At 75.0% G+C, this 110,777-nt stretch carries 104 protein-coding genes, 1 other RNA gene, 1 pseudogene, 1 CRISPR repeat array and 1 riboswitch; of the genes and pseudogenes, 51 read left to right on the forward strand and 55 right to left on the reverse strand.

Annotated elements, in window-relative coordinates; all coding sequences use genetic code 11:
• Positions 1-1,737 (reverse strand): tetratricopeptide repeat protein (locus ACFSJS_RS01285; protein ID WP_380895720.1); only part of this gene is annotated, 1,737 nt, incomplete at its 3' end.
• A gap of 1,052 nt (positions 1,738-2,789) precedes the next feature.
• Between ACFSJS_RS01285 and ACFSJS_RS01290 the strand changes: the two genes are divergently transcribed.
• The 6 genes from ACFSJS_RS01290 to ACFSJS_RS01315 all read left to right on the forward strand — a co-directional run bounded on the left by ACFSJS_RS01290 (position 2,790) and on the right by ACFSJS_RS01315 (position 8,525).
• On the forward strand, positions 2,790-3,410 hold the full coding sequence (locus ACFSJS_RS01290) for a LysE family translocator (RefSeq protein ID WP_380895722.1): 621 nt from the start codon (positions 2,790-2,792) through the stop codon (positions 3,408-3,410).
• 494 nt (positions 3,411-3,904) lie between these two features.
• Entirely contained in the window at positions 3,905-4,069 is a 165-nt protein-coding gene (locus ACFSJS_RS01295) for an HGGxSTG domain-containing protein (RefSeq protein WP_380895724.1), read from the forward strand.
• 261 nt (positions 4,070-4,330) lie between these two features.
• Entirely contained in the window at positions 4,331-4,741 is a 411-nt protein-coding gene (locus ACFSJS_RS01300; protein WP_380895726.1) for a RidA family protein, read from the forward strand.
• A 370-nt stretch (positions 4,742-5,111) separates the two neighbouring features.
• The gene (locus ACFSJS_RS01305) at positions 5,112-5,684 is read left to right on the forward strand and encodes a GNAT family N-acetyltransferase (protein ID WP_380895728.1); all 573 of its coding nucleotides are present in this window, start codon (positions 5,112-5,114) and stop codon (positions 5,682-5,684) included.
• A gap of 515 nt (positions 5,685-6,199) precedes the next feature.
• Positions 6,200-7,762, forward strand: a complete 1,563-nt coding sequence (locus ACFSJS_RS01310) for a PQQ-dependent sugar dehydrogenase (protein ID WP_380895733.1) — start codon at positions 6,200-6,202, stop codon at positions 7,760-7,762.
• Between the two features lie 157 nt (positions 7,763-7,919).
• Entirely contained in the window at positions 7,920-8,525 is a 606-nt protein-coding gene (locus ACFSJS_RS01315; protein ID WP_380896748.1) for a tellurite resistance TerB family protein, read from the forward strand.
• A gap of 87 nt (positions 8,526-8,612) precedes the next feature.
• Here ACFSJS_RS01315 and ACFSJS_RS01320 read toward each other — a convergent pair whose 3' ends face one another.
• The 7 genes from ACFSJS_RS01320 to ACFSJS_RS01350 form a co-directional block, all read right to left on the reverse strand.
• Positions 8,613-9,491: a GvpL/GvpF family gas vesicle protein gene (locus ACFSJS_RS01320; RefSeq protein ID WP_380895736.1), complete on the reverse strand. Its 879-nt coding sequence runs from the start codon at positions 9,489-9,491 to the stop codon at positions 8,613-8,615.
• Positions 9,488-9,802, reverse strand: coding sequence for a gas vesicle protein K (locus ACFSJS_RS01325; protein ID WP_380895738.1), 315 nt, complete (start codon positions 9,800-9,802; stop codon positions 9,488-9,490). Before ACFSJS_RS01325 ends, ACFSJS_RS01320 begins: the two co-directional genes overlap by 4 nt.
• A 56-nt stretch (positions 9,803-9,858) precedes the next feature.
• The gene (locus ACFSJS_RS01330) at positions 9,859-10,752 is read right to left on the reverse strand and encodes a gas vesicle protein (protein ID WP_380895740.1); all 894 of its coding nucleotides are present in this window, start codon (positions 10,750-10,752) and stop codon (positions 9,859-9,861) included.
• Positions 10,753-10,847: 95 nt separating this feature from the next.
• Complete coding sequence (locus ACFSJS_RS01335) at positions 10,848-11,294, reverse strand: gas vesicle protein (protein WP_380895742.1); 447 nt, start codon at positions 11,292-11,294, stop codon at positions 10,848-10,850.
• 233 nt (positions 11,295-11,527) lie between these two features.
• The gene (locus tag ACFSJS_RS01340) at positions 11,528-12,142 is read right to left on the reverse strand and encodes a hypothetical protein (RefSeq protein WP_380895744.1); all 615 of its coding nucleotides are present in this window, start codon (positions 12,140-12,142) and stop codon (positions 11,528-11,530) included.
• Positions 12,139-12,471 (reverse strand): DUF6415 family natural product biosynthesis protein, encoded by a 333-nt coding sequence (locus ACFSJS_RS01345; RefSeq protein ID WP_380895746.1) that lies wholly within the window; start codon positions 12,469-12,471, stop codon positions 12,139-12,141. Before ACFSJS_RS01345 ends, ACFSJS_RS01340 begins: the two co-directional genes overlap by 4 nt.
• A 264-nt stretch (positions 12,472-12,735) precedes the next feature.
• A complete protein-coding gene (locus tag ACFSJS_RS01350) occupies positions 12,736-13,920 on the reverse strand; it encodes a helix-turn-helix domain-containing protein (RefSeq protein ID WP_380895748.1) in 1,185 nt (394 codons plus the stop codon).
• A 98-nt stretch (positions 13,921-14,018) separates the two neighbouring features.
• Here ACFSJS_RS01350 and ACFSJS_RS01355 point away from each other — a divergent pair, with 98 nt between their 5' ends.
• A complete protein-coding gene (locus ACFSJS_RS01355) occupies positions 14,019-14,582 on the forward strand; it encodes a flavoprotein (RefSeq protein ID WP_380895750.1) in 564 nt (187 codons plus the stop codon).
• Positions 14,583-14,636: 54 nt separating this feature from the next.
• Here the strand turns inward: ACFSJS_RS01355 and ACFSJS_RS01360 are convergent, their stop codons facing one another.
• Positions 14,637-14,993 (reverse strand): alpha-amylase, encoded by a 357-nt coding sequence (locus ACFSJS_RS01360; RefSeq protein ID WP_380895752.1) that lies wholly within the window; start codon positions 14,991-14,993, stop codon positions 14,637-14,639.
• Positions 14,994-15,446: 453 nt separating this feature from the next.
• On the opposite strand from ACFSJS_RS01360, the gene ACFSJS_RS01365 reads away from it, so the two are divergent.
• On the forward strand, positions 15,447-16,313 hold the full coding sequence (locus tag ACFSJS_RS01365; protein WP_380895754.1) for an AraC family transcriptional regulator: 867 nt from the start codon (positions 15,447-15,449) through the stop codon (positions 16,311-16,313).
• 190 nt (positions 16,314-16,503) lie between these two features.
• On the opposite strand, the gene ACFSJS_RS01370 is transcribed toward ACFSJS_RS01365, so the two are convergent.
• Complete coding sequence (locus tag ACFSJS_RS01370) at positions 16,504-16,926, reverse strand: ATP-binding protein (protein WP_380895756.1); 423 nt, start codon at positions 16,924-16,926, stop codon at positions 16,504-16,506.
• A gap of 190 nt (positions 16,927-17,116) precedes the next feature.
• Here ACFSJS_RS01370 and ACFSJS_RS01375 point away from each other — a divergent pair, with 190 nt between their 5' ends.
• From ACFSJS_RS01375 to ACFSJS_RS01385, 3 genes are read left to right on the forward strand one after another with little or no spacing between them, the layout of a single operon-like run.
• On the forward strand, positions 17,117-17,956 hold the full coding sequence (locus ACFSJS_RS01375) for a helix-turn-helix domain-containing protein (RefSeq protein ID WP_380895758.1): 840 nt from the start codon (positions 17,117-17,119) through the stop codon (positions 17,954-17,956).
• A gap of 3 nt (positions 17,957-17,959) precedes the next feature.
• Positions 17,960-18,196, forward strand: a complete 237-nt coding sequence (locus ACFSJS_RS01380; protein WP_380895760.1) for a DUF397 domain-containing protein — start codon at positions 17,960-17,962, stop codon at positions 18,194-18,196.
• A gap of 40 nt (positions 18,197-18,236) precedes the next feature.
• Entirely contained in the window at positions 18,237-19,058 is an 822-nt protein-coding gene (locus ACFSJS_RS01385) for an SAM-dependent methyltransferase (RefSeq protein WP_380895762.1), read from the forward strand.
• A gap of 79 nt (positions 19,059-19,137) precedes the next feature.
• On the opposite strand, the gene ACFSJS_RS01390 is transcribed toward ACFSJS_RS01385, so the two are convergent.
• Positions 19,138-19,797 (reverse strand): DedA family protein, encoded by a 660-nt coding sequence (locus ACFSJS_RS01390; protein WP_380896749.1) that lies wholly within the window; start codon positions 19,795-19,797, stop codon positions 19,138-19,140.
• Positions 19,798-19,988: 191 nt separating this feature from the next.
• Between ACFSJS_RS01390 and ACFSJS_RS01395 the strand changes: the two genes are divergently transcribed.
• On the forward strand, positions 19,989-20,657 hold the full coding sequence (locus ACFSJS_RS01395) for a superoxide dismutase family protein (protein WP_380895764.1): 669 nt from the start codon (positions 19,989-19,991) through the stop codon (positions 20,655-20,657).
• A gap of 160 nt (positions 20,658-20,817) precedes the next feature.
• Here the strand turns inward: ACFSJS_RS01395 and ACFSJS_RS01400 are convergent, their stop codons facing one another.
• Entirely contained in the window at positions 20,818-21,489 is a 672-nt protein-coding gene (locus tag ACFSJS_RS01400) for an HNH endonuclease family protein (protein ID WP_380895766.1), read from the reverse strand.
• A gap of 443 nt (positions 21,490-21,932) precedes the next feature.
• On the opposite strand from ACFSJS_RS01400, the gene ACFSJS_RS01405 reads away from it, so the two are divergent.
• Positions 21,933-22,514 carry a TMEM165/GDT1 family protein gene (locus ACFSJS_RS01405; protein ID WP_380895768.1) on the forward strand — a complete coding sequence of 194 codons (582 nt, stop codon included), beginning with the start codon at positions 21,933-21,935 and terminating at the stop codon, positions 22,512-22,514.
• A 180-nt stretch (positions 22,515-22,694) separates the two neighbouring features.
• On the opposite strand, the gene ACFSJS_RS01410 is transcribed toward ACFSJS_RS01405, so the two are convergent.
• Entirely contained in the window at positions 22,695-23,408 is a 714-nt protein-coding gene (locus ACFSJS_RS01410; RefSeq protein WP_380895770.1) for an HAD-IA family hydrolase, read from the reverse strand.
• A gap of 170 nt (positions 23,409-23,578) precedes the next feature.
• Positions 23,579-24,508 carry a peptidoglycan-binding domain-containing protein gene (locus ACFSJS_RS01415; protein WP_380895772.1) on the reverse strand — a complete coding sequence of 310 codons (930 nt, stop codon included), beginning with the start codon at positions 24,506-24,508 and terminating at the stop codon, positions 23,579-23,581.
• 210 nt (positions 24,509-24,718) lie between these two features.
• Between ACFSJS_RS01415 and ACFSJS_RS01420 the strand changes: the two genes are divergently transcribed.
• The gene (locus ACFSJS_RS01420; RefSeq protein ID WP_380895774.1) at positions 24,719-26,782 is read left to right on the forward strand and encodes a DHA2 family efflux MFS transporter permease subunit; all 2,064 of its coding nucleotides are present in this window, start codon (positions 24,719-24,721) and stop codon (positions 26,780-26,782) included.
• A 112-nt stretch (positions 26,783-26,894) separates the two neighbouring features.
• Here ACFSJS_RS01420 and ACFSJS_RS01425 read toward each other — a convergent pair whose 3' ends face one another.
• Positions 26,895-27,245 (reverse strand): antibiotic biosynthesis monooxygenase family protein, encoded by a 351-nt coding sequence (locus tag ACFSJS_RS01425; protein ID WP_380895776.1) that lies wholly within the window; start codon positions 27,243-27,245, stop codon positions 26,895-26,897.
• 221 nt (positions 27,246-27,466) lie between these two features.
• On the opposite strand from ACFSJS_RS01425, the gene ACFSJS_RS01430 reads away from it, so the two are divergent.
• On the forward strand, positions 27,467-29,572 hold the full coding sequence (locus ACFSJS_RS01430; RefSeq protein WP_380896751.1) for a bifunctional glycosyltransferase 87/phosphatase PAP2 family protein: 2,106 nt from the start codon (positions 27,467-27,469) through the stop codon (positions 29,570-29,572).
• Positions 29,573-29,643: 71 nt separating this feature from the next.
• Here the strand turns inward: ACFSJS_RS01430 and ACFSJS_RS01435 are convergent, their stop codons facing one another.
• From ACFSJS_RS01435 to ACFSJS_RS01465, 7 genes are read right to left on the reverse strand one after another with little or no spacing between them, the layout of a single operon-like run.
• Positions 29,644-30,183 (reverse strand): hypothetical protein, encoded by a 540-nt coding sequence (locus ACFSJS_RS01435; protein ID WP_380895777.1) that lies wholly within the window; start codon positions 30,181-30,183, stop codon positions 29,644-29,646.
• Positions 30,180-30,902: a hypothetical protein gene (locus tag ACFSJS_RS01440; RefSeq protein WP_380895779.1), complete on the reverse strand. Its 723-nt coding sequence runs from the start codon at positions 30,900-30,902 to the stop codon at positions 30,180-30,182. Before ACFSJS_RS01440 ends, ACFSJS_RS01435 begins: the two co-directional genes overlap by 4 nt.
• Before the next feature lie 36 nt (positions 30,903-30,938).
• Positions 30,939-31,835: an ECF transporter S component gene (locus ACFSJS_RS01445; protein WP_380895781.1), complete on the reverse strand. Its 897-nt coding sequence runs from the start codon at positions 31,833-31,835 to the stop codon at positions 30,939-30,941.
• Positions 31,832-33,511, reverse strand: coding sequence for an ABC transporter ATP-binding protein (locus tag ACFSJS_RS01450; protein WP_380895783.1), 1,680 nt, complete (start codon positions 33,509-33,511; stop codon positions 31,832-31,834). The genes ACFSJS_RS01445 and ACFSJS_RS01450 overlap by 4 nt, the downstream gene beginning before the upstream one ends.
• The gene (locus ACFSJS_RS01455) at positions 33,508-34,719 is read right to left on the reverse strand and encodes a CbiQ family ECF transporter T component (protein WP_380895785.1); all 1,212 of its coding nucleotides are present in this window, start codon (positions 34,717-34,719) and stop codon (positions 33,508-33,510) included. The genes ACFSJS_RS01450 and ACFSJS_RS01455 overlap by 4 nt, the downstream gene beginning before the upstream one ends.
• Positions 34,716-35,441 (reverse strand): SCO2322 family protein, encoded by a 726-nt coding sequence (locus ACFSJS_RS01460; protein WP_380895787.1) that lies wholly within the window; start codon positions 35,439-35,441, stop codon positions 34,716-34,718. Before ACFSJS_RS01460 ends, ACFSJS_RS01455 begins: the two co-directional genes overlap by 4 nt.
• Positions 35,438-36,751: a prenyltransferase/squalene oxidase repeat-containing protein gene (locus ACFSJS_RS01465; RefSeq protein WP_380895789.1), complete on the reverse strand. Its 1,314-nt coding sequence runs from the start codon at positions 36,749-36,751 to the stop codon at positions 35,438-35,440. Before ACFSJS_RS01465 ends, ACFSJS_RS01460 begins: the two co-directional genes overlap by 4 nt.
• 170 nt (positions 36,752-36,921) lie before the next feature.
• Positions 36,922-37,002, reverse strand: a riboswitch (cobalamin riboswitch).
• Positions 37,003-37,502: 500 nt separating this feature from the next.
• On the opposite strand from ACFSJS_RS01465, the gene ACFSJS_RS01470 reads away from it, so the two are divergent.
• Complete coding sequence (locus ACFSJS_RS01470) at positions 37,503-39,101, forward strand: peptidoglycan-binding protein (RefSeq protein WP_380895791.1); 1,599 nt, start codon at positions 37,503-37,505, stop codon at positions 39,099-39,101.
• Positions 39,102-39,245: 144 nt separating this feature from the next.
• Here the strand turns inward: ACFSJS_RS01470 and ACFSJS_RS01475 are convergent, their stop codons facing one another.
• A complete protein-coding gene (locus ACFSJS_RS01475) occupies positions 39,246-39,887 on the reverse strand; it encodes a TetR family transcriptional regulator (RefSeq protein WP_380895793.1) in 642 nt (213 codons plus the stop codon).
• A gap of 318 nt (positions 39,888-40,205) precedes the next feature.
• On the opposite strand from ACFSJS_RS01475, the gene ACFSJS_RS01480 reads away from it, so the two are divergent.
• The 3 genes from ACFSJS_RS01480 (at position 40,206) to ACFSJS_RS01490 (ending at position 43,483) form a co-directional block, all read left to right on the forward strand.
• Positions 40,206-41,549, forward strand: a complete 1,344-nt coding sequence (locus ACFSJS_RS01480) for a glycosyltransferase family 4 protein (RefSeq protein WP_380895795.1) — start codon at positions 40,206-40,208, stop codon at positions 41,547-41,549.
• 99 nt (positions 41,550-41,648) lie between these two features.
• Positions 41,649-42,419, forward strand: a complete 771-nt coding sequence (locus ACFSJS_RS01485) for a class I SAM-dependent methyltransferase (RefSeq protein WP_380895797.1) — start codon at positions 41,649-41,651, stop codon at positions 42,417-42,419.
• Positions 42,416-43,483, forward strand: coding sequence for a prenyltransferase/squalene oxidase repeat-containing protein (locus tag ACFSJS_RS01490; RefSeq protein ID WP_380895799.1), 1,068 nt, complete (start codon positions 42,416-42,418; stop codon positions 43,481-43,483). Before ACFSJS_RS01485 ends, ACFSJS_RS01490 begins: the two co-directional genes overlap by 4 nt.
• Before the next feature lie 124 nt (positions 43,484-43,607).
• On the opposite strand, the gene ACFSJS_RS01495 is transcribed toward ACFSJS_RS01490, so the two are convergent.
• The 5 genes from ACFSJS_RS01495 to ACFSJS_RS01515 form a co-directional block, all read right to left on the reverse strand.
• The gene (locus tag ACFSJS_RS01495; RefSeq protein ID WP_380895801.1) at positions 43,608-44,489 is read right to left on the reverse strand and encodes a DUF5336 domain-containing protein; all 882 of its coding nucleotides are present in this window, start codon (positions 44,487-44,489) and stop codon (positions 43,608-43,610) included.
• Between the two features lie 169 nt (positions 44,490-44,658).
• Complete coding sequence (locus ACFSJS_RS01500; protein WP_380895802.1) at positions 44,659-45,540, reverse strand: N-acetylmuramoyl-L-alanine amidase; 882 nt, start codon at positions 45,538-45,540, stop codon at positions 44,659-44,661.
• Between the two features lie 34 nt (positions 45,541-45,574).
• A complete protein-coding gene (locus ACFSJS_RS01505) occupies positions 45,575-46,255 on the reverse strand; it encodes a class I SAM-dependent methyltransferase (RefSeq protein ID WP_380895804.1) in 681 nt (226 codons plus the stop codon).
• A gap of 225 nt (positions 46,256-46,480) precedes the next feature.
• Positions 46,481-46,633 (reverse strand): hypothetical protein, encoded by a 153-nt coding sequence (locus ACFSJS_RS01510; protein WP_380895806.1) that lies wholly within the window; start codon positions 46,631-46,633, stop codon positions 46,481-46,483.
• 61 nt (positions 46,634-46,694) lie between these two features.
• Positions 46,695-47,966, reverse strand: coding sequence for a hypothetical protein (locus ACFSJS_RS01515; protein WP_380895807.1), 1,272 nt, complete (start codon positions 47,964-47,966; stop codon positions 46,695-46,697).
• Positions 47,967-48,158: 192 nt separating this feature from the next.
• Between ACFSJS_RS01515 and ACFSJS_RS01520 the strand changes: the two genes are divergently transcribed.
• Genes ACFSJS_RS01520 through ACFSJS_RS01530 form a run of 3 tightly spaced genes read left to right on the forward strand, consistent with a single transcriptional unit; the run spans position 48,159 to position 50,964 of the window.
• Entirely contained in the window at positions 48,159-49,025 is an 867-nt protein-coding gene (locus ACFSJS_RS01520; RefSeq protein WP_380895809.1) for a Nif3-like dinuclear metal center hexameric protein, read from the forward strand.
• Positions 49,022-49,765: a zinc ribbon domain-containing protein gene (locus tag ACFSJS_RS01525; RefSeq protein WP_380896753.1), complete on the forward strand. Its 744-nt coding sequence runs from the start codon at positions 49,022-49,024 to the stop codon at positions 49,763-49,765. The genes ACFSJS_RS01520 and ACFSJS_RS01525 overlap by 4 nt, the downstream gene beginning before the upstream one ends.
• Positions 49,762-50,964 (forward strand): bifunctional RNase H/acid phosphatase, encoded by a 1,203-nt coding sequence (locus ACFSJS_RS01530; RefSeq protein WP_380895811.1) that lies wholly within the window; start codon positions 49,762-49,764, stop codon positions 50,962-50,964. The genes ACFSJS_RS01525 and ACFSJS_RS01530 overlap by 4 nt, the downstream gene beginning before the upstream one ends.
• Here ACFSJS_RS01530 and eda read toward each other — a convergent pair.
• Positions 50,939-51,667, reverse strand: coding sequence for a bifunctional 4-hydroxy-2-oxoglutarate aldolase/2-dehydro-3-deoxy-phosphogluconate aldolase (eda, locus tag ACFSJS_RS01535; protein ID WP_380895812.1), 729 nt, complete (start codon positions 51,665-51,667; stop codon positions 50,939-50,941). The two genes, ACFSJS_RS01530 and eda, sit on opposite strands and share 26 nt — an antisense overlap.
• A gap of 81 nt (positions 51,668-51,748) precedes the next feature.
• A complete protein-coding gene (yaaA, locus tag ACFSJS_RS01540; RefSeq protein WP_380895814.1) occupies positions 51,749-52,546 on the reverse strand; it encodes a peroxide stress protein YaaA in 798 nt (265 codons plus the stop codon).
• Between the two features lie 124 nt (positions 52,547-52,670).
• Between yaaA and ACFSJS_RS01545 the strand changes: the two genes are divergently transcribed.
• Both ACFSJS_RS01545 and ACFSJS_RS01550 read left to right on the forward strand, forming a co-directional pair.
• Positions 52,671-54,038, forward strand: a complete 1,368-nt coding sequence (locus ACFSJS_RS01545; RefSeq protein WP_380895816.1) for a DUF2254 domain-containing protein — start codon at positions 52,671-52,673, stop codon at positions 54,036-54,038.
• A 159-nt stretch (positions 54,039-54,197) separates the two neighbouring features.
• A complete protein-coding gene (locus ACFSJS_RS01550; RefSeq protein ID WP_380895818.1) occupies positions 54,198-54,539 on the forward strand; it encodes a hypothetical protein in 342 nt (113 codons plus the stop codon).
• 48 nt (positions 54,540-54,587) lie between these two features.
• Here ACFSJS_RS01550 and ACFSJS_RS01555 read toward each other — a convergent pair whose 3' ends face one another.
• The gene (locus ACFSJS_RS01555) at positions 54,588-55,400 is read right to left on the reverse strand and encodes a hypothetical protein (protein WP_380895820.1); all 813 of its coding nucleotides are present in this window, start codon (positions 55,398-55,400) and stop codon (positions 54,588-54,590) included.
• 80 nt (positions 55,401-55,480) lie between these two features.
• Positions 55,481-56,293: a MerR family transcriptional regulator gene (locus ACFSJS_RS01560; RefSeq protein ID WP_380895822.1), complete on the reverse strand. Its 813-nt coding sequence runs from the start codon at positions 56,291-56,293 to the stop codon at positions 55,481-55,483.
• Between the two features lie 97 nt (positions 56,294-56,390).
• Here ACFSJS_RS01560 and rnpB point away from each other — a divergent pair.
• An RNA gene (gene rnpB, locus ACFSJS_RS01565) (RNase P RNA component class A) lies at positions 56,391-56,808 on the forward strand.
• A gap of 190 nt (positions 56,809-56,998) precedes the next feature.
• Here the strand turns inward: rnpB and ACFSJS_RS01570 are convergent.
• Positions 56,999-57,220, reverse strand: coding sequence for a hypothetical protein (locus ACFSJS_RS01570; protein WP_380895824.1), 222 nt, complete (start codon positions 57,218-57,220; stop codon positions 56,999-57,001).
• Positions 57,221-57,373: 153 nt separating this feature from the next.
• Between ACFSJS_RS01570 and ACFSJS_RS01575 the strand changes: the two are divergent.
• The 9 genes and pseudogenes from ACFSJS_RS01575 to ACFSJS_RS01615 all read left to right on the forward strand — a co-directional run bounded on the left by ACFSJS_RS01575 (position 57,374) and on the right by ACFSJS_RS01615 (position 69,670).
• Positions 57,374-58,111, forward strand: a pseudogene (locus ACFSJS_RS01575) (transposase family protein).
• A 433-nt stretch (positions 58,112-58,544) separates the two neighbouring features.
• On the forward strand, positions 58,545-60,872 hold the full coding sequence (locus ACFSJS_RS01580; RefSeq protein ID WP_380895826.1) for a CRISPR-associated endonuclease Cas3'': 2,328 nt from the start codon (positions 58,545-58,547) through the stop codon (positions 60,870-60,872).
• 728 nt (positions 60,873-61,600) lie between these two features.
• Positions 61,601-62,299 carry a type I-C CRISPR-associated protein Cas5c gene (gene cas5c, locus ACFSJS_RS01585; protein WP_380895827.1) on the forward strand — a complete coding sequence of 233 codons (699 nt, stop codon included), beginning with the start codon at positions 61,601-61,603 and terminating at the stop codon, positions 62,297-62,299.
• A gap of 7 nt (positions 62,300-62,306) precedes the next feature.
• Positions 62,307-64,091: a type I-C CRISPR-associated protein Cas8c/Csd1 gene (gene cas8c / locus ACFSJS_RS01590; protein ID WP_380895829.1), complete on the forward strand. Its 1,785-nt coding sequence runs from the start codon at positions 62,307-62,309 to the stop codon at positions 64,089-64,091.
• Positions 64,092-64,203: 112 nt separating this feature from the next.
• Positions 64,204-65,073: a type I-C CRISPR-associated protein Cas7/Csd2 gene (gene cas7c, locus ACFSJS_RS01595; RefSeq protein WP_380895831.1), complete on the forward strand. Its 870-nt coding sequence runs from the start codon at positions 64,204-64,206 to the stop codon at positions 65,071-65,073.
• Entirely contained in the window at positions 65,070-65,738 is a 669-nt protein-coding gene (gene cas4, locus ACFSJS_RS01600) for a CRISPR-associated protein Cas4 (protein ID WP_380895833.1), read from the forward strand. The genes cas7c and cas4 overlap by 4 nt, the downstream gene beginning before the upstream one ends.
• Positions 65,735-66,769 (forward strand): type I-C CRISPR-associated endonuclease Cas1c, encoded by a 1,035-nt coding sequence (gene cas1c, locus ACFSJS_RS01605; protein WP_380895834.1) that lies wholly within the window; start codon positions 65,735-65,737, stop codon positions 66,767-66,769. The genes cas4 and cas1c overlap by 4 nt, the downstream gene beginning before the upstream one ends.
• Positions 66,769-67,059 (forward strand): CRISPR-associated endonuclease Cas2, encoded by a 291-nt coding sequence (cas2, locus tag ACFSJS_RS01610; protein ID WP_380895836.1) that lies wholly within the window; start codon positions 66,769-66,771, stop codon positions 67,057-67,059. Before cas1c ends, cas2 begins: the two co-directional genes overlap by 1 nt.
• 189 nt (positions 67,060-67,248) lie before the next feature.
• Positions 67,249-68,824: a CRISPR direct-repeat array (repeat unit 37 nt; unit sequence GTGGCGGTCGCCCTCCGGGGCGACCGAGGATCGCAAC).
• Between the two features lie 567 nt (positions 68,825-69,391).
• Positions 69,392-69,670, forward strand: coding sequence for a hypothetical protein (locus ACFSJS_RS01615; RefSeq protein WP_380895838.1), 279 nt, complete (start codon positions 69,392-69,394; stop codon positions 69,668-69,670).
• A gap of 494 nt (positions 69,671-70,164) precedes the next feature.
• Here the strand turns inward: ACFSJS_RS01615 and ACFSJS_RS01620 are convergent, their stop codons facing one another.
• From ACFSJS_RS01620 to ACFSJS_RS01630, 3 genes are all read right to left on the reverse strand, one after another.
• On the reverse strand, positions 70,165-70,965 hold the full coding sequence (locus ACFSJS_RS01620; protein ID WP_380895840.1) for an SDR family NAD(P)-dependent oxidoreductase: 801 nt from the start codon (positions 70,963-70,965) through the stop codon (positions 70,165-70,167).
• 166 nt (positions 70,966-71,131) lie between these two features.
• Positions 71,132-71,665 (reverse strand): GNAT family N-acetyltransferase, encoded by a 534-nt coding sequence (locus tag ACFSJS_RS01625; RefSeq protein WP_380895842.1) that lies wholly within the window; start codon positions 71,663-71,665, stop codon positions 71,132-71,134.
• Positions 71,662-72,906 (reverse strand): XRE family transcriptional regulator, encoded by a 1,245-nt coding sequence (locus ACFSJS_RS01630; RefSeq protein ID WP_380895844.1) that lies wholly within the window; start codon positions 72,904-72,906, stop codon positions 71,662-71,664. The genes ACFSJS_RS01625 and ACFSJS_RS01630 overlap by 4 nt, the downstream gene beginning before the upstream one ends.
• Positions 72,907-73,141: 235 nt before the next feature.
• Between ACFSJS_RS01630 and ACFSJS_RS01635 the strand changes: the two genes are divergently transcribed.
• Together ACFSJS_RS01635 and ACFSJS_RS01640 are read left to right on the forward strand one after the other, a co-directional pair.
• Complete coding sequence (locus tag ACFSJS_RS01635; RefSeq protein ID WP_380895846.1) at positions 73,142-73,378, forward strand: hypothetical protein; 237 nt, start codon at positions 73,142-73,144, stop codon at positions 73,376-73,378.
• Positions 73,375-73,623 carry a hypothetical protein gene (locus ACFSJS_RS01640; protein WP_380895848.1) on the forward strand — a complete coding sequence of 83 codons (249 nt, stop codon included), beginning with the start codon at positions 73,375-73,377 and terminating at the stop codon, positions 73,621-73,623. The genes ACFSJS_RS01635 and ACFSJS_RS01640 overlap by 4 nt, the downstream gene beginning before the upstream one ends.
• 328 nt (positions 73,624-73,951) lie before the next feature.
• Here the strand turns inward: ACFSJS_RS01640 and ACFSJS_RS01645 are convergent, their stop codons facing one another.
• Positions 73,952-74,707, reverse strand: a complete 756-nt coding sequence (locus tag ACFSJS_RS01645; RefSeq protein WP_380895850.1) for an ALF repeat-containing protein — start codon at positions 74,705-74,707, stop codon at positions 73,952-73,954.
• Between the two features lie 202 nt (positions 74,708-74,909).
• On the opposite strand from ACFSJS_RS01645, the gene ACFSJS_RS01650 reads away from it, so the two are divergent.
• The 3 genes from ACFSJS_RS01650 (at position 74,910) to ACFSJS_RS01660 (ending at position 77,111) form a co-directional block, all read left to right on the forward strand.
• Positions 74,910-75,692 carry an alpha/beta fold hydrolase gene (locus ACFSJS_RS01650; protein ID WP_380895852.1) on the forward strand — a complete coding sequence of 261 codons (783 nt, stop codon included), beginning with the start codon at positions 74,910-74,912 and terminating at the stop codon, positions 75,690-75,692.
• A gap of 95 nt (positions 75,693-75,787) precedes the next feature.
• Entirely contained in the window at positions 75,788-76,246 is a 459-nt protein-coding gene (locus tag ACFSJS_RS01655) for a cupin domain-containing protein (RefSeq protein WP_380895853.1), read from the forward strand.
• 112 nt (positions 76,247-76,358) lie between these two features.
• Complete coding sequence (locus ACFSJS_RS01660) at positions 76,359-77,111, forward strand: HAD family hydrolase (RefSeq protein WP_380895855.1); 753 nt, start codon at positions 76,359-76,361, stop codon at positions 77,109-77,111.
• Between the two features lie 30 nt (positions 77,112-77,141).
• Here ACFSJS_RS01660 and ACFSJS_RS01665 read toward each other — a convergent pair whose 3' ends face one another.
• Positions 77,142-78,326, reverse strand: coding sequence for a lactate 2-monooxygenase (locus ACFSJS_RS01665; protein ID WP_380895857.1), 1,185 nt, complete (start codon positions 78,324-78,326; stop codon positions 77,142-77,144).
• A 70-nt stretch (positions 78,327-78,396) separates the two neighbouring features.
• Positions 78,397-79,284, reverse strand: coding sequence for a PhzF family phenazine biosynthesis protein (locus ACFSJS_RS01670; protein ID WP_380895859.1), 888 nt, complete (start codon positions 79,282-79,284; stop codon positions 78,397-78,399).
• Between the two features lie 162 nt (positions 79,285-79,446).
• On the opposite strand from ACFSJS_RS01670, the gene ACFSJS_RS01675 reads away from it, so the two are divergent.
• On the forward strand, positions 79,447-81,078 hold the full coding sequence (locus tag ACFSJS_RS01675; protein WP_380895861.1) for an alkaline phosphatase D family protein: 1,632 nt from the start codon (positions 79,447-79,449) through the stop codon (positions 81,076-81,078).
• Between the two features lie 121 nt (positions 81,079-81,199).
• Positions 81,200-82,528: a multidrug effflux MFS transporter gene (locus ACFSJS_RS01680; RefSeq protein ID WP_380895863.1), complete on the forward strand. Its 1,329-nt coding sequence runs from the start codon at positions 81,200-81,202 to the stop codon at positions 82,526-82,528.
• 118 nt (positions 82,529-82,646) lie between these two features.
• On the opposite strand, the gene ACFSJS_RS01685 is transcribed toward ACFSJS_RS01680, so the two are convergent.
• The 4 genes from ACFSJS_RS01685 to ACFSJS_RS01700 form a co-directional block, all read right to left on the reverse strand.
• Positions 82,647-83,858: an NAD(P)/FAD-dependent oxidoreductase gene (locus tag ACFSJS_RS01685; RefSeq protein WP_380895865.1), complete on the reverse strand. Its 1,212-nt coding sequence runs from the start codon at positions 83,856-83,858 to the stop codon at positions 82,647-82,649.
• On the reverse strand, positions 83,855-84,064 hold the full coding sequence (locus ACFSJS_RS01690) for a ferredoxin (RefSeq protein ID WP_380895867.1): 210 nt from the start codon (positions 84,062-84,064) through the stop codon (positions 83,855-83,857). Before ACFSJS_RS01690 ends, ACFSJS_RS01685 begins: the two co-directional genes overlap by 4 nt.
• 54 nt (positions 84,065-84,118) lie before the next feature.
• Entirely contained in the window at positions 84,119-85,063 is a 945-nt protein-coding gene (locus tag ACFSJS_RS01695; RefSeq protein ID WP_380895869.1) for a pyridoxamine 5'-phosphate oxidase family protein, read from the reverse strand.
• A 109-nt stretch (positions 85,064-85,172) separates the two neighbouring features.
• On the reverse strand, positions 85,173-85,637 hold the full coding sequence (locus tag ACFSJS_RS01700) for a VOC family protein (RefSeq protein WP_380895871.1): 465 nt from the start codon (positions 85,635-85,637) through the stop codon (positions 85,173-85,175).
• A gap of 146 nt (positions 85,638-85,783) precedes the next feature.
• Between ACFSJS_RS01700 and ACFSJS_RS01705 the strand changes: the two genes are divergently transcribed.
• Complete coding sequence (locus ACFSJS_RS01705; RefSeq protein WP_380895873.1) at positions 85,784-86,377, forward strand: CGNR zinc finger domain-containing protein; 594 nt, start codon at positions 85,784-85,786, stop codon at positions 86,375-86,377.
• Positions 86,378-86,464: 87 nt separating this feature from the next.
• Here ACFSJS_RS01705 and ACFSJS_RS01710 read toward each other — a convergent pair whose 3' ends face one another.
• The 7 genes from ACFSJS_RS01710 to ACFSJS_RS01740 all read right to left on the reverse strand — a co-directional run bounded on the left by ACFSJS_RS01710 (position 86,465) and on the right by ACFSJS_RS01740 (position 94,756).
• On the reverse strand, positions 86,465-87,196 hold the full coding sequence (locus tag ACFSJS_RS01710) for a maleylpyruvate isomerase family mycothiol-dependent enzyme (protein ID WP_380895874.1): 732 nt from the start codon (positions 87,194-87,196) through the stop codon (positions 86,465-86,467).
• A 92-nt stretch (positions 87,197-87,288) separates the two neighbouring features.
• Entirely contained in the window at positions 87,289-88,980 is a 1,692-nt protein-coding gene (locus ACFSJS_RS01715) for an AMP-binding protein (RefSeq protein WP_380895876.1), read from the reverse strand.
• Positions 88,977-90,968 (reverse strand): FAD/NAD(P)-binding protein, encoded by a 1,992-nt coding sequence (locus tag ACFSJS_RS01720; RefSeq protein WP_380895877.1) that lies wholly within the window; start codon positions 90,966-90,968, stop codon positions 88,977-88,979. The genes ACFSJS_RS01715 and ACFSJS_RS01720 overlap by 4 nt, the downstream gene beginning before the upstream one ends.
• A 6-nt stretch (positions 90,969-90,974) precedes the next feature.
• A complete protein-coding gene (locus ACFSJS_RS01725; protein ID WP_380895879.1) occupies positions 90,975-92,303 on the reverse strand; it encodes a methylaspartate mutase in 1,329 nt (442 codons plus the stop codon).
• A complete protein-coding gene (locus ACFSJS_RS01730; protein ID WP_380895881.1) occupies positions 92,300-92,800 on the reverse strand; it encodes a cobalamin B12-binding domain-containing protein in 501 nt (166 codons plus the stop codon). The genes ACFSJS_RS01725 and ACFSJS_RS01730 overlap by 4 nt, the downstream gene beginning before the upstream one ends.
• A gap of 148 nt (positions 92,801-92,948) precedes the next feature.
• On the reverse strand, positions 92,949-93,371 hold the full coding sequence (locus ACFSJS_RS01735; RefSeq protein ID WP_380895883.1) for a cupin domain-containing protein: 423 nt from the start codon (positions 93,369-93,371) through the stop codon (positions 92,949-92,951).
• A gap of 299 nt (positions 93,372-93,670) precedes the next feature.
• A complete protein-coding gene (locus ACFSJS_RS01740; protein WP_380895885.1) occupies positions 93,671-94,756 on the reverse strand; it encodes a LysR family transcriptional regulator in 1,086 nt (361 codons plus the stop codon).
• Between the two features lie 115 nt (positions 94,757-94,871).
• Here ACFSJS_RS01740 and ACFSJS_RS01745 point away from each other — a divergent pair, with 115 nt between their 5' ends.
• Both ACFSJS_RS01745 and ACFSJS_RS01750 read left to right on the forward strand, forming a co-directional pair.
• Positions 94,872-95,486 (forward strand): CGNR zinc finger domain-containing protein, encoded by a 615-nt coding sequence (locus tag ACFSJS_RS01745; RefSeq protein ID WP_380895886.1) that lies wholly within the window; start codon positions 94,872-94,874, stop codon positions 95,484-95,486.
• Positions 95,487-95,740: 254 nt separating this feature from the next.
• Entirely contained in the window at positions 95,741-97,099 is a 1,359-nt protein-coding gene (locus tag ACFSJS_RS01750; protein ID WP_380895888.1) for a vanadium-dependent haloperoxidase, read from the forward strand.
• A gap of 97 nt (positions 97,100-97,196) precedes the next feature.
• On the opposite strand, the gene ACFSJS_RS01755 is transcribed toward ACFSJS_RS01750, so the two are convergent.
• Entirely contained in the window at positions 97,197-97,841 is a 645-nt protein-coding gene (locus ACFSJS_RS01755; protein ID WP_380896755.1) for a CGNR zinc finger domain-containing protein, read from the reverse strand.
• Positions 97,842-97,913: 72 nt separating this feature from the next.
• Here ACFSJS_RS01755 and ACFSJS_RS01760 point away from each other — a divergent pair, with 72 nt between their 5' ends.
• Genes ACFSJS_RS01760 through ACFSJS_RS01770 form a run of 3 tightly spaced genes read left to right on the forward strand, consistent with a single transcriptional unit; the run spans position 97,914 to position 99,721 of the window.
• The gene (locus ACFSJS_RS01760; protein WP_380895890.1) at positions 97,914-98,492 is read left to right on the forward strand and encodes an HPP family protein; all 579 of its coding nucleotides are present in this window, start codon (positions 97,914-97,916) and stop codon (positions 98,490-98,492) included.
• A gap of 55 nt (positions 98,493-98,547) precedes the next feature.
• Positions 98,548-99,198, forward strand: a complete 651-nt coding sequence (locus tag ACFSJS_RS01765; protein ID WP_380895892.1) for a pyridoxamine 5'-phosphate oxidase family protein — start codon at positions 98,548-98,550, stop codon at positions 99,196-99,198.
• Between the two features lie 4 nt (positions 99,199-99,202).
• Complete coding sequence (locus ACFSJS_RS01770) at positions 99,203-99,721, forward strand: beta-class carbonic anhydrase (protein WP_380895894.1); 519 nt, start codon at positions 99,203-99,205, stop codon at positions 99,719-99,721.
• A 434-nt stretch (positions 99,722-100,155) separates the two neighbouring features.
• Here ACFSJS_RS01770 and ACFSJS_RS01775 read toward each other — a convergent pair whose 3' ends face one another.
• Positions 100,156-100,554: an ATP-binding protein gene (locus ACFSJS_RS01775; RefSeq protein WP_380895896.1), complete on the reverse strand. Its 399-nt coding sequence runs from the start codon at positions 100,552-100,554 to the stop codon at positions 100,156-100,158.
• 618 nt (positions 100,555-101,172) lie between these two features.
• On the opposite strand from ACFSJS_RS01775, the gene ACFSJS_RS01780 reads away from it, so the two are divergent.
• The 3 genes from ACFSJS_RS01780 to ACFSJS_RS01790 all read left to right on the forward strand — a co-directional run bounded on the left by ACFSJS_RS01780 (position 101,173) and on the right by ACFSJS_RS01790 (position 105,844).
• Positions 101,173-102,819, forward strand: coding sequence for a PucR family transcriptional regulator (locus tag ACFSJS_RS01780; RefSeq protein ID WP_380895898.1), 1,647 nt, complete (start codon positions 101,173-101,175; stop codon positions 102,817-102,819).
• 239 nt (positions 102,820-103,058) lie between these two features.
• Positions 103,059-104,390 carry a type III PLP-dependent enzyme domain-containing protein gene (locus tag ACFSJS_RS01785; RefSeq protein WP_380895900.1) on the forward strand — a complete coding sequence of 444 codons (1,332 nt, stop codon included), beginning with the start codon at positions 103,059-103,061 and terminating at the stop codon, positions 104,388-104,390.
• Positions 104,391-104,776: 386 nt separating this feature from the next.
• A complete protein-coding gene (locus ACFSJS_RS01790; RefSeq protein WP_380895901.1) occupies positions 104,777-105,844 on the forward strand; it encodes a small ribosomal subunit Rsm22 family protein in 1,068 nt (355 codons plus the stop codon).
• A 60-nt stretch (positions 105,845-105,904) separates the two neighbouring features.
• Here the strand turns inward: ACFSJS_RS01790 and ddaH are convergent, their stop codons facing one another.
• Complete coding sequence (gene ddaH / locus ACFSJS_RS01795; protein ID WP_380895903.1) at positions 105,905-106,714, reverse strand: dimethylargininase; 810 nt, start codon at positions 106,712-106,714, stop codon at positions 105,905-105,907.
• Between the two features lie 327 nt (positions 106,715-107,041).
• Between ddaH and ACFSJS_RS01800 the strand changes: the two genes are divergently transcribed.
• Positions 107,042-107,779 (forward strand): bifunctional DNA primase/polymerase, encoded by a 738-nt coding sequence (locus tag ACFSJS_RS01800; protein ID WP_380895905.1) that lies wholly within the window; start codon positions 107,042-107,044, stop codon positions 107,777-107,779.
• 52 nt (positions 107,780-107,831) lie between these two features.
• On the opposite strand, the gene ACFSJS_RS01805 is transcribed toward ACFSJS_RS01800, so the two are convergent.
• Positions 107,832-108,821 (reverse strand): SCO2278 family lipoprotein, encoded by a 990-nt coding sequence (locus tag ACFSJS_RS01805; protein ID WP_380895907.1) that lies wholly within the window; start codon positions 108,819-108,821, stop codon positions 107,832-107,834.
• A 116-nt stretch (positions 108,822-108,937) separates the two neighbouring features.
• Positions 108,938-110,590 carry a cellulase family glycosylhydrolase gene (locus ACFSJS_RS01810; protein ID WP_380895909.1) on the reverse strand — a complete coding sequence of 551 codons (1,653 nt, stop codon included), beginning with the start codon at positions 110,588-110,590 and terminating at the stop codon, positions 108,938-108,940.
• Positions 110,591-110,777: the final 187 nt, after the last annotated feature.

Consider the following 110,777-nt stretch of genomic DNA (forward strand, 5'->3'; position numbering starts at 1 on the left):
GGTGTCGGGGTGGTTGGGGCCGAGGACGGCCTCGGTGATGGTCAGTGCCCGTTCCGCCAACGGCAGGGCCTCAGCGTGCTGCCCCAGCTTCCCCAGCGTAGCGGCGAGGTTGCCTAGGCGGACGGCGGTGTCGGGATGGTTAGGGCCCAGGGCGGCCTCAGCGATGCCCAGCGCCCGTTCCGCGAATGGCAGGGCTTCAGCGTGCCGCCCCAGCTCAACCAGAGTGCTGGCGAGGTTGCCTAGGCGGACGGCGGTGTCGGGATGGTTAGGGCCCAGGGCGGCCTCAGCGATGCCCAGCGCCCGCTCAGCTAGTGGCAACGCTTGTGCGGCCTGCCCTCGGGCGTGGAGGTAGAAGGCGGTCTGTCCCAGGAGATGGGATGCCAGCGGATGAGGGTGGTTGTCGTTGTGGTGGGTGGCCACGGCTTGGATGTGGGGTAGCAGATCCTGCCAGCGTGGCCAGTCGCGGGCCTCTCCGGGGCTGCCGGATGGCAGTGCCTGGCGCAGCAGGAACAGGGCGGTTTTGCTGGGGTGCGGCGCGGCCTTCGGATGCGGGCGTCGGAGAAGCTGCCGCAACCATGAGAGGTGGGGCGGGGATTCGTGGAGTGGAGTGGTGGTGCGCACGACAGCCTGGACTAGGCGGTGAACGGTGACAGCAGTATCGGTGAGAGTGATCATGCTGTAGGCAGCCAGCAGTCCCAGCGCTTGGTCCACCGCGTGCGGGTCGGGCAGGGCGGGAGTCAACACGTCGCGGGGCAAGGGATCGGGGGCGTAGTAGGCCAGGATCTGCAGCAGCTTCACCGCGTCCGGGTCGATGCCCTGCAGGGCGGTGAGGGTGAGGGTCCACAGGCGGGCGATGGTGCGCTGGTGAGGATCGCCGGGAGCGGTGGTGGCCAAGGTGGTGGCCGGGTCGGTGCGCAGCCGGTCCAGGTAGGCGACCGGACTAGTGCGGGTCTGGGCAAGGTAGGCGCCGGCCTGCTGCAGCGCCAGCGGCAGATGCCCCAGCTCGCTGGCCAAACCGGCCAGGGCGGGGGCATCGCCCTCCCTGTGTCGGCCGGTGAGGTCCTGCAGGACAGCCAGCGAGGCCGGTGGGTCAAGAGTGTCCAGATACACGGCGGTGCCCAGGTCCTGCCAGGGCAGGTCGCGCCGGGTGGTGATCAGCACCTGCCCGGTGGTGAGCCGACCCAGCAGGGAGCGCAGGTGAGCGGGGTTCTCGACGTTGTCGAAGACCAGCAGCCACCCGGTGCAGCCCTGCAACCAGGTGACCGTCCACTGGGCTGCGTCCTCCAGCGGCAGCGCCGCATGCACCGGATCCAGCGCGGCAGCTAGTCCGGCCAGCCCTGCAGTGACTTGCTCTTCCTTTTCGGCGTCGAACCACCACACCGGGCCGCCACCATCGTCGCGGTGCCGGTGGGCGTGGTGTAGCACCAGCGTGCTCTTGCCGACTCCGCCCATGCCCTTCACGCTCTGCGCCACGATTCCGGTCCCGGCCGAGGGTAGCCGCGCAAGCTGGGCCAGAGCCTCCTTGCGGCCCTTGAACACCTGGCTGTCCGGGGCGGGCAGGTTGTTCACCCGGGCCACCGAGCCATCCTCCACCGCCGCCCGCAGAGCCCCCTCAGGCAACACGACGATGTGCTGCTCGATCCGGTTGTGGTTCCCGGGGATCACTGTTCCGAAGTTGTCCCCACCAACTGTCACCGATCGCTCGCCCGGAGTGGGCAGAATCTCAGGATCGGTCACCGCTGCACCGTGTTTCCGTCCCCGGTCACGACTGTTCCGGAGTTATCCCCGCCTACCGTCACCGACCGCTCGCCCGACGCCACCGGGCCACTCTGGGCCGGGGACGATGCGGGAGAGGCTGGGGAACCGATCCGCCAGACCGCCCAGGCCACCACCACGGCCGCCAGCACTGCGCCCGCTCCCGCACCCGTGGCGATACGCTCCGGCCGCTCCCACGGCAACACCACATCCCCCAGCCACACACACAGCCCGAACACCGCCAACGACGCCACCCCGATGGCCAGCCAGCGTCCCACCTGCCGCATCCGGCACCCCCTCGTTCGCGCAGGGTTGGACCGCCTATCGTCCCACTCCAGTCGCTCAGAGCGACCCCGGTTCGGCAACAAAACATCACTAACCGCTTACCAAGCGCCACAGCGTGCGCTGACATCACCAGGTGACATCAACGTCCCCGGACAACAGCAGACCGAGGGAGTCGTAGGAGGACCAAGAGCTGCCGGAGATGCGAGAGCTGAGCAGGCCACGCAGGCCGGTGATCGAACTTACAAGGCGAGTGTCGAAGGCGGGCCGCGTGCCACAGCCGTGCCAGATCGAGGGGTCAGCCACGGTCACTCGGGGACTATGACGGTGCGGGAACCGCTGACAGGAGCGGCACCGGAGCCTGGGGAGTGACCATCGAAGGTCTGCCAGCGAGAGGTGCCAGGCTTACAAGGCAGATGTCGGCGGTTCGAACCCGTCTGCGCCCACCGGCACGAAGCCCCCCGGCCGAGCGAGGTCGGGGGGCTTTGACATCACCATCTGACATCAACGGCGGCGGTCAGCCGTGATCAGGACGCCTCCGAAGCAGCCGGTCCGTGTGGCTCACCGCTTCCCGCCGGATGTCCTGAGCGGCGTGTCCACACGGCAGCCGAGCAGACGATCCCGCCACGGACCACGCCCGCTCCACGGTGTGGGTCGACGGCGGAGGGGATGGGGGCCGGGGTGAGTGGCAGGTGGGGGCGACGGCGAAGCAAGAGGACCGGGGGCTTGCGGTCGAGTGGGATGATGAACGCATGTTCGTACAGCTCCTTGCCGCAGCCGGTGTGCTTGCTGTGCTGACCGTGGTTCCCGGCCCCGACATGGCTGTCGTGACGAGACGAGCCGTGGCGTGCGGCCGGCGGGACGGGCTGCGCACGGTCGGGGGCATCACCGCTGGTCTACTCGCCTGGGGCGTGCTCACCGTGGCTGGACTGGCGGCCGTACTGGCGGCATCTGCCACTGCTTACACGGTGATCAAGTTGGTCGGTGCTGCCTACCTGACGTTCCTCGGAGTGCAGGCGCTGCTGCAAAGTCGGCGTCACCGTGGTGCCACTCCCGCACCAGCTGAAGCCGTTCCGAAGGGGAGTCCGTGGCATACGGGCTTCGTGAGCAACATCCTCAACCCGAAGATCGCTGTCTTCTATACGGGTCTGCTGCCCACGCTCGCGCCTTCCGGCATGGCACCGCATGTGGGAATGGCTCTTCTTGTGCTCCTGCATGCCGTGCTCACTCTGGTCTGGCTGGGCAGCTACGTGCTACTGCTGGCCAAGGCTCGCGCGTTCTTCCGGAAGCCCGTCGTGCGACGGGTCATGGATCGTGTGACCGGCGTCGTCCTGATCGGGTTCGGCATCAAGGTTGCCGCGACGCAGCCTTGACCATGCGCCCGCGTGGTCCCTCGTCGGTGGACGTGTCCGGCCACCGAGGACAGGCGACATCGGCAGTCCGGGCCGCGGGGCGACGGCATCGTTCGCGTCATCCATCCATGTCGAGGCCCGCACCACGTCGCACCCCAGGGCGGTCGGGTGCGGTCCGACGGTCCCGTCGAAGCAGGAGGGGCACCGGGGCCTGGGCCGTCCGTGAGCCGTGCGGGGGTGGCAGACGATGACAGAGACGGCCGAGGGTGACGGCGGCCTCCCTGTTCCGGTCTGGGGCCGGAGTCGGTCTGCGACGTGGGAGGGGCCATGCCTGTGCCCGGAGAGCCCGCCTGAGCCCTTCCGGCCCGGACATGATCCCCAAGAACGCGGCCGTCAGGGGCGCGCATGTGCTCCGGGAGCGCTTCAACGGCTTCTCCGTGCGCCCTCCCACGGAACCGCGGCACCGGCGACCCTGAACGAGTCGAGGCGGCTCGTGAGGCAGGGGAGGGCTCATCGTGGCGCGTACGCAGTCGAAGTGCGGAGCGTGGACGGAGAAGGGCACCCGGTGCCAGAACCTCGCGATGGTCGGCGCGTCACGCTGCCACCTCCACCGCGGCGACTGGTCGTCGTACACCGTCGAGAAGCGCAAGGCGAAGGCGCGCAAGCGCCGCAGGAAGTGAACCCGGGCGCCGCCGCGGCCGACCTCACCGGGTGACACCGGCGTCCCCGGACGACTGCGGACCGGGGCAGCCGCGGGAGGACCGGGAGCCGTCGAAGGCGGAGCCCGGGCAGGCCGCGCGGCCCGGTGGTCGAACGTGCAGGCGGATGCCGGCGGTTCGAACCCGCCCGCGCCCGCCGGCGGGTCCCCGGAAAACCGCTGGCGGCGCACCGCGGGACGCCGGGAGGATGGCGGCCTGAAACCAGCCGGAAGGGGACCTCCCATGGCACGTGCCGTCACGCTGATCCGGTCCGACTCCCTGTCGGACGTCGCCGAGTACGCATACGCCGCGACCGCTCCGGCCGACGCCCGCCTGGTGTTCCTCGCGGGGGCCTGCCCCCTGAACGAGGACGGGAGCACGGCGGCGGTGGGCGACTACGCGGGGCAGGCCGCCAAGGCGCTGGAGAACATGAGGACCGCGCTCGCCGCCGCCGGTGCGACGATCGAGGACGTCATCAGCACCCGGGTGCTCGTCGCCTCCAGTCGGCAGCGGGACCTGGTGGCCGCCTGGGAGGTGGTCCGGGACGCCTTCGGCGACCACGACGTCCCCAGCACGCTGCTGGGCGTCACCGTCCTCGGCTACGACGACCAGCTCGTGGAGATCGAGGCGGTCGCCGCCGTGCTCGACTCCTGACGGACGACTGGCTCTGTCCGCGAGAACGGGCAGCGGATGTACACCGGTTCGGGAAGCAGCCGCCGCCCGAGGGGGAATCGAAATGTTCACGGGTTTCGACAGCAGCACTGGCACGGGGAGCCACTACTGGGGGTGCGATGGCCGACGCCGTCGGGGTCCCCAGTGCTCCGACCTCACCGGTGCGCTGAATTCCGGCAGGTGGAAGCGGCCCTGCGGCGGTGACCGTGCCGGTCCACCAGTCCGGCTGATCGGGTGCCTGCCAGCGGACGTGCCCATGCGGCGCGTCCGGTGTCATCGGGGACGTACGCGCCCCCGACCGTCCGGATAAACGGATGGTCCGGGGCGAGCGTGACGCGGCAGGATACTCCGCATGACCTTGCCCACCCCCGAGCTGCACACCGCCCGCCTGCGGCTGCGGCCGTTCACCGACGCCGACGCGGCGCCGCTTTACGCGCTGCACAGCAGCGCCCACGTGCTGCGTTACTGGGACTCCCCGCCGTGGACCGAACCGGCCCGCGCCCAGCGCTTCATCGCGGCCTGCCGGACGATCGAGGAGGAAGGCACGGGAGCGCGGGTGGCCGTCGACCGCGTCCGCGACGACGCGTTCATCGGCTGGTGCGGCCTGACCAGCTGGAACCCGGACTTCCGCAGCGCGTCCCTGGGCTATGTCTTCGACGCCGCCGCGTGGGGCCACGGCTACGCCACGGAGACCGCGCACGCCGTCCTGCGGTGGGCGTTCGACACCCTGGACCTGAACCGCGTCCAGGCCGAGACCGACACCCGCAACGTGGCGTCCGCCCGGGTCCTGGAGAAGCTCGGCTTCGTCCGCGAAGGCACCCTCCGCGAGGACTGCGTCGTCAACGGTGACGTCTCCGACTCCTGGGTCTTCGGCCTCCTCCGCCGCGAGTGGCACCCGACGGCCCCGCCGACGGCCGGCCACTAGGAGCGAGACCTGCCCCCGCCTTTCGGTCCGCACCCCCGCCCAGGTCACCGAGGGCCGCTCCGGCAAGCCCAGCGTCTTCGCTTGCCCCACCGATCCCGACCATCCGCACCGTGCAGCATCCAGTACCCGTAGGGCCGGCCTGCAGCGGCAGCATTCTCATCGGCGTGCGCGGGTGCTGTCGCTCCTCGTGAACATCGAACACGCCGCGGCCGGGCGCCTCCCGAAGAACTGAACGACTGCCGTCGAAACCGGTGGGCGAAACCAGACGACGGACGCACCGGCGGCGCACGGGCCGCGGGGAGGAGCGGTACGGCCCGGATCCGGGGCGCCGGGCCGTCTGGTGCGGTGGCCGGGGGAGCCGGTACGGTCCCCCGGACGCACCGAAGTGCCGGATGCCCAGCCGGTCTTCGCGGCCCTGTGCGGTCCGGATGCGATCGACGGCGGCCGGGGCGGCCGGCGAGGGCGGACGCGCTTCCCGCCCCCCACGACAACGTTCTCACGCCTGGAGTCGCCACATGTTACGACGCCGCTGGGCCGGTTCGCTGCTGCTCGCCCTCTCACTGGCCGTGATCGCCCCCTCCTCGGTGTCCGCCTCCCCACCCGCCGCCCCGTCGGCATCCGCCGGGAGCGGCGCCGAACGGCGGGCGGAGACCGCGTCGGTGCCGCTGGAGAACATCACCACGACCACCACCCAGGTCGCCTCCGGGCTGAAGCGCCCCACCGCCATCGCCGCGCCCGACGACGGGACGGGCCGGCTGTTCATCACCGAGAAGTCCGGCACCGTCCGCGTCTACCACCCGGACACGGGTCTGGCGGCCACTCCGCTCCTCGACGTCTCCTCGGCGGTGGACAACTCGGGCAACGAACGCGGGCTGCTCGGCATCGCCCTGCCTCCCGACTTCGCCGACAGCCGGGAGGTGTACCTGGCGTACACGGCGCTGCCGGACGGCGCGGTGACCCTGGCCCGTCACCGGCTCGACGGCACCGGCCCGGAGGTGCTGCTCTCCCAGGAGCACGCCGAGTACAGCAACCACAACGGCGGCCAGCTCGCCTTCGGCCCCGACGGCCACCTGTACTGGAGCATCGGCGACGGCGGCGGTTCCGGCGACCCCTTCCGCAGCGGGCAGCGGCTGGACACCCTGCTGGGCAAGATCATGCGCATCGACGTCGGCGGACGCTGCGGCGACCTGCCCTACTGCGTTCCCGAGGACAACCCGTTCGTCGGCGTCGAGGGCGCCCGGGAGGAGATCTGGCTGTACGGGCTGCGCAACCCCTGGCGGTTCTCCTTCGACAGCGCGGACGGCTCGATGTGGATCGGCGACGTCGGCCAGGGGCGCTGGGAGGAGATCAACCACCTGGCCCCCGGGCAGGGCGGGGCGAACCTCGGCTGGTCCTGCTACGAGGGGCTGGAGGTGTTCGAGCAGGAGCACTGCCTGCCCGGCGAGGAGTACACCGAGCCGGTCTTCGCCTACCCGCTGGGCGAGGACGGCAACTGCGCGGTCATCGGCGGGCACGTCTACCGCGGTGAGCGGTTCGCCGACCTGGTGGGGGGCACGTACATCGCCACCGACTACTGCTCGTCCACCGTGTGGGCGCTGCGCGAGGACGGCAGCGGCGGCCACCTGCACGCCGAGATCGGTGAGATGCCCACCCAGGTGACCGCGATCGGCACCACGGCGGAGGGCGAGTTCTACGTCGTCAACGACCTTCCCGGCGGACTGCACCGGGTGGCCTTCGAGAACTCCGAGCCCGTGCGCACCTGCCACGTCGACTACAGGACGAACACCTGGGGCACGGGCTTCACCGCCGAGGTCACCGTCACCAACACCGGTGCCGGCCCGGTCGACGGCTGGGAGCTCTCCTTCACCCTCCCCACGGGACAGGACATCATCTCGGGCTGGGGCGCCGTCTTCTCCGAGGCCGCCGTCACCACCGCCGGCAACGCCCCCTACAACGCGGCGATCGCTCCGGGTGCCTCCGTCACCTTCGGCTTCGTGGCCTCCCACACCGGTGACACGTCCCCGCCGGAGCGGTTCTCCCTCAACGGGAGCGAGTGCGCCACCGGCGCCGGCGGCTGACGCCCGCCCCGCCGTGACCGGATCGGGTGGCTCCACCACATCGGTCCGGTCGCGGCGGAACCAGGAGGGGGCCCGGGCGCGTTGACGGGGCAGACCGAGTGACGCGGCGGTCCGCACCAGACGGGCCGCAATCGAAGCCGAGGTGGCGCCAGTGGCGATGTGGGATCGGATCAAGGACCAGGCCAAGAACCTCCAGCAGTCCCGGGGCGGACAGGGGGCGGGCGGCCAGGGCCAGGGCCACGGCTTCGGGTCCGGCGGGTCCGGTGGCCCCGGCGGGTCCGGTGGCCCCGGCGGGTCCGGTGGGTCCGGCGGTGGAGGGGGTTCGAAGGCCCAGCTCGTCGGTCTGCTGAAGTCCCAGCTCAGCGCGGCCAAGGCCGAGTTGAAGAGCGGTGCCTACCGGGACGCGAGCATGGCCATGTGCGCGCTGGTGGCCGCCGCGGACGGGCAGGTCGACGCCTCCGAGCGGCGGCAGATGGAGACGCTGATCGTCGGCAACGACGTCCTCCAGAACTTCCCGCCCGACCAGCTGCGCCAGCGGTTCAACCGGCACGTCGACCGGATCATGGCCAACCCCGCGGCGGGCCGCGCGGAGGCGATGCAGGAGGTCGCCAAGGCCGCCAAGAAGCCCTCCGAGGCCCGGGCGGTGATCCAGACCGGCATCGTCATCGCGGGTGCCGACGGCTACATCGCCCAGGCCGAGCAGCACGTCATCCGCGAGGCCTGCGCCACGCTGGGCATCTCCCCGGCGGAGTTCTCCATCTGAGGTCCTGTCGGCACCCGGGCCCGCCGGGCCCCCGCACGGCCGTGCGGGGGCCGCACGGGCGTCCGGGCGGCGCACGGCCCCGGGACGTCAGCCGCGGACGGCGGAGGGCTCGCGGGGCGTGCCCTCGGGCAGTTCGGTGAAGGAGTACGGCGGCCAGGGGCCCAGGAAGCGGATGCGGGCGGCCGGGCACTCGTCCTGGAGGGCCGCGAGGACGGCGCCGACCTCCTCGATGTCGGAGGTGCGCACCAGCAGGGCGGCGGAGAGGACGTCCGCCTCCCCCGGGTCCCGCACGGCCCGGCTGCGCTCGCGCAGGTCCTCGGCCACGGCCAGCAGACGGCGCCGCACGTCGGCGTGGAGGGCGTCGGCCAGCCGCTCGGAGGCCTCCCGGCGCATCTGCTCCAGCTGCTTGGACATCAGCCGCCGCAGCCCCGGGGAGCGCCGGGCCATCTCCGCCTCCAGGGCACGGGCGCCCTCGTCGTCCTGCGCGGAGGCGGCCCGGTCGACGGTGATCTCCACCCGCACCTCGGCCCGGCCGGCCAGGGACCGGAGCTGGGCGCGGAGTTCGGGAGCGCGGGAGGCGATCCAGTCGCACAGCCGGTCCTCGGCCGGGCGCGGCGGGTCGGCGGCGCCGGAAGCCTCGGGGGCGACCAGCACGTTGAAGGTCATGGGCAGCAGCGCCCCGGTGCGCTCCCACACCGCCACCACCGCCCGGTCCTGCTCGGCCACCCGGCGGCGCACCTCCTCGTCCGTCCCTTCGTAGGGGACGGGGTCCGCGTCGTGCACCAGCGCGGCGATGCCCGTGCCCGGCGCGGCCACCAGGCGCAGGGGGCGGCCGTCGACGCCGGTGACGCCGTCGGCCGCGCCCCCCTGGTCGGGAAGCAGGGCGTACACGTACAGGGCCCGGCCGGCGGCGGACGCGGTGTCCTCCGCCGGAGCCGTCGGGCGGTGCGCCATGGCGTCCGTCACCTCCGTGCCTCCTGTGCCCAGCGGGCCGGATTGACCAGCTTGTCCACCACGTCGTCCACGACCTCGTCCAGGCCCCGGTGGAGGTCCGCGACGGAGTCGGTGATGCCGTGGTCCGCCTTGATCTCCTCGATCGCCTCGTCGAGTTCGAGGAGCGCGTCGCCGAGGCGTTCGAGCTCCTCCGGTGTGAGGTCGCCGCCGTTCATCCGGCGCAGCGCCTGGCGCTCCAGGGCCTCCTGGATCACCTCGACCAGGGTGACGACCAGGGACAGCACACCCTGTTTCAGGCTCTTCTCGTCGACGGTGATGGCCATGTTCTCTCTCCTCCCAGCTGCTGCCGTGCGGGTGCGGGCGCGTCGCGCCGGGTGCGTCACGCCGGGCGCGGCGGTGACGGTTCGAGGCGCAGCGATTCCAGGGCCCGCGCCCAGCGGCGCGGTTCGTCGGCCGCGAGCGCCACCGTCCCCTGCGAGGCCGTCTCCAGGGCGAGGACGGTTCCCTCGCCGGACGGTCCGCCCCCGGGCACGGGGCGGGCCGCGACGATGTCGCCGGCGGGCACGACGAGGGCGGGCCGGGCGTCCAGCGGCGACTTCCAGACCAGTCCGTCCGGGGTGAGCCGTCCATGCCCGCCCCGCCACAGGGGGCCGCTCCGGCGCGGCTCGTGGTACCACAGGTGGCCCTCGAAGGCGGTGCGCTCCCCGCCGCCCCCCTGCGGCGCCGGACCGGTCTCCAGCGGCCCGGGGCAGGTGCCGGCCAGCAGTTCGCGCAGCTTCTCCGGGTCGGAGGCGGACAGCAGCCCCTCGCGGCCGCCGTCGAGGACGACGCGCAGCCGGGTGCGCACCTCGCCGCCGACGGTGCGCTCGCTCTCCGGCCGCACCGCGCGGACCGACGCCAGCGCCGCCTCCCACAGCACCTCGCGCGGCTCGCGGCGCAGCACCACCAGCCGCCGGTCGGTGAGGTGGATCGTGCCGGGGCGCCAGGTGGTCTGGAGGCCGTCCTCGAGCAGGTGGCCGCCGTGCATGTGGGCCACGTGCCGCTCGCCGTCCGACAGTTCCAGGTCGCGGCGGGCGGTGGAGCGCTCCACCCAGGCGCGGGTGTCCTCGTCCCACTGGCGCATCATGCCGTACTCCAGCATGGTCTCCATGCCGGCGATCGCGGCGCGCAGGCTGACGCCGATCAGCGGGATGTCGGCCACCGCCACGATGAGGTCGAGGTGGAGGACGGCGCCCTTGTTGAGGAGGACCTCGACGAGGTCGTCCAGCGTCACGCGCGGGTCCCGCGTCGGCTTCAGCGGCGGCGTGCGGCCGGACGGGGCGGTGGCCGGCGGCGCGGCGGGCGGTCCGGTGCGGGGGGCTCGCCCGGTCACGGCCGGCCGTCCCCGGGGGCGGGTTCCCCGCGCGGCGCCGGGCGGCTGGAAGGCTCCGCCGGGGCGCCGGAGGCGTCCGGCAGGGCGGACCGGGAGGCGGCGGCGCCGTCGGCCAGCCGCGACCGGGCGCTGCGCCACCCGCACCACGGGCACATGTCGTCCAGCAGCTGCCGCACCGGGGAGCGCTTGCCGCACGCGGGGCAGGTGTCCCGCTCCTCGCGGGCCTCGCGCCAGGCGGCGGTCTCGACGTCGGTGCCGGAGGGGAACTCCAGCCCGTAGCGCGCGGCCGTCTCGAACGAGGCCAGGGCCGCGCGCAGCCGGATGCCGAGGAGTTCGACGCCGGCCACCGACACCATGATGTCCGCGTTGAGCACCAGGCCCTTGTCGAGGAGGGTCTCCACCACGTGGGCCAGGCTGCCCTCGCCGTCACGCCGCGGCTCCATCGGCCGCGGTGACAGCGTTCTCGCCCGCGGCGCCACGGGTGCGCGCGGCGGCGCGGGCGAGGATGCGTCGGCCTCGGCGGGAACGCCTCTCTCCTGGTAACTGCTCACCCCGTACGCCTATCCGGGTGACCGCTTCCCATGCGTGCGCCCCGCGAGCCCCGGTGCGCGGGGGCTCGCGGGGCGGAGCGGGGGACGGCGGTGCGGACGGCGGGGGCGGCTTCCGGTCCCGCCCCTCAGACGGACTCGGCGGAGGCCGCCGCCTCCCGGGCCGCCGCCGCGGCCAGGGCCTCGGTGTAGGCGTCCCGCAGGTCCGCCGCGCAGGTCAGCGTCCCGTCGCCGTCCGGGGCGACGAGCCAGCCGCGGTTCCCGACCCGCCGCGTCCCGACGGCCTCCGGGTGCGGCAGCAGCACCAGGGTGCCGCGGCTCAGCACGCTCGTCCCGGCGACGGACCAGCCCTCCACCGAACCGGGCGCGACGACGAAGTCCGCACCGAGCGGCGTGGCCAGGACGGGGCCCGGCCGCACCCCCGCGGCACGCAGCCGCCGCACCGTGTCCGGTCCCAGCTCGGCCGGGACGCGCACGACGTCCCAGGCGATCCCGGTGGGGACCTCGGCCAGCGCGCCGTGCCCCCAGGCGGCCAGGACGGCGGGGACGCGGCCGGTCGGGTGCAGCCAGCCGGTCGCCGGCGGGTCGCCGTCGGTGCCGCAGTCCGGCAGGGCGGGCCGGGCCGGCCCGGTGCGCGGCTCCGGCGCGGCCTCCCGGGCGGGGCGCTGGCGGGGGACCGCGCCCAGCGGGGGGACGGTCCGGTCGGTCCGGTGGTCCGGCGCGGGCAGGGGGGAGAGGGTCACGGTGTCGCCTTCCTGTTCCACTCGGGTGTCTGGTGCAGCAGCCAGCGGCAGTCCTGGGCGAGGGACCGCACCTGCCGCCGGGCGGCCGACAACCCGTCGCCGAGCCCGCGTCCGGCCTGGTTGGCGATCCACTCCAGACGGGCCCGGTACCGCAGCCGCTGGGGGGTGACCGGCCGCGGCGCCGCCGCGCGGGCCCGCGCGGCGGGCAGCAGCCGCCGGATGTGCTCCCGCAGCAGCGCCTCCAGCTCCACCAGCTCCTCGTGGGAGGGAAGGGCGCTGCCGTGGGCCAGGGCCCGGCGCACGGCGCGCCGGACGGCCTCGACGTCCACCGCCCCCGCCGCGGCCGCCGGGTCCGCCGCGTCCGGCGGCCCGGAGGCTCCGGACCGCGGCCGGCCGGCCGCGTGGGGTGGCGCGGAGGCGGGGGAAGGGGCGTCGGGAGGCGTCTGCAACGGAGGTCCCCGGGCGTCGTCATGGTCGCTTACGCACCCAGGGTGGCGGCGCGGCCACCCCTCAACTGTCACTCTTCGGTGACACCGGCCGCCGGCATCCGCCGCGGGCACCGGCCGCCGCGCGTCCGGAGCGGCGGCCGGACCTCACACACCCACCCAGGCGGCCATCCGCGTCAGGGCGTCCGGCGAACGGCGCCGCAGGTTCAGCAGGCCGTTGACCGTCTCGCGCACCCGGGGGTGGAAACGGGTCTGCTGGGGGGCCAGTTCGCGGGCCTTGGCCAGTGAGGCGAGCGCCGCCTCCGCCCGCCCGGTCTCCATCTCCGCGCGGGCCCGGTCCACCAGCAGCGCCGCCCGCCGCGACGCCGCCCAGCCGTGCGGCGGCCGGACGGCGCGGGCCGCCGCGAGCGCCTCGTCGTACTGGCGCAGTTCCAGCCGCGCGAACACCTCGTGCGCCCCCACGTTCGCCGGACCGAAGGAGAGCCAGTGCACCGACCCGACCTCGCCGGTGCGCCGGGCGATCTCACCGGCCCGCTCCAGGTGGGACTCCACGGCGCCCCGGTCGCCGGCCCGGGCGGCGATCACGGCCGCGCCCAGGTGGAGCTGTCCGGCCACGGCCAGCGACTCGGTGCTCTCCCCGGTCTGGCGCAGCATCTCGTGCCCCGCGGCCACCATGCGCAGGCCGATGCGGTGCTCGGCGTCCCTGCTGCGGTAGGACAGGGCCCGCTTGTACTGGCGGATCGCGCCGAGCAGCGGATCGCCGGCGTGCTCGGCGGCTCGGCCCATCCGGTCCAGGGCCACCGTCGCCAGGTCGTAGCAGCCGAGCTTCGTGGTCACGTCGTGGGCGCTGCGGCAGGCCGAGGCCAGGGCCCGCCACAGCTCGGTCGTCGGGTGCTCCCGGCAGGCGGCGGTGAGGTCGGCGAGGAGGGCGGGCAGCGCCGTCGCCGCCTGGTACAGGCGCGCCCCGCGCACGTCGCGGCAGAGGGCCTCGGCGGCCGCGGCCAGCTCCTGGGGCGGCGCGGTGGGCAGGTGGGGGTCCGGCGGCAGGTCGAACAGGTCGAGCGCCTCGCGGACGGGTTGGACCAGGGAGGTGACGCGGCCGGGCCGGGGGGAGGGGGAGTGCTGGCCCGTCAGCGCGGCGGTGTCGATGCCCAGGGCTCTGGTGACGGCGGCGACGAACTGCGGCGAGGCGCTCTTGTGGCCGCTCTCGACGTGCCGCAGAAGGCTGTACGAGTAGGGGATGCGCTGGGCGAGGCCCTGCTGTGTGAGTCCGGCGCGTTTCCGCTGTGCTGCGATCCGGATGCCGATGTGCTCGTCGTCGAAGGGGGGCACCCAGGGTTCCTCCGTTCCGTGCAAGTGCAGGAACGCTACCCGTGGAGGGCCGTCCTTCCCACACGTCCGCACCGATCGGGTGTGATGGACTTCCGGGCATGAGGAAGCGAGTCATGTACCTCTTCGCCTGCGCGGCGCCGCCGGTCGTATACGTCGACCGCGCGGTCCGGGACGCCCAGGCGCGGGGGTGGGAGGTGTGCCTGGGCCTGACGCCCACCGCGCGGGAGTGGCTGGCGGACCGGCTGGAGGAGCTGGAGGAGCTGACCGGGCACCCGGTGCGCAGCTCCTACCGGGCGTACGGCGAGCCCGAGACGTGGCCCCGGACGGACGTCGTGGTGGTGGCGCCGGCGACGCTGCACACGGTCAACGCCTGTGCGCTGGGCATCACTTCGACGTTCGTCGTGGGGTTCACGGCGGAGGCCGTGGGCAAGCGCATCCCCCTGGTGATGATGCCGTGCCTGAACTCCACCTACGCCCGGCACCCGCAGTTCGGCCGCTCGGTGGAGATCCTGCGCGGGGCGGGGGTGCGGATGCTGTACGGCCCCGGCGGGTTCGAGCCGAACCCGCCGGGGCAGGGGCGGCCGGAGGAGTACCCGTGGCACCTGGCGCTGGACGCCGCCGGCGAGGAGGCGGGGGCGCGCGGCGGACCGGTGGAGGGGTGAGGGGGCGCGGGCCCCGCCGGGCCGGCGCACCGGAGCCCGGATGCGCCGGGGCCGTCAGGCCGGCTCGGCCGGGCAGTCGCGCAGCCCGGTGACGCCGGTGCCGGTCCCGAAGCCGTGGCCGGGGAACGTCACGGTCTCGCGGGGCGCGGCGGTGCGGCAGGGGACGGTCCGGCCGTCGGAGTACACCACGGTGAGGTGCCGGGCGGTGTCGCAGTCGTTGGTGACGAGGGTGTAGCGCCAGCCGGCCGCGTAGCGGAGGCAGCCGGAGGCGGAGTCCCCTCCGTCCGCCGGCTCCCCGGCGGCCCGCGCCGTGCCGCCGAGGGCGGTGCCCGCCAGGAGGAGGGCGAGGGCGGCGGTGAGGACGGCCGCGGGGGCGGTGGGCAGGGCGGGGCGGCGTATCGGAACGCGCACGGCGGTTTCCCTTCACGAAGGCTCGGAACGGGGGGTGTCGTCTCGGTCCGAGCGTAGGGAGTCCCGGCTCGCGGTGGAATTTTTTGCGACGTCTTGCGCAAGAAGCCGTCCTGCCGGCCGGTCGGACCGCCGGGAGGGGGCCGGGTGGTTCGCCGCAGTACGGACCGGTTCATCTGGCGTCGGTCCGGCTCCTGCCTCTGCGGCCTCCGCGGACTCCCTGTGCTGCCGACTCCGTCCAGGGGTGCGGGGGCGACGTGGTGACCAGCGGAAGCGCGGGAAGGGGGCGGCGCCGCCCCGGTGGGGGAGAAGTGGCCGAAAAATATTTCAATCCCTTGCGCAAGAGTGTGAGCGGATGACCCGGTGGCCACCCGACACAATCGGGCACGGATCGTCGGGCCCGGCGGGACCGCCCCTTCCTAGCGTGGACGCCGTTGGTGAAGGAAGGAGACCGGAGTGCTGGACCGGCTCAACCAGGCCCTGGAGCACGTCGAGCGGAACCTGGACCGGCAGGTCGGGGCGGCCGAGCTGGCCCGGATCGCCGCCACCTCGGAGTACCACCTGCGCCGGATGTTCTCCGCCCTGGCGGGCATCGGGCTGTCCGAGTACGTCCGCCGCAGGCGGCTCACCGTCGCGGGGGCCGAGGTGCTCTCCGGGGAGCGCACGCTGCTGGAGATCGCGGTGCGCTACGGCTACGGCTCCGGCGAGGCGTTCGCGCGGGCGTTCCGCGCGGTGCACGGCGTCGGTCCCGGCGAGGCCAGGCGGACCGGCGCCGCCCTCAGCGCCCAGCCCCGGATGTCCTTCCGCCTCGTCGTCGAAGGGAGCAGTGGCATGCGGTACCGGCTGGTGGAGAAGGAGGGGTTCGCCCTGGTGGGCAGGAAGGCGCGCGTGCCCCTGGTGCACGAGGGCCCCAACCCCGCGATCGAGCGGTTCGTGCGGGGGCTGGGCCGGGAGACGGCCCGGCGCATCGAGGAGCTCTCCGACCAGGAGCCGCGCGGCATCGTGAACGTGAGTCACGGCCTGTCCGAGGACCGCGCGGAGGGCACCGAACTCGACTACTGGTACGCGGTGGCGACCGGTGCCGAGCCGCCGTCCGGCATGGACGCCCTGCCCGTCGAGGCGGGGACGTGGGCGGTGTTCGAGGTCTCGGGGGAGTTCCCCCGGACCGTGCAGCACCTGTGGCGGGACGTCTTCACGCAGTGGTTCCCCTCCAACCCCTACCGCAGCAGGCAGGGGCCCGAGATGCTGCGGGCGCGCCTGTCGGAGGACGGCCGCGAGGCGGAGGCGGAGCTGTGGATCCCCGTGGAGCACGCCGCCTCGTGACCCCGGGGCGGCCGCGCCGACGGCCCCGCTCCGGCCGGGCGGCCGGGGCGGGGAGGGAGAGGGAGGGAAAGGGAGGGAAGAGGAAGGGCCCGAGCCGCCCCCACGCGGCTCGGGCCCGGTCCTTTGCGGTCCGGCCCCACCCCCTCGCCGGGGCGGGGCCGGACCCGCGGTCATCCGGCCACCGGACGGCTCAGGGCCGGATGACGGCCCACACGATGTGGCCCAGTCCGAGTCCTGCGGACTCCACCCCCCAGGCCTGTGTGAGCGTTTCGATCAGCTGGAGTCCCCGGCCGCGCTCCTCGTCGGCCCCGGGGAAGCACCGGACCGGGGTGCTGGTGTAGCTGCCCTGGTCGCGCACCTCGATGCGGATCTGGCCGTCGGCGACGTAGAGGAGGCAGCCGATCCGGTCGCTGTCGGTGTGCAGTACGGCGTTGGTGAACAGCTCGGAGACGACCAGCCGCGCCGTGTGGCAGGTCTCCGGGGCGAACCCCCACTGGAGCAGGCGCTCGAAGGCCCGGTTGCGCGCGTCGGAGACGGAGACGGCCTGGGCCGGCAGCTCGAAGGTCTCCTGGCGCAGGTCGGTGCAGACGCCGACCGGGTCCGGGAGCGTCATCGTGCCTAGGGGTAGCGCCACGGCCGTCCGCCTTCCGTGTCCTTCGTTCCGCCGGGAGCCCTCACTATCCTCGCTGCGGTAGGCAGAAGGCAAGAGGCGTCTTGCAAATTGCAGAACTTCAGAGGCAGGCTGTGTCCGCCATCGACGGTGTGTCAGACTCTCTGTTCGATCGGGGTTTTGAGGAGGGAAAGTGGCGACCGTCGGGCGGATCGTGCTCGGCCTGAGACTCCGCGACCTGCGGGAACGGGCCGGCTGCTCCTTCGAGGAGGCCGCCCGCGCGCTCAGCGTCAACGCCGCCACGGTACGGCGGATGGAGAAGGCCGAAGTCGGCTTGAAACCGCTGTTCGTCGAGAAGCTGCTGGAGACCTACGGGGTCGAACGGCAGGAGATCGACTCCTTCCTCGCACTGGTGGAGGAATCCCGCAGACCGGGATGGTGGCACCGCTTCCGGGACGTCCTGCCCGACTGGTTCGGCCTGTACGTGAGCCTGGAGGAGGCGGCGAGCGTCATCCGCGGCTACGAGCCGCACTGCGTCCCCGGCCTGCTCCAGACCGAGGGCTACGCCCGCGCGCTGCTGCGCACCGGCTTCCCCAACGCCTCCGAGGAGGAGCTGGAGCGCCGTGTGGCGCTGCGCATGGAGCGGCAGGCGCTCCTGGACCGGGAAGACGCCCCCCACCTGTGGGTCGTGGCGGACGAAACGGTCCTGCGCAGGCCGGTCGGGGACGCCGGGGTCATGCGGGAGCAGATCGACCGGCTCCTGGAGGCGATGGCGGCGCCGAACGTCACACTCCAGGTCCTGCCGTTCGACGTGGGCCCCCACCCGGGGATGTTCGGTCCGTTCCAGCTCTTCCGGTTCGACATACCGGAACTCCCGGACATCGTCTACACCGAAAGCCTCACCGGTGCCGTCTACATCGACGAGCGCCCCGACACGGCCGCCTACCTGGAGGCCCTGGACCGCATGGGTGCGCAGGCCGTATCAGTACGACACACCGAGGAGTTGCTCGGTGACATTCGCAAGGAGTTCTGACCGATGGGTCACATTTACAACGGGATGCCGGCCAAGGAGCTCGGGACCGAGGGCTGGCAGAAGCCCTGGAGCGGCACCAACGGCGGCAACTGCGTGGAAGCGATGAAGCTCGGCGACGGCCGGGTGGCCCTGCGGCAGTCCAACGACCCCGACGGTCCCGCCCTGATCTACACCCATCAGGAGATCGAGTCGTTCATCCGGGGAGCCAAGCTCGGCGAGGCCGACTTCCTGCTCGCCTGAGCGGGCCCCGAGTCCACCACCACCCCCCACGGGAGAGCAGATGACCGCTCAGGGCTTCCACGCCGACGACATCGACACCAGTCGGCCGCACTCGGCCCGCATGTACGACTACTTCCTCGGAGGAAAGACCAACTACGAGGCGGACATCCAGGGGGCCGAGGCCGTCATCGGCATCTGGCCCGGCGTGCGGACCGGCGCCCGCGTCAACCGCGCCTTCATGCACCGGGCCGCCCGGTGGCTCGTCCGCGAGGCCGGCATCCGCCAGTTCCTGGACATCGGCACCGGCATACCGACCGAGCCCAACCTGCACCAGGTCGTGCAGGGCACGGCGCCCGAGGCGCGGGTCGTCTACGCCGACAACGACCCCATCGTGCTGCGCTACGCGCAGGCGCTGCTGCGCAGCACGCCCGAGGGCCGCACCGCCTACCTGCACGCGGACGCGACCGACCCGGACTCGATCCTGAACCACCCCGAGCTGCACGAGACGCTGGACATGAGCCGTCCGGTCGCGCTCTCCCTCAACGCGCTGCTCCACTACATCAACGACGACAAGAAGCCGTACGAGCTGGTGGCGCGGCTGGTGGAGGCGCTGCCGTCGGGCAGCTACCTGACCCTGACCCACTGCACCCCCGACCTCGACCCCGAGACGTGGGAGCGGCTGCACCAGATGTCGATGTCCGGCTCGGCGGCCGGTGCCCAGGACCGCACCCGGGAGGAGATCCTGCGCTTCTTCGACGGGCTGGAGTTCGTCGAGCCGGGGCTGGTGGTGCCGCACCGCTGGAGGCCGGAGCCCGGCCAGCCCTACGCGGACGTCACCGACGCCGAGGTCTCCCTCTACGCGGGAGTCGCCCGCAAGCCCTGACCTCCATCCCCTCCGGCCGCCGCTCCCCCGGCGCGGCGGCCGGAGCGGCGGGCCGCGCCGGGGCGCGGGGCGTACGGCGTCAGGCCGGGGACGGGGAGCGCGTCCCGTGGTGCCGCACCAGGCAGGCCGCGAGCCCACCCGCGCCGAAGAGCGCCAGCACCGGGACGGCCGCGCCCAGCCACGTCGCGCCCAGCCACTGGCCGCCGAAGTAGCCGATGCCCACGCTGTACAGCGCCCACGCCAGCCCCGCCAGGGCCGACCAGGGCAGGAACTCCCGGGTGCGGCGCTGCGCGGCACCCGCCGCCAGGCTCATCACCGAGCGCCCGGCCGGGGCGAACCGGGCCAGGACGAACAGCGGGCCGCCGCCGCGCCGCAGCGCGTGCCCGAGCCGCGCCTGGGCGGCCGCCAGCCGGCGGGAGCGGGCCACGACCCGGCCGAAGCGGGCCCCGCCGTGCCGGGCCAGCCGGTACACCGCCAGGTCCCCCAGCACCGAGGCGGCCGCGGCGCACAGCACCAGGACGAAGGTCTCGGGGAGCGCGGTGTTCGTGCCCGCGGCGGCCGGCCCCGCGAGACCGGCGGTGCCGGCCGCCTCGGCCGCGGCTCCGGCGGCGACGGTCGCGGCCGCGACCACGATGACCCCGCTGGGCAGGACGGGGAGGAAGACGTCGAGCAGCACCGACAGCGCCACGAGCACGTAGATCCAGGGGGCGTAGACCAACTCCCCCAGCGCTTCCTGCACTTCCACCCCCGTCACGCACCGTCCGCGGTCCCCGTCCGCGGGCGGTGTACCGCCGAACAGCCTACGTCCGCGTCCCCCGTGGGGATCGGCCGGGGTGGCACGGCGCGGCACCTCCCCGCCGTCCGGGCGGACCTGGCGGAGCATGGGCGACCGGCCGGCACACCGCGACCACCCGAGCAGGAGGAGCCGACATGTCCAGAAGCAGGAAGTCCGCGCTGACCGCGGCGCTGGCGGTGACGCTGGCGGTGACGGGAGCGGGGACGACGGCGGCCGCGGAGGGCGCCGGCAACCCCGACCTCACCCGCCTCGTCGAGGCCGTCGGCGAGGTCCTCGGCGACGGCGGACTGGGAGGAGGGGACCGCCTGGTGTGGGGCGGCAGGACGTTCCTCCCGCCCGCCGGGGCCGCCTCGCGGGACGCCGTGGTGTACGACGAGGGCCTCGTCCCCTCCGGCGCCTCGGCCAGGGTCACCCAGGTCAACACCCGCCAGGGCATGGAGATCGCGCTCTCCGTGCGCGGCTTCCTGGGGGACCGGAGCTACGGCGCACGCGTCCACACCCGGCCCTGCGGCACGCAACCGGGCGACTCCGGCCCGCGCTACCAGGACGTCCAGGACCCGCGGACGCCGTCCACCGACCCCCGGTACGCCAACCCCGACAACGAGGTCTGGCTGGACTTCACCACCGACGGGTACGGCCGGGGCGATGCGGTGTCCGCCCACTCCTGGCGCTTCCGCCCCGGCGGGGCGCGCTCGGTGGTGATCCACGAGCACCCGGCGGGACACGACTCCGCCCGCACGGGCGACACGGGACGGCGGGTGGCCTGCGTCACCGTGCCGTTCAGCCCTGTGGAGCGGGGCTAGCGGGGCCGCCGGCCCCCGGCCCGGGGACGCCGGCCGGTTCAGCCGCAGCCGTCCCGCGCCCCCGGGCGCACGCCCCGGGAACGCGTGCCGGCCCTCCTCCCGCCCTCCGGACGGCCGGTCCGGGCGGGGCGGGGGAGGGCCGGCACGCCTCCGCGGCCGGTCAGCAGCCGCTCAGGACACTGCCGAGCCGGGACTTCTCCGCGGAGTCCACGGACAGGCCGTACTGGTGCTTCACCCACACCCACATCCGGGCGTAGGTGCAGTGGTAGGCGGAGCGCGGCGGCATCCACTCCGCCGGGTCCTTGTCGCCCTTGGCCTGGTTGACGTTGTCGGTGACGGCTATGAGCTGCGCGATGGACAGGTCGTTGGCCAGCGCCTCCCGCCGGGCGGTGGTCCAGGAGGACGCGCCCGAGCGCCAGGCCTCGGCGAGCGGCACGACGTGGTCGATGTCCACGTCGGAGGCGGCGTACCAGGTGGCGCCGTCGTAGGGCGAGTACCAGCTGCCGCTGGTCGCCGCGCAGCTGCCGTCCTGGACGACGTTGCTGCCGTCGCGCTTCAGGACGACCTCGCGGGTGTTGCAGGTGCCGCCCTGGCCGGACCAGTGCGGGAACTTGTCGCGGCTGTAGCCGTCGGAGGAGCCCTCGGCCCGCACCGCCAGGGCGCCGAGGTAGGAGCGGGCGGTGGAGGCGCTCGGCGGGGTGGGGGGAGCGGCCTGGGCCGTGGGGCCGTTCACCAGGAACAGGCCGGCGCAGATCGCCAGGAGGGCGCCGAGGGTGGTGGATCGACGCGCGTAGAGACCGTGCCGGAGGGCGGACCTGCGCATGCCGTGCATGGGTACTCCCTTGGGGTGGGGAAGCCGGACGGGACGGGCCGTGCGGTGGAACGCCGTCACAGTGGCGCCGAAAGGTTTCCGCCCGGTGGGTGTCAGGTAACAGGGTGGCGACATGAGCACGTCAGATCAAGAGCGCTGCCGGGACCGGTCCGGACGCGCGGGCCGTAGAACGCGGGACCGGGGGTCGGAGAACGCGGACGGTTCGCGTAGGCTGGTCCGCGTCTGAAGGGGAGTAGCTCTTCGCCGGACCGTCGACACACTGGCCGACCGCGCAGCCGCGGCCGGCCCGGCGCCCGGAGCGGGTGCGCGCCGCGCCCCCGCCAGCGAGACCTTCGGCCGCAGTGTCCACGACTGCCCGCGGCAGTCACCCGATGCTGCCGTGCCGAAGCGTGCTCGCTCCGCGGGTCCCGGCAGGGCAGCCCGACCGACGAGGAACCCTTTCCGTGTTCAGTCTCACCGCAGCCGCCGTGACCTTCGGCGTCGTCTTCCTGGCCGAACTGCCCGACAAGACCGCCCTGGCCGGGCTGGTGCTCGGCACCCGCTACCGGGCCTCGTACGTCTTCGCCGGCGTCGCAGCCGCCTTCGCGCTCCACGTCGCGCTCGCGGTGGCCGCGGGCAGCGTGCTGACCCTGCTGCCGCAGCGGCTGGTGCAGGGCATCACCGGAGCGCTCTTCCTGGTGGGCGCGCTGGTGCTGCTGCTGCGGAAGGACGACGGGGACGAGGAGGTCCGCAGGCCCGCCGACCAGTCCTTCTGGAAGGTGGCGGCCAGCGGCTTCATGCTGATCCTGGTCGCCGAGTTCGGCGACCTCACCCAGATCATGACGGCCAATCTCGCCGCCCGCTACGAGAACCCGCTGTCGGTGGCCCTCGGCGCGGTGCTCGCGCTGTGGGCGGTCGCCGCCATCGGCATCCTGGGCGGCCGGGCGCTGATGCGGCGCGTCCCGCTGCGGCTGATCTCCCGGATCGCGGCGTGCGTGATGCTCGTCCTGGCCGCGCTCAGCTTCTACGAGGCGGTCACCGGCTGAGGGCCGGCCCCGGTCCGGGGCCCGGCCCCGGTCCGGAGCCGGGACCGGCGGCGCCGGGCCGGGCCCGGCGCCGCCGAGGACTGCCACGCCCCGCCTCCCGGATCGGCGGGGAGGGGACCCGGGATGAGGGGCGTGTGTCGGTGGGGGCCGCGCGGGGGCGGCCCGGATCGGCGCGCCGCGTCAGGCGGCGGCCCGGACCGTGCTCAGCCGCACGCCGCCGCCGTCCAGCGGCTCGACGCGCAGCTCCTCCAGCGTCGACACGTGCAGCGCGGGGGAGAGGGCCGCGGCCCGGGGGCCGACGCCGACCACCGGCATGCCCGCCGCGCGGCCCGCCGCGACACCGGCCGCGGAGTCCTCGAAGACGACGCAGTCCTCCGGCGCGAAGCCCAGCTCGGCGGCGGCCTTGAGGAAGCCCTCCGGGTGCGGCTTGCTGGCGCCGACCGACTCGGCGGTGACCCGCACCCGCGGCATCCGCAGTCCCGCCGCCGTCATGCGGGCCGAGGCCAGGGGGAGGGTGGCGGAGGTGACCAGCGCGTGGGGGAGGTGCTCGATCGCCGCGAGGAAGGCGGGGGCACCCGGGATCGGCACGACGCCCTCGGTGTCGGCGGTCTCCAGGGCCAGCAGGCGCCGGTTCTCCTCGTGGTTGACCTCCATCGGGCGGTCGGGCAGCAGTTCGGCCATCGTGGCGTAGCCCTGCCGGCCGTGCACCACCTTCATGACCTCGTCGCCGTCCAGGCCGTGCTCGGCGGCCCAGCCGCGCCAGACGCGCTCCACGGAGGCGTCGGAGTTGACCAGGGTGCCGTCCATGTCCAGCAGCAGGGCGCGGGCCGTCAGCGGGCCGGCGGTGCCGGACGGCGCCGGGGTCTCGGAGGTCTTCGAGGTCTCGGAGGGCATGGCGCGCGGCTCCAGGGGACGGACCGGAAGAGGACAGTGGCTCCGCCCGCCGGTCAGGGAGGCCGTTCGTCAGGGAGGAACGGAACGGGCGGAACCACTTTGTTCCTCCACGATACAAAGCGGTCCGCCTTTGCGCCACCCCACCCCCGGGTCGGATCTCCTTTTTTCGCTCAGCGCCTCTCCCGGCCCCCCTGGGTGGCGCCCTCCAGCGCCCGGCGGGTGTTCGGCCCGTAGACGCCCTCCGGGTCGCCGCGTACCCCGTACCACTCCTGGAACCTGGCCACCCCGTCGCGGACCTCGTCGTCGTAGCGGCCGTCGACGTCGCCGCGGTAGGCGTACGTCTGGCGCAGCCGGTACTGGAGCTCGGCCACCTCCCGCCCCGTGTCGCCCTCGCGCAGCACGGGCGACTGCCCGCCGTCCCCGCCCCGGTCCCCGTCGCCCCCCTCGCCCCGGCCGTCCCCGGCCGGGGCGGTGGAGGACGGCGGCCGGGAGGAGGGGGCGGCGGCGGTGGTCGCCGGAACGGCGGAGGGGGTGCGGGCCGAGGCCGACGGCGAGGCGGACGCCGAAGGGCTCGCGGACGGCGGGGCGGAGGACCGCGACGGCGAGGCGGAGGGAGAGGCGGAGCCCTTCCGGTCCGTCCCGGCCGACTCCACGGCCGCCCCGCCCTCCTCGTCCTCCCCGCCGGTGGGGACGACGGCGGTCGGCGCGCCGCCCCGGCCGCCGAAGCGGGCCTCGTCGAACGGGTCGTCGCCCTGGGTGAGCAGGCCGACGGCGAGCGCGCCCGAACCGATCACGGCCAGCGCGGTGGCCCCCACCGCGAGCACCATGCCGCGCCCGACGCGGTGGCGCGGCTCCCCTCCGCGGCGCCTCCCCGGGTCCGGGCCGGCGGACCCGCCCGGACCCACGACCGGCAGGGGCGCGGTGTCGCCCCCGCCCCGGTCCGGGCCGTCGGGAAACATCGCCAGGTCGGCCGGATCCGGGCCCTGCCCAGGCCGGGTCACCGGCCGGGGCAGCACCTCCACCCCGGCGCACCGGCAGCCGGCCCGGCCCGAGTCGTCGGCGGGCCTGTGGCATATAGGACAGACGGGTGCTTCCGTCACGGCGGGCTCCCCTCCCTCAGAACGCCACGAGACTACTGGACGGGCCGCTTCCGGCCGGCCGGGGTCCGGCGGGCGCGGGCGGCACGCCCGCGCCCGCCGCCGCAGCCGCCGTCCGGCTTGACGCGCGGCTCGCTGGGCACCCGGGGCGGCGGAGACGGAAGACCGGGGTCCGCCGCCCGCGCGGACCCGTACGCCGGCGAGGAGGCGCCCATGACGCAGCCCGAGCCCGCACCGGCCGCCGGGGCCGCCGGATCCCCGCCCGGCGAGCCGGACGCCGGCCCGCCGGCGCGCACCGTGCGGCTGGCGATCGGCGCCCTGCTGCTGGGCATGCTGCTCGCCGCGCTCGACCAGACGATCGTCGCCACCGCCCTGCCGACGATCGTCGGGGACCTCGGGGGACTGGCGCACCTGTCCTGGGTGGTCACCGCCTACCTGCTGGCCTCCACCGCCGTCACCCCGCTGTGGGGCAAGCTCGGCGACCAGTACGGGCGCAAACGCCTCTACCAGGGCGCCATCGTCCTCTTCCTGATCGGCTCGGTGCTCTGCGGCCTGGCGCGGACGATGGGCGAGCTGATCGCCTTCCGCGCCGTGCAGGGACTGGGCGGAGGCGGGCTGATGGTGCTGTCGATGGCCATCGTCGGCGACATCGTCCCGCCCCGCGACCGGGGCCGCTACCAGGGCGCGTTCGGCGCGGTCTTCGGCGCGGCCAGCGTGCTGGGCCCGCTCGTCGGCGGGCTGTTCACCGAGCACGTCGGCTGGCGCTGGGTCTTCTACGTCAACCTGCCCGTCGGGGCGGTCGCCCTCGCCGTCATCGCCGCCGTGCTGCACATCCCGGTCCACCGCGAGAAGCACCGCATCGACTACCTCGGCACCCTGCTGATCGCCTCCGCCGCCACCTGCGTCGTGCTGGTCACCTCACTCGGCGGCACCACCTGGGAGTGGGGATCGGGGCAGGTCGTCGGAGTGGCCGTGCTCGGTGCGGTGCTGCTGGCCGCCTTCGCCGCCGTCGAGCGGCGGGCCGCCGAACCGGTGCTGCCGCCGGGCCTGTTCCGGGTGCGGACCTTCACCCTCTGCTCGGTCATCGGCTTCATCGTCGGGTTCGCGCTGTTCGGCTCGATGACCTACCTGCCGACCTTCCTCCAGGTCGTGCACGGCATCTCGCCCACCATGTCCGGCGTCCACATGCTGCCGATGGTGCTCGGGGTGCTGGTCTCCTCCACCGGCTCCGGCCAGATCGTCAGCCGCACCGGCCGCTGGAAGGTCTTCCCCGTCACCGGCACCGCCGTCACCGCGATCGGCCTGCTGCTCCTCCACACCCTGGACGAGAACAGCTCCGACTGGCGGATGTCCGGCGCCTTCCTGGTCTTCGGCCTGGGCCTGGGGCTGGTGATGCAGGTGCTGGTCCTGGCCGTGCAGAACGCCGTCCCCTACGAGCACCTGGGCGTCGCCACCTCCGGCGTCACCTTCTTCCGCTCCATCGGCGCCTCGGTCGGCGTCTCCGCCTTCGGCGCGGTCTTCGCCGCCACGCTCGGCGACCGGCTGGCGGGTGCCCTGCGCGGCGCGGCCCTGCCCCCCGGGGTGAGCGCGGAGGGGCTGGAGGGCGACCCGAGCGCCGTCGAGCGGCTCCCGGCCGGGACCCGCGACGGCGTCCTGGCCGCCTACTCCGGGGCCATCACGGAGGTCTTCCTGTGGGCGGTGCCCGTGGTGCTGGCCGCCTTCGCCCTCTCCTGGTTCCTGCGGGAGGACCCCCTGCGGGGCAGTGTCAGGTCCCCCGACGGCAGCCAGGTCATCCCGCCCAACCCCGTCGAGCGCTCCTCCCGCGAGGAGGTCACCCGGGCGCTCTCCCTGCTGAGCACCCTCCAGGGCCGGCGGGACGTCTACCGCGACGTCGCCCGGCGGGCCCGCGTCGACCTCAGGCCGGCGTCCTGCTGGATGGCCCTGCGCATCAGGCGCCACGGCTGGGTGGAGCCCGCCCTGCTCGCCGACCGCCACTCGGTGCCGCTGGACGCGGTGCTGGTGGCGGCCCGCCAGCTGGAGGAGCGCGGGCTGGCCGTGCGCGAGGGGCTGCGCATGTACCTGACCGGGACGGGCCGGGACGTGGCCGAGCGGCTGGCCGCCGCCCGCGAGGAGAGCCTGGCCGAGCTGCTCGGCGACTGGTGGACGCCCGACCGGCCCGCGGACCTGAGCGAGATCGTCCACGCGCTGTGCACGGAGGCCGCCGGCTCGGAGAGCGAGTACCCGCGCCGGCCGGCGGGCAGCGCGGGCAGGAGGTGACGGCCGCCGCATCCCGGCGGCCCCGCACCCGGCCCGCCCGTGCCCGGCCCCTCCCCGCGCGCCGCCCGGGCCGCGTCCCGGCTCCGGGGCGGTCCGGGCGGCGCCGCCGGGATCACTCCCCGGACTCCTCCCTCGGCTTGGGGCCGGCCTGCTGGACGACCTCGAAGGTCCACACGGTGGAGTCGGAGGCCGCCGGCCGGCGACCGCCCTCCGCGCCGCCCTCCTCGCCGCCGCCCCGGTGGGCGGCCTTCATCGGGCCCTCCATCCACGCCTGGAAGGCCGCCTCGTCGCGCCAGCGGGTGTAGACGAGGTACCGGTCGGTCCCCTCCAGCGGGCGGAGGAGCTCGAACCACTCGAATCCGTCGGAACCCTCCACCACCCCGGCGCGGGAGGCGAACCTCCGCTCCAGCACCTCGCGCTGCTCGGCGGGGACGGTCAGGGCATTGATCTTCACGATGCTCATGCCCCCATCGTGCCCCCCGCGCCTCCCCGGGGCCCGCGCGGGGCCCGCGCATATCGCGCCGACTCGCACGGCCCCGCGCTCAGGTGTACGCACGGTGTCGTGCGTCTGACCGTTCGGAGATGATGTGCGCATCCGCGTTCACGCGGACGTCGGCCTGCGGACGAACGCGGCGAACGTGACGAACGCGGCGGATGCGACCGGTGGACGGCGCACGGCGGGACATGGGGGCGCGGGGCGTGGCTGAGGGCGTGGTGGGTGCGGACGGGCGCGGGGCGGCGCCGACGGGACCGCGCCGGGGGCTGCGGCGGGAGCCGTGGGGCGCGGCGGTTCCGGCGGCCCTGTGGCTGCTGGCGCTCGCACTGGCCGTGCGCCAGGCCGTCGCGGTGCTGCGGCTGCCGCCGGGCGAGCGCCTGACCGACCTCGACTCCTGGATCGGCGAGCAGGGCGTCCTGGAGACCGGCGGGTCCCTCTACGACGGCGCCGGGGCGTTCACCGGCACGCCGTTCTCCGGAGTCGTCCTCCGGCCGCTGGCCCACACCGCCGAGCAGGTCCTCGGCGTCACCTGGACCTTCGGCACCCTCCTGCTCGTCGCCGCGCTCGGCACCGTGGCCGTCCGCGCGCTGCCCGGGCCGGCCACCCGGTCCGCGCGGGCGGCCGCCGTCCCGGCGGCAGTCGTCCTGCTGGTGCTCTCGGTGCCGGTGCGCAACACCTTCCACCTCGGCCAGACCAGCATCATCCCGGTGCTCCTCGCACTGTGCGGCCTGCTGTACGCCGCGCGCGCCCCGCGCGGGGCGGGCGCCGCCGTCGGCCTGGCCGCGGCGCTCCAGCCCACCGTGCTGCTCTTCGCCCCGCTGCTGTGGCTGACCGGCAGGCGCCGGGCCGCGGCCGCCTCGGGCGGGGTCTTCGCCGGATGCACCGCGCTGGCCTGGGCCGCCCTGCCCTCCGACTCCTGGAGGTACTGGGTCCACCACGTCGCGGGCGCCGGTCTGGGCGCCCCCGCCGACGCGGCGGCCAACCAGTCCCTGCACGGCCTGCTGCTGCGGCTCGGGGTCCACGGCCCGGCGGAGGTCGCGCTGTTCGCCGTCCTGGCCGGGTCGGTGGCGGTGGTGGGGCTGCGCAGGGCCGTCCGGTACGCGCGGGACGGCCAGCTCCTGCTGGCCGCGGCCGTCGCCGGCTGCGTCGCGGTCGCCGTCTCGCCCACCGCCTGGCAGCACCAGCAGCTGTGGATCCTGCTGGCCGCCGCGGGCCGGGTGGGCCGCCGCTCCGGCGACCGCCTGGTGTGGCCGGTCTTCCTGGTGCTGGTGATGACGCTCGACAGCACCGCGCTGGTCCCCGAGGTCCCCGTCCTGACCCCGCTGGGCGAGAACGCGCCGTTGATCGCCGCCCTGCTGGCGGCCTGCGTCCTGCCCTTCGTCTCCACGCGCTCCCCGCTGTGGGACGCGCCCGAGCGCTCCGGGCCGTTCAGCCGCCCCAACCTGATGCTGGAGCTGCTCCTCATCAGGGTCGGCTACTGGCTCTACTCGCTCGTCCGCGGTCTGGCGCCGGACGGCAGGCAGACGGCGGAGGCGCACGGCCGGCAGATCCTGGAGATCGAGGGCGCGCTCGGCCTCGACGTGGAGCACCGGCTCAACCACGCGGTGGCGGACGCGGCCCGGCTGGAGTCGTTCATGAACTCCTACTACGCCGGCCTGCACTTCCTCGTTCCCATCGCCCTGCTCGCCTGGCTGTACGCGCGCCGGCCGCTCGCCTACCGCTGGGCCCGCACCTCGCTGTCGTTCACCACCCTGCTGGGGCTGGTCGGCTTCTGGCTCTACCCGCTGGCACCGCCGCGCCTGATGCCGGGGCTGGGCTACATCGACACCGCCCACGGCCCGCAGGACTTCGACGCCCCCGACTTCGGCGTGCTGACCGGCATCTCCAACCAGTACGCGGCGATGCCCTCGCTGCACGTGGGCTGGTCGCTGTGGTGCGCGGTGGTCGTCGTGCGCTGCACCCCGAACGTGTGGCTGCGGGCGCTGGGCGTCCTCCACCCGGTGCTGACCACGGTGGTGGTGATGGGCACCGCCAACCACTACCTGCTGGACGCCGCGGGCGGCGCGGCGGTGGTCGCGGCGGGCGCCGGCATCACCCGGCTCTGGTTCCGGCACGGGCCCGCGGGGCGTGCGGCCCGGCGGGCGGAGCGGGCGGGGAGGGCGCCGGACCCGGATCCGGTACCCGGCGCGGCGGATACCGCCGGGCCGGGCGCCTCCGGTCCCCCCGCCGGGGCCGCCCCGGGGAGGGGACCGGAGGCGGAGCGCCGGAGGGCGGGGGCCGGAGCGCCGGAGTGATCCCGCGGCCCGGAGCGCCGCACGGCGGAGGGCCGGTTCCGCACGGTGCGGAACCGGCCCTCCGCCGTGTCTCACAGCCGCAGCAGCCGCTCCGCGGCGTCCCGGTAGTGCCGCAGGGCGTTGCGCAGCTCCTCCGTCTCCGCGGTGCCCTCCCGGCCGTCCGGGCCGTGCCAGGACCCGCGCAGTCCGCGGTGGCGCTCGGCGAGGACCGCGCCGATGCGGCGGGTGACGTCCTCGAAGAGGGCGTCCGCCTCCTCGACGGAGTGCCGGGGGCTGTCGACGAACCCCTTCACCGCCTGGTGCATGCGCCGGGCGAACTCCTCGCGCTCGGCGGCCGGCAGCAGCGTGTCGGACGGGCCGGGCGCCGCGGACGGCGCGGAGGCGCCGTCCGCGTGGCGCGGGCCGTGCGTGCCGTGGGCGCCGCCCGGCGCCTCGGCCGGTTCCGGTGCGGTGACCGGCGCGGCTCCCGGTGCGGTGACCGGCACGTCCGCCGGGGCGGTGCCGTGCGCGTCGCCGTGCGCGCCGTTCGGCCCCCCGGGCGCCGGGGGGCGGGCGTGGTCACCGGTGGTGCCGGGGCCGTGTACCGGACCGGCGTGACGGGGGGTGCTCATGCGCTCCTCCTGTGGGCGTCGTGGCGGTGCGCCGTGCGGGCGGTGTGCAGCTTCCCGGCCGGCCCGCCGCGGTGCTGCGGTCCGCCGTGGCCGCCGAGGTCCCGGTCGCCGTCGCGGACGCCGTGCCCGCCGTCGCGGGGCCCGTCCGCAGGCCCGCCGGTGCGCTCGGCGGCGCGGTCGTCGGCGGACGGCGCGGTGAGGTCCTCGTACAGGGCGCGGGCGTGCACCAGTGCCTCGCGCAGCCGCTCGGTGTCGGCCTGGCCCTCGCGTGCCAGGACGGCCACCGCGTGCACCTCGCGGAGCCCCTGCACGCGCCGCGGGTGGTGGACGGAGAGGGCGGAGACCCGCTCGTCGAACCCCCCGCCGGGGAAACCGCGCGCCTCGGCCAGCCGGTCCAGCAGCCGGTCCGCCTCGGCGACCGCCTCGACGGGCGAGTCGACGAACCGCTCCTGCACGGCGGCCCACTGGGCGGAGTACCGTTCGCGCTCCTCCGGCGCCAGCGGCCGCTGCCGGACGTCGCCGTAGCGCCGGAGCCGCTCCCTCAGCTCCCTCTCGGCGGCCTTCGCGTCGCCGCCGTGCTGGGCGACGGTCCGCTCGTACTCGGGGCCGAACCGGCGCTTCACCGACGGCCGGCCGCCCAGCCTGCCGCTGAGCAGCAGGACCAGTGCGAGGACGGCTGCCGCCGCCACGATCAGAGTGATGATCAAGCCTGTGGACATGGCTCGCCTTCCACGAGTGTCCCCTTGCTCGGGCTGTCATCCGTCCGGATTGCCGCCTTTGGTGCCCGCAAACGGAGGAGCGGTGAACGCGACCGGGGCGTCGAACGCCGCCAGCCGCGTCGCCCGGCGCAGCGCACGCAGCACCGCGCCGCCCAGGGTGAGGGTGAGCACCACGGTCAGCAGCGCACGCGGCAGGTCCCACCCCAGCGACGTGGCCAGGACGTAGGCGGCGAACTTGGCGAGCTTCACCTCCAGCGGGTCCGCGGGGACATGGGAGATCCCCGTCGCCATGCCCGCGATGTACGGCCAGCCCTGAAGGTTCATCACCACGCCGTACAGCACCGCCGCCACCGCCCCGTACGCGGCGAGCACCGCCACCTCCCACCGCCCGCGCAGGCGGTGGGGGCCGGGCAGCAGGCCAGCGCCCATCGCCACCCAGCCCATCGCCAGCATCTGGAACGGCATCCACGGCCCGACGCCGCCGGTCAGCAGGGCGGAGGCGAACATCGACAGCGCACCCAGGACGAAGCCGAACCCCGGCCCCAGCACCCGCCCGGAGAGCACCATCAGGAAGAACATCGGCTCCAGCCCCGCCGTGCCCGCCCCCAGCGGGCGCAGCGCGGCGCCCGCGGCGGCCAGCACGCCCAGCATCGCCACCGCCTTGGCGCCCAGGCCGGTGTCGGCGACGGCCGCCACCGCCACGGCCAGCAGCAGGGGCAGCAGCAGCGCGAACAGCCAGGGCGCGTCCCCCGAGTGGGCCGGCCCGGAGGCGGGGTCGGCCAGCAGCGGCCAACCGAAGGCGGCGACCCCGACGGCCGAGACCAGGACCAGGGCCGCGACGGAGCGCGGGCCCAGCCGTACGGGCCGCACGGGCCGCACGGGCCGCGCCGGGGCGGGGCCGCCGGTCCCGGGCGCGGCGCCGGTGCCGCTCACGCGCCACCCCCCGGCTCCCCCGCCTCCGCCAGGGCCGCCCGCACCTGGCCGACGGTGAGCCACGGCTGCGGGGCGAGGACCTTGGCGATTTGCGGGGCGAAGGCGGGGGAGGAGGTGACGACCTCGGCGGCCGGGCCGTCCGCCACCACCTCCCCGTCGGCCAGCACCACCACGCGGTCCGCGAGTTCGGCGGCCAGCTCCACGTCGTGGGTGGCCAGGACGATGGCGTGGCCGTCGGCGGCCAGGGAGCGCAGCACGCCGGTCAGCCGCTCCTTGGCCGCGTAGTCCAGGCCGCGGGTCGGCTCGTCCAGGAGCAGCAGCGGCGGGGCGGCGGTGAGGACGACGGCCAGGGCCAGGGCCAGGCGCTGCCCCTCGGACAGGTCGCGCGGGTGCGTGCCGTCGGGCACGTCCGGCAGCAGCGAGGAGACCAGGGCGCGGCAGGTGCCGGGCGCGGCGCCCGCGTCCCGGTCGGCGGCGGCGCACTCGGCGGCGACGGTGTCCGCGTACAGCAGGTCGCGGGGGTCCTGGGGGACGAGGCCGACGTGGCGCAGCAGTTCGGCGGGGCGGGTGCGGTGCGGGACGACGGCGGTCCCCGGCGCCGGGCCGGCCGCGCCGCCGCGCAGGACCACCCGGCCGCGCACCGGTTCGTGCAGCCCCACCAGGGTGTTCAGCAGGGTGGACTTGCCGGCCCCGTTGCGGCCCATCAGCGCCACCGCCTCGCCCGGGCGGACCGTCAGGTCCACGCCTTCCAGGGCCGGGATCCGTCCGCGGCGGACGACCAGCGAGGAGACCTCGGCCAGCGGTTCCGCACCGGACGCGGCCGGCGGGCCGTCCGGTGCCGCCGCGGGTCCCGGGGCCAGACCCGCCAGCCGCTCCCGCAGCCCGGCGGCCCGGCGGCGCGCGTCGCGCACCGACAGCGGCGGCGGCGACCAGCCCGCCAGCCGCCCCAGGGAGACCACCGGTGGACGGACGGGCGAGAGCTCCAGCACCGCGGCCGGGTCGCCCGGCACGGGCGGGGCGCCCGGCGCGGGCAGCAGCACCACCCGGTCCGCGTACTGCACCACGCGCTCCAGCCGGTGCTCGGCCAGCAGCACGGTGGTGCCCAGGTCGTGGACCAGCCGCTGGAGCACCGCGAGCACCTCCTCGGCCGCGGCCGGGTCCAGGGCGGAGGTCGGCTCGTCCAGCACCAGCACCTTCGGGTGGGTGGTGAGCACCGAGCCGATGGCCACCCGCTGCATCTGCCCGCCCGAGAGGGTGGCGATGGGGCGTCCGCGCAGCTCGGCCAGGCCCAGCAGGTCCAAGGTCTCCTCGACGCGGCGCCGCATGGTGTCGGCGGGCAGGCCGAGGCACTCCATGCCGTAGGCGAGTTCGTCCTCGACGGTGTCGGTGACGAAGTGCGCGAGCGGGTCCTGGCCCACCGTGCCCACCACGTCGGCCAGCTCGCGCGGCCTGTGCTCGCGGGTGTCGCGGCCGTCGACCGTGACCCGGCCGTGCAGGGTGCCGCCGGTGAAGTGCGGCACGAGACCGGAGACGGCCCCCAGCAGGGTGGACTTGCCGGTGCCGGACGGACCGACGACCAGCACCAGTTCGCCCTCGTCGACGGTGAGGTTCACGCCGTGCAGGGCGGGCGCGGCGGCGTCCTCGTAGGTGACGGAGACCTGGTCGAAGCGGATCATGTGCGGGTCGTCTCCTTCGCCGGCGGGGTTCTCCCGGACCGCGGGCCGGCCCCGGCGCCCGCCTCCGCGCCGGTCCCGGCGGGGGCCGGCACGGGGGCGACGACGGCCGGGAGCAGGCCGATCAGGACGGCCGCCGCGGGCCACAGCGGCAGTTCGGGCGCGGTCAGCGGGACCACGGACGGGTGCAGCGCCTCGGGGGCGGTCGCCGCGGCCCGGACCACGGCCGCGGCGACGGCCGCGCCGGAGGCGGTCACCAGCCAGGCCCGCGCCCCCCAGCGGTCGGGCCGGTAGCGGCTGCGCACCGAGCGGCGGCCGCCCAGCCACAGCCCGCCGAGGGCGGCGGCCAGCCCCAGCAGGAGCACCGGCAGCCCGTAGGCGGCGCCCTCGGCGGCCATCAGCCCGTACGTGCCGGCGCACACGCCCAGCAGGCCGCCCAGGGTGAGGGCGGCGGTGGTGCGGCGCACCGCGGGCGGCACCTGCGCGGTACGGCCGTAGCCGCGGGCGTCCATGGAGGCGGCCAGCGCCACCGAGCGCTCCAGCGCGCCCTCCAGGACGGGCAGCCCGATCCGGAGCACCGCCCCGATCCCCCGGTCGCTGCGGCCGCGCAGCCGGCGGGCCGCGCGCAGCCGCCGCACGTCGGCGACGAGGTGGGGCGCGAACGTCATCGCCACGACCACCGCCACCCCGGCCTCGTACAGCGCGGCGGGCAGGGACTTCAGCAGCCGCACCGGGTTGGCCAGGGCGTTGGCCGCGCCGACGCACACCAGCATGGCGGCCAGCTTCATCCCCTCGTACAGGGCGAAGACCAGGCCCTCGGCCGTGACCCGGCCGCCGAGCCGCACGCCCTGCGCCCACGAGGGCAGCGGGACCTCGGGGAGGGTGAACAGCACCGTGGTGCCGGGGATCGGGGAGCCCAGCAGCGCCGCGAAGACCAGGCGGACGGCCAGCACCAGCAGGGCGATCCGCAGGAAGACGCCGTAGCTGCGCGCCCAGGGGGCGTCGGTGCGGCGGACCGCGACGACGTACCCGGTGACGGCGGCGAGCAGGGCGAGCAGCAGCGGGTTGGTGGTCCGCGAGGCGGCCGCGGCCAATCCGAGCGCCCACAGCCACCACGCGCCGGCGTGCAGGGCGCCCGCGCGGGTCGCCTGCGGGGCGCGGAGCGCGGCGGCCAGGGCGGAGGCGGCGGGGGCGGCCGGGCGCGGACTCATGACCGGCGGCGGGCCTGCCGGACGGCCGCGGCCCCCAGGACGGCGACGGCCCCGGCGCCCACGAGGAGCCCGACGGACGGGCCGCCGCCGGAGTCGGCGCCGGAGGCGTCCCCGGAGGGGCCGGCCGCGGTGCCGGCGGAGGGGGCGCCACCGGAGCGGCCGGAGCCGGAGACCTGCTCGCCGCAGCCGGTCCGCGGATAGCCCGCGATGGCGCACAGCAGCGCCCCGGAGCCGTACCGCAGCGGCTTCAGCCCGGCGGCCAGCGCCTCGGCGGCGGTCCCGTCCTCGGGGACGACCGCGCAGGCGGTGCGGCCCTCCGGCGGGGTCTCGCCGGAGGGCGCGTCGGCGGCCTCGCCGAAGTCGACGCTGAGGGCGATCCGCTTGGCGCCCGGCTCCGCCCCGGTGCCGCCGCAGATCGCCTCGAAGGACGCCTCGCCGCGGGGCTGGTCGGCCTCGGCGGAGTCCTCGCTCACCGCGAACCGGAAGCCCAGCACGTCGCCGTCCCCGGGGCGCAGCGTGCCCGGCCCCTGGGTGGCGTACGTCCAGGCGCCGCCCTCGCGCTCCCAGAAGGACCAGTAGCGGTACCCCTGGGCGTGCGCGGGCGCCGCGCCCGCCACCGCGAGCGCGGCGGCCAGGGCGGCGGCCGGCAGGGCCCGCGCCGCCCGCGCCGCGGCGCGGGCGGCGGGGCGGGCAGGGGTTCGCGGGGCGTGCGGAGCCCTCACTTGGCTCCTCCCCCGCCCCGGCCGCTGAGCAGGAAGCCGATGCCCGCGCCGACCGCCAGGCCCACGCCGACCAGGAGCCACGGCGACAGCGAGTCGTCCTCGTCGTCCCCGCCGCTCCCGTCACCGCCGTCGCCGCTGCCGCCGTCGGCGCCCTTGCCGTCGCCGGGGGCGGAGGCCGGGGCCGGGCCGGTGGCGTTCAGCAGCTCCACCAGGTCGGCGCCGCCGAAGTCGGACGGGTCGCCGCCCGCGGCACGGGCGGCCAGGACGAGCTGGCCCAGGGCGGCCGGGCTGTTCTCGAACGCCTCCCACTTCGGGGCGTTCTTCTCCAGCCAGGTCAGGGAGGCGCGGGCCGCGTCGCGGTGGCCCGCGGCCGACAGGGCGATCACGGCGTCGGCGGTGTTGCCGTAGTCGGGCTGCTCCTCGGCGCCGGGCATGGCGGACCGCAGGTGCCCGCCGCCGGCTTCGAGCCTCTCCGCCAGGTACGCGGCGCCGCCCCGGGCGGCCTCGGCCGGGGTCGGGGCCTTCCCGTCCCCGCCGTCCGCGCAGGAGGGGGCGGGGTCCTGCGCGCCCTCGCCGTCCTGCGCGCCCTCGCCGGGCTCGACGAGCATGTCCTCGCCCAGGGCGGCCGTGACGGCGGCGGCCGTGGCGTCGTCGTTGGCGGCGAGGCGGCCCTCGTCGTCGGGCTGGTAGGCGAAGGCCCCGCGCTCGGCCTCCGGCGCGTCGCAGCCGAGCCGGAAGCCCAGCAGGGAGTCGTACGGGGTCTTCCCGCCCTTGCCGGAGCGGACCTCGGCCGGGTCCTCGCCGGCTGCCACCAGGGCGCCGATGACGACGGAGACGGAGTTGGCGTCGCTGGGGCCGCCCGGGCCGAAGCCCCAGCCGCCGTCGTCGTTCTGGACCAGCCTCAGCCACTCCACGGCCCGCTCCACCCGCTCGTCGTGGCCGCCGAGGGCGGCCAGCGCCTGGACGGCGAGGGCGGTGGCGTTGACGTCGGCCGCCGTCTTCGCCGTGCACGGCTCGGTGGGGTCGGGGCGGTAGGAGGCGAAGGAGCCGTCCTCGCACTGCTGCCCGGCCAGCCACTCCACGGCCTTCCCGGCGGGCTCCACCCCGACCGCGTCCTGGGCCAGCAGGGCCGTCGACTGGCGCCACACGGCGTCGTACTGCGGGTCGCCCTTCCCGTACAGCGCGGACGGCAGGTCCTGCTGCGCCGGGGCCTGCGCGGACGGTGACCCGTCGGCGACGGCGGACGGGGCCGCGGCCGCGCAGAGCGCGGTGGCCGCGGCCAGGGCCGCGGCGGTGCGGCGCAGGGACATGGCGGTGCCCTTTCTCGTGGGTCTCGGGGCGCGGCCGGGCACGGACGGCCGGCCGCGCTCACCGCGCGGGGCACACCGGGCTCGGCTCCGCGTTCCTCGACGGTGCCGGTGCCGGCGCCGCACCTCCGCCGGAGCGGGGCTGCGGTCGCCGGGAGCCTTGGTGCCCGGGCGGGTGCTCCGGCTCCGCGGGAGGACGGGCGTCCGCCGCGCTCACGGTTGCGGGTCAGCACCGGATTCGCACCGGTTTCCCCCGCTCGGGCACAGGACGTTTCGGGCTCACTCTAACGGGCCGCGGGCGGGGCGCCGCGGCCGGTGGGAGGGGGAGTGCACCGGCCGCGCGGGCCGGCCGCCCGCGCGCCGCGCGGCGAGGGGGGCGGCCGGGGGCCGCCGCCGCTCCCGCCTCCGGCGGGTTCCTCCAGAGGTCCACACCAAAGAACTGCCGCTGCCGTCCGTGCAGTTGGTTGACGCGCGTAGCGCCGGACGCCACCCTCGTGGGGGGCCGAGATCCCCCGGCGCGTGGACGGTCGCGCCGGGGGAGGCGCCGTCGCGGACCGCGGCGGGTCCGGCGGCGGTGGTGCGCCCGCCGCCGGACCTCCCGGACGGCCGGCCCTTCTCCCGGGGACGCGAGGGGAGCCGGGGGAGACGGAGCGTCATTGACGTGTACATGACTTCACGATAGGAAGTCCCCGTCCATCGGCGTGAGCGAGCAGCGCATGCTCACCCCCCACGCGCATGCTGACCGGGAGGAAGAATGCCCCGACGTCCCTCGGGCCGGAGGCGGATGCCGTCGGCCGTCCTCGGCGGCCTGGCCGCGGCCGCCCTGCTCGTCACCGCCCACCCCGCCGCCGGCGCGGTCCCCGCCGAGACGGAGGCGCGCACACCGGTGAACCGGGCCTTCGAACGGGCCGCCGAGGAGTTCCAGGTCCCCCGCGACCTCCTCGCCGCCGTCGGCTACGGGGAGACCCACCTCGACGGCCACGGCGGCAGACCCAGCCACGCGGGCGGCTACGGCGTGATGCACCTGGTCGACAACCCCGTGCGGGACACCCTGGGCCGGGCCGCCGAGCTGACCGGCGAGCCGGAGGCCGCCCTGAGGCGGGACACCGCCGCCAACATCCTCGGCGGCGCCGCCGTCCTGCGCTCCCACGCCGACGAGCTGGGCCTGGACGCGGCCGAACGCCGCGACCCGGACGCCTGGTACCCGGCGGTGGCCCGCTACAGCGGCGCCGCGGACGACCGCACGGCACGGCTGTACGCCGACACCGTCTACGACTTCCTCGCCGAGGGGTTCAGCGCGCTGACCCCCGCCGGCGAACGCGTCACCGTGGACGCCAGGGACGTCGACCCCGACCGCGGCCGCTACGCGAAGGCCGCCCCGCCGGGCGGGTCCGCGCCGGCCGGCGCCTCCGGGGCGGGCACGCTGAGCACCGACTACCCGCCCGCGCGGTGGGCGGCGGCCCACTCGAGCAACTACACACCCGGCCGCAGCGCGCCGATCACCCACGTGGTCGTCCACGTCACCCAGGGCTCCTACGCCGGGTCGATCAGCTGGTTCCAGAACCCCGACTCCGACGTCAGCGCCCACTACGTGATCCGCTCCCGCGACGGCGAGGTCACGCAGACCGTCCGCGACCGGGACACCGCCTGGCACGCCCGCTCGGGCAACGCCTACTCCATCGGCATCGAGCACGAGGGCTACGTCGACGACCCCTCCTGGTTCACCGACGCCATGTACCGCTCCTCGGCCGCGCTCACCCGCCACCTGTGCGACCGCCACGGCATCCCGAAGGACCGCGCCCACATCGTCGGGCACCACGAGGTGCCGGGCAACGACCACACCGACCCCGGGCCCAACTGGGACTGGACCTACTACATGCAGCTGGTCCGCGACGGCAGCGCCACCGCTCCCGTCCAGCTGAACCACGCCTCCTACGCCACCTTGCGCAGCGGCTCCACCGGGGAGCAGGTCAGGGCCGCCCAGCACCTGCTGAACCAGAACGGCTTCGACGCCGGTGAGGTGGACGGCAGGTTCGGCCCCGCCACCGAGGGCGCCGTCCGGGCCTTCCAGAGCAGCCGGGGGCTGGGCGCCGACGGCGTCGTCGGCGCCCGCACCTGGACGGCCCTGCTGTCGGCGGGCACCGAGCCGGTGCTGCGGAGGGGCGCCTCGGGGGCCGACGTGCAGCGGCTCCAGCGCGCGCTGACCGCCGCGCTCGGCCGGACCGTGGACACCGACGGAGTCTTCGGCCCCGGCACCGAGACCGCCGTCCGCGACTACCAGAGCAGCCGCGGCCTGGCCGTTGACGGCGTCGTCGGCGCCGGCACCTGGGGGGCCCTCCAGGCCGGCAGGTGACGGACGCCGGGGGCCCCGGTGCCCCCGCGCGGGGGTCCTCCGGCCCCCGGCCCTTACCGGCGGCCCGCGCCACCGCACGCCCGCGGTGGCGCGGGCCGCCGCGGGCGTGCCGGGAAGGGCCGGGGCGCGCCCGCGGCGTCCCGGTCACCGGCGGGCGTCCCCGGGCAGGACCGCGGAGACCAGCCCGCACACGGTCCTGATGTCGGCGTCCACCTGGTCGGCCGAGGAGCGCCCGGAGACCCAGGCGATCAGCGCCGAGTGCCAGGTGTGCCCGATCACGCGCACCACCGAGAGCAGTTCGGGCGTCGGCGGCTCCCGCCGGCCCGTGGCCTCCAGGACGATCGCCGCGGTGAGCCGGGAGACCGCGTCCACCTCGGCCCCCGCGGAGCGGTCGGCGAAGGTGAACGCGCGCAGCATGGCGTCCGCCAGCTCCGGCTCCCGCCGGAGCGAGCCGAAGGCGCGCAGCAGCGTCTCCGCCACCCGGGCGGCCGGCTCGGCCTCCCGCGGCGGGTGGCTGCGGAGCGTCCCGCGCAGCCGCTCCAGCCGGTCGTGCAGGGCGGCGACCAGCAGGTGGACCTTGGAGGGGAAGTAGCGGTAGAGCGTCCCCAGCGCCACCTGCGAGGACTCGGCCACCTCGCGCATCTGCACCGCGTCGAAGCCGCCGCGCCGGGCCAGTTCGGCGCCGGCCGCCAGGATGCGGCGGCGGCGTGCCTCCTGACGCTCGGTGAGCGGCGCGGCGGAGGCGGCCGGCGCGGGCCGGCGGGGGGACCTGGGCTGTTCCGTCATCGCTCCTGCCATCCGTTCCGGCCCCGCCGGCGCCCGCCCTCCGGCCGGCACCCCCGCGCCGCCTCCGGCGGGGCGGGGTGCGGAAGCCGCGTCACCGCAGGAGGGGGCCGTGGCGTGAATCACCCGGACCGGCTCGCTCCGGATCGTGTACCGGCCGGTAATCTTGCGGTTCCGGGCCACCGGGGCCCTTCGGGCCGGGCGCGGCCGGGGGGCCGGACGAGCGTGCCCGGGCCTCGGTGAAACTTGTTCCAGATTAATGCGAGCGGTTACGCTCCGGCGGGAGTTCCGCCGCGAGGACCTGCCAGAAGGGGGCCGTGAGTGACGGCAGAGGCCACCCGGGACGCCGTGCCCGGACCCCTGGCGAGCGCGGCCGCCGACGGCGACCGGCCGCTGCGGATCGCACTGCTCAGCTACAAGGGGAACCCCTTCTGCGGCGGGCAGGGCGTCTACGTCCGTCACCTCTCCCGCGAACTGGCCCGCCTCGGCCACCGCGTCGAGGTGATCGGGGCCCAGCCCTACCCCGTCCTGGACGAGGTCGAGGGCGTCACCCTCACCCGGCTCCCCAGCCTCGACCTCTACCGCCAGCCCGACCCCTTCCGCACGCCGGACCGCGGGGAGTACCGCGACTGGATCGACGTGCTGGAGGTGGCCACCATGTGGACCGGCGGCTTCCCCGAGCCGCTGACGTTCTCGCTGCGCGCCCGCCGCCACCTGGCCGCCCGGCGCGGGCAGTTCGACGTCGTCCACGACAACCAGACCCTCGGCTACGGGCTGCTGGGCCTGGAGCGGCTCGGCTTCCCCCTGGTCACCACCGTCCACCACCCCATCACCGTGGACCGCCGGCTGGACCTGGCCGCCGCCGAGGGCTGGAAGCGCCGGGCCTCGGTGCGCCGCTGGTACGGCTTCACCCGGATGCAGAAGCGCGTCGCCCGGCGGCTGCCCACCGTGCTGACCGTCTCCGGCTCCTCCCGCCGGGAGATCACCGAGGACCTCGGGGTGCGCCCCGAACGGATCCACGTCGTGCCCATCGGCGCCGACACCCGGCTGTTCTCGCCCGACCCGTCCGTGCCCGAGGTGCCCGGCCGCATCGTCACCACCTCCAGCGCCGACGTCCCCCTCAAGGGACTGGTCCACCTCGTCGAGGCGCTGGCCAAGGTCCGCACCGAGCACCACGACGCGCACCTGGTGGTCGTCGGCAAGCGCCCCGCCGAGGGGCCCGTCGCCGACGCGGTGGAGCGCTACGGCCTCGGCGGCGCCGTCGAGTTCGTCAAGGGCATCAGCGACCGCGACCTGGCCGACCTGGTGCGCGGCGCGCAGGTCGCCTGCGTCCCCTCCCTCTACGAGGGCTTCTCCCTCCCGGCCGCCGAGGCCATGGCCACCGGCACCCCGCTGGTCGCCACCACCGGCGGCGCGATCCCCGAGGTCGCCGGGCCGGACGGCGAGACCTGCCTGGCGGTGCCCCCCGGGGACGCCGGCGCGCTCGCCGCGGCGCTGGGGCGCCTGCTGGGCGACGCGGAGCTGCGGGCCCGGCTGGGCGCGGCCGGACGGGAGCGGGTGCTGCGCCGCTTCACCTGGGAGCAGGCCGCCCGGGGCACGGTGGAGCACTACCGGGCGGCCCTCGGCGCCCGCCCCGCGGGCGCCGCCGCGCCGGCCCGCCCCTAGACCGCCCGGACGCGGCCCCCGCCCGGGCCGGCCCGCCGCCCGCACCGCCACCCGCCCCCAGGACCGTCGGACCGTCACCGAGGAAGGCAGACCCGCCAAGTGCTGACCGTGGACTTCTCCCGTTTCCCGCTCGCCCCCGGCGACCGGGTCCTGGACCTGGGGTGCGGCGCGGGCCGCCACGCCTTCGAGTGCTACCGGCGCGGTGCCCGCGTCGTCGCCCTCGACCGCAACGGCGAGGAGATCCGCGAGGTCGCCAGGTGGTTCGCGGCGATGAGGGAGGCCGGCGAGGCCCCGGCGGGCGCCGAGGCCACCGCCCTGCAAGGCGACGCCCTCGCCCTGCCCTTCCCCGACGACAGCTTCGACGTCGTGATCGTCTCCGAGGTGATGGAGCACATCCCCGACGACAAGGGCGTCCTGGCCGAGATGGTCCGCGTGCTGCGCCCCGGCGGCCGGATCGCGGTCACCGTGCCGCGCTACGGGCCGGAGAAGGTCTGCTGGGCGCTCTCCGACGCCTACCACGAGGTCGAGGGCGGGCACATCCGCATCTACCGCGCCGACGAGCTGCTGGCGAAGCTGCGCGAGGCGGGCCTGCGCCCGTACGGCACGCACCACGCGCACGCGCTGCACTCCCCGTACTGGTGGCTCAAGTGCGCCTTCGGGGTGAACCGGGACGGGGACGAGGCCGCGCTGCCCGTCCGCGCCTACCACAGGCTGCTGGTCTGGGACATCATGAAGAAGCCGCTGGCCACCCGGCTCGCCGAGAACCTCCTCAACCCCGTGCTGGGCAAGAGCTTCGTGGCCTACGCCACCAAGCCCCACCTCCCCTCCGGCGCGGACGCCGCCGCGGCGGCGGGCGAGGAGCGGGCGTGACGAGTCCGGGCCGCACCGAACGGCTCGTCCTGCCCGGCGTCCTCACCGCCGAACAGGCCGAGCGGACCGTGGCGGGCATCGCCGCCCTCCAGCGCGAGGACGGCGCCATCCCCTGGTTCCGCGGCCACCACCTCGACCCCTGGGACCACGTCGAGGCCGCCATGGCCCTGGACGCGGCCGGCGAGCACGCGCGGGCCGAGGCCGCCTACCGGTGGCTGGCCGAGCACCAGAACGCCGACGGCTCCTGGTACGCCGCCTACGCCGACGGGGACGCCGAACGCCCCACCGACCTGGGCAAGGAGAGCAACTTCTGCGCCTACGTCGCCGTCGGGGTGTGGCACCACTACCTCGCCACCGGCGACGACACCTTCGCGGACCGCATGTGGCCGGTGGTCGTCGCGGCCGTCGAGTTCGCCCTCGGGCTCCAGCAGCCCGGCGGCCAGATCGGCTGGAAGCGGGAGGCCGACGGCACCCCCGTCGCCGACGCCCTGCTGACCGGCTGCTCCTCCGTCCACCAGGCGCTGCGCTGCGCGCTGGCGCTGGCCGAGCACCGCGAGGAGCCGCAGCCCGAGTGGGAGCTGGCCCTGGGCCGGCTCGGCCACGCGATCCGGCGCCATCCCGAGCGCTTCCTGGACAAGGCGCGCTACTCCATGGACTGGTACTACCCCGTCCTGGGCGGCGCGGTGACCGGACCGGCGGCCAAGGAGCGCATCGAGGAGGGCTGGGACCGCTTCGTCGTGCCCGGCCTGGGCGTGCGCTGCGTCCTGCCCAACCCGTGGGTGACCGGCGGGGAGAGCGCCGAACTCGCCCTGGCCCTGTGGGTGATGGGGGAGTCGGACCGGGCGCTGGAGATCCTGCGCTGGATGCAGCACCTGCGGGACGCGGACGGCCTGTACTGGACCGGGTACGTCTTCGAGGACGACGCCTTCTGGCCGCAGGAGCTGACCTCCTGGACGGCCGGGTCGCTGCTGCTGGCGGTGGCGGCGCTGGGCGGTGACGAGGCGACGGTGGCGGTGTTCGGCGGCGAGGGACTGCCGTCGGGCCTGGAGCCGGACTGCTGCTGACCCGGTCCGGGCGGGGCGCCGGCGCGCACGGCGGGGCCCGCGGGGAACGGCGGAAGGGCCCCCGTCCGCTGCCGGACGGGGGCCCTTCTCCGCTGCGCCGCGGCCGGGTGCGACCCGGCCGGCCTCAGCCGCGCTGGATGCCGGAGGTGTCCTGCAGGACACCGCGCCGGCCGTCCTGCGTCTGCGCCACCAGAGCCTGACCCCGCTGCTCGACCGCCAGGTACCAGGTGCCCGGCGCCAGTTCGGCGACCGGACCGGGGGAGCCGTCCTCGGGGAACAGCGGCCGGGCGACCGGCACGGCGAACCAGAACGGCTGGAAGGCCGGGTCGGGGGCCGGAGCACCGCCGCCCACGGGGGCCGGCTGCTGCTGCATCGGCTGGCCGCCGCCGTACGGCTGCGGCTGGCCCGGCTGGGGCTGGCCCGGCTGGGGGCCGCCCGGGTAGCCGTAGCCGCCCTGCGGCTGGCCCGGCTGCGGGCCGCCCGGGTAGCCGTAGCCGCCCGCCTGCGGGCCGGGGCCGTAGGGGTTCGGGGCCTGCGGCGCGGGGGCCGGGACCAGCGGGGCCCGCAGCGCGGCGACGCTGTTGCCCAGCAGGGCGAAGACGGCCATCAGCAGACCGCCGACGAGGGTCAGCCAGGCACCCACGCCCAGGTCCAGGCCCTGGTTGAGGTTCCGGCCCTCCGGGTCCGGCAGGACGTTGGCGAACATCGACCACAGCGCCGCCCAGCCGACGAAGACGGCCAGCGCGGTGCCCCACTGGGCGAGGCCGAGCCCGGCCACCTTGCGGTCGCCGGGCAGCATCCGCCCGGCGGCGATCAGAGCGGCTGCGATCAGCGCGGCGAGCGTCACGGTCGGCAGGAGCGGGAAGAGCGCGGGCTCCCAGCTGTTGACCGTGCAGTTCTCGGTGCATTCGTCGGCCTTGAAGAAGGCGAGGAACGAGGCGATGAACAGCAGCACCGCTGCTCCGATTACCGCGCCATCGCTTCGGGTGAGCGAGCGGATGTTCACGTGAGGTCCTTAGTCGGTCTCGTCATGGTCTGGTCAGACGGGGGCGGGCCCTATCGTACGGAAGGACGTCCCCCGGAGTCCGGCGGGTGCGCGTACCCCCGCGCGGCTCCCGCCGCGCGCCGCCGCCCGCCGCCGCGGACCGCCCCGCGGCCCCTCGCACCGCCCGCGGTCACCGCCCGTCCGCGGCGCGCAGGAAGGCCGTGACACCGTCGGCGACGCCGCGGGCCGCACGCTCCCGCCACGCCGGATCGGCCAGCCGGCGGGCGTCGCGGGCGTCGCGCATGTTGCCGCACTCCAGGAACACCTTGGGGACCCGCGAGAGGTTCAGCCCTCCCAGGTCGCCGCGGGTCACCAGGCCGGTGCCGGCCACCTCCCCGCCCAGGTAGTCCGCCGGACGGGTGCCGGTGGCCCCGGCGAAGGCGTCGACCAGGTGCTCGCCCAGCCGGCGCGACGGCCCGGTGATCCCCGTGGTGTCGGCGGCCCCCTCCGCCACCCGCGCGGGGACGATCACGTGGAAGCCGCGGTTGCCCTCGGCGGAGCCGTCGGCGTGGACCGAGACGGCGGCGTGGGCCCCCGCGGCGTTGCCGATCGCCGCGCGCTCGTCCACGCACGGCCCGTACGGGCGGTCGCCGTCGTGGGTGAACACCACCTGGGCGCCCCGCTCCTCCAGCAGGGTGCGGGCACGGCGCGCGACGTCGAGGGTGAACGCCGCCTCCGCGTAGCCGGAGCCGGTCGCGGTCCCGGTGGTGTCGCACTCCTTGCGGTGCGTGCCGACGTCCACCGGGCGGGCGATCTCGCGGGTGTGCTCGCGGTTGCCCGGGTTGTGCCCGGGGTCGATCACGACCACCCGGCCCCGCAGGGGTCCGTCGCGCTCCTCCCGCCCGCCGGGCTCCGCGGAGGCGGGGAGAGGGACCCGCGCGGACGGGGAGGCGGCCGCGCCGGGCGCCCGGCCGGCGTCCGCCCGCAGCGCCCACCGCCACGCCGACCAGCCCGCCAGGCAGACGGGCAGCGCGATCGCGAGGACGACGAACAGCCGTCTGCCGAGGGACATGATCGGATCGTATCGGTGGGTGCGGCGCCGGCGGTCAGATACCCGGGCCGGTCCGCCGCAGCACCCGCAGCGAGCGCACCGCGCGCTCCTCGGTGAAGGCACCCGACGCCAGGGCGCGGCAGCGGATCCGGTAGGGGGCCTGCCCGCCGTCGGCCGGGTCCGGGAAGACGTCGTGGATCACGAGCAGCCCGCCCTCGGCCAGGTGCGGCACCCAGCCCTCGTAGTCGGCCGTGGCGTGCTCGTCGGTGTGGCCCCCGTCGACGAACACCAGCCCCAGCGGGCCGCCCCACACGGACGCCGCCCGCGGCGAGCGGCCGACGAGGGCGACGACGTGCTCCTCCAGGCCGGCGGCGTGCAGGGTGCGGCGGAAGAAGGGCAGGGTGTCCATCAGGCCCACCTCGGGATCGACCAGCCCCGGGTCGTGGTACTCCCAGCCCGGCTGCTGCTCCTCGCTGCCCCGGTGGTGGTCGAGGGTGAGGACGGTCACGTCCCCCTCCGCCCGGCGGGCGGCGTCGGCCAGCAGGAGGGTGGAGCGCCCGCAGTAGGTGCCGATCTCCAGCAGCGGCAGACCCAGCCGCGCCGCGTCGGCGGCGGCGGCGTACAGCGCCAGCCCCTCGTCGAGGGGCATGAACCCCTTCGCCGCCTCGAAGGCGGCGAGGACCTCGGGCGCGGGCTCCGGCGGCGACTGCGCCGGTGCCCAGGCTGCGGACTCCATGGACGACCTCCCGACCGATGCCTGCCTGCCCGGATCCCGTCCGGGCCCGCCGGCGGCACTCCGGCGGTGGCGCCCTCATGCTGCCGTACGGGTCGCCGGCGGGCACGGGCGGGGTGGGGGCCGCGGACGGGGGCGGGACGGAAGCGGGGGAGGGACAACGGGAGGGCCCCGGCCGCCGCGGGAGCCGCGGCGGCCGGGGCCGGGTGCCGGAGGGGCGGCGGGCCGTCAGCCCTCCTGGCCGTCCCGCTCCTGCGGGGAGGGGCGGCGGTGCCGCCCGTGGACCGGTACCTGCACCTCCTCGCCGACGGCGGCCGGGCCGCGGTGCCGGCCCCGGCCCTCGGTGGTCTCACGGCTCGTCTCGGTCTGGGTCTGGGACATCGCGGGAATACTCCGTGGATCGCGGTCTCTTCACTCCGTACCGGACCAGATCGTAGTAGTCCTACGATCTTCGCTCCGCATGGTTTTGCCCGAGTGGCGCCTGCTGCAGCGGCACGGGCCGGAAGGGCAGGAGGCGCCCGGCCGGCGGACCGAGCGGTTCCGCCGCCGGGGCCGGCGCACCCTCCGGTCCGGCCGCCCCCCGGGGCGCCTCCGGTGCCGCGGGGCGCTCCCCGCGCGGCCGCGGCACCGGCCCGGGGAAGGCGTGCGGAGACGGCTCCCGCCCCGGCCCGGGGACCGGGCGCGAGGACGCCCCGGGCTCCGGGCACGGCCACGCGATCCGGGCCAGCCCGCACGGCGCCTGGCCGCCCGTGTACGGCAGCCGCAGCTCGCCGTCGGCCGTCCACAGCCCCGCGCCCCGCACCCAGCCGGGCGGGGCCGCCAGGTGCCGCAGGGCCCGCTGGAGCGGCCGCCACACCGCCACCCACGTGCCGTTCGGCCCGTCCACGCGCAGCGCCACCGCGCAGCCCTCGGGGTCGAGCGCCTGCCCGGGCTGGACGGCGAAGGGCGTGAGCGCGACCCCGGGAGGGCGCAGCGCGTCGGGGAAGCGCACGGGCCGGTGGCTGCCGAGCACCCCCCAGCCCAGCCGGGCCTCGCCCGGCGCGTCGGAGCGCACCAGCAGCAGCCCGCTGTCGGGATCGGCGAGCAGCAGCCGGTCGTCGCTGTCGTCGGTGATCTGCAGCAGCGGCGACACCTCGCCGCCGCGCTCCAGGTCGACGGCGACGGTCTTGGTGCGGCCCGAGGCGTCCGTGCGGTCCAGCGCCAGCAGCCGCCCCGCGCGGTCCAGCCACAGCCCGCCCGAGCAGCGGCCGGGTACCCGGGCGACCGGCTCGGGACCGCGGGGGCCGCCGTGCACCAGCCACACCGTCGTGCCGTGCTCGCCGGGGGAGAGGGCGTAGGCGAGCATGCCGTGCGGCGCGGGGGGCAGCAGCCGCAGCGGGCCGTGCTCCACGGCGCCCAGGTACAGCTCGCCGGTGCCCGGACCGGCGGGGTAGAGGAGGGCCAGGTGGTGGCGGTCGGGACCGCCCCGGCGGATCAGCACCCGGCCGTCGGAGAGCGGCAGCACCTCGCTTCCGGGCCCCTCCGGCCGGGGCCCCGGCAGCGGCACCGCGTACGGCTCGGGGCCGTCCAGCGTCCAGCGCTCCGGGATCCAGCCCCGCCCGTCCCCCAATGGGGCGAGCCGGGCGGCGTAGGAGCCGTCCGCGGCGATCGCGAAGCCGGGGTGCGCCGTTCTTCCGCCCTCACCGGGCGCGGCGTCGACAGCACAGACGGTCATCGACCAATCACCTCCAGTGAGGAAACTAGTTTTCGCGCCCTCCCGTGAGGGCCGCGGGACGGATGCCTTCACACGTACGGAGGACAGCGGGCGGGTCCGCCGGAGAAACCGGCGCCGGGTGTGCTGCGCCGCCCGGGCCCCGTTCCGGCCGGGCCCGGCGCGCGGTGCCGCACGGCAGGTAACCTCTCCCCCGTGCCTGCACTCTCCGATGTCATCGCCGCCCTCGACGCACTGTGGCCCCCCGAGCGGGCCGAGCAGTGGGACGCCGTCGGAACGGTCTGCGGAGACCCCGACGCCCCGGTGGAGCGGGTGCTGATCGCCGTCGACCCGGTGCAGGAGACCGCCGAGGAGGCGGTGGAGCTGGGCGCGCAGCTGCTGCTGACCCACCACCCCCTCTACCTGCGCGGCACCACCACGGTCTTCGCCGGCACCTTCAAGGGCCGGGTCGTGCACACCCTGGTCCGCGCCGGGGTCGCCCTGCACGTCGCGCACACCAACGCCGACCGCGCCGACCCCGGCGTCTCCGACGCCCTCGCCGGGGCCGTCGGACTGCGGACCACCGGACCGCTGGTGCCGGATCCGACCGACCCCGCCGGCCGCCGCGGACTCGGCCGGATCTGCGAGCTGGACGCGCCCGAGCCGCTGGCCCGGTTCGCCCGGCGGGTGGCCGACGCCCTGCCCGCCACCGCGCAGGGCGTCCGCGCCGCCGGCGACCCCGACCGCCCGGTGCGCACCGTCGCGGTCTGCGGCGGGTCCGGCGACAGCCTCTTCGACGCGGTGCGCGCGGCCGGCGTCGACGCCTACCTCACCGCCGACCTCCGCCACCACCCGGCCTCCGAGGCCGTGCAGCACGGCGGGCCGGCGCTGGTGGACGCCGCGCACTGGGCCACCGAGTGGCCCTGGTGCGAGCAGGCCGCCGCTCAACTGGACGCGGTGTCCCAGCGGCACGGCTGGGGACTGCGCGTCCACGTCTCCCGCACGGTCACCGACCCCTGGACCACCCATGCGGCCTCCGGCCCCGCCGGAGCCGCCCCCACCACCACAGGAGCCCCCAACTGAACGCCGAGCCCGCCGACCAGATCCGCCTCCTCGACGTCCAGGCCCTCGACGTCCGGCTCACCCAGCTCGCGCACCGGCGCAAGAACCTGCCGGAGCACGCCGAGATCGACCGTCTGAACGCCGACCTCGCCCAGGTGCGCGACCTGCTGGTCGCCGCCCAGACGGAGGAGAGCGACACCGCCCGCGAGCAGACCAAGGCCGAGCAGGACGTCGACCAGGTGCGCAAGCGGGCCGCCCGCGACCAGGAGCGCCTGGACTCCGGCGCGGTCTCCTCGCCCCGGGACCTGGAGAACCTCCAGAGGGAGATCGCCTCCCTCGCCAAGCGCCAGAGCGACCTGGAGGACATCGTCCTGGAGGTCATGGAGCGCCGCGAGTCCGCGCAGGAGCGGGCGGCGGAGCTGACGCGGCGGGTGGAGTCCGTCCAGGCCAAGGTCGACGACGCGGTGGCGCGGCGCGACGCGGCGCTGGCGGAGATCGACGCCGAGACCGCCTCGGTGACCAAGGAGCGCCAGGTGGTGGCCGCCGCCGTCCCCGCGGACCTGCTCAAGCTCTACGACAAGCTGCGCGGGCAGCAGGGCGGCGTCGGCGCGGCCCGCCTCTACCAGCGGCGCTGCGAGGGCTGCCGCCTGGAGCTGAACATCACCGAGCTCAACGAGATCCGCCAGGCGCCGGCGGACGCGGTGGTGCGCTGCGAGAACTGCCGCCGCATCCTGGTGCGCACCCCCGAGTCCGGCCTGTGACGCCGGGGCCGCCCAGGACCCTCGTCGTCGAGGCCGACGGCGGCTCGCGCGGCAACCCGGGGCCCGCCGGGTACGGCGCCGTGGTCCGCGACGGCGCGACCGGGCAGGTCCTGTCGGAGACGGCCGCGTACATCGGCACCGCCACCAACAACGTCGCCGAGTACCGCGGCCTGATCGCGGGGCTGCGCGCGGCCCGCGCGCTGGACGCGGAGGCGTCGGTACGGGTGCGCATGGACTCCAAGCTGGTCGTCGAGCAGATGTCGGGGCGCTGGAAGATCAAGCACCCCGACCTGCGGCCGCTGGCGGGGGAGGCCGCGTCCGTCTTCCCGCCGGAGGCGGTCGCCTACGAGTGGATCCCGCGCGAGCGCAACGGCCACGCGGACCGGCTGGCGAACGAGGCCATGGACGCCGGCCGCCGCGGCGAGGCGTGGCGGCCGGCGGCCTCCGCCGCGCGGCCCGCCGCCAGCGGCGCCGCGGCGGCCGGCCCCGGGGAGCCGGACCCGGCGGGGGCCGCCGGGACCGACCCCACGGCTCCTGCGGCCGCCGCGGAGACCTCCCGGGGCTGGAGCGCGGACCTGGGCACCCCCACCACCCTGGTGCTGCTGCGGCACGGCGAGACCCCGCTCACCCCGCACAAGCGCTTCTCCGGCAGCGGCGGCACCGACCCGGAGCTGTCGGAGACCGGGCGCCGCCAGGCCGAGGCCGCCGCCGCCGCGCTGGCGGCCCGCGGCACGGTGCAGGCCGTCGTCAGCTCGCCGCTGGCCCGCTGCCGCCAGACCGCGCGGGCGGTCGCCGACCGGCTCGGCCTGGCGGTGGAGGTCGACAAGGACCTGCGCGAGGCCGACTTCGGGGCCTGGGAGGGGCTGACCTTCGCCGAGGTCCGCGAACGCCACCCCGAGGACCTGGACGCCTGGCTGGCCTCCCCCGAGACGGCCCCCACCGGCGGCGAGTCGTTCGCGTCCGCCGCCCGCCGCGTCGAGGCGGCCCGGGACCGGATCCTGGAGCGCCACCGGGGCCGCACGGTGCTGGTCGTCACCCACGTCACGCCCGTCAAGGTGCTGGCCTGCCGGGCCCTGGGCGCGCCGCTGGAGGCGATGTTCCGGATGGAGCTGTCGGCCGCCTCCCTGTCGGCGGTGGCCTGCTACGCCGACGGCAACGCCTCGCTGCGGCTGCTCAACGACACCTCCCACCTGCACTGACGTCCGGCTCCGCGGGGCGCGGCCGGCCGAGTCGGGCCGCCTCGCGGGCCAGGCGTTCGATCCGCGCCCAGTCCCGGGCGCGCACCGCCTCCGGCGGCAGCATCCAGCTCCCGCCGACGCAGGCCACGTTGGGCAGGGCGAGGTAGTCGCCCGCCGTGCCGGGGCCGATGCCCCCCGTGGGGCAGAAGCGGACCTGCGGCAGCGGCGAGGCCAGTGCCGCCAGGTACGCCGGGCCGCCCGCCGCGCGGGCCGGGAAGAACTTCATCCGGGTCACCCCGCGCTCCAGCAGCGCCATGGCCTCCGACGCGGTCGACACCCCCGGGAGGAACGGCACCCCCGAGGCGTGCGCGGCCTCCAGCAGCCGCTCGGTGCAGCCGGGGGAGACCAGGAAGCGGGCCCCGGCCTCCGCGGCGGCCGCCGCCTGCCCGGGGTCCAGCACCGTGCCCGCGCCCACCACGGCCCGCGGCACCTCCGCCGCGATCCGGCGGATCGCCTCCACGGCGCCCGGGGTCCGCAGCGTGACCTCGACCGCCGTCAGACCGCCCGCCACCAGCGCCCGCGCCAGCGCGACGGCGTCACCGGGGCCGGTGCCGTCGAGGACGACGACCGGCAGCACCGGGCCGTCGACCAGGTCGAGCGGCGAGGGCGGCGCGGACGGCTGCGGGGAGGCGGGCGCGGGCGGCGGGGGCGGTGCGGCGGTCATGGCGCCATCCTGCCGCCCCCCTTTCACCCACCGCAACGGCTGTTGCGCAGGCTGCAACGTGAGGCGCCGGGGTGCCCGCCGTCACACCTCGGTGACCACCACGTCCAGCCGCCACGGCGTGCCGCCCTTCGCCGGGGCCTCGCACTCTACCGCGTACCCCAGCTCCCGCAGCAGTCCGGCCAGCTCCGCCGGGCCGCCCGGCTCCTCGCCGGCCCGCAGCAGGGCGCGGACGATCCGCCCCTTGGTGGCCTTGTTGAAGTGGCTGACCACCGACCGCTTCTCCACGCCGCCGACGACCCGGGACTGGAGCACCCGCACCGTCGCGGTGCGCTCGGCGAGCTCGCCCTTCGGCCGCCACATCGCCCCGTACGCCGCCGACCGCAGGTCCAGCACCGGCCCGTCGCCCGCCGCCTCGGGCAGCACCGCCCCCAGCGGCTCGCGCCAGTGGCGTGCCAGGCTCCCCAGCCCCGGCAGCCGCACCGTGCCCGAGCAGCGGTAGGGCGGGATCGGGTCGCCGGTCCGCACCGCGCCCCACAGCCCGGAGAACACCAGCAGCCACCGCCCGGCCCGCTCGCGTTCCGCCGCGTCCAGCGAGGCCAGGTCCAGCGCGTCGTAGAGCACGCCGGTGTAGACCTCGCCCGCCGGCAGCGTCGGGGCCGTCCGCAGCGCGGCGTTGCGCGCCACCTCGCCGCGCAGGCCCTCGCCGAGCCCGAGCACCTCCCGCGCCTTGTCCGCGTCGGCCGAGCACAGCTCCACCAGCTCCTCCAGCACCGCCTCGCGCGGGACCGTCAGAGCGGGCAGCGAGAGCGCCTCCAGGTCGAGCGCGGGGCCGGTGGCCCCGGTGGCCTTGCCCTCGGACGGCGGCAGCAGGACGAGCACGGTGTTCTCCTCACAGGTGGTACGCGCGCCGTGGCGACCGGCGCGCCCAGCAGCGTACGTCCGCTTGGCGGACGCAATGGTTCCGGGCGGGGTGGCGGTGGCGGCGGCGGGTAGCCGAGGCGGGGTGAAGCACTTTCCGGGCACCGGGACGCCCCACGCCGAAGGGTCCCGCCGGCCCCTGTGGGCCTGGCCCGCCGTCGGCGGCGTCTGCGCCTTCGCCGCGGCGCTGGCGCTGGGGGGCCTGCGGCCCGCGGCCGGCAACGTGCTGTCGGGGCTGTGGCCCGGCGACGTCGCCTCCGCCTCCACGGCGCTCCAGGCGGTGGCGACCGCCTCCGTCACGGTGACCACCCTGACGTTCAGCGTCACCGTGGTGACGCTGCAGATCGCCTCGCAGCAGTTCTCGCCCCGGCTGCTGCGGCGGTACGCGCGCGACCGGGTGATCAAGTCCGTCCTGTCCGTCCTGATCGCCACGTCCGTGTTCGCGCTCACGGCCCTGGCCTTCCTCGACGCGAAGCGGCCGGTGCCCGCCGTCGCGGTGTTCCTCGCCTGCGCGCTCGGCGTCGCGTCGCTGGCGGCCGTGCTGGCGTTCCTCTCCCACATCGTCCGCGAGGTGCGGGTGGACTCCATGATGGTGTCCGTCCACGACGAGACCGACCAGGCGATCAGGATGTTCTACCCCGGCCGGGACGAACCGGCGCGGCTCTCCCCGGAGGAGCTCGGCCTGGACGAGGCGCCCGGTACGACGGTGCACGGGCGGAGCAGCGGCTTCGTGCGGCTGGTCCGCGTCGACACGCTGGTGGCGGGCGCGCGGCGCGGGGAGGCCGTGGTGCGGCTCCTCGTCCGGCCCGGCGACCTGGTCGTCGCCGGGACCCCGGTCGCCACCGTGTGGAGGCGCGATCCGTCCACCGGGGCGCTGGGCCCGCACCCCGGCGAGGGGCCCGCGGTCGAAGCGGTCCACGACGCCGTGCTGCTCGGCTACGAGCGGACCCTGGAACAGGACGTGGCCTTCGGCTTCCGCCAGCTGGAGGACATCGCGGTCAAGGCGGTGTCGCCGGGCATCAACGACCCCGTCTCCGCCATCACCGCCGTCGGCCACATGGCCGACCTGCTGGTGAGGCTCGCCGGATGCCGCCTGGGGGCGACCGCGCACCGGGACGGGGACGGCGTCGGGCGAGCGGTCGTCCCGGACCGCGACCTGCGGTACTACCTCGACCTGGCCTGCGGGCAGCTGCGGCGCTTCGCCGCCGCCGAACCCACCGTCCTGGCGGCGCTGCTGCGCATGCTGCGCGACCTGGCCACGGCCGTGCGCGACGAGCCGGCCGCCGCGGAGACCCGGCGGGCGGCGGACCTGGTCCTGGAGACGCTGGCCGCCTCCGTCGGGCCCCGGGACGCCGAGCAGATCCACGACCTCCACCGACGGGTCCTGGCGGCGTTGGACGGGCGGACGGCCGAGGCGTACCTGGACCGCAGCGGCGAGACGCGGTCGGCGTAGCGGCCGGCCCCGGACCGGGGGACGGGCGGAGGCATACGGTCGCGCCGGACGGGCACCCACGCGCGGAGAGGGACGCCCCGGGGCCCCGCCCAGGGGCAGGGGCGGCGATCCGGCACGGCCGTCCGGGGCGCCCGCACGGCCGGGAGAGCGAGGAGCACCATGGCCAGGCAGAACGACAACCGCGACGAGGACCTGGCGGAGGTCGCCCGGGAGCGCAACCGCCACCTGTCCGGGGAGACCGCCAAGGGCCGCGTCGACCCGGCCGCCGCGGGCGGACGGGCGAACCGGGAGGCACCCTCCGGAGGCGAGGGGACCGGGACCGTCCGGGGCGCCGGGGACATGCCCCGCTCCGGCGCGGACCTGGGCGACCGCAGCACCGGCGGCGAGGCCGCCCGCGAGGCGATCGGGGCCGACCCCGCCGAGTCCGGCGGCGAGACGGAGGACCGCAGCACCGGCAAGTCCTCCCGCGAGGAGATGTTCGGCGACGGGGAGAAGACCTGACGCACCGGCCCGCGCCGGGCGCCCCGCCCCGCCGCGGCGCCCGGCGCGTCAGCCGGCGCGGGCGGCGGCCCGGACCCCGCCGGCCCCCCGCAGCGCGGCGACCGCCGCACGCGGGTCGTCGGCGCAGAAGCGCAGCACCCGGGCCCGCTCCCGGCCGCCCAGCGGCCGGACCACCTCCACGGGCGCGTCCAGCTCCACCGTCACCGTGGTCCGCCCGCCGACCGCCAGGTCCATCACCCCGCCCTCGGCCCGGAGCATCCGCCCCTCGGGGAAGCGGTGCTCGACCCGCGCCGAGACGATCCGCCCGGCGGGCACCCGCACGTCCACCAGCGCGCCGTACCGCACCCGCAGCGAGCCGTCCGCGCCCACCACGTGGGGGCGCACCACACAGGCGGCGTGCAGGCCCAGCACCATCACCACGCCCCACACGTCCAGCACCAGCACCACCAGGTGGACCACCGGCCAGGGGAGCAGCACCGCCATCCCCACCGTCTCCACCACCGCCACGAACAGCAGCCCGTACACCATCGGCGCCTGGCCGGCCGCGTACCCGGCGGCCGCGTCCCCCGCGCCCACCCCGTGCGGGCGCCGGGCCGCCCACCGGGCCAGGCTCGCCACGGCTCGCGCCTCGTGGGCCACCGCCCGCCGCACCCCGGCGGGCACAGCCCCCCGCACGGCCTCGCGCACCGCCTCCCACCCGCCGGACCCCCGCCCGCGCGCCCGCCGCCACAGCCGCACCAGCACCGCCGCCTCCACGGCGAGCACGGACACCGCCAGCGCCTCCGCGGCCACCACCACCGGCGTCGGCACCGGTACCCCGGCCACCAGGCAGACGACCAGCGCCACCTCGGCCGGGACCACCGCGCACAGGGTCCACCGCGCCCACCGCGCCCACCGCGCCCGCCGAGCTCGCCGCGCCCGCCGAGCTCGCCGCGTCCGGCTCACCGGGTGCGCTCCGCCAGCAGCCGCATCGCCCGGCGCAGGACCTCCGCCTGGGCGGGGGAGAAGTCACCGAACAGCACCTCCGCGAACCCGCCCGCTCCCGCGAACCCGCCGGCGGCATCCTCCCCGCCGGACGGGGCGCCCGCGACCATCTCCAGCGCCGCGTCCGGCACGCAGTCCGCCACCGCCCGGGCCGCCCCGGCCACGCGCGGATCGTCCGCGCCGGCCTCCGCCAGCTCGTCCAGCAGGGCGTAGACCGCGTACATCCGGGCCGTCGCCGCCGGTTCGCCGGCGGCGGACCCGAGCGCCGCGGCCATCGCCCGGCGGGCCTCGGGCGGCATGGTCGTGTCCAGCAGGGCCAGCAGCTCCCGCTCCCGGGCGGCCATCGCCGGCTCGGGGCCGGGCAGCTCCGCGGCGGCGCGCGCCATCTCGCCGAAGAGGGCGGCCAGTTCGGGGGAGACCGGCCCCTCGGCCGGCAGCCCGCCCTGCCCGGCCAGCCGCAGCAGCTCCCGCACCCGGGCCCGCCGCCCGCGCAGCGCCTCCTCCTGCCGGGCCAGGTCGGCGTCCAGTTCCTCCAGCACCTCGTGCAGCTCGCGCCCGGCGTCGTCGGCCAGGACGTCGCGGACCTCCTCCAGGCTCAGGCCCAGCTCGGTCAGCCGCCGCACCCGCGCCAGCGCGACCGCGTCGCGCAGCCCGTACTCGCGGTAGCCGTTCGCCCGCCGCGCGGGCTCGGGCAGCAGGCCCAGGTGGTGGTAGTGCCGCACGGTGCGGGTGGTGACGCCCGCCAGCGCGGCCAGCTCGCCGATCCTCATGGCCCCGAGTCAACACATTGACGTCGCGGCAGGGTCAAGCGCGCACCGCGCGTCCGCGCCGCGCACGGCGGAGGGATAGCATGGGCGGTACGGCAGACGAGTCGTGCGGGCGGCCGCGGCGCGATCCCTCCGGGGTGAGCGTCGAGGAACGTCCGGGCTCCACAGGGCAGGGTGGTGGGTAACGCCCACCCGGGGTGACCCGCGGGAAAGTGCCACAGAAAACAGACCGCCGGGGGCCTCACCGCCTCCGGTAAGGGTGAAACGGTGGTGTAAGAGACCACCAGCGCCCAGGGTGACCTGGGCGGCTCGGTAAACCCCACCCGGAGCAAGGTCAAGAGGGGTCGCCGTCCCGGCAGGGGCGGCGGCTCTGCGCGGATGATCGAGGGCGGCCCGCCCGAGTCCGCGGGTAGACCGCACGAGGCCGGTGGTGACACCGGTCCCAGATGGATGGCCGCCTCCCGGCGGGCCGCGAGGCCCGCCGGAGACAGAACCCGGCGTACAGCACGGCTCGTCTGCCGCCGCCCCTCCGGCCCAGGTCGGAGCGGGTGCCCACTCCGCCGTTCGGTTCCGGAGCCGAATCGGGGTCGAATCGGGGAGGGGAAACCGTTCCACGGGTCAACTCACCCTCGCGCCACGTTGGTTCGCCTCGTTGCGTCGAAAAGTCCTGCACCTGCGGTGCGGCCGGTATCAAGTCCCGCATCGAGGTCATGCGACCGCGCGGTCGATGCCCTCGGGCCGCTGCAGGGGGCCGTCCTCTCTTTGAGCAGCGCCGGGTCCGCCGACGCCGAAGAGACCGCTGAACGTGTCCACCTTCACGCCCTGCACAGCCACGGGCGGGTGCGCGTAGGTGTCCCACGCCTCGGAGAACTCGGCGTGCCGGGAGAGCGCCCGGACCGCCTTCGGGTCGTACTTGCCGTCTGCCCCCAAGCGGCTCGTGTAGAAGTGCTTGAGGTCGTGGAAGCGAGTGAGCCGTTTCCGACCTGATGCAGAGGGTGGTGGCGGACCCGGCGGCAGCAACAGACGAAGCCCCTGGTGGATGGGGTGTCGACCAGGATCAACCTGTCCGGCCAGGAGCTTCGTGTGCTTGTCTGCCCATCGGCGATCGATCTGTCCGGTTCGGCCCTGCGGTTCCTCAGCCGCCAGCTGGCCGAACGGCGCGGAACCACCGGCGCTGCGATGACACCTACAGTCGACTCGCTGCGGCCTTCCGGATCGGTGTTGCCACCGCCTACCGCTCCACCCGGGAAGCCATCGAGTTCTTGGCGACCCTCGCCCCTGATCTGGCCGACGCGGTGCGGGCCGCGTCGGTGAGGGCGTTCGTGATTCTGGACGGCACGCTCCTGCCAATCGACCGGGGGCATCTCCCGGCCGAAGACCGGGGGAGATCGCCGCCGACCAGCCCTACCACCCCGGCAAGCACAAGCGGCACGGCATGAACATCCGGGCCTTCGCCGGATCGGCGGGGAAGCCGCTCCGGGCCTCCCCGGTCCTGCCCGGAGCCGTCCACGACCCCCGCAGCGCGGCCCGCACCCACGGCTCATCGACGCCCTGACCGAGACCGGCGCGGTCTGCTGGGCGGACAAGGCCCACCGAGGCGCCGGCGGTACCGCCCGGGTGCCCTACTGAGGCCGTTGGGAGAAGCTCTCCGCAGGCCAGCAGGCCCACAACCGCTCCCACGCCCGTATCCGGGCCCTGGGCGAACAGGCCGTCGCCGCCCTCAAGTCCTGGCGGCTGCCACGCAAACTCCGCTGCTCCACCACCCGCACCACCGGCCTGGTCAAGGCCAACCTCACCCTCCACCTCGCCATATCAGCGTGAGGTTGGAAAACACGCATTGTCCGACCGAGACCGCTCTTGCGGATCGTCTCCACCACCAGCGCGGCCCCGGCTTGGGGGCCACCCCACGGCCCCTGCCCTGGACACGGGCATGTGGGTACGAGAGGTTGCCGCGGGTCTGGGCGATGTTGCGGTGCTTGGCCAACCCCGGGGACGGCCGCCAACTGCCTGAGCAGCCGAAACAGCGTATCTCTGATTGCCGTGGAGGCGAGCAGCGGGGGCAGAGCTGTTGAATGCGGGCGTTCGGCTTCGGTGTGATCAGCACGTCGTGTGGCCACTTGAGGTTTTGGAGCACGGGGCTCCCGGTTCGGGCCACGGATTGTGGAGCCTGCTGGTTCAGGACGCTGGTCGGCTGGTGTCCGAGGGGGCGGTTACGGTCCTGGCCTGGGTGCGGTGCGGGAGAGCGTCGCGCGACGTGACGGAGGAAGAAGGGGCGGTGGCGGGTGTGGGGGGCGTGTTGTATGCGCACAGCCTGAGTGGTGTTTCGGGGGTGCGGCACACGTTGGAGGACCATCTGCGCGGCTCGGCTGCGCTGGCGCGGCGTTTCGGGGAGGCGTTTGGAGCCGGCGAGTTGGCGGAGTATCTGGCCCTGGTGCACGACGTGGGCAAGGGGGCGTGTGCGTGGCAGGACGGGCTTAGGGCTGTCGAGGCACGGGGCGGCCAAGGAAGGGTGGGGGTTCCGCACAAGCATGCCGGCACGGTGTTGGCGGAGCGATATACGCAGTTGGCTTGTGCGGCGGTGGTGTTCGGGCATCACGGTGGGCTTCCGGACCTGGAGCGGCTCCGGGACGAGTTGCACAAGGGTGGCCCCGGTGGTTCGGAGGCTGCGCGGGTTCAGGAGGCGATCGGCGTTGTGGAGCAGGTCGTTCCGGAGATTCGCCGCTCGTCGCGGATTGCCCTGCCCGGCTGGCTGCTCGGCTTGCCCAAGGGGGAGCAGCGGCTGGGGCTCGACCTACTGGTGAGGATGTTGTTCTCCTGCGTGGTGGACGCGGACTACCTCGACACGTCCGCCCACTTCGGCGGTGCGGCGGCGCGGGTGGGGGAGCCGGTGGACATGGCGGCGCTGGTGGAGCGCTATGAGGCCCGGCGCAAGCGGTACCTGGCGGGGCGGGAGCCCTCACCGGTGGATGCTCTGCGGCAGTCGGTGTACGAGCGGGCGTGCGCGGCGGCGACGGGCGAGCCGGGGGTGTACGTGCTCCAGGTGCCGACCGGTGGGGCGAAGACCATGGCCGCGGGTGGGTTTGCGCTGCGGCACGCGGCGCAGCACGGCAAGCGGCGTGTCGTTCTGGCGGTGCCGTTCATCTCGATCACGGAGCAGAATGCGGCCGTGTACCGGGACCTGCTCGATCCCGAGGACGCGCGCGGTGGGCCGGCGGTGGTGCTGGAGCATCACAGTGCGGTGGACCTCGATGTGGCGGGGACTGCGCTCGGCGAACTGGCCGAAGAGCAGCGCGAAGCGTTGCGGCAGAGCGCCCGGACGGCGAAGCTGGCGGCGGAGAACTGGGACGCGCCGTTCGTGGTGACTACCACGGTCAGGCTGTTCGAGTCCCTGTTCTCTCACCGGCCGTCGCAGATGCGGCGTCTGCACAACCTGGCCGGCTCGGTGATCGTTCTCGATGAAGTGCAGGCGCTGCCGGACCGTCTTCTCGCACCGATTCTGAGCGGATTGCGGGGGCTGGTGGACCACTTCGGGGTCACGGTGCTGCTGGCCTCGGCGACCCAACCGTCGTTCTGGGAGCTGTCGGCGTGGAAGGGGCTGGAGCGGAAAGCGATCATTGATGATCCGGCGGCGCTGTTCGACTCTCTGCGGCGGGTGGAGTACGCGTGGCGAACGGGGCAGGACGTCACGTTGGAGAGCATCGCCTGGGAGGCGGCGACGCACCCGCAGGTGCTGACGGTGGTCGGGACCACCCGGGACGCAGCCCGCTTCCACCGCTACCTGGAAGCCGCCTCCGCCCAGGGTGCGGTGCTGCATCTGTCGACGCGGATGACCGGTGCCCACCGCCGGGAGGTGATCACAAGAATCCGTGAACTGCTCGGCCGTCGGGAGCCGGTCCAGGTGGTGTCGACCAGCCTGATCGAGGCGGGCGTGGACGTCGATTTCCCGCGGGTGTACCGGGCGTGGGCGCCTCCGGAGTCCCTGCAGCAGGCGGCCGGCCGCTGCAACCGCGACGGACGCTTGCCCTCCGGCACCGTGATCGTCTTCGACCCCGCAGACGGCGGTCGGCCGCGCAGCGCCGAGTATCGGGCCGCGGTGCAGGCAGGGGAGCAGTTCTTCGGGCCGCAGCCGCTTGCCGCGCCGGACGATCTGGACGCGCTGCACGACTACTATCGGCGGCGCTACGCCTACCAGCAGGGCGGGGGTCCGGAGTCCGGCCTGGGCGCGGAGATCCAGAAGTTGCGGTGCGCCCTTGACTTCCCGCAGGTGGACCGTGAGTTCCGGATGGTCGAAGACCAGCACAGTGTCCCGGTGGTCGTCATCCGCAACGAGCGTGACCGGGAGCAGATCGAAGAAGCTGTCGCGCAGCTGACGAATCCCTTCCGGCCTTGCGGCCCGGAGGTGCTGCGCAGTCTCCAGCAGCACACGGCCTCCCTGCCGAAGAGGGAAGCCGACGCCGCGCTGCGCTGCGGACTGGCAACCCCGGTGACGGGCGACCTGCTGCTCTGGCACGGCGCCTACCACGAGCGGCGCGGTCTGGACCCCGCCGAGCCGGAGGATCTCGACGCGTACGGCGTGGTGTGACTCCCCCGCTGAGGACGGCCGCCGACGTGCCACGATAGGCCGGTGGCCTGATGCGGGCCTGTAGCAGCCTCCCCGACCCCTGACCAGTGGTGGGGCTGAGGATCGCAACATTGAGTTCCAAGTGGTCTAGCTGGTCCGACCGATCAACGAGCACGTGGTCCGGAGGCACCAGCCTCCGGACCACGTCTACCTCAGGTACGTCTCTTGTCGTATCCCAGAGCCGTCTGCGGTGAAACCGCCCTCCCGTCCTACCGGCTTCACCTACGGTCGCATTCCCAAGTCTCAGACGTAGCTATACCACTGGAAGTCAATGAAGGGAGGAGGAAGCAGAACCGTGCTTACCACTCCAGCAACAGATGCGGGGTTTCTGTCCTTCGGGATTCTCATACTCGTTGTCGTTGTGATCGCGAGGATCAGGCTCACGCTCTGGCTCGCGACCGACTGAAGCAGCCTCGACGGGACCCTCCCGCAAGGCGCACGTGGCGCGGGCGGGAAGGGTCTCACTCCCGGAGAGGCCTCCCGCGCTCCTCCCCCTTCAACGCCCCGGCTGGCAGCAGCATGTGGTACGGAAATCCGCTGGTGAGGGGCCATTGTCAGTGCGTGTTCCTATTCTTCGCTCTCGCCACGCCCCTCGAACAACTCGGGGGTCGGGTGAGCAACTTGGGGAGTTTCGTATGGCCGTGCGTACGGCTTCTGCCTCGGCCGGCCGCCGAGGCAACGGGGGATGGATGTTTCCCGACCTGGTGGTGGAGGTGTCCGGGCCGCTGGCTTGCTTCACCCGGCCCGAGCTGAAGGTGGAGCGGGTCTCCTACCCGGTGATGACTCCGTCGGCCGCGGTGGGGGTGCTGGAGGCGATCTTCTGGAAGCCGGAGATGGCGTACGTCATCACGGCGATCGAGGTGCTGAAGCCGATCGAGTGGACGCAGATCCGGCGTAATGAGGTGAAATCCGTGGTCAGCGCCACGGAGGTCGCCGCGCTGCGCAAGAATCCCGGGCGCCGCTACGACGTCGAAAACGACCGCGACCAGCGCAACAGCATGCTGCTGCGCGATGTGCACTACCGGATTCGCGCGCAGATCCTGCGCGCTCCGCACGCCACGGACGTGCCCGAGCAAAAGTACCGCGATCAGCTCCGCCGGCGCGTCGACAAGGGGGCCTGCTTCTCCGAGCCCTATCTCGGCTGCCGGGAGTTCAGCGCCTCCTTCGGACCGCAGACGGACGCCCGGCCGATCGACCGCGACGAAGAACTCGGCGTCATGCTGCACTCCATCGTCTACCCCGCCTCCGGCGGGGAGCAGTACCGCTGGTTCCACGCGCAGTTGCACCAGGGGGTGATGCCGGTGCCAGTCGCCCCGTTGGGCGCGGACGAGGTCGCCATGCCGGTCTCGTCCGCCTGGCGTGCCGACGGCCCCGGTACGGGGCGGTGAGCTGGAGATGCTCCTGCACCGTCTGACCGAGTACGCGGCGCGAGCCGAGGCGGACGGCGAGCTGCCGCCGCCGTACTACCGGCCCAAACGGATCCAGTGGATCCTGCAGCTCAACGCGGACGGAACCGCGGCCGGCTTCGTGGACCGGCGCCCGGCCAAGGGCGACAAGCCGCTGGAGACGACCGCCCCGTACGCCTACCGGTCCGGGACGATGCCGCCGCCGTACCTGATGGTGGACACGGCCCAGTACGTCCTCGCCCTGCCCAAGCAGGCCCCGGGCAAACCGGTGACCGAACGCGCCGTCGAGGAAAGCCGGCGCCGGCGCGACGCCTACGCCGACCTCCTGCTGGCGTGGGCGAATGCGGCACCGGACGACCCGTACGCCACGGCGGTGCGGACGTTCGTCACCACGGGTGTCCTGCACCGGCTCAAGGCACCGCAGGAGATGACGGCCGCCGACAACATCGCCCTGATGGCGCACGACAACACCTGGCTGCACCTGCTGCCCAGCGTCCGGGATGCGTGGGCGGCTGGCGTGCGGTCCCGGAAGTCCGGCAAGAACGCCGCTGGTCTGTGCCTGGTCTGCGGCAAGGACGGGGAGCTGCTCAGCACCATCCCCGAGAGCATCAAAGCGGGCGCCATCCCCACCGCCGGCCGGGGCCGCGATGCCCAGCTCGTCAGCATCAACGCCTCCGCGCAGGGACGCAGCGGCGCCCTGCAACTGGTCAACACACCCGTGTGCGAGCGGTGCGGCGGGCGGGCCATGGCCGCCTTGAACCTGCTGCTCGCCAGCGACACGAACCGTCGGCGCGCCACCGACTCGGTTACCGTGTGGTGGACGCGAGAGCCGGTCGACGACCTCTTCGGCGCGCTGGACACCCCCACCGACGCCGCGGTGGCCCGGCTCCTCACATCGCTGCGCGAGCACCCCGACCCGGCCACCGCCGAGCGGATCGACCCCAGCGCCTACTACGCGCTGACCCTGGGCCTCAACAACGCCCGCGCCGTCGTCCTGGACTGGCTGGACATCCCGGTCGGACGGCTCCGCAACCACCTCGGTGCCTGGTTCGACCACCACCGCGTCTACGACGGCTGGAACCACAGCTACCGCTACTTCCCGCTGTGGCGCCTCGCCCTCGCCGCGGGCCGCTGGGACGCCAAGGCGAACAAGTACGCCCCCGGCAGCACTCCCAAGGGCCTGGAGCAGGAACTCCTGCACGCGGCTCTGACCCGCGCCCCGGTCCCCGCCCGCCTCCTGCCCCACCTCCTGCAGCGCATCCGCGCGGACCGGCGCGTCGATGCCCCGCGCATTGCCCTGCTGCGCCTCGCGCTCCACCCGAACCGGAAGGACCACCAGGTGACCGCCCCCGCTGACCGCCTCGATCCCACCCAACTCGACCCCGGATACCTGTGCGGGCGCGTCTTCGCCGTCCTCGAAGCCATCCAGTACGCGGCGCTGCCGGACGTGAAAGCCACCATCGGCGACAAGTTCTTCGGCACGGCCATGACCGCACCGGCCGCCGTGTTCAAAACCCTGCGGTTGGGCGCCAACGCCCACCTCAAACGGCTGCGCCGCGACAACGGGGCCGCCTACAACGTGCTCAGCAGGAGGCTGGCCGAGGCGTTCGCCGCCTTCGACCCCCACGACGGCATCCCCGCCCTCCTCACGACCGAGCAGCAGGCCAAGTTCGTCCTCGGCTACGAACAGCAGCGCGCCGCGGACTTCGCAGCCAAGGCCGCACACAAGAAGAACAAGGACCAGACCGTCCACGGCGCCGCCGAGGCTGGCTGACAGCCCCGCCCGGGCACCGCGTTTCGTCACCCGCTTCCACTCTCGGCCCGCACCGCAATAGCGGCAGGCAGCAATCCCGAAAAGCCGGCTCGCACCCCTTACGGAGAACGCCATGACCAGCCCGCACCTTGACCCGAACCGCAAGATGGACTTCGTCTTCCTCCTCGAAGCCCGCGACAGCAACCCCAACGGTGACCCGGACGCCGGCGGCATGCCCCGCACCGATCCCGTCTCGGGACAGGGCCTGATCACCGATGTCGCCCTCAAACGGAAGATCCGTAACACCGTCGCCCTCCTCAACGAGGAGGAAAAAAAGCCCGGCTACGACATCTACGTTGAGGCCGGCATCGCCCTCAACAGCCAGCACGAACGCGCCTACGCGGCCGACGCCGCCGGCTCCGAGGCCAGTCAGCTCGACGCACAGCAGTGGATGTGCCGGACCTTTTTCGACGTCCGAATGTTCGGCGCCGTCATGACGACCGGGCAGAAAAACCGCCAGGCCGGCCGCGTCCGCGGCCCCATCCAGCTCACCTTTTCCCGCTCGGTGGACCCGATCACCCCTCTTGAGTTCGGTATCACCCGCGTTGCCCCCACCAAGAGCGAAGACCTGGAGAAGAAGACCACCGAGATGGGTTCCAAGCACATCGTCCCCTACGGTCTCTACCGCGGCGAGGGCCACTTCAGCGCACCCCTCGCCAGCCGCACCGGCGTCACCAGCGACGACCTCGCCATGTTCTGGCGCGCCTTCACCCTCATGTTCGACCATGACCGCGCCGCGGCCCGCGGCGAACTCAACCTCCGAGGCCTGTACGTCTTCACTCACGACGACAAGTTCGGCAGGGCCCCCGCCCGCCAGCTCCTCGACCGCGTCACCGTCAAGGGACCCGGCGACGCCACCGCCCGCGCCTTCAGCGACTACCAGGTGGACGTCCACCAGGCCGACCTGCCCGAGGGTGTCTCGCTCACCGCTCTGATCGGATGACCGTCACATCCAGCCAGGGCAGAGAAGGAGACCCGGCCCAGGTCTCCCTCTCTGCCCTGGAGCACTACACCTACTGCCCACGCCAGTGCGGGCTGATCCTCCTTGAGGACTCCTTCACCGACGACACGGCCACTGTGCGCGGCACTCTTCTCCACCAGCGCGTCGACACCCCCGGGAACCGCGGCCGTGGCACCGTGCGCACCCTCCACGCCCTGCCCGTCTGGCACGACGGCCATGGACTGACCGGAATCTGCGACACCGTCGAACTGCACGCGGACGGCACCATCCTCCCCGTCGAACACAAATCGGGCCGTTACCACCCCGGAGGCCCCGCCGACGTTCAGGTCGCAGCCCAGGCCATGTGCCTGGAGTACATGTTCAAGCAACCAGTCATCACAGCAGCCATCTACTCCGGCACCGACCGGCGACGCCACACCGTCACCGTCAGCGAAGCCCTCCGCACCCGCGTCCTCGACGCGACGAGCGCCATCCGCAACCTCCTGAGCCACAACCACACGCTCCCGCCCCCCGCCGCCGACAGCCGCTGCCGGCGCTGCTCCATGGCCGCTGACTGCATGCCGAAACTCCTCGCAGGCACCCACCGCTACCAGCAGGCCCTGCACAACCTGTACCTCATCGACGACATCCAGGACGACGACGAGTGACCACCGAACTCCTCAACACTCTCTACGTCCAGACCCAGGGCACCGACCTGCGACTGGACCAGGACACCCTCCGCATCCACCTCCCCGACACCCCCGGACGCCGCACGCTGCCCCTGCGACGACTCAACGGCATCGTCGTCTACGGACACATCAACCTCTCCACGGAACTCATCACCCGCTGCGCACAGGACAAGCGGCCCGTCACCTGGATGAGCAGAGGCGGCCGTTACCTGGCCCGCCTCGACGGTGCAGTCCACGGCAACGTCCTTCTCCGGCACGCGCAGCACCAACGCCATGACGACACCGACGTACGCCTCGGCATCGCCCGGAACATCGTGGCCGGCAAGATCCGCAACAGCCGATGGATCCTGCTCCGAGCTGCCCGCGACGCCACATCCACCCGCCGAGAACACATCCGCAACGCCGCCGAAGCCCTTGCCACGGCTATCGACAAACTCGGTGCTGCAGAATCCATCGACGTCGTCATGGGCACAGAAGGCCAGGCGGCCCGGACCTACTTCGCTGCCCTTCCCCACATCCTGAGCCCTGCCACCGACCTGCCGCCCTTCACCCACCGCAATCGACGCCCGCCCACCGACCCCGTCAACGCGGCCCTCTCCTTTACCTACGGTCTCCTCCGCAGCCTCGTCCACGGAGCCCTCGAACAAGTCGGTCTCGACCCGTACCTCGGATTCCTCCATGGCCTCCGCCCCGGCAAACCAGCCCTCGCCCTGGACCTGATGGAGGAATTCCGCCCAGTTCTCGCCGACCGCTTCGCCCTCACCCAGTTCAACCGCCGGCAACTGCGGGCCAACCACTTCAACCACCTCAGCGGCGGCGCCGTGAGCCTCACCGAGGACGGCCGCAAAGAACTGATCGGAGCCTGGCAGGAATGGAAGACCCAGACCTGGGACCATCCCCTCGCCGGCCGGGAAGTGCCCGCCGGCCTCCTCCCAGTCATCCAGGCCCGCATCCTCGCCCGCCACCTCAGAGGCGAACTCCCCGGCTACCTCCCATGGACTGCCGCCTGATGGACCTGCTGCTGACCTACGACGTCGACACCACCAGCCCAGCCGGCCGACGCCGCCTTCGCCGCGTCGCAAAACTCTGTGAAGGTCATGGCCTACGGGTCCAGAAATCCGTTTTCGAAATCATCGCTGATGAGAAGACGCTTCTCAAACTCCTCCATGACCTCGACCAGATCATCGACACCGACACCGACAGCATCCGGCTGTACCGGCTGCCTGCCGACGGCTTCAACCACGTTCAGACTCTCGGCATCGCACAGATCCAACCCCATCATGGAGACCTCGTACTTTGACGAACCATGACATCCGCTACACGGCCGACGGGCGGATGAATGTTCCCCACGCACGCCAGCTTTGGAACCGGAAGCACACACGGGACACGCGGATCGCACCGAAGCCGAATGTCCGTATTCAGTGTCTCTGATGCCCTCTGCTCACCCACGCAGGAGTGAGCGGTAGGCTGTTTCCGCTGCTCAGACACCGTGGCGGTCGCCCTCCGGGGCGACCGAGGATCGCAACATGGACGCCTGGTGGCGGTTGTCGCGGTCCATGCCGGTGGCGGTCGCCCTCCGGGGCGACCGAGGATCGCAACCTCTTGAGGGGATTCGGGTGGCCCGGGGCGGCCGGGTGGCGGTCGCCCTCCGGGGCGACCGAGGATCGCAACGGCGTGTCGCGGTCTGTCGTCGGCCGCTCTGGGATGTGGCGGTCGCCCTCCGGGGCGACCGAGGATCGCAACCCGCCCGGGTGGCCGCCCAGGTGGATACGCTCCCGGTGGTGGCGGTCGCCCTCCGGGGCGACCGAGGATCGCAACGCCGCTTCCGCACGCGGTGAGGGCGGCGGCGAGAGCGGTGGCGGTCGCCCTCCGGGGCGACCGAGGATCGCAACGCCCTGGCCGAGCACGCCGAGACCCGGATCCGCGCCGGTGGCGGTCGCCCTCCGGGGCGACCGAGGATCGCAACCACCCGGCGCCGCGTGTGCCCGCGCGCGGGAGGACGGTGGCGGTCGCCCTCCGGGGCGACCGAGGATCGCAACCTATGTGCTCCCACCCACCCACCCACTCGCGCGCTGTGGCGGTCGCCCTCCGGGGCGACCGAGGATCGCAACACCACCCCGGCCGGGAACTGCCACGCGAGGGTGCCGGTGGCGGTCGCCCTCCGGGGCGACCGAGGATCGCAACCTCCGCACGATCGCCGCCACGGTGCAGGCCCCGCGGCGTGGCGGTCGCCCTCCGGGGCGACCGAGGATCGCAACATCTGTGCTCCTGACGTGCGGTGTGGGGCACCTCGTGTGGCGGTCGCCCTCCGGGGCGACCGAGGATCGCAACCACGCCTCACCCGGGCACGGCCCGCGCGCCGTAGCAGGTGGCGGTCGCCCTCCGGGGCGACCGAGGATCGCAACGTGCTGCTGTACGCCGCCCATCTTGCTGCCGACTAGTGGCGGTCGCCCTCCGGGGCGACCGAGGATCGCAACCCCTCAGCCCCTCCCCGGGCAGTCCGGTCTGCTCACGGTGGCGGTCGCCCTCCGGGGCGACCGAGGATCGCAACCTGTTCGCCGCGTCGGAGGGCGAGGCGCACGCGCTGGTGGCGGTCGTCCTCCGGGGCGACCGAGGATCGCAACTCCGACCAGGCCGACAGGCTCGCGGTGGGGGCGCCGTGGCGGTCGCCCTCCGGGGCGACCGAGGATCGCAACCTTCTCGTGGGTGAAGGTGGATCTCAGGCCCCGGCTGTGGCGGTCGCCCTCCGGGGCGACCGAGGATCGCAACCCCTGGAGGGTGGCTGGCCTGCCGGTGCGGGATCTGTGGCGGTCGCCCTCCGGGGCGACCGAGGATCGCAACATCGACGGCATCTACAGCATGCTGGGCCGGGTGGCCGAGTGGCGGTCGCCCTCCGGGGCGACCGAGGATCGCAACTATTCGAGCCCCACGCTGACCAGTGCGGGCCTGGCGCAGTGGCGGTCGCCCTCCGGGGCGACCAAGGATCGCAACGCTTCGGTCGTCTCGCGGTCCGCTTCGGCCGCACGGCGTGGCGGTCGCCCTCCGGGGCGACCGAGGATCACAACGTGCGGGTGGACCGGCATTGCCGCATCGCGCCCCGTGGCGGTCGCCCTCTGGGGTCGTCTTCGCATGCGTGTTTGGAGACGATGCCCGTACTGGGGGTAGTGGCTTTGTTCCTGTGCAACAGGGTGGCTAACGCATGCCGTCGCTGACTGCCCAACGATCGGGACTTCGTGGGGCTCCGCTGAGGGGGAGGCGTGCTGGGGGATCCTGCACAGGTGCCTCCCCATGACCTGAGGCTGACGACCCCGGTCGTAGTGCCGCACCGGCAGGGGTGGAGGTGGAGCCGACAGCGAACAGCAGTGATCAGATACGTCAAAAGGTCTGGCGTGGGACGGAGCCGGTCTCGCCGACCGTGCTCGAGTGCCGCCGCTGTAGCGTGGTTGGCGCAGCCGACCTCGGCGGATGAGCGGAAACCGCTGTGGTGGGGACTGCTCGCGTGATTCGACCGGTACCGTGCTACTGACCCCTACACAGGTGCTGTCCCTGACCCGACGGATGTTCGACAGGGCGCGAGCCTGGCCCGAGCGTTGCGCTACGTACTGCGGATGCCTCCCGCCCTCGTGGTCCGGGTGCATGAGCAGCTGTATGAGCTGATCAAGAGTCCCTCCATAACGTGTGACGTGGCAGGCGATGGCGGCAGTGACGCGGTGCCCGTGCTCAGACACGCCTTGTCGGTCACCACGGCGAACGACCTCTCCGTCATGGCCGAGCTTGCTGTAGCTGCCGATGGCGTAGCGACCAGTGAGGTCCCCGAGGAGGACCAGGTCGGCAGCGGTCGGTGGGAGATGGGCGAGTCCCAGGGGAATGGTGTGACTGCCTCTGGCCGCCTCCGGATGGGGTTTCCCTGAACGCGAAGCCTTCTGTGAGCGCTGCGAATGGGGGTACGTCGTATGGCATTCTGGGGTCGTCTCGCGAAAGACATGGACGTCACCTGGGCCCGCGAAACCACGGGTGGTGTCCGGAACCGACCTCCAATCGGTGCCAGCGAAGAGCCTCCGGGATGGCTGTCCTGGAGGCTTTCGTGTGCCTGGCTCCGGTGGAGGCAGGCATCCCCGTCGCGGCTCGGTCGGGGGGACCGGGAAGGAGCCCGAGTCGTCGGCCTGTCCGGCTCCGGACTTCCCGGGCCGCTCAGAGGGCAGGGACGGAGGGGATGCCTCTGGCTGCCTCCGAGCGACCTGGGCCGATCCGGGGTCGAATCAGAGCGATTTCCTCTGACTGCCTCCGATCGCCTCTGCAACCCGTCCTAGCGGGTCACAGCCGGTTCGCTTCGCAAAGCCGCAGCTCAGAAGGGTGCTTTTGGAGAACCCGGCGTACAGCACGGCTCGTCTGCCGCCACCGCAGGTCAGGACGGGGCGTCCGTACCGGTCGGCAGCACCGCCTCCGGTGACTCGGGCAGGGTCTGGCCGCCGTCGACGGTGACGACCTGCCCCGTGATGAACGACGCCCGCTCACCGGCGAGGAACTCCACCACGTCGGCGATCTCCTGCGGCCGGGCGAGGCGGCCCAGGGGGACGGTCGCGGCCATCTGGGCGAGGTAGGCCTCTCCCAGCTCCTGCAGGCCTTCGGTCAGCACGTTGCCGGGAGCCACCGCGTTCACGGTGATGCCGTACGGGGCGAGTTCCAGCGCGGCCGTCCGCATGAAGCCCAACTGTGCGGCCTTGCTCGCGCCGTAGTGGCTCCAGCCCGGAAACCCGGTGAGCGGGCCGGTGATCGAGGACGTCAGCACGATCCGGCCGCGCCCGGACTCCCGCAGCAGCGGCACGCACGCGGCGACGGCGAGTATCTGGCTCTCCACGTTGGTGGCGAAGACCTCGCGTACGTCGGCGTGCGTCATGTCCGCCAGCGGCTTGTTGGGGAAGACGCCGGCGTTGAGGCACAGCACGTCCAGGCCGCCGAGCGAGGTCCGGGCGGACTCGGCCAGCCGCTGGGCGAAGTCGCGCTCGGTGACGTCGAGGGCCAGCCCCTCCACGGTCTGACCGGCACGGCGCCCGGCTCCCCGGAGGGCCTCCAGCACGTGCTCCGGAACGCTGCGCCCGGTCAGCAGGACGTCCGCCCCGGCGGTCACGAACGTGGAGGTGATCGCGGCGCCGATGCCGCGTGTGCCGCCGACGACGGCGACCTTCGGGGGTAAGGGATTGTTCATGTGGCCCTGCCTCGTCTGCTGCGTGTGCCGGACGCGGGGTCCGGCCGGGTCCCGCGGTGTGCGGTGTGGTGTCGAGGTGATGGATGTCCCGCCGCGGGCGGCGTCATGCCGGCCCCGGCGGATCGGGCGTCGTGCGCGCCGTACGGGCCCGCGCCGCACGGGAGGATCAGTCGGGCAGCGGCAGTTCGGTGAGCATGACGGCGAAGAGCGGGGAGTCGGCGAAGGGCTGCCGCTCGCCGACCTTCCGGTAGCCCCAGGACTCGTACAGGGCCTGCACCTTGGGGCGCCTGACGTCCACGGAGAGGACGGCCAGGTCCTCGTCGCGACGTGCCAGCAGCCCGTGGTGCAGCAGGCGGGAGGCGCCGGTCTTGCGCCAGCGCGGGCGCACCATCAGCTCCGAGAGGGAGAACGTGCGGGACGCCTCGGGGGCCGGGTCCAGGAACTCCCGCCACCACTCGCGGCCGGGCGTGGCCGGTGCGCCGTAGGCGTAGCCCACCGGCTCGCCGTCGTCGTAGCCGATCAGGCAGGAGAAGCCGGGATTGCCGCCCCAGTGGTCCACGAACCAGGGGAAGCGCTGGACGAACGGATCGTCCAGCCGGTCCGCGTAGGCGTCGGCGTGCACGTCCAGGAGGGTCTGCCGGATCTCCGGCAGGTCGTCGTGGGTGTAGTGGCGCAGATCCAGGCCGGCGGCGATCGTCATGCGAGGGTCCATTCGGTGCGGTGGCGGTCGGCCCACTCCCGCGCGGCGGCGGAGTCGGGGGCGATGGTGATCAGGTCGCGGTGGAAGTCGCCGAGGCGGGAACGCATCCGGCCGGGGAGGGGAGTGCCCTCCATCAACTGGAACGCGGTCTCGGTGGTCGCGCAGGCCTGTTCGATGTCGCGCTGGTGGAGCTGGGCCATGGCGAGTCGCAGCGTGGCCATGGCCCGGTTGCGGCGGAATCGGCTGGGGATGGTGGACAGCGCTATGTGGGAGGCGGCCTCGGCCTTGGCTGGGTCGCCGATGCGGTCGTGGACGACGGCGGTGAGAGCACTCAGCTCGGCAGGCCCGTAGAACGCGACCCAACTCGGTCGAGGCGCCCGCAGGTCGGCCTTGGCAAGAGCCTCTTCGGCATGACCGAGGGAGCGCAGGGCTGCCTGGCGGTCACCGAGGTAGGAATGGCTGACCGCAGTGCGGGCGTGGGCGAGCGAGGCGAACAACGGGTCGCGGCGGGCGGCGGTGGTGGCCTGTGCGGCGTACGCGGCGGTCACGGCCTGTGCGTAGTTCCGGCGTTGGCGGGCCAGCAAGGCATGCGCATTCCACACACTCAGCTCTGTGACGGAGTCCCTGGCCATCCGAGCCAGGTACAGAGCCCGGTCCAAGTGCTGATGTGCCTGGTTGGAGCGGTGGGCGTCGATCGCGGACCAGGCGGCGGCTGCGGTGTAGTCGGCCGCCACGCCGAACAGGCGTTGCCTCACGCGCTGGGAGGCCGCCCGCTCCTGCATCCTCAGCGCCAGGGCGGCGCCGGACAGCGCCGCGCGCTCCAGGCTCTCGTGGCCGCCCCGGGACTGGTCCAGAGTGGTCAGGGCCTCCAGCCCTTCGCGGAGCCGGATCACGTCGGAGGTGCCGACGGACGAGGGCCGGGCGGCGGCGACCAGGGGGACGGCCCCCGCGGTCGTCCCGGTGGTGGCGGTGAGGAAGTGACGGCGTCGCACGGGCTCCTCCTGCTCCGGTGAGGGCGCGGTGCCGCATCCGCCCGCCGGGGGTGTGAAGCCCAACTCCTCGACGGCGCAACCGAACACCGCTTCTAAAGCCTGCCTCTGCCGAGCATGCGGCCAAATCGTCTTTCCGGCCAGCCAGTTGCGCACCGTCCGATCGCTGACGGTCCCCTCGTACCCGTCGGCGCGCAGATGGGCGTTGACGGCCTCGGCCAACTCGGTCTGGGTGAGGCCCGCTTCGAGCATGCGACTTCTGAGGTCCTGGTTCCTCTGCACTGACTCACGGTAACCACGCGACGCCGTCGCGTAGAGCCGATGAGGGGAAATTTCCGGTCGGGGACGGTCCACCGGGCCCCGGGTTTTCCTTAACCCCTGCCGCGCCCGGCCGTTGACTGGGCGAGACGGGAGCCGTGGGCCCGCCGGGGGAGCGGGGGACGGCAGCCGACTCCCAGGTATCCGGAACGAGGCGATGGCAGCGACGATGACCACGACCACAGGCGGCCCCGAGCCCTTCGGAGCGTCCCCCTGGCCGGCGATCGGCCTACGTGTCCTGGACGCCGGCGCGGGCCGGGTCGGCGTGGTCCTGCTCCTGCGGGATGCCGCCGGGAAGGTCTACACCGAAGGGGCGGGCCGCCCGGCGCGGGCTCTGCTGCGCCCCGAGGGCCGCCGCGAGCCGCGCTGGTGGGCCGAGGTCGGCGATCTGCGGAGCGCGCCGTGAGGGCCGGGCGGGAGGTCGGGCTGGGGCACCGGGAGCACCCGCTGCTCGGGCGGACCGTGCTGGACACTGCCACCGGGCGCACCGGCGTCCTGCGGGCGGTCTGCCCCGAGCCGGACGGCTGCCGGGCGTGGACGGGGCCGGTGCTCCGGCCGGGCGGCGGCCCGCCGGTGGCGTGGCTGGCCCCCGTCGGGGGCGGCGTGGAGTGGACCACCGCCCTGGACGCGATCCGGGAGGCGGGCGGATGAACGCCCGCCGCCTCCTCCGCCTGCCGGAGCCGGACGGCCTCGTGGCCGGTGTCGTTCTCGCCGCTGCGAACGTGCTCGGCATCGGAGCCGTGGCCGGCTCCGCGGGGATCGCCCCGGCCGTCCCCGGCGCGGTGCCCGTCACCGTCCCGGACGGCGCCGGAGCCGCGTCCGACCGGCGACCGCCCACGGCGGAGAGGGGAGGTGGGGAGGCGGCGACGGGAACGAGCCGATGGCGGTGACCGGTGCCACCCCTGCCCGTCCCCGTCCCCGCCCGGGGAGCGGGGGCGGGCTTGGCCCGCCCGATGCGGTCCCGGCCGGGACCGCGGGGTCAGGCGTCCACCTCGTACCGCCCGGTCTCCAGGAAGTACCGCAGTTCCTCCGGCGTGCCGTCGATGACCTCCTCCGCGGCCTTGCGGAGGGCGTCGCTGATGGTCGGGTCCGCCAGGATGCGGAAGACGGCGACGCGGTCGTCCTCGGCCTGGGCGAGGCGGTAGCCGGTCTCCAGGAAGGCGCGCAGGGCTTCGGGGCTGCCGTCGTCGAGGGTTTCGTTGGCTTCGCGGATGACTGCCTTGTCGCCGTTCTGGGTCGCCAGGTGCAGGATGCGGAAGATGGCGACGCGGTCGTCCTCGGCCTGGGCGAGGCGGTAGCCGGTCTCCAGGAAGGCGCGCAGGGCTTCGGGGCTGCCGTCGTCGAGGGTTTCGTTGACCTCGCGGATGACTGCCTTGTCGCCGTTCTGGTTCGCCAGGTGCAGGATGCGGAAGATGGCGACGCGGTCGTCCTCGGCCTGGGCGAGGCGGTAGCCGGTCCTGAGGAACTCCCGCATGTCCTCCGCGGTGCCGTCGAGGGCCTCGTTGGCCTCCCGGGTGACTCCCCTGCCGGAGTCCTCGTCCGCCAGGATCCGCAGGATCGCGATGCGGAGTTCCTCCTCCGACATCTCGTCCACCGGCTTCTCGGGCGCGGTCGTCGTGGCCGTCGCGGTCGTCGGTGCGGCCGTCGGGTCGGCGGCGAACGCCGGGGCGGTGAGGAGCAGGGCCGGGGCCAGGGCGGTGGCCGCGACGAGCAGAGTGGCGCGGGTCGGCCTCATGGGCGTGTACCTCCGTGGTCATGCCGTCGATGGGAGGATCCTCGCCGCTGCGCGCGCCGTGATCACTACCGGAACCGGGCAGTTTTCGCAGGCCGTCGTTGCCGACCCGTGGGGCAGGGGCGCCGCGCCCGCGCCGGGGCCCCGTCGCGCGGGTGGCCCGACCGACTCGTGTGGCCACCGGGTGCGACCGTATGATGCATATATGTCGGATATCGAACTGGCCGGCAGCCGCCGCGGCGCGGGGCCGGTCCTGGTCGTGATCCGGCAGCTGGACCGGGAGGGCTGGGCGCCCGTCATCGATCTGCTGGCCCGTGAGCGCGAGGTCGTGGCGGTCGACCTGCCCGGATTCGGTGGCAGTCCGCCGCTGCCGGACGGCCGCACCCCCACCGTCCGGGCGCTGGCCGCCGAGGTCGCCGCGTGGTTCCCCGCGGCCGGCCTCACACGCCCGCCCGTCGTGGGCAATTCGCTCGGCGGGGCCGTCGCTCTCGAACTCGTTCGGACCGGCGCGGTCGGCAGCGCCGTCGCCCTGTCCCCGATCGGCCTGTGGACCGGTCCCGAGGCCGCCTACGCCCTCGGCTCGCTCCGGGTCGCGCGCACGGTGGCGGAGGCCCTCGGTCCCCGCACGGCGCGGGTGGCCGGCAGCCCGCTGGGTCGCACGCTCGCGTTCTGGCAGCTGGTCGCGCGCCCCCGGCGGATGACGGCGGAGGCGGCCGACCGCGCCCTGCGCGACCTGGCCCGCTCGCCCGGTTTCGCGGCCACCCGCCGGGCGGCCCGCGCCTACCGGCTCGCCGGCTTCACACCGGCCGTCCCCGTCACGGTCGCCTGGGGCACCCGCGATGTCCTGACCCCCCGCCACCAGGCCCGCCGCGCGGCCCGGCTCCTGCCGGGGATCCGCCTCGTCCGGCTGCGCGGCTGCGGGCACTCGCCCATGTCCGACGACCCCGACCGCATCGCCCGCCTCCTGCTGTCCGCGGGCACCGCCTGAGGCGGGGCGGGCCGGACGGAGCGGACGGAATGTCGGCCGCCGTCCCGGCGGGGGTCGGTACCGATAATGCCGGTACGCGACGGAAGGACCACCGCATGAGCTCCGAGGCGTTCAAGGATCACGGGCCGCGCCCCCACGTGCTCGACATCGAGCAGGCCACCCTCACCAACGACCGCTTCCGCACCACCCTGTGGACCGGCACCAGCCTCCAGCTGACGGTGATGAGCATCGAGCCGGGCGGCGAGATCGGCCTGGAGATGCACATCGACCGCGACCAGTTCCTGCGCGTGGAGGCGGGCCGGGGCCGGGTGCTGATGGGCGCGGAGAAGGACCGGCTCACCTTCGACCGGGAGGTCGTGGACGACTGGGTGGTGCTCGTCCCCGCCGGGACCTGGCACAACGTCGTCAACACCGGAGAGGAGCCGCTGAAGCTCTACTCCCTCTACGCCCCGCCCGAGCACCCGCACGGCACCGTGCACCGCACGAAGGCCGACGCCGACGCCGCCGAGGAGGCGGAGCGGGCCGGGGGGCCCGGCGAGTACGCCGGAGAGTGACCGAAGGGCGCCCTTCACCGGCCCGGCGCCGCGTGCGATGCTCGCGGGCGTCGGGGCCCGGTGGAGCCCGCCGGGCCCGTTCGGTCGGGGAGAGCGGGGAGGGAGCGGTTCGATGACGGTCCGCGGGGTGCTGTTCGACGTCGACGACACGCTGTTCGACTACTCGGGCTCGGACGAGGCCGGGCTGCTGGCCCACCTCGGGGCCGAGGGCCTGCTGGACCGCTTCACCGACCCCGCCGCGGCCGTCCGGCTCTGGCGGGAGGTCACCCGGGCCGAGTACGCCCGCTACACCGCCGGCGAGACCACCTTCGCCGGTCACCGGCGCGCCCGGGTGCGGCGGTTCCTGGCCCGCGCCGGGCAGCCGGGGGCGGACGGCATGTCCGACGAGGAGGCCGGCGCCTGGTTCGCCGGGTACACGGCCCACCGGGACGCCGCGCGCAGGGCCCTGGACGGCGCGGCGGCCGTCCTCACCGAGTTCGCGCCCCGCTACCGCCTCGGCGTGGTCTCCAACTCCTCACTGCCGCACCAGCGGAAGAAGCTGGCGGCCATCGGCCTGCTGGCGTACTTCGGCGACGCGCTGGTCTGCTCGGTGGAGCACGGCGAGGCCAAGCCCGCGCCGGGCATCTTCCTCGCCGGGTGCGCCCTGCTGGGCCTGGAGCCGCACGAGGTGGCCTACGTCGGCAACGACCACGCGGTCGACGCGGTGGGGGCGCGCGACGCGGGGCTGCACGCGTACTGGCTCGACCGCGGGGACACCGGCCGGCAAGGCGCGCGGGCGGGCGCGCCCGGCGAGGGGATCGGCGTCATCCGCTCCCTGTCCGAGCTGCCCGCCGCCCTCGCCGCCCTCGCCGCCCGGACCGCCTGAGCGGCGGCGGGCCGGGCGGCGGGGGCGGCCTCACGCCTGCCGCAGCACCTCCGGCGACAGCTCCGCCGGGGAGCGGTGGCCCGTCAGGCCCAGCGTCAGGTCCAGGTCCGCGAGCAGGCCGCGCAGCACGTGCCGCACGCCGTCCTCGCCGCCCAGCGCCAGGCCGTAGACGTACGGGCGGCCGACCAGCACGGCCCGCGCGCCCAGCGCCAGCGCCTTGAGGACGTCCGAGCCGGTGCGCACCCCCGAGTCGAACAGGACCTCGATCCGGTCGCCGACGGCCGCGGCGATCTCCGGCAGCACGTCCAGGGCGGCCACCGCGCCGTCCACCTGGCGCCCGCCGTGGTTGGAGACCACCACGCCGTCCATGCCGGCGGCCGCCGCGCGCCGGGCGTCGTCCGGGTGCAGGACGCCCTTGAGCACGATCGGCCCGTCCCACCTCTCGCGCAGGAACGGCAGCCGCTCCCAGGACCGGTCCGTCCCCGTGAACATCTGCACCCAGCGCAGCACCGCGGAGACCGGGTCCTCCTCCGGGGGCCTGGCCAGCTGGGCCCGGAACGCCGGGTCGGAGAAGGGGATGGCGGTGCCGACGCCCCGGATGAACGGCAGGTAGGACAGGTCCAGGTCGTGGGGGCGCCAGCCCAGCGTCCAGGTGTCCAGGGTGACCACGAGGGTGGTGTGGCCCGTCGCCCGCGCCCGCTCCAGGATGCCGGCGCAGACCTCGTCGTCGTCGGGCCAGTAGAGCTGGAACCAGCGCGGCCCGTCGCCGCTCGCCTCCGCGACGTCCTCCAGGGTGTGGGAGGAGGCGGTGGACAGCACCGCGGGCACGCCCAGGGAGGCCGCCGCCCGCGCGGTGGCGAGCTCGCCGTCGGGGTGGACGACGGACTGCACGCCCACGGGCGCCAGCAGGACGGGGGCGGGCATCCCGGTGCCCAGCACGGTGGTGCGCAGATCGCGGACGGTGGCGTCGCGCAGCATGCGCGGGACGATCCGCCACCGGTCGAACGCCTCCCGGTTGGCGCGCGCCGTCGACCCGGAGCCGGCCGCTCCGGCCACGTACCCGAACGGCCCCGGCTCCAGCCGCCCGCGGGCGGCGTCCTCCAGGGCGGTGGGGTCGGTGGTGAACGGCGGGAGCCGCCCCTCCAGGCCGTTCAGGTAGATCTCGCTCTGGTAGGCGGCGAAGCCCGCCCCCGCCGCCCCGTCCGTGTCGCTCATCGCCCGTCCCTTCCCTCGCGGCTCCCGCGGGCCGGGCGCGCCCCGCGTCCGTTCCGCGGCGCCGCGCGGCTCACCCGATGCGGGCCGCGGCCCCCGACACCCGCACGCGCGGGTCGTCCGCGTGCAGCCCGACCTCCAGCAGACCGGGGCGCCCCATGTCGTGCCCCTGGTGGAGGGTGAGCCGCGCCGGTGCGGCGACCAGGCCCAGGGCGCGAAGATACCCGCCCAGCGCCGCCGCTGCCGCCCCCGTGGCGGGATCCTCCACGACTCCTCCCACCGGGAACGGGTCGCGGACGTGGAAGACCGTCTCCGACTCCCGCCACACCAGCTGGAGGGTGGTCAGGTCCCGGCGGAGCATGAACGCCTTCAGCCGTTCGACGTCGTACTCCAGCGCCGCCAGCCGCCCGCGCGTGGCGGCGGCCAGGACGAGGTGCCGGGCCCCGGCGTAGGCGATGCGCGGCGGCAGCTCCGGGTCCAGTTCGCCGTGCGCCCAGCCGAGCGCCGCCAGGGCCTCGGCCACGTCCTCCCGGCCGACGTCCGCCACGTGGGGCTCGACGCTGGTGAGGGTGGCGCGCCGGGTGCCGTCGGACGCCCGGTCGACGGTGACGGGCACGGTGCCGGCCGGGGCGGCGAAGACCAGCTCGCCCGGTCCGGTCCGCTCGGCCAGCGCGACGGCGGCCGCCACCGTGGCGTGCCCGCAGAACGGCACCTCGGCCAGCGGGCTGAAGTAGCGGATGCCGAAGCCGCGCCCGGGCGGGGCGCCGAGGCCGGCGGGCGGGGCGGTGACGAAGGCCGTCTCCGAGTAGCCGACCTCGGCGGCGACGGCGAGCATCGCCGCCTCGTCCAGGCCGTCCGCGTCCAGCACGACGCCGGCCGGGTTGCCGCCGTCCGGGTCGGAGGAGAAGGCCGTGTAGCGCAGGACTTCCGGGGCGGCGCCCCCGTCTCTCGTCTCGGTCATGCCCGGTCAACTCCGCCCCGGCGGCGGTTGTTCCGCGCCCCCCGGGGGGAGGGCGGGCGCCACCGGCCGTCCGCCCGGCGTCACCCGCCCGCCATGGAAGCGCCATGTACGCGCCAACATCTCGCCGCCGTGCCGCCGCCCCCGGGGGCTGCAATCACCTGCATGACGCACTCCACGAGCGCCACCGCCGAACTGAGAGCCGCCGCCCGCCACCTGAACCGCCGCCGCTTCCTGACCGTCTCCGGCGCCGCCGCGGCCCTGGCCCTGGGCACCAACCTGCCCACCGCGGCCCACGCCGCGCCCGCCCTGGACCCCGCCCGGATCGGCGAGGACCCCTTCGCCCTGGGCGTCGCCTCCGGCGACCCCCGGCCGGACTCCGTGGTGCTGTGGACCCGGCTGGCCACCAGGCCGTACGAGGCGGACAGCGGGCTCCCCGCCCGGCCGGTCGCCGTCCGCTGGGAGATCGCCCACGACGAGCGCTTCCGCCGCGTCGTCCGGCGCGGGCAGCTCCTCGCGCACCCGGAGTTCCACCACGCCGTGCACGTCGAGGCCGGCGGCCTGGCGCCGGGCCGCGACTACCACTACCGGTTCCGCGTGGGCCGCTGGACCAGCCCCGCCGGACGCACCCGCACCGCCCCCGCGCCCGGCTCCATGCCGGGCGGGCTCCGCTTCGGCCTGGTCTCCTGCCAGTCGTACCACGACGGCTACTACACCGCGCTCGGGCACCTGGCCCGCGAGGAGGGCCTCGACGCCGTCTTCCACCTCGGCGACTACCTGTACGAGTACCCCGTCTCCGCCGTCGGAGGGGACCGCAACTACACCGACCGCACCCTGCCCGACCTGTTCAACCGGGAGACGGTGACGCTGGAGGACTACCGGCTGCGGTACTCCCTGTACAAGTCCGACGCCGACCTCGCGGCCGCCCACGCCGCCCACCCGTGGATCGTCACCTGGGACGACCACGAGACGGAGAACAACTACGCCAACGGCATCCCGGAGAACGGCGTACCGCCGGAGGAGTTCCTGATCCGCCGGGCCGCGGCCTACCGCGCGTACTACGAGAACATGCCGCTGCGCCGGCCCCAGCGCCCCCAGGGCCCCGACCTGAGGCTCTACCGGCGGCTGCACTACGGGCGCCTGGCGCAGTTCGACGTCCTCGACACCCGCCAGTACCGGGACAACCAGGCCAGCGGCGACGGCTGGAAGCTCCCCACGCCCGAGTCCGAGGCCCCCTCGCGGACGATGCTGGGCGCCTCCCAGGAGCGCTGGCTGATCGACGGCTGGCGCCGGTCGCAGGCGGTGTGGAACGTGGTCCCGCAGCAGGTCACCTTCTCCCGCCGCCGCAACCGCGTCGAGGGCCCCTGGCCGCTGTCGATGGACGCCTGGGACGGCTACCCGGCCGCCCGGGAGCGGGTGCTGGCGGGCGCGGAGTCGGCCGGGATCGACAACCTGGTCGTCCTCACCGGCGACGTCCACGTCCACTACGGGTTCGACATCAAGCGGGACTTCGACGACCCCGGCTCCCGCACCGCCGGCGTGGAGGTCGTCACCACCTCCGTCAGCAGCGGACGGAACGGTGCGGCGAAGCCCGGCAACTGGCAGACGCTGATGACCGCCAACCCGCACATGAAGTACTACAACGGGCAGCGCGGGTACGTCCTGCTCGGCCTGGACGCCGAGAAGCTGCGGGCCGACTACCGGACCGTTCCGGCGGTGACGACCCCGGGCGCGCCGATCACCACGGCGGCCTCCTTCGTCTCGCAGGCGGGCGAGCCGGGCCTGCTGCCCGCCTGAGCCGGCCGGGCCCCCGGCGGAGGTCTCGTCCCGGTGTGAGCGGTATTGCGCCGGAGGCGGTGCGCCGGGGACGGAAAACCTGGGATGATTGGACGGCTTCCACGACCTGATGGAGAGGTGCATGTCCGACCCCGGCCCGTCCCCGGCCGCCGCCGAACGCGAGATCCCCCAACAACTGCCCGTCCCTCCCGCCCCCGACGCCCCCGCAGCCGGCGGCGCGCCCGAGGCGGCGCCCCCCGCCGGCCGCGCCGGCCGCGCCGGGCTGCTGACCGTCCTCATCCTCGGCAGCCTCACCGCCCTGCCCGCGCTGTCGATGGACATGTACCTCCCGGCGCTGCCCGACATCGCCACCGCCTACGGCAGCCCGGCCGCCGAGGTGCAGCTCACCCTGACGGCCTGCCTGCTCGGCCTGGCCGTCGGGCAGATCGTCGTCGGGCCGATGAGCGACCGGTTCGGCCGCCGCCGCCCGCTGCTGATCGGCATGGCGGGCTACGTCCTGGCCAGCATCGCCTGCGCCCTCGCCCCGGGCGTCCACAGCCTGACCGCGTTCCGCCTCGCCCAGGGGCTGGCCGGGGCGGCGGCCATCGTGATCGCCCGCGCGGTCGTCCGCGACATGTTCGACGGGCTGGCCATGGCCCGCTTCTTCTCCACCCTGATGCTGATCTCCGGCCTCGCCCCGATCCTGGCGCCCGTGCTGGGCGGGCAGGTGCTGCGGTTCACCGACTGGCGCGGCGTCTTCCTCGTCCTGGCGGGCTTCGGCCTGATCACCACCGTGGTCACCGCCCGCTGCCTGCCCGAGACCCTGGCTCCCGGGGACCGGCACGCCGGCGGGGTCGGTGAGGCGCTGCGCACCGCGCGCGGGCTCCTGGCCGACCGGGTGTTCACCGGCTACCTGCTGGTGGGCAGCTTCGCCTTCGGTGCGCTGTTCGCGTACGTCTCCGCCTCGTCGTTCGTCGTCCAGGAGATCTACGGGGCCTCGCCGCAGACCTTCAGCCTGCTGTTCATGGTCAACTCCATCGGGCTGGTGGCCGCCGGGCAGGTCAACGGCAAGCTCCTGGTGGGCCGGGTCTCCCTGGACCGGGTCATCGCCGTCGGCCTGGCCCTGATCCTGCTGGCGTCCGTCGCGCTGCTGCTGATGACCTCCGGCGTCCTCGGCCCGGTAGGCCTGGTCCCGGTCTCGGCCGCGCTGTTCGTGCTGATGTCGGCCATGGCGCTGGTGCTGCCCAACGCCAACTCCGAGGGGCTGATGCGCGCCTCGCGCGCGGCCGGCTCCGCCTCCGCGCTGCTGGGCGCCTCCCAGTTCCTCATCGGGGCCCTCGCCTCCCCGCTGGTGGGCGTCGCGGGCGAGGACACGGCCGTGCCCATGGCCGCGGTGCAGCTGGGCACCGTCCTGCTGGCGGGCGCGAGCTTCGTGCTGCTGTGCCGCCCGGGGCGCCGGCGCGCCCGGTAGGCACCCGCCTCCGGTGCCCCGGCACCGCAGGCGGAACGGCCCCGCGGGCATGGAGCCCGCGGGGCCGTTCCGCGTTTCCGGCGCGGGGGCGCTCCCGCGCCGGTGCCGGGGCGCCGCGTCAGGCCGCCGGGACGGGGGCGCCGCGCCGGGCCCCGAGCAGCAGCGGGCGGTAGGCGGCGAGCCGCCGTGCGCGGTTGACGGTGAGGGCGCCGACCAGTTCGCCGCCGCGGTGGTAGGAGACCTCCAGGTGTCGGCCGGGCACGTCGTACTCGACCGTCCGGGCCTCGTCGGCCAGGTGCGGCAGCCCCAGCGAGCGGATGCGGACGCCGTGCTGGTCGGACCAGAACGAGGGCACCGCGGCGGGGAGTTCGGGAAGGCCGCCGTCCCCGCCGGAGTGCAGCAGGACGCGGGCCGCCGCGGCGGCGTGCTCCACCGCGGCGCTCCAGTGCCCCAGGTGGAGCGTCCCGCCGGCCGGCGGGCACGGCCGGCGGGACACGTCGCCGACGGCGACGACGTTCCGCAGCGCCGTGCCGTCCGCGGTCAGGACGCGGCCGTGCGCGTCGCAGACGACGGCACCGTCCAGGAGCACCCCGCTGCCGCGCAGCCAGGCGGTGTTGGGCACGGCGCCCAGCGCCAGGAGCACGGCGGTGGCCGGCACGTGGGTGCCGTCGCCCAGGAGGGCGCCGGTGACGCGGTCGGCGCCGGTGAAGGACCGGACGGTGGTGCCGGTGCGCAGGTCGATGCCCGCCTCGCGGTGCAGCCGGGCGACGAAGCCGCCGACGGCGGTGCCCACCGCACGCGCCATGGGCACCTCCTCGGCCTCCACGAGGGTCACCGCCACGCCGGCCTCCGCCGCCGTGGCGGCGACCTCGGAGCCGAGGAAGCCGGCGCCGACGACGAGCAGCCGGGCTCCCGGGGAGGTGAGCTCCCGGCGCAGCGCGCGGGCGTCGTCGAGGGTCCGCAGCGTGTGCACGCCGCCGGGCACCGGCCCCGGCCACGGGCGGGCGGCCGCGCCGGTGGCGACGACCAGGCCGTCCCAGGGCAGGCGGCCGCCGTCGGCGAGGTGGAGCGTGCGGTCCGCCAGGTCCAGCGCGGTGGCGGTGCCGGTGCGCTCCTCCACGTCGAGGTCGCCGGTGGAGGGCAGGGCGATGTCGTCCGCCTCCCAGGTCCCGGCCAGGACCTGCTTGGACAGCGGGGGCCGGTCGTAAGGGGGGTGGGGCTCGTCGCCCACGAGGGTCAGTTCGCCGTCGAACCCCTGCTCCCGCAGGGCGCGGGCGGTCCGGGTGCCCGCCAGGGAGGCGCCGACGACGACGATGCGGCGAGGGGTCATGCGCCGGCTCCGGAGTCGTGCAGCGAGACGGCCCGCACGGGGCAGGCGGCCGCGGCCTCGCGGACGGCGGCGCGGACGTCCTCGTCCTCGGGCACCTCCTCGCGGACGAGGAGGTTGTCGTCCTCGTCGAAGGAGAAGTGGTCGGGGGCGGCGAAGACGCACTGTCCGTGGCTCTCGCAGCGGTTCATGTCGACGTGGATGCGCACGGGGCACTCCTGGTGGTGGCGTTGTCGGTGGCTGCCGCGGCGGCGGGCGGGGCGTCAGGCGGCGCCCCGCGCGCCGGCCGCCGGCACGGGAGGGTTGAAGCGCGAGGCCGCGGGCGGGCTCCAGCCGGCGGGCAGGGTGCCGGGGAGCTCGGCGACGCCGGTGACGGTGAACTCGACCAGGCGGCCGGTTCCGGCGAGCGCGGCGCCCTCGGTCTCCCCGGCGTCCCAGACGGTCTGCGCGGTGCCGGTGAGGTGGAGGGTGGTGCCGGTCGCGTAGTCCGGGACCACCAGGCCGGCGCGGGGGTTGACCAGCAGGTTGCCCAGGGTCAGGAACATCGCGTTGCCCGTGTAGTCGGGCCAGCGGAGCCGGGTGGGCGACAGGACCTGGAGGAAGCCCGGGTTGCCGCCGCGGTGGGAGGCGTCGGCGCGGCCGTGCTCGTCGGCGGTGGCGATGAAGAAGGTGTCGGCGCCGGTGAGGAACCGCTGCTGGCCGTCGTCGAGCCGGTCGCTCCTGCGGGCCTGGGGCGTCCCCGCCTGCGGCGGGGCGGCGTCCGCCTCCGGCGGGGTGCGCTTCTGGATGTACTTGGGGCAGTTGGCGACCACCTGGTCGAGGTCGACGAGGAGGCCGTCGCCCTGCGGGCGCGCCGTGCCGTTCATCCGCATGCGCCGCCGGGTGGCGGCCTCGATGGCGAGCATCCCCAGGTGGACCGGCCGCTCCAGGGCGGCCGCCAGGGGGTCCTCCGGGGCCGGGCGGGCCGCGATGGACAGGCGGTGCTCGTCCGGGGCGCGGAGGAATCCCGCGGGGCCGGTGAGCACGGTGGCCCAGACGTCGCCGCGGTCGTCGGCGGCCCCGACGACCAGCAGGCGCTGCTGGGTGAGGAAGGAGGCCGCGACGGGCGGCACGGTGTCGCGGATCGCGCGTCCGGAGACCTCGGCCTCCTCCCGGAGGCCGGCGCGCCGCTGGGCCTCGTGCTCGCCGCGGTGGTAGGGGCCGGTCACTGTGGTCGCTCCTCGGCGGGCGGTGCGGTGGGGCGGGCGGGGAGGGGGCCGGGGGGTGCCGCCGGTCGGGGAGAGTGAGGGCGGCAGCCCCCGGCCGTGGGGTGGCGGCTTAGAAGAAACCGCAGGTGGGGGCGGAGGCGACGGGCGCCGGGGCGGAGTCGGCGCCGGTCGGGGCGTAGATCTCCAGGCGGATGCCGTCGGGGTCGGTGAAGAAAATCCCACCGGAGGCGGCGCCCTCGCCGTGGGGGACGACGCCGTCGTACTGGAACTCGGCACCCAGGCTGCGCAGGACCTCCTCGGCCGAGCGCACCTCCTCGATCGTCTCGACCTGGAAGGACAGGTGGTGCAGGCCGGGGAGGCCGGGGGCGTACCCGCCCTCGCTCTGCTGCCACAGGGTCACCATGAGGCGGCCCTCGCGGCCGAGGAAGGCGAAGGCGCGGCCGGGCTCGCGGCCCTCTCCCTGGACCTCGAAACCGAAGACCTTCCGGTAGAAGTCCAGCGAACGGTCCAGGTCGGTGACGTTCAGGCCGATGTGCCCGGTCTGCAGGGCGGTGGGGGCGGCGGTTGCGGACATGACGGGATTACCTCCAACGCGGCGTTCGGGACCCCCCCGAACTAACCGTTGTCAGTGACTTTAAGGGTTAGAACGAGGAAAGGTCAACTCCTTACGGAGCGATAGACGGTTAGACTGGTGGTGAACGGCCGACGGAAGGAGCTCGCATGGGAACCGCTACGGGGGACACGAGCCCTCCGCCCGCGGCGGCCGGCGCCGATCCCAGACCGCTCCAGGGTGAGCCGCTCGCCCTGGACCTGCTCAACACGCGGTGGATCGACGACGGGGTCCGGCACGACCTGCTGAGCGACACCGGCGGGTTCGGCGTCTGGCTGGCCGGCCACGGCCTGCTGGAGAGGGCCGGCGCCACCCCGGCCGCCCTGGAGGCCGCCCTCACCGCCCGCGAGGCGCTGGAGGCCGTCGTCGCCGACCCCGGCGACCGCCGGGCCAGGGACGGGCTCAACGCCGTCCTGGCGCACGGGCGCGTCCTGCGCACCCTCGGCCCCGACGGACCGGCCGAGCAGGTCGAGACCGACGCCCCGGCCTGGCTGGCGGCCTGGCTGGCCGCGGACGACTACCTGCGCCTGGTGCGCACCGCTCCCGACCGGATCCGGGCCTGCGCCAACGACGAGTGCATCCTGCACTTCTACGACGTCTCCCGGAACGGCACCCGCCGCTGGTGCTCCATGGCCGGCTGCGGCAACCGCGCCAAGGCCTCGCGGCACTACGCGCGCACCCGCCGGCGCGAGGGCCGGGAGTAGCGCGCCTCCGGGCCGGCCGGGCCCGGAGACGGCGGAACGGCCGGTACCGGAACGCTCTCCGGTACCGGCCGCGGGGCCTTCGGGCCCTCACATCCAGGCGGGCAGCCGGGGGAGTCCGCCGGAGGCGCACCGCAGCGCGCCGCCGTGGTCGCGGCCCGCCAGCCAGGCCGCCAGGGCGTACGCGGGACCCGTCACCCGCTCCGGGGAGCCGGAGCCGGCCCCCGTGGCGAGCCGCTCACCGGTCCCCGCCACGTGCAGCTCCAGGGGCGGGCAGTCCCGGCGGCCGGACCAGGCCTCCACCAGGGAGGCCAGCAGGAACCGCGCGTCCTCGTCCGGCCAGTCGGCCGGCGTGTACCCGGCCGCCAGGTCCACGTGGTGGATCAGCACCTCGCGCAGCCGGTGCCCCGGCAGGGCGCGGGCCGGCAGCCGGTCGCCGTTGCGCAGGACGACCTCGGCCGCCCACGCGCCGTCGTCCAGCCGCCGCGCGTGCTCGACGAACTCCTCCCCGGAACGGGCCAGGTCCGCCAGGTGCACGGCGGCGGGGCGGTGCGCGTCCCGCTCGATGTCGGCCTCGCGCGCGCCGTTCCCGGCGTACATGGGGCGGGGCACGCCGGTCTCCGCCCAGGTGAGGAGGTTGCGCAGCCCGTCGGCGTTGCGGGCGACGTGGGCGCAGACGTGGCCGCGCGTCCAGCCCGGCAGGGCCGAGGCCGCGGCCAGGCCGGCGTCGCCCAGCGAGGCCACCGCGGCCCGCAGCTCCTCCTGCGCGGCGGCGACGCGTGCGACGAGGGCGGCGGTGCCGGCCGGTGCGGACGTGTCCATGGTTCCTCCGTCGTGCGGTGGTGTGGTCCCTGCGGCGGTGCCGTCCGGCCGGCGCCGTGCTCCGGCGCCGGCCGGACGGCCGGCGGCCCGGCTCACCCGGTGGTGGCCGCCGCCGGGGGCTTCTCCCGGTGGAAGTCGGCGGTCTCGGAGCGTCCGCGCAGCTCGGCCCGGCGGACCTTCCCCGACGCGGTGCGCGGCAGCCGGTCGGTGAAGGTGAGCAGGTGCACCTGCTTCTGCGGGGGCAGCTCCCGGTCGAGGTGGCCGAAGAGGGCCTCCGCCGTGGCCGTGTCGGCCGGGTGCGGGGGCGCCGGGACCACGAACGCCTTGGCCACCCACTGCCCGATCGGGTGGGGGTGCGGCACCACGGCCGCGTCGGCGACCGCGGGGTGGGCCAGCAGCACGCGCTCCAGCTCCAGCGGCGAGATGCGGTGGTCGAAGGACTTGAACATGTCGTCGGCCCGCCCGACGTAGCGGAAGCTCCCGTCGGCCTCGCCCACCACCAGGTCGCCGGTGTGGTACAGGCCGCCGGCGAAGGCGGCCGCCGTGCGCCGGTCGTCGCCCGCGTAACCGGCCATCACGCCGACGGGCCGGTCCGCCAGGTCGACGCAGAGCTCGCCGGTCTCCCCCGGCGGCAGCCGGTCGCCCGTCTCGGGGTGGACGACGACCGCCCGGTAGCCGGGCATCGGCCAGCCCATGCGCCCGGGCACCGCCGGACGCCCGGGCGGGGTGCCGAGCTGCGCGGTGGTCTCGGTCTGGCCGTAGCCGTCCCGGACCTCGACCCCCCAGGCCTCCCGGACCGTGCGGAAGACCTCCGGGTCCAGCGGCTCCCCGGCGCTGGTGGCCTCGCGCAGCACGGGCGGGCGCTGCCCGATGCCGTGCCGCACCAGGGCGCGCCACACGCTGGGGGGCGCGCAGAACGAGGTCACCTCCCGGCTGTGCAGCACCTCCAGGATGCGCTCGGGGCCGCTGTGGCCGGACGCCAGGGCGACGATCTGCGCCTCGGCGTTCCACGGGACGAAGAACGAGCTCCAGGCGTGCTTCGCCCAGCCCGGCGCCGAGATGTTGAGGTGGACGTCGCCGGGCCGCAGGCCGTTCCAGTACATGCCGGAGAGGTGGCCCACGGGATAGCTCAGATGGGTGTGGAGGACCATCTTCGGCAGCGAGGTCGTGCCCGAGGTGAAGTAGCAGAACAGCGGGTCGTCGGCGGCGGTGGGCGCGTCCGGCCGGAAGGTGCCGGCCGCGGACCGGGAGTGCCGGTGGTCGGTCCAGCCCGCGGGCTCGCCGCCCACCGAGATCCTGCTCCACTCGCCCGGCAGCCCGTCGAACCGCGGGGCCAGGGCGGCCTCGGCCACCACGTGCCGCACCCCGGCGCGGGTGATGCGGTCGGCCAGCTCGGCCGGGGAGGCCGTGACGTAGGTGGGGACCACCACCGCGCCGAGCTTGATCGAGGCCAGCACCGTCTCCCACAGGGCGGGCCGGTTGTCCAGGACCACCAGCACCGGGTCGCCGCGGCGCACACCGCGCTCGCGCAGCCAGTTGGCCACCTGGTCGGAGCGCCGCGCCAGCTGGGCGAAGGTCAGCTCCTCGTCGCCCCCCTCGCCGATCACCCGCAGGGCGGGGCGGTGGTTGTCGCGGGCCATCGGGTCGAACCAGTCCAGGGCCCAGTTGAAGGTCTCCGGCCGGGGCCAGGTGAACTCCCGGCGGGCGGCCTCCAGGTCCTCGCGGTGCCGCAGGAGGGTGTCGCGGGCCTGCCGGAAGAGCAGCCCCGGAGTCCCGAGCGTCATGCCCGCCCCCCTTCGGCCGGTGCCCCCGGGGCGGCGCCGACGAGCGCGCGCCCGTCGGAGGAGGGCTCCTCGGGAGCGCCGGCGAGGAGGTCCGCGGCGATGGCGTCGGCGTCCCGGTAGAACAGGGTGCGCATCCCCGGGCGGCTGCTGCCGACCTGGGTGAACCAGCGGGTGTGCTCGGTGGGGATGCCCAGCGCGTACAGGTCGGTGCGCACCCGGCCGGCGGCGTCCACGACGTGGAACGGGGCGCGGGTGACGGCGAGTCCGCCGGTCTCGAACCGCTCGCCGTGGACGGCGTCCTCGACCACGTACTCCGAGACCAGGCCGTCGGCCAGCAGCGCGCGGACGAGGGGGGAGGTGTCCCGGCGCAGGTCCGGGGTGGGGATGCGGGCGTCTATCAGCACCTGCGCCGTCCGGGCGGAGCCGGCCACCCGCGGGGAGGCGACGCGGAAGCCGCCCGCCTCCTCGTCCACGGTGTAGGAGGTGGCCGGGCCGGCGACCTCCACGACCCCGGCCTCGACCAGGGCCATCAGCTGGCGGACCCGGTACCGGGGAGGCCCGGCCGACAGCAGGGCGTTGACGGGCAGGAAGCGGCGCAGGAAGGCCTCCTGGTGGGAGGAGGGGCGCAGCCCGCCGTAGTCGACCGCCTCGCGCACCACGTTGCGGATGTCGCGCAGGACGTCCAGGGCGGCCTTGAGCGGTCCCTCGCTGTTGCCCAGGTCCGCCTCCTCCAGGTCCCGCCGCATGACCTCCAGGAGTTCGGTGCGGAAGGACTGCAGGTCGGGGAAGTGCCGGTCGCCGAAGGGGCGGGCCAGGCGGTGGAGGTCGAGGGCCGGGATCCCGTCGAGGCCGGCCTCGCGCAGCACCTCGGCCGGGTCGCCGCCGGCGAGCAGCACGGTGGCGTGCCGGTCGGCGAACCGCTCGCCCGCCTCCCTGCCGTCGCGGGCGGTGACGTGGGCCGTCCAGTAGACGTGGTCGAGCTCCCGCAGCAGCAGGGGCAGCACGTCCTCGTCGAAGTCCAGGCGGGCGCTCCCGGTCTCCGCCAGGCGCCGCTTGCGGGCCTGCTCGACGGCGTGGGGGGTGAGGAAGAGCGCCCGGTGGCTGTAGTGGGGCTCCTTCTGGTTCTTGCCGCGGGCCGGGATCGGCAGCCCGCTGCGGGAGCCGGCCACGATGTGCGGCTCGCGGCCGCTGGGCTCGTAGCGCAGGGAGCCGTCCGGCAGGGAGGTGAAGGTGCCGCCGCGGCCGAGGGTGAGGGCGACCATCACGTCGTAGAAGGACAGCCCCATGCCCAGGATGCCGACGGTCGTGCCGGGCGGGATGGTGTCGGGCCCCAGGTCGAGGTCGGCGGCGGAGTCGCCGCACAGGTAGTGGACCCCGGGGCGGCCGGCGGCGAAACCGAGCATCTCCCGCTCGAAGGGGTCGGGCTCGTTGCGGGGGTGGCCCGTGGCCAGGACGAGCCGGTCGACCGCGAGCGGGGCGGGGTCGCCCTCGCGCAGCAGGTCGTAGCCGCCGCCCGGCCGGGGACGCGCCCGGACGATCCGGTCGCGCACCGGGATCAGCTCGGCCTCCTCGGGCAGGTGCTCGGCGATCGTGCGGTAGACCGAGCGCAGGTACTGCCCGTAGCGCAGCCGGGAGGCGTAGTCGTTCGGCCCGAGCGGCTCCTCGCCGTGGGTGCGGGCGCGTTCGGCTATCCACTGCCCCAGGCTGGGGCCAGCGCCCGGCCGGGCGGGGCCGTCGTCGGGCTCACCGGAGTACATGGTCACCTGGCCGACGACGGTGTTCATGGTGAACCAGTCCTGCTGGTCGGTGCGCCACACGCGGCCGGCGCCCACCTCGACCGCGTCGATGGCGTAGACGCGCAGTCTCCGGCGCGGCGCGGGCATCTCGCGCAGGCGGACGGCGAGCCGCTCCAGCACGGACAGTCCGCGCGGGCCGGTGCCGATCACCGCGACGGTGAGCGGCTGCGGATCAGTCGGGAGTCCGGTCACTGTTCCTCACTTCACTTCCTGACGGGTCCGGCCCGCGGCCGGCAGGGGTTCGTGTGCCGCCGCAGGGTCCAGGGCCGCGCGGTCGAAGGTGTTCTGCACGTGCGAGAGCATCCCGAGCAGTTCCTCGGCGCCGACCGACGTCGCGCCTCCCGGCACGTCCCGGACGGGCATGCGGCCGGCCGACGACCACCGCAGCCGGCCCCGGTGGTCGATGTGGCTGCGGGTGAGCTGGGCGTTGTCGGCGTGCAGGCAGTAGGGGACGTCGAGGTAGCCCCGGGCGAACGCCGCCGGGAGGGCCCGGTCGATGTCGGAGTGGAGCTCCAGGACGGCCTCCACCATGTCCCGGGCCTCGCCCAGGAGTTGCTCCGCCTCGCCCTCCTCGGGGCGGTCGGCCGGACCGGCCACCGCGGTGCGGGCCGCCTCGGCCGCCGTCTCCAGGGCGTGGACGTTGTCCTCGATCGTGGGGATCCGGTGGGCCTCGGCGGCCGTCTTGACGATGAGCCGCTCGGTGCCGGTCACCGCGGCCAGGCGCGCGCTCTCGCGCAGCAGCGCCAGGGCCCCGGGGACGGTGCGCGGGAAGACGCCCATGTAGGTGTAGAGCACCACGTGCCAGTCGGTGTCCCCCAGGTACTCCCCGGCCAGCCGGCGCAGCGCGGCCAGCGCCGCCACGTCCTGGGGGAAGCTGGTCTGCTGGGCGTAGCTGAGGGAGATGCTGCGCAGGCCGTGCCGGCGGAAGAAGATCCCCTCCAGGACCGACAGGGCCACCAGCAGGCTCGGCGGGCACAGCTGCCCGAGCATGCAGCCGCCGAAGCTCTCCAGGTGGGCTCCGGGCACCTGCTCGGCCAGGACCTCGCAGCTGCGGGCCCAGGCGTCGACGGCCTCCACCAGCGGGGTGCGGCTGTAGGGCAGGCAGTAGGAGACCGGCCCGCCCTCCGTGGCGTCGAGGCCGGCGTCGATCAGGGCCCGGACGATGCCCAGGGGCAGCGGTGAGCCGTGGCGCACCTGGATCGCGAAGTCCCCGGCGCCGGCCGCCGCGATCATCTCGCGGGTGGTTCCGCCCCCGTGGGCGACGATGGGGAAGCCGTTGAGCTCCTCGCCCTTCTCCAGCGCGCGTGCGGCGGAGGCGTGGTCGCCGACCCGGGTGTAGCTGTCCAGGGTGATGGTGCCCACCGTGCGGGCGCGGGCGCCGTGGACGGCCCGGAGGCCGGCGCCCATCTGCTCCACGGTGGGGAACCCCATGCGGGGCTGGACCACCAGCTCCCCGGCCGAGCGCGCCGCGGCCACGGCGGCGGCGAACGAACCGGTGGGGCCGGTGCGCCCGGCGACCGCGCTCACAGGGCCGGGGCCGCGGAGGCGGCCTGGTGCAGGGCATGCCTGGTGGGGGCGGTCAGGTAGCGGCGGAACTCGCCGATGCCCACGGAGTCCTCGAAGACCGCGTCGAACCCCGCCTCGACCAGCGCCCGGGTGTGGCTGCCGCCCTCGGACCCGCGGGTGCCGAGCTTGCCGCCGATGACCACGGGCAGGTCCGCCAGGTCGGGCTCGGCGCGCAGCCGGGCGATGAGGCGGCGGCCGTCGAGGTGCCCGTGCCCGTTGACACTGCTGATGACCACCATGTCGGGGCGGTGACGCCGGCATTCGGCGATCAGGAGGTCGTCCGGGACGCAGGCGCCGATGTTGGTGACGGAGTGGCCGTACTCCTCGATCAGGAGCTGGAGGAAGACCAGGTTCCAGGTGTGGGAGTCGGAGGAGACGCTGGAGACCAGCACCCGGCGGGGGCCGGTGGTGTCGGGAAGCGGCTCCGGGGTGATCACCGTGGGGGCGGCAGCGGACATGGTGTGCTTATCTCCCGTGGCGTGGTGTGGCGCGACGTGGTGTGGGCGGGACGTGGTGAACGGTGCGGGGCGGGCGCGGGCCGCGGTGGGCCGGTCCGGGCCCCGGGGCCGGCTCCGGGGCGGAGTCCCGGTCCCGGGGCCGCGCGGGTCATGCCTGGGCGGCGGCCGCCTCGGCGACGGGCCGGATGGGCCGGTCCGGGGTGCGCGCGGCGGCGGGCCGCGTGCGGATGGCCAGCACGGTGCAGCCCTCGCGGCTGGACATCTGGTGGCGGGTGCCCGGGGCCTCGACGACCAGGTCGCCCTTGGTGTAGGAGGCGCCGTCGCTGTGGTCGAGGACGCCGTCGAGGACGAGCATCAGCTCGTAGCCCAGGTGCTCGTGGAAGTCACCGTGGGCGCCGGGCGGGAAGCGCAGGAGCAGGCCGACGGAGTCCTCGCCCTTCTCCTCGTCGGGGGCCCACAGGACGTGGTGCTCGACCCCCACCCGGCCGGGCTCCTTCCAGGGCACCCACGAGAGGTCGGTGAGTTCGAAGCCGCTGCGGAAGACATTGGGAATGAATTCGATGTCGGACATCTCTTCCTCTTGTTCGCGTGCAGGCCGTGAGCCTCTCCGGAGGTCTTTCGGGAAGAGGGCTCGATACCTGGGGAAAACCTTCGAACACGAGGCTATCTAGGCAGCGGTGCCTTATCGGGAGAGCTGCTGATCTCCGGTATCGGTGTTTCCGATACCTCTTTTCACGCATTGATCGGGAAGGTGCTGCGAAAAGGGAGCGCCCCGCCCGCCGTGCGGAGCGGGGCGCGCGGCCGCCCGGCACCCGAGGGCGCCGGGCGGCGGGAGGTGCGGGCGGCCGGCGCCGGGGCGCCGGCCGCCGGTCAGGCCGGGACCGGGACGGCGGACGGGCCCGGCACGGCCGCGGGGCGGCCGTCGCGCGCGCGGCGGGCCACACTCAGGAAGGCCGAGACGGCGGGGGAGAGCCAGCCGCCGTCCGGCAGCAGGGCCTGCACGTGGACCAGGGCGCCGGGCAGGGAGTCGATCACCGTCAGCCCGTCCGGCGCCGAACCGCAGCCGACCGCGGCCTGCGGGACCATGGCGACGCCCAGCCCGCCGCTCGCCAGACCGAGGGCGCCGCGGGTGGAACCGGTCTCCATCAGGGTCGGAGCCTCGTCCAGCAGGGACGCCAGGTGCCGGGGGAGGATCTCCTGGGAGGCGCAGTCGGGATCCACCACCAGGACCCGGTCCATGGGGGAGGGGTCGCCCGCGCGGTGGGCGGCCGGCCCGACGGGGACGAAGGGGACGGAGAAGAGCACCTCGCGCAGCAGGCCGCCGTCCGTCCCGCCCGTCCGCTCCCTGGTGTCGCGGGTGAAGGTCAGCCCCACGTCCACTCCGCCGGAGGCCACCGCGGCCTCCACGTCCTTGGTGCTCATCACCTTCAGGGAGAGGTGGATCCTGGGGTACCGGTAGCGGCACTCGCGGAGGATCTCCTGCAGTTCGTACTCCATGAGGGGCGCGGTCGCCCCCACCACGACCCGCCCTGTCGGCTCACCCTTGTTCTTGAGCGCGACGGACATCTCGTCCATGACACTTAATATCCGCCCGACGTAGACCCGGAAGGTCTCGCCGGCGGCCGTGAGGCGAACACCGTGCGGCAGGCGGTGGAAAAGCGGTGACCCCACCCTGCTCTCCAGGGATCTCACGTGCGCTGTCACACTTGACTGGGAATACCCGAGATTCTTGGCGCTTTTCGTCAGGCTGCCGGTCCTGGCTACTTCCCAGAAAGTTCTGAGTTGATAGACGGAAAAATCCACGCGAGCTCCCCCATGGCGCTGCTCTGGCGGCCCGCACGGTCGCAGGTGGACCTCGTCCCGGGCATCGGCCCCGGCCGGCGCGACGGCAGGCCGCCGTCCAGGCTGCGTCCCCCGCGCCCGACGGCCCCAGCCCGGCCGCCGCACCGACCGCACCTCGTCCCCGACCCGATGTCCCCGTCCCCGTGAAGCGAACCTGTGATCGATGTTGGCCTGTACCTGCGCAACTAGTGAAACGCTAGCACCTCGATTGAACCATTAGGAGATGACAGTGGCAAAAGCGGTTGTCACCAGCAGTAACCGGTCGGGGCAGGCCGAGCCGCTGCCCGTGGAGTTCGCCAACACGCTCTCCGCCTCCCGGGGGGCGCTGGTGGAGGGCCTGGCCTGTCCCGCCGACCTGGAGACGTGGCTGCGGCGCCATCAGGGCCTGTTCCCCGACCCCGGGCCCCTGCGCGGGGAGGCGGCGGTCCGCGTCAGCGACCAGCAGCTGTGCCACGCGCGCGTCCTGCGCGACACCGTCCGGCGCCTGATCGCGGCACGGGTGGACCGCAAGGCCCCCGATCCGTGGGACGTCGCCCACGTCAACCGCGCTTCCAGCATGTGCCAGTCGTGGCCCGTCCTGGTCTGGCAGGACCCCCGTGCGCCCGGCGCGGAGTTCCTCTGCACCACCGACGCCGTCACCCACGCGCTGGCCCTGATCGCCCGGAGCCTGGTGCTCCTGCTGGCGGGGGAGCAGGGCGCCCTGCTGCGCAGCTGCCGGGCCCCGGGGTGCGTGCTGTTCTTCTACCGCCACCACCCCCGCCGCGCGTGGTGCTCGAGCGGCTGCGGCAACCGCGCACGGGTCGCCCGGCACCAGGCGAGGCGCTGCGTCGGTGACCCTCCGTGACGACCGTCCCGCCGCCGGACGGCAATGCTGAGGTAAAAATTCATTAGTCGACAACATGCGCCGCACGCCGATGACACCTCGCGGACCCTCATCGGAGAGGCCGATCGCAGGCATCGAGGACATGCCCCGGAGAGCGCTCCCTGCGCGGCTAGCGTCCTCTGCGAGGCCCTGCCGCGGCCCGGCGCCGGCGGTCCCGGTGCCGCCGGGCCGGTCCGCACGACGGGCCCCTCCCCAGTCACGAGAGGACTATCCGCATGTTCGGAATCGCTTCAGCGCGCCGCCGTACCACGGTCAGGGCCGCCGCGACGGCCCTGGCGATCGGAGCCCTGGCCACCGTCGCGCCCTCCACCGCGGTCGCCGAGGAGGCCCGCCCGGAGAAGACCGACCGCGTCATCTACTGGAACCGGGTGCTCCTGGACGCCTTCCGCCAGGTGGGCGGCCACCCCGGTCCGCTCACCCGCGGCGGCGCCATGCTCAACACGGCCCTCTACGACGTCGCCAACTCCATATCGGGAGCGGGCAAGCCCTACCTGACCGACGTCCCCGAGGCCCGGTGGAGACACGGTTCCCTCAACAGCGGCCTGGACTACGCCGCCTACACCGCGCTGGAGGGGGCCTACCCCCAGCTCGACTTCAGCGACGAGCTGAACACCGCCCTCTCCCTGCCCGACGCCGGCAACCAGACGCAGAAGGACTTCGGCAAGCAGCTGGGCACCAAGGTCGGCAACGCCATCATCGCCGCCCGCGCCAACGACGGCTCGAACGACACCACGCCGTACGTCCCGGTCGACGCGCCCGGCTACTGGCGGCCCACCACCCCGGGCGCGGCACCCGCCGGCGCCAACTGGGGCAAGGTCAAGCCCTGGGCGCTGCAGAGCGGTTCGCAGTTCCGCCCGGGCCCGCCGCTGGGCTTCGACTCCATGGAGAAGCTCCTGGCCAGCGACGCCTACGCGGCGCAGGTCGACGAGGTCAGGCGGCTGGGCGGCGCCACCTCCACCGAGCGCACCGCCGACCAGACCGAGATCGCCCGCTTCTGGGCCAACGACGCCGACGGCACCTACAAGCCGGTGGGCCAGCAGTACGAGCACGCCATCATCATCCAGCAGAAGCTGCGGCCCAACGACACCTCGTACCAGACCTCCAGGCTGTTCGCCCTGCTGTCCATCGGCCTGGCGGACGCGGCCATCTCGATCTGGGACTCGAAGTACACCACCAACCTGTGGCGCCCGGAGACGGCGATCAAGCTCGCCGACACCGACTACACGGACAAGACCGTCGCCGACCCGAACTGGAAGCCGCTGTCCTCCACCCCGGCCGGCGTGCACTTCTCGCCGTCCTTCCCGACCTACTCCTCCGGCCACTCGGGCATCGCGGCGGCCTGGGCGGGCATCCTGCGGGCCTACTACGGCACCGACAAGATCAGCTTCACCGGCACCACCGACGACCCGCAGGCCGTCGGGGTCAAGCGCAGCTTCACCAGCCTGACCCAGGCGGCCCAGGAGAAGGCCGACAGCCGCCTGTACGCCGGCGTCCACTTCCGCATGGACAACGAGGCCGCGCTGGCGCAGGGCTACCGGCTCGCCGAGTACGTCTACGCCAACGCCCTGAAGTGACCCGTCCGGCCGCGCGCCCCGGAGCCCCTCCGGCGGTGCCGCGGCCGGCACCCCTCCGCCTCCCGGTCCGCGACCGGGAGGCGGAGGCGGTCGCGGTTCAGGACCGCCGCTGCCTGTGGTGGCGCGCGACCCGCACCCGGTTGCCGCAGCCGGGGGTGCACCACTCCCGGCGCCGGTGGCTCCTGACGAAGTACAGGATGCAGCCCGGGGCGGCGCAGGCGCGCAGGTCGTGCCGGACCGGGCCCGCCAGCAGTTCGACGCCGGAGACGGCCACCGCGCCCAGCAGGACCATGTGGGGGTCGGGCTCGGCCCAGCGCACCACGGGGCCGGGCTCGGTCGGACCCCCGAGCTCGGGCCAGTTCACGGCCAGCCTCGCGGACCGGTTCACCACCGCGACCGCCCGCTCGTCGCGGGGCTCCTCCGCCACGCTGGCGCGGCACAGCTCCCTCAGTGCCTCGCGCAGCCGCCGGAACCCGTCCAGGTGGACGGCCGCGGCCGGGGTGGACGTCCACCCGGCCGGCCCGTCGGGCAGCGCCTCCGCGTGCTCCGCCAGCCACAGGTCCAGATCGGACGGTGTGGCCAGCGCGTCGACCAGGCTGCCGCGCAGCCCGCCGCGGATGAACGTGGTGTTCACCAGATCCAGCGCCAGCGGTTCCCCGGTCAGGGGAGGCCGGGGCGTCTGCCTGTTCTCCGTCTCTGCCGCCCTCCTGCCGATCCGGGTTGTTGCTTCACCGACGATAATGCCATACTCCCGAGCTAATGGATTAGATGCCTTTCAATCCATTACCACGTGACGAGCGACTCGGAGGTACCCGTGACCACAGAACCGTCCGTCGGCACCGCGCCGAACCCGGCCGCCGTCCAGCCGGTGGTCCCCGCCCAGCCGACCCCGGAGACCGCCCCCTCCCGGCTGAGCAGCCGGGCCCCCGCGCGCCCGGCCGCGCTCACCGTCGCCGTGGCCACCGCCGGTTCGGTCGTCGGACTCGTCCTCCTGGTGGCCATCGGCGCCTGGCTGGACCAGGTCTGGCTGATCCCCCCGCTCGCGGCCAGCTCCGCCCTGGTCTTCGGGGCCCCCGCGCTGCCCCTCGCCCAGCCGCGCAGCGTCATCGGCGGACAGTTGCTGTCCGCACTGACCGGGTTCGCCGTCCTGGCGGTGGCCGGGAGCTCCGCGTGGGGGGCCGGCGTGGCGGGCGGTCTGGCGCTCGGCGTGATGATGCTGGCCCGCACGCCCCACTCGCCCGCGGCGGCCACCGCCGTGATCGTCGTGGCCCAGTCGCCCGAACCGCTGATCTTCCTCGTCCTGCTGGCCGCCGCCTCCGCGCTCCTGGTCGCCGTCGGCGTCGCCACCGGCCGGCTGCGCACCGCCACCCGCTACCCCGCCTACTGGTGGTGACGGGCGGCCCGCCCCGCCGCCCCGCCCCGCCCGCCGCCCCGTCTCGAGGACCGCGATGACCAGCCGCTACGCCCAGGTCGCCTTCACCCGGAACGTCCGCCGCCACCAGGAGGCGCACCGCAGCCGCAGGGCCTACGCCCGCATGGAGCAGGGCCCCGCGGAGGCGGATCTGCTCGGCCCCGACGAAGCCGGGTTCATCGCCGAGCGCGACAGCTTCTACATGGCCAGCATCGGCGAGACCGGCTGGCCCTACGTCCAGCACCGGGGCGGCCCGCCGGGCTTCGTCCACCTCCTGGACCCCGGCACCCTGGCCTTCGTCGACTACCGCGGCAACCGCCAGTACATCACCGTCGGCAACCTCGACCACGAGGACCGGGTCTCCCTGCTGTTCATGGACTACCCCCGGCAGGCCCGCCTGAAGGTCTACGGCCGGGCCCGCGCCGTGGACCCGCCCGAGGCGGGCGACCTCCTCGAGAGGCTGAGCCCGGCCGGCGTCCGCAGCCCCGTGGAGCGCCTGATCCTCGTCGCCGTGGAGGCCTACGACTGGAACTGCCCCCAGCACATCACCCCGCGCTACACCGCCGAGGAGGTCGAGCACGCCGTCGAACCCCTGCGGCGGCGCCTGGAGCACCTCGAGCGCGAGAACGCCGCGCTGCGCGCCGGCGCCTCGGCGAGCGCCCCGCCACCCCATCCCGCGAAACGGTGACCGCATGTCCGCACAGCAGAGCGCAACCGACGCCTACCTCGCCCACAACTCCGCCCGCGCGGCGGTCCCGGGGGACCCGCTCCCCATGCCCCCCGCCCGCCGCACCGCCGTCGTCACCTGCATGGACGCGCGGCTGGACGTGTACGCCCTCCTCGGGCTCTCCCCGGGCGACTCGCACGTCTTCCGCAACGCCGGAGGCATCGTCACCCAGGACGTCATCCGCTCCCTGGCCGTCAGCCAGCGGCTCCTGGGCACCCGGGAGATCCTCCTGATCCACCACACCGACTGCGGCATGGCCGCCTTCACCGACGAGGAGTTCCTCGCCGCCGTGGAGCGGGACACCGGTGTCAGGCCCGACTGGGAGCCCGGCAGCTTCGCCGACGCCGCCGACAGCGTCCGGGCCTCCATGGCCCGGGTGCAGGCCAGCCCCTTCGTGCCCCACAAGGAGTCCGTCCGCGGCTTCGTGCTCGACCTGAGGACGGAGCTCCTGGAGGAGGTGCGCGCGCAGGCCCCGGTGGGCTGAGCCCGGCGCGCGAACGGCCCCCCGCGCGTCATGTCCTCGCGGGGGGCCGCCTTCCGTGCGCCCGCTCCGTGTGGGGTGAGAAGACGATCACGGGCGGGACGGCGGTGGACGCCGTCGGGGGCGCGAGCGGCAAGCCGGAGCGCCCCTTGGCGGCCGCGTGGCGCCGCGTGAGCGGTGACCGCCGCACATCGCTTGTTGCAACTATCTCGCAAGTGGAACCCAGTGGCAACAACGGCCGGGGAGGAGTGGGGGAGGGCCCCGCCAGGCGGGCGGCGGGAGGCCGTCCACGCACGCGGGTCCTCCGCACGGCGGGCCGGGCGGCGGCTCGTGCGGCATGCCCCTGCGCCGGGCCGGGCGCCGACGGCGCCCGGTCCGCCGTGCGGGCCGCCCTCGCCCCCACTCCTCCGGCCCGCGGCTCCCGTGCCGCTCCCGCGTCACGCGCGCAGGGGGAACGCGGCGCGGACCGTCTTGCCCCTGCCGGGGCTGAGGGTGACGATCACCTCGGAGGCCAGCTCGCGCACCAGCAGCCAGCCGAAGCCACCGGGCACCGCGGGGTTGATCTCCACCTTCCTGGGCCGCCGGACACTGGCGTCCGAGACCGCCACCACGATGCCTCCGCGCCGGGGCTCCAGGAGGAAGTCCGTCACCCCGCCGGCGTGCCGGACCGCGTTGGTGACCAGTTCCGACACACCGAGCAGCACGGCGTCCACGTCGGCCGCCGCGGCGCCCGGCCGCACCGCCCGCAGGAAGCCGCGCGTGATCTCCCGGGCCTGGTCCCCGGTCTGCGGGGGAGGCACCGACAGGCGTTTTCGGGATTGCTCCTTTCCCGGCATGGCTCCTCCTGTTCCTCCGTCGCTCGGCTCCCTTCTTCCCGCCGGCGGGAAAGCCGAACGCGGGAGGCTGAATTTGTTGCCTTTTCCTCCGGAGAAGCGATGGAAACACTTCGTTCGGGCGAGGGAATTGCGGGCGGGCCGTCCGGCACGGTGGGCTGACGGCGCGTCGGATGCGGGCGGCGGCCCCGCGCGGGGCCGGAGCGGCGTGGAGCCGCAGGGTGCCGCGGTGCGGAGCGCCTCCCCTCCCCCCTCCTTCCCCTCCCCTCCCTCCCCTGCCCCCCTCCGGTGGAGAGGGGACGGGAGCGGCTCCCGCGCGGTGACCGCCGCCGGGAATTCTCTTTTCCGGTGAAGAATTGAAAGAACAAGGAAAAGCGCCTTCCCCGGACGGGAGCGAAACGCATTCACCCGGCACGCACCCGTTTACCCCGCCGCCGCGCCGGCACCGGCCCCGCGCCCCGCCCGCCCGCGCCGCCGGGCCCGTGGCACCGGATCCCCGCGCGGGCGGCGCCTCCCGCCCTACGCTGGCCTCCGCCGGGTGGCGCCGCCGCCCGGAGGGATGCGGGCACCCGCCGCCGGAGCCGCAGGGGCGGCGCGGCGGGGCGAAAGAAGGGGGAGACGGTGGGGACGACGGACGAGACGGGCGGGTTACCCGCGGAAGCGGCGCCCGGAACCACGCTGGAGGAACTGCTCTCGGTGGTGGGCGCCGGGGTCTGGGAGCCGTGCGCGATGCCCCGGGGCGCGGGGGCGGCGGTCACCGGGGTGGCGGTGCTGGACGCACTGGAGCCCGCGGCCGGCCCCGGGGAGCTGCTGCTGGCGATCGGCGTCGACCCGGAGTCGGCCGTCGCCGTCGACGTCGTGCGCCGGGCGGCCGCCGCCGGGGCGCCGGCCGTGGTGTTCGGGCCGGGCCGGACCGGACGGCCGTCCCCGGCGCTGCGGGAGGCCGCCGAGGAGGCCGGCACCGCCGTGCTCCTCCGCACCGCGTGGTGCACCTGGGCCCACCTGGTGAGCGTGCTGCGGGCGGGACTGGCCTCGGCGGGCGTCCCGCCCGACCCGGCGACGGCGGCCGTGGCCCCCGGCGACCTGAACGGGCTGGCCGACGCCGTGGCGGCGCTGGTCGGCGGCGCGGTGACCATCGAGGACACCCGGTCGCGGGTCCTCGCCCACTCCTCCGTGCACGAGGACGTGGACGAGGTGCGCCGGCTGACGATCCTCGGCCGCCGCGTCCCGGAGTGGCGCGTCGCCGCCATGCGGGAGGACGGATTCCTCCAGGCGCTGTGGAACGCGCGGGACGTGCTCCACCGGCCCGCGCGGGGCGAGGCCCCGGAACGCCTGGTGGCACCGGTCAGGGCGGGCGACGAGCTCCTGGGCTCGATCTGGGTGGCGGCCGCGGGCCGGCCCCTCGCGCCGAACGCGGCCCGCACCCTGGGGGCGGTGGCCCGGGCGGCCGCCCCCCACCTGGTCCGCCACCGCACGCGCGCGGGGCACGACCACCTCGTCGAGGACGCGGCCCGGTCCCTGCTGGAGGGGCGCGGCGCCGCCGGGACGTCGGCCGAGCGGGCCGGGCTGCCGGCCGACGGGCCCTGCGCGGTCCTGGCGGTGCACGCCGGACCTGGCCGGGACGGCGACGGCTCCGCGCGCCTGCACGGCCTGCTGACGCTGCACTGCGCCGCCCACGGGCACCGGGCCGTGGCGGTGCCGATGGGCGGCGCGGTGCTGGTGGTGCTCGGAGCGCTGGAGGAGGACGGGGAGCGGGCCGCCGCGCGGACGGCGCGGCTGGGGAACGCCCTGGCGCGGCAGGTGTCGGCCGCGTTCGGCGTGACGGCGCGGATCGGTCTGGGGGAGGTGGTCGAGGGCCCCGCGCGGCTGCCCGAGTCCCGCCGCTCCGCCGAGGAGGCGCTGCGGGCCCTGCTGGAGTCCCCGGGGACCCGCACGGTCGCCGGCGTGGGGGAGGTGGCCGAGGCCGTCGCCCTGGCCCGGATCGCCGACGCGCTCACGGGACTGCCGCTGCCCCCGCGGACCCCCGTGGCCCGGCTGGCGGCGCTCGACGCCGAGAACGGCGGGATCTCCGCGGTGCGGACCCTGCGGGCCTACCTCGACCACTTCGGCGACGTGCCCGCCGCCTCCCGCGCCCTGGGGGTGCACCCCAACACCCTGCGCTACCGCGTCCGCCGGCTCGTCCAGGCGTCGGGGATCGACCTGGAGGACCCCGACGCCCGGCTGCTGGCCCAGATCGAACTGCGCCTGCTCGGCCGCGGCGGCACCTGAGCCCGCCGCCGTCCCGCCCGCGCCCTTCTCGTCCGCGGACGAGAAGGGCGCGCCGCTCCTTCGTCGCCGCGCACGACGGCGGCGGCACGCACCCCCGCGGCACTGCCCGCCGCACCGCGTCCGCCGCGGCATCCCGGCGGACGCCACGAAGACGCCCCGCCCGTCCGCGCGCACTCTGGTGACAGGCCCGGCGGCGAGCGCGCCGGGCGCTCCAGCGGACCGACACCGAAGGGCGTGCCATGACCACCGAACTCTCCGCTCCCACCGACCCCGCCGACCTCTGCGTCCCCGCCCGGCGGCGGGAGCACGTCCTGCGGGCCGCCGTGCGCGAGGGACTGCTCCACCCCGAACGGGCCGTCCTGGCCGGGTTCGTCGACTTCGACGGCCTCGCCGCGACGGCCGGGGCCCTGCACCGCGCGTTCCCCGCCTCGCTCGACGTCCTCCACGCCTTCGCGGTCAAGGCGAACTGCCTGGTCCCCGTGCTGGCCGAGCTGCACCGCAACGGCATGGGCTGCGAGGCGGCCACCGCCGGCGAACTCGCCCAGGCGCTGGAGGCGGGCTGCCCGCCGGAGTCGATCGTGTTCGACTCCCCGGCCAAGACCACCGCCGAGCTGCGGTGGGCACTGGACCGGGGGGTCGCGGTCAACGTCGACAACTTCCAGGAGCTGTCCCGCATCGACGCGGTCCTGGCGGGCCGCACCTCCCGCTCGCGGATCGGCGTGCGCGTCAATCCGCAGGTCGGCGGCGGCACGATCGGCGCGATGAGCACCGCCACCCGGCACTCGAAGTTCGGGATCCCGCTGGAGGACGACGGCAACCGGCAGCGGCTGCTGCGGGCCTACCGGGAGCGCCCCTGGCTCACCTGGGTGCACACCCACGTCGGCTCGCAGGGCTGCCCGCTGGACCTGATCGCCCGGGGCGTCGCCCGGGCCGTGGAGTTCGCCGAGGAGGTCAACCGCCACGTCGGACGGCGGCAGGTGACCGGCATCGACATCGGCGGGGGGCTGCCGGTCAACTTCGACGGCGACGAGGTCGCGCCCGGCTTCGACGAGTACGTCTCCCGCCTGCGCGCGCACGCCCCGGCCCTCTTCGGCGGCGGGTACGCCGTCGTCACCGAGTTCGGACGCTCGGTGGCGGCCAAGAACGGCTTCACCGCCGCGTACGTGGAGTACACCAAGAACGTGGGGGGCAGACCGGTCGCGATCACCCACGCCGGGGTGCAGGTCGCCACGCGGACCGTCTTCGCCCCCGAGGCCTGGCCGCTGCGGATCGAGGCCCACGGCCCCGACGGCCGCGCCAGGGACGGGCGGCCGGTGCGGCAGGACGTCGGCGGCCCGGCCTGCTTCGCCGGGGACCTGCTGGCGCGCGACCGGGCGCTGCCGCTGCTGGAGCCCGGCGACCTCGTCGTCCTCCCGGACACCGGCGCGTACTACTTCTCCACGCCCTTCCACTACAACAGCCTGCCCGAGCCGGCCGTCCACGGCTTCCGCGTGGACGCGGGCGGCCGGGTCGCCTTCGAGACCGTCCGCCCCGCGCAGCCGGGGTGGGACCTGCCGGCCGCCGCCGGCTGAACGCCGGCCGGACCGCGTCCCACGACACACAGGAGGAGCCGACGGTGAAGAGAGCGAGGCGTACCCCGGCGGAAAGTCCGGCGGACCGGGCCCCGGCCCCGCCGGACCGCCAGGGGGGCCGCGGACGGAACCGGGCCGGGCGGTGGAACCGGGGCAGGCGCCTGGCCGCCGCCGGGAACCGCTGCCGCCGGACGGCGCGCGCGGGCGCGCGGTGGGCGGCGCGGCGCCGGCGCATGGCGGCCGACCAGTTCCTGCGGGGCGCCTGCTACGGCGCGGGCGCCACCGCGGTGAGCCTGCTGGCGGTGTGGGCGCAGACCCGCTGAGCGCCGGCCGCCCCCGCCGGGCGGGCGCGGCACGACCCGGCCGCGCCCGCCTACACTGACCGGGTGCTCGCCTCCCCCCGCATCGACGAAGAACTGCGCGGCGCGCTCGCCGGACTGCTCGACGGACTGCCGCCCAAGCAGGCCGCCGGAGCCGTCGGGCGGCTGATCGCCAGCTACCGGGGGAGCGTCCCCACCGGCGCGCCCGTGCTGCGCGACCGCGCGGACGTCGCGGCGTACGCCGCCTACCGGATGCCCGCCACCTTCGAGGCCGTCGCCGCCGCGCTGGGCGCCCTGGCCGACCGGGCGCCCGGCCTGGCCCCGGCCACCCACCTGGACGTGGGCGGCGGCACGGGCGCGGCCGTGTGGGCCGCCGCCGCGACCTGGGGCGACGGCGGAGCGGACGGCACGGGCCCGGGGACGCGGCGGACCACCGTCCTGGACTGGGCCGAGCCCGCCCTCGCCCTCGGCCGCGAACTGGCCGCGGGATCCGGCTCGGCCGCGCTGCGCGCCGCCGAGTGGCGGCACGGGAGGATCACCGCCGGAGGCGAGCTGCCCTCCGCCGACCTCGTCACCGTCTCCTACGTCCTGGGCGAACTGCCCGAGGAGGCCCGGCACGGGCTGGTGGACGCCGCCGCGGCCGCCGGGCGCGCGGTGGTGGTCGTCGAGCCGGGCACCCCGGCGGGCTACGAGCGGATCATCGAGGCGCGGCGCAGGCTGGTCGGAGCCGGGCTGCGCGTCCTCGCCCCCTGCCCCCACGGTGCCGCCTGCCCCATCGCGCCCGGCTCGGACTGGTGCCACTTCGCCGCCCGCGTCAGCCGCTCCTCCCTCCACCGGCAGGTGAAGGGGGGCTCCCTGGCGTACGAGGACGAGAAGTTCTCCTACGTGGCGGCCGTCCGCCCTGGCCCGGACGGCGCCCCGCCCAGCGCGCCCGCCGGGGCGCGGATCGTGCGCAGGCCGCAGCTCCGCAAGGGGCAGGTGCTGCTGGACCTGTGCACCGGGCCGGACGGCGAGCGCGGCGGACTGCGCCGCGAGACCGTCACCAGGCGGCACGGTCCCGCCTACCGCGCCGCCCGGGACGCGGACTGGGGCGACCGGTGGGACGGCGGAGGGGGCGGGACCCCGCGGGAGTGACGGGCGGAGCCGGCGGTGGGGCGCCGGGCCCGCCCGCCGACCCACCGGCCGGCCGGGGCCTCAGCCCCGCAGCTCGGCCGTGCAGCACTTCACGCTGCCGCCGCCCTTGAGCAGCTCGCCCAAATCCACGCCGACCGGCTCGTAGCCGCGCTCGCGCAGCGGCCCGAACAGCCCCGCCGCGGCCTGCGGCAGCAGCACGTGGTGCCCGTCGCTGACGGCGTTGAGGCCGAAGGCGCGGGCGTCCGCCTCCCCGACGACGACCGCCTCGGGGAAGAGGCGGGCCAGCACCGCCCGGCTGCCGGGTGAGAACGCCTCCGGGTGGTACATGACGGCGTCGTCCCGGCAGTCGTCCAGGACGCACAGCGCCGTGTCCAGGTGGTAGAAGCGCGGGTCCACCAGGTCCAGGCCGATCACGGGGCGGCCGAAGAACTCCTGCGCCTCGGGGTGCGAGAGCGGGCTGCTGCGGAAGCCCCGGCCCGCCAGCAGCCAGGAGGCGGTGACGGCGAAGTCGCCCTCGCCCTCGTTGATGTGCTCCGGCTCCCGGACCTCGGCGAAGCCGCGGGCGCGGTACCACTCCAGGTGCGCCGCCGCCTCCCCCGCCCGCTCGGGGTGGGCGAAGCGGGCCCCCAGCACCCGGCCGTCGACCACGAGGGCGCCGTTGGCGGCGTACACCATGTCGGGCAGCTCCGGGTCGGGGGCGAGCTCCTCGACGGTGTGGCCGAGCGAGCGGTACAGGTCGCGCAGGGCCTCCCACTGCGCGACGGCCAGCGGCAGGTCGACGGGTTTGGCGGGGTCCATCCACGGGTTGATGGAGTAGCTGACCCGGAAGTGCGCCGGTGGGCACATCAGATAGCGGCGGGCTGAGTACACGGGAGTCTCCTCACAGGGTCGCTGCGTGGCGGAGGTGTCGCACGGCGTGACCACATGGTCCACCCGCCGGGCCTGCCGCGTCCCTTGCACGGCGCGGATTCCCTCCGGCGGCGCGCCGCGTCCCGCGCCGGTGGCGCGTCCTCCGCCGGCCGCGGCGGGCCGCGTGCGCCCGTTGTGACGATCGCGACGGCCCCCCGATTACGCATCGGCGGTGCGAAGGGCGCAGGATGGAGAAGGTCATCCGAGATCCGTGGATTCCGCCCGGCTGAGGGCGTCCGGTTCCGTACCCTCGAGAATCCACGGTCCCGGTCGCGAGTGAGGCGGTTCATGGAACGCGAAAGCAGATTCTCCCGGTGGCTGCGCCGACGCTCCCGGAGCGGTTCGCACGCGAGTGCCGTGCAGGAGGCGGCCCGGGTGCGGGAGGATCTGCTGCTGACCGCGGCCGCCGCGGGGTTCCCCCTGGCACCGGCCGCGCACCCCGAGGGCTACGGCTGCTCCTGCGAGCGGATCGGCTGCCCCACCCCGGGCCGGCACCCCGTCTCCTTCGCCTGGCAGACCCAGGCCACCACCGACCCCGAGCAGATCGTCCGCTGGGCGGCGAGCCAGCCCCTGGCCAACTTCGTCACCGCCACCGGGCGCACCCACGACGTGCTGGACGTACCGGTGGTGGCGGGGCGGGCCGCACTGGAGCGGCTGGAGGCCGAGGGGGTGGAGGTCGGGCCGGTGGCGGTGTGCGGAAACGATCCGTGGTCGGGCCGGATGCTGTTCTTCACCGCGACCCGGGGCACTCCGGACGACGAGGACGAGTGGTGGCCGTGCGAGCTGGACTGCCATCCCGAGACCCTGGACGACCACCCCGGCCTGCGCTGGCACTGCCGGGGCAGCTACGTCCTGGTGCCGCCCGCGCGGCTGCCCGGTGACGGGCGCGAGCCCGCGGTGGGCTGGCTGCGCGCCCCCGAGCGGCCGCTGCCCGACCCGCTGACCATGCTGGAGGCCCTGACCGACGCGTGCGCCGCCCACGCCGAGGACCAGCCCGACCACTCGGCGCCCTGGCCGGTCCGCTAGCCGCGCCGCCGGTCCGGCCGCGCGGCCCGCGCCCCCCTGTCCGCGCCGCGTCTCACTCGCCCTTGGCGCCCGTCAGGCGCTGGAGGCGGTAGAGCAGCCGCACCTGCGGGTCGGCGGCGTCCGCGGCGGGGACGGCGGCGGTCTGCAGGGCGAGCCGGACGTACGTCACCGACTGCCGGGGCGTCCCCTCCAGCAGGGCCTTGACGTAGGGGTCCTCGACCTGCGGGCGGTAGCCCTGGGGGACGGTCTGCTTCATCTGGTGGTGCGTGGTGAAGAACACCAGCGCCCCGCCGTCCTCGGTGCGCAGCCCCACCGGGGCGTAGCGGGGGTCCTCGGCCGGCAGGTCGGCCCACTGGGTGCGGGCTCCGGGACCGGCCGCGGCCTTCTTCCGCTCCTCGCGCAGGGCGCTGGTCAGCGGCCCCTCGGCGAAGGGGCCGCCGCCCTCGCGCAGGTGGTCGGCGTAGGCGGCGCTGAGGTCCCGGGGGGCCAGGGCCAGGCCGGCGGTCTCGTCGGCGGGCACGGCCTCGGCGTAGCCGTCGGCGTCCCGCGCGAACCGCGGCATCGCGGCGGGGGTGAGCACCGACAGGTAGGACGCCTTCCAGGTCTCCTCGACGCCGCCCCGGGTGAAGACCAGCAGCCACCGCTTGCCCGGGCTCTGGCTGGCGGCGGTGTCGGCGACGAAGAACTTCGGCCAGCCGGCCTGCCGCGGGATGAGGAAGCGGGCGTCGGTCAGCTCCAGCGGCCGGTGGCCGGGGTTGCCCTGCGGGTGGACGGTGCGGCGGGCCCGCAGGCCGGCCTGGTCCACGGTGCCCAGCGGGCCCGTCTCGATGGTGGCGTTCAGCTCGGCGTCCAGGGCGCGGTTGGCCTCGTTGTTGGTCTCGGCGAAGTGCTCCAGGGCCTTCGCCGCCTCGCCCGCGGTCGTCGCCGGGACCACGGCCTCCTCGCCGTGCACCGTGACGCAGCCCGTCAGTCCCGCCAGGCTCGCCAGCGCCGTCAGCACCACCGCGGTCCGCAGCCCCAGCCCACGCGCCTTCGTCCGCACTCTCCGACCCCTCCCGGACTCACGAGGCTCTACCGGCGGAACCCTACCGGTGCCCCGTGCCGTCCGGATCCCGGGTGGGGGTCCCGGCCCCTCCGCGACCGGGACCCCCGTGCCGGTCAGGAGAGCGCGCAGGCACCGCCGTTGAGGGTGAAGGCGTCCGGGGCGGTGTTGCCGCCCCTCCAGGTGCCGGTGAAGCCGAGGGTCACCGAGCCGCCCGCGGGGATGTTCGCGGTGTAGGAGGCGGGCCGGACGGTGACGGACGGGCCGCTCTGGGACGGGGTGCCGCCCCACATGTTGGTGATGGTCTGGCCGTCGGCGAACCTCCAGCCCAGGGTCCAGCCGCTGATCGCCGAGGTGCCGGTGTTGCGGACGGTGACCTCGCCCTGGAAGCCGCCCTGCCACTGGCCGGCGATCCGGTAGGAGACGGAGCAGGCGCCCACGGGGTCGCCGCCTCCGCCGGCGGTGGTGACCGCGACGGTGGCCGAGCGCTGCGAGCGGTTGCCCGCGGCGTCCTTCGCGTACACGGCGAAGGTGTAGGAGGTGTTCGCCGCCAGGCCGGTCAGGGTGGCGGAGGTGCCGGTGGTGGAGCGGACGACGGTCTCGGAGGAGCCGTCCACGCGGACCACCTCGTACCCGGCCACCCGGTCGTCGTCCGTGGAGGCGCCCCAGGACAGGGTGACGCCGGTGGAGGTCACGCCGGAGGCGGTGGGGGTGCCGGGGCGGGTGGGCGGGGTGGTGTCGCCGCCGCCCGGGCCGCCGTAGACCGCGGCCTCCTCGGCGGTCGCGGCGATGCCGTCGGGGCCGTTGAAGATCCGCTCGCCCCAGCTCGTCAGGGAGTCCGGGTCGAAGCCGGCCACCATGTCCAGGTACTCGACGCCGCCGCCGTTGCCGCTCCAGGACCAGCCCAGGTAGCCCAGGCCCAGCTGCTCGGTGGTGGCGAGGATGGCGTCCTCGTCCGGGTTGCCGTCGGAGTGGTCGTGCCCGAACTCGCCGACCAGGACGGGCAGTCCGGCGTTCACGAAGTGGTTCAGGTAGTCCCGGACCTCGGCGGCGGTGTCGTAGACCCCGTACATGTGGATCGAGAACAGGGTGTTGCGGTCGGGGTCGGCGCCGAAGACCGCGGCGGCGTTGGCGCGCATGGTGCCCGACCAGTCCTGGCCCCAGTTGGGGGCGTCGACCATCAGGGCGTGGTCGAAGCCGGCGTCGCGCAGCTTCCTGATGGCGCCGCTGGTGTCGGCGGTCCACCTCTCGTAGCCGCTGTTGCCGTGCGGCTCGTTGCCGATGTTGACGATGACGTAGTCCTCCTGCCCCTCCAGGGCGCTGCGGACGCTGATCCAGTAGTCCGCCGCCCGGTCCAGGGAGACCGCTCCGCTCTGCTCGCCGTAGCCGGTGGTGTCGTGCACCTCCAGGACGCAGATCAGCCGGTTCCGCTTGCACTCGGAGACGACGTTCGCCACGTCGGAGGTGTCATTGCGGGTCCAGCGGTCGCCGCTGCTGAGGACGACGCGGACGGTGTTGGCGCCCTTGGCCTTGATGTGCTCCAGGGAGTCCAGTTCGTTCGCGTACCAGGTGTGGGCGTGGTTGACGCCCCGCATCACGAAGTCGTTGCCGTTCGCCTCCAGCAGGCGCCCCCGGTCGACGTGGAGGCCGGTGGCGGCGCCGGCGGCCCCCTCGGCGGCGTGCCCGGCCTGGCCGGGGCCGAACAGCGACAGCGCCAGGCCGAGGAGCAGGCCCCCGGCGGCGGCCGTGCGGGTGGTGCGTGATCTCATCTGTCCCTCCAGCGGACCGTGTGGCATGACGATGACAACGATGTCTCGATGCGCTGCGACCGTTTTCTCGCAGCTGGGCCTGGGAGCGCTCCCAATGAAGCCCTGTCGGTGAGTCCGCGTCAAGAGGTGCGACAGAGGTCGGTGGTCCGCCTCCCCGGAGCCTTCGGGGTCGGCAGGAGGCGCGGCG

Source organism: Streptomyces desertarenae (genome assembly GCF_042681365.1).
Lineage (GTDB): Bacteria > Actinomycetota > Actinomycetes > Streptomycetales > Streptomycetaceae > Streptomyces > Streptomyces desertarenae.

Coding starts and splice junctions, on each gene's coding strand:
- ACFSJS_RS01395 (WP_380895764.1), top strand. CDS start 19,989: ATGTCCAGAAGCAGGAAGTCCGCGCTGACCGCGGCGCTGGCGGTGACG.
- ACFSJS_RS01400 (WP_380895766.1), bottom strand. CDS start 21,489: ATGCACGGCATGCGCAGGTCCGCCCTCCGGCACGGTCTCTACGCGCGT.
- cas5c (WP_380895827.1), top strand. CDS start 61,601: ATGTTTCCCGACCTGGTGGTGGAGGTGTCCGGGCCGCTGGCTTGCTTC.
- ACFSJS_RS01300 (WP_380895726.1), top strand. CDS start 4,331: ATGGCACGTGCCGTCACGCTGATCCGGTCCGACTCCCTGTCGGACGTC.
- ACFSJS_RS01305 (WP_380895728.1), top strand. CDS start 5,112: ATGACCTTGCCCACCCCCGAGCTGCACACCGCCCGCCTGCGGCTGCGG.
- ACFSJS_RS01310 (WP_380895733.1), top strand. CDS start 6,200: ATGTTACGACGCCGCTGGGCCGGTTCGCTGCTGCTCGCCCTCTCACTG.
- ACFSJS_RS01735 (WP_380895883.1), bottom strand. CDS start 93,371: ATGTCCGACATCGAATTCATTCCCAATGTCTTCCGCAGCGGCTTCGAA.
- ACFSJS_RS01660 (WP_380895855.1), top strand. CDS start 76,359: ATGACGGTCCGCGGGGTGCTGTTCGACGTCGACGACACGCTGTTCGAC.
- ACFSJS_RS01290 (WP_380895722.1), top strand. CDS start 2,790: ATGTTCGTACAGCTCCTTGCCGCAGCCGGTGTGCTTGCTGTGCTGACC.
- ACFSJS_RS01645 (WP_380895850.1), bottom strand. CDS start 74,707: ATGAGGCCGACCCGCGCCACTCTGCTCGTCGCGGCCACCGCCCTGGCC.
- ACFSJS_RS01510 (WP_380895806.1), bottom strand. CDS start 46,633: ATGTCCCAGACCCAGACCGAGACGAGCCGTGAGACCACCGAGGGCCGG.
- ACFSJS_RS01435 (WP_380895777.1), bottom strand. CDS start 30,183: ATGAGCACCCCCCGTCACGCCGGTCCGGTACACGGCCCCGGCACCACC.
- ACFSJS_RS01500 (WP_380895802.1), bottom strand. CDS start 45,540: ATGTCCCTCGGCAGACGGCTGTTCGTCGTCCTCGCGATCGCGCTGCCC.
- ACFSJS_RS01675 (WP_380895861.1), top strand. CDS start 79,447: ATGACGCACTCCACGAGCGCCACCGCCGAACTGAGAGCCGCCGCCCGC.
- ACFSJS_RS01370 (WP_380895756.1), bottom strand. CDS start 16,926: ATGACGCTCCCGGACCCGGTCGGCGTCTGCACCGACCTGCGCCAGGAG.
- ACFSJS_RS01710 (WP_380895874.1), bottom strand. CDS start 87,196: ATGGACACGTCCGCACCGGCCGGCACCGCCGCCCTCGTCGCACGCGTC.
- ACFSJS_RS01625 (WP_380895842.1), bottom strand. CDS start 71,665: ATGACGATCGCCGCCGGCCTGGATCTGCGCCACTACACCCACGACGAC.
- ACFSJS_RS01440 (WP_380895779.1), bottom strand. CDS start 30,902: ATGTCCACAGGCTTGATCATCACTCTGATCGTGGCGGCGGCAGCCGTC.
- ACFSJS_RS01650 (WP_380895852.1), top strand. CDS start 74,910: ATGTCGGATATCGAACTGGCCGGCAGCCGCCGCGGCGCGGGGCCGGTC.
- ACFSJS_RS01785 (WP_380895900.1), top strand. CDS start 103,059: ATGACCACCGAACTCTCCGCTCCCACCGACCCCGCCGACCTCTGCGTC.
- ACFSJS_RS01715 (WP_380895876.1), bottom strand. CDS start 88,980: ATGACGCTCGGGACTCCGGGGCTGCTCTTCCGGCAGGCCCGCGACACC.
- ACFSJS_RS01700 (WP_380895871.1), bottom strand. CDS start 85,637: ATGTCCGCAACCGCCGCCCCCACCGCCCTGCAGACCGGGCACATCGGC.
- ACFSJS_RS01335 (WP_380895742.1), bottom strand. CDS start 11,294: ATGGAGCCGCGGCGTGACGGCGAGGGCAGCCTGGCCCACGTGGTGGAG.
- ACFSJS_RS01775 (WP_380895896.1), bottom strand. CDS start 100,554: ATGCCGGGAAAGGAGCAATCCCGAAAACGCCTGTCGGTGCCTCCCCCG.
- ACFSJS_RS01560 (WP_380895822.1), bottom strand. CDS start 56,293: ATGAGGATCGGCGAGCTGGCCGCGCTGGCGGGCGTCACCACCCGCACC.
- ACFSJS_RS01410 (WP_380895770.1), bottom strand. CDS start 23,408: ATGCCCTCCGAGACCTCGAAGACCTCCGAGACCCCGGCGCCGTCCGGC.
- ACFSJS_RS01380 (WP_380895760.1), top strand. CDS start 17,960: ATGGGTCACATTTACAACGGGATGCCGGCCAAGGAGCTCGGGACCGAG.
- ACFSJS_RS01430 (WP_380896751.1), top strand. CDS start 27,467: ATGGGGGCGCGGGGCGTGGCTGAGGGCGTGGTGGGTGCGGACGGGCGC.
- ACFSJS_RS01685 (WP_380895865.1), bottom strand. CDS start 83,858: ATGACCCCTCGCCGCATCGTCGTCGTCGGCGCCTCCCTGGCGGGCACC.
- ACFSJS_RS01635 (WP_380895846.1), top strand. CDS start 73,142: ATGACCACGACCACAGGCGGCCCCGAGCCCTTCGGAGCGTCCCCCTGG.
- ACFSJS_RS01385 (WP_380895762.1), top strand. CDS start 18,237: ATGACCGCTCAGGGCTTCCACGCCGACGACATCGACACCAGTCGGCCG.
- cas7c (WP_380895831.1), top strand. CDS start 64,204: ATGACCAGCCCGCACCTTGACCCGAACCGCAAGATGGACTTCGTCTTC.
- ACFSJS_RS01620 (WP_380895840.1), bottom strand. CDS start 70,965: ATGAACAATCCCTTACCCCCGAAGGTCGCCGTCGTCGGCGGCACACGC.
- ACFSJS_RS01770 (WP_380895894.1), top strand. CDS start 99,203: ATGTCCGCACAGCAGAGCGCAACCGACGCCTACCTCGCCCACAACTCC.
- ACFSJS_RS01630 (WP_380895844.1), bottom strand. CDS start 72,906: ATGCTCGAAGCGGGCCTCACCCAGACCGAGTTGGCCGAGGCCGTCAAC.
- ACFSJS_RS01315 (WP_380896748.1), top strand. CDS start 7,920: ATGTGGGATCGGATCAAGGACCAGGCCAAGAACCTCCAGCAGTCCCGG.
- ACFSJS_RS01800 (WP_380895905.1), top strand. CDS start 107,042: ATGGAACGCGAAAGCAGATTCTCCCGGTGGCTGCGCCGACGCTCCCGG.
- ACFSJS_RS01730 (WP_380895881.1), bottom strand. CDS start 92,800: ATGTCCGCTGCCGCCCCCACGGTGATCACCCCGGAGCCGCTTCCCGAC.
- cas2 (WP_380895836.1), top strand. CDS start 66,769: ATGGACCTGCTGCTGACCTACGACGTCGACACCACCAGCCCAGCCGGC.
- ACFSJS_RS01705 (WP_380895873.1), top strand. CDS start 85,784: ATGGGAACCGCTACGGGGGACACGAGCCCTCCGCCCGCGGCGGCCGGC.
- ACFSJS_RS01665 (WP_380895857.1), bottom strand. CDS start 78,326: ATGAGCGACACGGACGGGGCGGCGGGGGCGGGCTTCGCCGCCTACCAG.
- ACFSJS_RS01425 (WP_380895776.1), bottom strand. CDS start 27,245: ATGAGCATCGTGAAGATCAATGCCCTGACCGTCCCCGCCGAGCAGCGC.
- ACFSJS_RS01655 (WP_380895853.1), top strand. CDS start 75,788: ATGAGCTCCGAGGCGTTCAAGGATCACGGGCCGCGCCCCCACGTGCTC.
- ACFSJS_RS01455 (WP_380895785.1), bottom strand. CDS start 34,719: ATGAGTCCGCGCCCGGCCGCCCCCGCCGCCTCCGCCCTGGCCGCCGCG.
- ACFSJS_RS01355 (WP_380895750.1), top strand. CDS start 14,019: ATGAGGAAGCGAGTCATGTACCTCTTCGCCTGCGCGGCGCCGCCGGTC.
- ACFSJS_RS01450 (WP_380895783.1), bottom strand. CDS start 33,511: ATGATCCGCTTCGACCAGGTCTCCGTCACCTACGAGGACGCCGCCGCG.
- ACFSJS_RS01470 (WP_380895791.1), top strand. CDS start 37,503: ATGCCCCGACGTCCCTCGGGCCGGAGGCGGATGCCGTCGGCCGTCCTC.
- cas4 (WP_380895833.1), top strand. CDS start 65,070: ATGACCGTCACATCCAGCCAGGGCAGAGAAGGAGACCCGGCCCAGGTC.
- ACFSJS_RS01550 (WP_380895818.1), top strand. CDS start 54,198: ATGGCCAGGCAGAACGACAACCGCGACGAGGACCTGGCGGAGGTCGCC.
- ACFSJS_RS01515 (WP_380895807.1), bottom strand. CDS start 47,966: ATGACCGTCTGTGCTGTCGACGCCGCGCCCGGTGAGGGCGGAAGAACG.
- ACFSJS_RS01810 (WP_380895909.1), bottom strand. CDS start 110,590: ATGAGATCACGCACCACCCGCACGGCCGCCGCCGGGGGCCTGCTCCTC.
- ACFSJS_RS01420 (WP_380895774.1), top strand. CDS start 24,719: ATGACGCAGCCCGAGCCCGCACCGGCCGCCGGGGCCGCCGGATCCCCG.
- ACFSJS_RS01765 (WP_380895892.1), top strand. CDS start 98,548: ATGACCAGCCGCTACGCCCAGGTCGCCTTCACCCGGAACGTCCGCCGC.
- ACFSJS_RS01670 (WP_380895859.1), bottom strand. CDS start 79,284: ATGACCGAGACGAGAGACGGGGGCGCCGCCCCGGAAGTCCTGCGCTAC.
- eda (WP_380895812.1), bottom strand. CDS start 51,667: ATGACCGCCGCACCGCCCCCGCCGCCCGCGCCCGCCTCCCCGCAGCCG.
- ACFSJS_RS01680 (WP_380895863.1), top strand. CDS start 81,200: ATGTCCGACCCCGGCCCGTCCCCGGCCGCCGCCGAACGCGAGATCCCC.
- ACFSJS_RS01475 (WP_380895793.1), bottom strand. CDS start 39,887: ATGACGGAACAGCCCAGGTCCCCCCGCCGGCCCGCGCCGGCCGCCTCC.
- ACFSJS_RS01325 (WP_380895738.1), bottom strand. CDS start 9,802: ATGGCCATCACCGTCGACGAGAAGAGCCTGAAACAGGGTGTGCTGTCC.
- cas8c (WP_380895829.1), top strand. CDS start 62,307: ATGCTCCTGCACCGTCTGACCGAGTACGCGGCGCGAGCCGAGGCGGAC.
- ACFSJS_RS01505 (WP_380895804.1), bottom strand. CDS start 46,255: ATGGAGTCCGCAGCCTGGGCACCGGCGCAGTCGCCGCCGGAGCCCGCG.
- ACFSJS_RS01750 (WP_380895888.1), top strand. CDS start 95,741: ATGTTCGGAATCGCTTCAGCGCGCCGCCGTACCACGGTCAGGGCCGCC.
- ACFSJS_RS01465 (WP_380895789.1), bottom strand. CDS start 36,751: ATGTCCCTGCGCCGCACCGCCGCGGCCCTGGCCGCGGCCACCGCGCTC.